Here is an 87,336-nt window from a genome sequence, read left to right as displayed (position 1 = left end):
TTCAGCAATGATAACTATTTTATCTCAGTTATATCTCCTATAATCCCTTCACAGTAAGCTTTTTATCTTTTCTAGACAAGTCTAATAGTCCTCGTTTGTAGTAAAGAAGTTAGTCCTTTTCACTGTAAAGTGTTGTGCTGCTTGGGAGATATTTAGTTGTAATAGTGTCTCTGCTCCCAACTCATACTTAATACGGGGCTTAACAGGCGATATATTCAAACTAAGAATAATTTCTTTGGCTACTGCCTTGGCTAGTAATGGCGGTACAGAATTACCTACTTGGCGAAATCCGTGCCATTTAGTGATGTGGAATCTAAACCAGTCTGGGTAAGAATGCAAGCGTGCGGCTTCCCTGACTGTGATACATCGCGGTGTCAGTGGATGAATTGGTCTAGGGGAGGTAAAAGAACCCTTGTATTTATCTGTTCCGGCTCTTAAGGTGTTGCAAACACCAGCCGGATGTAACTTATGAAATCTGCTAATAGGTTCTCTTTCTCCCTGGGGAGTATCCTGAAAACGTTGTGTAGTTGTTAATGAATGCTTAGTTCTCAGGCTGGAAGAAAGAATACGGGAATCAAATTGGCGATCGCTAGAATAATCATCTCTCAACTTCCTGAGTCCGCGCAATATCATAGCGTAATTGCTAGGTTTGCCATACTCTGCTATTACCCAATCTCTACATAATAGCTCTGAATAATTTTCCACTTCTGGTAAATCGCCAATTGCTTGCCAAACCGTAGGGCAAATTGGCAATCCTGACGTTTTACGTAGCTTGTGATTTGGCTTGGCTGGTTGGGTAATTGGCTGGGGATAGTTTGGTAACTTGATATCTTTCTTCGCACCAAGGAGAAATAATCTTTCCCGCGCTTGGGGTACACCGTATTTAGCAGCATTGAGAATTTGATAATTTTCTTCTACTTGATAGTCACAAGCTTTAAATTCATCAATTAATATTTTGAGGATTTGTTTGTGTTCACCGACTGTAATTCCCCGGACATTTTCCATTACAAAAAACTTGGGTTGTAACTCTAAAACCAACCGATGAAAGTGAAATACTAAGGAGTTACGCGGGTCATCAAAAACCCGTTTACCCATGAGAGAAAAGCCTTGACAGGGTGAACCACAAATTACAGCATCAATTTCCCGATCGCCAATTGGCGATCGCTGCCGAATTTCTGCCCCTGATGTGTCCTCAACACTCTGACATAAAATCGAGCAGAAAGGAAAATTAAACTTATGGGTAGCACAGTGAATCGGGTCAATTTCCACCGCCGCCAACACATCAAAGCCAGCCTGCTCAAAACCAAGCGTCATACCACCAGCACCCGCAAACAAATCTACGGCGATCGGTCTTCTCGAAGTGGTGAGTGAGTGGTGAGTGCTGTTAGCGGTAGCGGGGCGTTTAGCCCGTGGTGTTAGCGGAAGCGGGGCGTTTAGCCCGTGCTGAGTGCTGAGTCTCATTTCTTTTAGCGGTAGCGCGGCGTTTAGCCGATGATGAGTGGTGTTAGCAGTAGTGGCGTTTAGCCAGTAGTAAGTAGTAAGTGGTGATTTAGAGGCTGACTTTTGAAAGCTATTAAATTTTTTAACTAACGATTATCTTTGAACTATTTAAAAAAATTATCGTATTACAGAAATATTTTGGCAATAACGACTTCACAAGCCAAACAGCCACTTCTTAGCCCAAATCATCACTTTTGTACAGACGCGATTCATCGTATCACTACTCATTACTCATTACTCATTACTCATTACTCATTACTCATTACTCATTACCGGCTAAACGCCGCGCTACCGCTAACAGCACTCTCCTAGCATTTGCAAAATTTCTTGAGCAGCGCGATCGCATACTCCCACTTCTCCTAAATACTGCCGCATTTCTTGATAATCTACTAAAGTTTGCTGTCGGCGTTCAGCATTGAGCAATAATTCCATTGATGCTTGCGTAATATTCTCTGGCGTTGCTTCTTCTTGCAATAACTCCGGCACAATTGGTTTCATCACTACCAAATTAGGTGGCGACGCAAAGGGGATAGAACCTCTGAGGATTTTTCTAGCAATCCAGGCTGTGACGGGATGTAGGCGATAAACTACCACCTGCGGCACATTTAATAAAGCCAGTTCTAAGTTGACTGTGCCAGATTTAGTAATGGCGAAATCCGCCGCCGCAAAAACTTCCTTTTGTTGTCCTGATATGACTGTAGCCCGCAAACCATAACGCTGGACTGCTTCCTCTATTGGCTGTCTGTAAACTTCTAGTGACAGAGGAATCCAAAAATGAACTTCTGGTATTTTTGTTTGGATGGTTTGGGCAGCTTGAAAAATTACTGGTAGTAGATATTTTAATTCTTGCCGCCGGGAAGCTGGGAGGAGTGCGATCGCTATCTGCTCAGAATCAATTCCCAAATTAGCACGGGCTTCGTGACGGCTAGGAGCATTTTGCATCCTATCAATTAGGGGGTGTCCTACCCAAGTGACATTCGCCCCATTTTGGCGAAAATAACGGGCTTCTTCGGGGAAAATTGCCAGTAACTTATCTGTAAACCTGACAATCCGGGCAGTATTCTGCAAACTCATCGACCATACCCACTCTTGCGGCGCAATGTAGTACGCCACAGGCACATCTGGTAAATGCTTTTGCATATAAGTACCGATGCCAAGATTTGGCCCCATGTAGTCAATCAGCACTACTAAATCTGGGGGATATTGTTTTAAATAGGCGATCGCGCGACGTTGTACCATCAGAGTTGGCAGCACATAAGGCAAAGATTCCAGGATACCCATTGAACCAATACCACTGGTATTCCCCAAAATCTTCGCCCCAGCCTCAGCCATCTTGTCGCCACCCAAGGCCACAATCTCTAATTCCAACCCGGCAGCGATAGCTTGACGCTTCATCGCCGCAATTAACAGCGACCCTTGCAAATCGCCAGACACTTCACCAGTGCTGATAAATATCCGCATTTAAAACCAATTCAAAATTCAAAAACTGGGGATTGGGGACTGGGAATCAAAAAGAATTATCTCTTGTCTCCCGTGTCTCCCTCTGCCTAAGACTCATCACTCCTGCCTATCTTACCTCTACCGGGAATCAAACCCCGTCTCCCTGGCATTTGTGACAGTAACATAAAGCGGCGGAGATTTTGCAGGGTTTCGGTATCTCCCAAAAATTCTAATTGTTCCAAAGCTTCCTTAAAGCTCAACTTAGAACGGTAAAGAATGCGGAAGGCTTTTTTCAAGAGTTGTAATTCGCTGCTATCAAACCCAGAACGTTTGAGTCCTATCAGGTTGAGGGTTCTGATTTTGGCAGGATTTCCCTCCACTAGCATATAAGGTGGCACATCACGGTCAATCCGTGCCATTCCTCCTACCATTGCGTGTCTACCGATACGCACAAATTGATGTACACCTAAAACACCACTCAGTCTAGCGCGGGATTCTATATGGACGTGACCGGCTAAGGCGACGGAGTTAGCAATGACTACAGAGTCTTCAATAACACAGTTATGAGCTACGTGGACATAAGCCATGAGGAGGTTGTTATTACCAATTATCGTGGCTTCTCCTGCACCGGTAGCGCGGTTAATGGTGACGTACTCACGAATCAAATTGCGATCGCCAATCCTCACCCATGTGGGTTCGCCCACAAATTTCAGATCCTGGGGTTCCATACCAATGGCTGCACCAGTAAAAATCTGATTTCCCACCCCAATTTCACAAGGGCCTTCTAGCACTGCGTGTGCGCCAATAATAGTGTCAGCACCAACTTTAACATTTGCTCCAATCACAGCATAAGCACCGACTTGCACCGTTGGGTGTAGTTCCGAATTTGGATGAATTACAGCAGTTGGATGAATAAGCGTTTTCAAGGGTAAATCTCCAGAACTGTCTTGAGAAGCCAGTGTCTGACTTTGATAGCCAAAGTTGAGACGACTGGCGTGACTGAGTGTGTGAGTATCAGTAGAAAAATTGTCGGGCAAGTTATGTGTGAGGGTAGCGAAAGTCAAGAATTGATAAGAGGCTCTTGTGGCGATTTTTTGAAATTGCTATCCTGCTTTGAGACTTCAGGAAAAGCAGTTTACATCTGTATCTGCGCCAGCTAGGTTTTAGCTAACCAGAGAAAACATTAATTCGCCTTCAGCAGCAAGTTGACCATCAACCTCTGCACGCGCCTGCATTTTACCGAAACGACGTTGTTTGATCCATAACAGTTCCACTGTCATCACCAGTTGATCTCCTGGTACTACTTGACGGCGGAAGCGGATTTTATCGATACCAGCAAAAACAAACAGTCCCCCTTCTACCTCTGGTAATTGTGTCAAAACAATACCACCTACTTGAGCCATTGCTTCTACAATTAGCACACCTGGCATCAGTGGTCTACCTGGGAAGTGTCCTTGAAACTGTGGCTCATTGATAGTAACGTTTTTAATACCTACGGCTAGCTTACCCGGTACGTAGTCAATAATTTTATCTACAAGTAAAAATGGGTAGCGGTGGGGTAGTAAGTTCTGAATTTCTTCAGAGGTAAGAGTTGTTTTAATCTCAGGTGCATTCTCATCATGAGATGCGGGACTATTTACTTCAGACACGATTGACATTGGCAGTGCAGTTGAATTTTAATCTAGGTATTTAGTTAGTAGGATTCAGAATTTTAGATGAGAGCTAAAATTCTTTGTGCCAGCTGAATATGTAAATTATGACTGGCTTTGTACGCTAAAAAGTGAGCGCGGGGAAAATATCCCAATAAACTCAAATCCCCTACTAAATCCAAGATTTTATGACGGACTGGCTCATTTGCAAATCTTAATGGTGGATTTACCCAGCCATCAGTCCCACAAACTAGCGCATTATCCAAGCTACCACCTTTGATTAACCCAGATTTTTGTAAATGTTCAATTTGATGCGCCAATCCAAAAGTCCGCGCCGGCGCAATTTCTTCACTAAAGCTAAATCTAGATTTTTCTACGTCAGTAGCCACAGACCAACTGTGCCATTGATTACCAATTGCAGGTAAATCAAAATCAATACCGTAACTAAAGCGGGTTTCTGCTGCGGGGATAGCAGCAACAAAAGCATCGTCTTGATAAATCCAGATGGGTTCTTGAATTGTTAAAGGGTCTTTTTGCTGAGTAACTGGAACTTGTTGTGGTGTCAAACCAACTTCAGCAATACTTGTTGCCCAAATCCTAGCTGAACCATCTAAAAGCGGTACTTCTGACCCATTAATTTCAATGCGGGCGTTATCTACACCCATTCCCGCCAAAGCTGCTAATAAATGTTCTACTGTGCGAATGGATGCTTCTCCTTTACCCAACTGAGTTGAGAGGACAGTGTGATTAACTGCTGCTACTTGGGCAGGAATAATTGGCAAATCCGGCAAATCCACCCGCACAAAATAGCGTCCGCTTCCCACTTCTGCCGGTAGTACCCGCACCTTGGTACTGACACCGCTATGTAATCCTATTCCAGTTTGAGTAATTGCCGCCGCTAGTGTGTGTTCTAGCATAGGCAGAAACTCTGTATATCTTGGTTGTGATTATTCATGTGGAATTTTGGTAAGAACCCTGATTCAGCAATTCGTAATTTAGGAAAGTCAGTTTTCAACTGATAGCCTTAAGCGAACAGTATTAAGGCAAATGACACCATTAGCAAGCTACCAGAGAAAACAATAGTCACTAATGACTAATGACTACCTTAAAATCTCTCGCCAATGCCAAAATTAATCCGGCTATCGCCGTCATCGTTGATACCGTAGTCAATACGAATTGGCCCTAGAGGTGATTGCACACGTACACCCAGACCATAGCCGTAGCCAGTACCGTTTTTATTCAATACCTCAGCCGCTCTGGTGGTAGTGCCTAAGTCGCTACCCACATCAAAGAACAATGCGCCACTGACAACTGAGAATACAGGGAAGCGATATTCTACTGTTGCTTGTACATAGCTGCGGCCACTGCTTAATGTACCTTCTTCATAACCCCGAACGGAGTTACTACCACCAAGGGTAAAGGCTTCATAGGGAGGTAAATCACCAAAGACTGTACCACCTTGAATATTAAAAGCTATGGTTTCTGCACCTTTCGTAAAGCCAGTGAATTTCACTGGTAAATATTGGCTATAGCTACCCCGGAGTCTGGTGAGGAATATATTACCTGAACCGACGGGTACAGATTGGTCTACCCCAATACGTAGAAAAGAACCGCCTGTTGGTTGTAAGGGATTGTTACGGCGATCGCGCTGCGCTCCTAATTGCAGTAACAATAAATCATCTTCACCTGTGCCGGAAAAGCTCAGAGGTACGGTTGTACCAGGAACAAGGTTGCCAGCATCATCAAATACTGCCCCATCTTTTCTTAAGTTTCCGTCGGCATCGCGGGTAGAAATTCGTTGATACTGTAACCCAGCTGAAGCAGTCCATTCTGACCTTTCGTAAGGATTCGCAGACAGGGGGCGAGTAAAGGTAACACCACCACCTAAACGGGTGACACGAGGGCGGTCTTGATTGTCATCATCAGTAGGGTTACTGGGGTTAAATGTTCTAATATCGCTATCTGTACCATCAAAAATTAACGAAATGGAACGGCGACGGAAAATATTAGCTGTGTAGGAAGTCCGGTACGGATCGCCGGCAATCCAAGGATCTGTGAAGCGGAGATCAAACAGCAACTCCCGTTGACCCACCTGAACTTCTGCCCCTAGTTTCTGGTTTCTGCCACCCAGGTTTTGCTGCTGATAACTAACTGTACCGAAAAGTCCACTAGCAGAACTAATACCAGCCCCAGCTGCAATTGAACCACTGCTGCGCTCAACAACGTTCACGACTACATCTACTTGACTCGGATCAGTACCAGGGTCAAGGGAGACATTAACATCTTCAAATAATCCTGTACCAAATACCCGTTGTAGGTCTTTCTGGACAATATTGCGGTTAAATACTTGTCCTGGCTTTAGTTCCAATTCCCGCGTAATCACATATTCCCTGGTTCGACCCCGAATTGGTTGCCCTTTCTCGTCAGTTTCTTGTCCTTCTTTATTACGGAATCGAACTTTAATGTTCTGTACCACCCCTTCGGCTACTTGGAGGGTGACAACTCCACTTTCTGAGACTTGTGGCGCACCAATGACGTTAGCTAAGACGTAACCTCTGTCTTGATACTGCTTGGTTAATTGCTTGATGCCTTCTTGTAAGTCCCGCAAGTTGAGGATTTTGCCATACTGCTCACGAAATATTTCATCGGTAGTATTAGGGGGTAGGACAGAGGGAATTTGAGTGCCGGGATTGGCTTGTATTTCTACCTTGGTTAAGACAGGGTTGGGTTGAACAACAAAACTGACCCTGACACCTAGGGGTGTGTCTTCTGGTGCTGCTTGAACGTTGGAAAAGAAGCCAGTACCAAAGATAGCGTTAATATCTTCTTGCAGTTGAGCGCGGGTTGTTGTTCGCCCTGGTTGGGTACGAATAACGTTATAAACTTGGGCTTCTAATTCTGGGGTTAGTTGACCTGTTTGAGCTTTAACTAGTACTTCTGATACCAACACACGGGGTTCAGTGGTTTCTGGCGTGTTGTTGGGAGTATTGAAATTCTCTGGAGTGGGGGTAGTAGGAGTAGTTTCTGGTGCTGGTGTTGCTGGCTCAATGCTGGGGGTAGTAGGAGTAGTTTCTGGTGTTTGTACCAGTTGGTTTGCAGTTCCCCTCTGGCTCACTACTTCTTGTGTCGTTGATGCTGCTGTTGATGGGGATGGAGAAATGACAATAGGGGATTTCTCTGCTGATTTCTTTGGCTTTGAATCTACGATAACAACATCAGCTGATGGGGTTTTGTCAACAGATGAAAGCTGAATATTGGCAAATGAAGTAGGTTTTGGAGCAGTATGTTTGGTAATTATAGATACTTCTTTTGATACTTCTAAAGTAGGTACGATGACCTCTTTTGTTGCTGTTGCTGCCGACTTTGTTGATTTATTGACAGATGATAAAGCCGTAGGGGCGGAGATTTCAGGGGCGGGAATTTCTGTCAGTGTCTTAACTTCGGTGAAGTTCGGCTGCTGTTCTGGTGAAATTTCACCCTGTTCTGGCTGCTGACTGGTCACTGGAAAAACTTCTGTGGCCTGCTCTACACTGTTAAGAGTTTGTGCATTTGCACTCAAAGAGCCACTTAAGGGTGCTGTAATTGCTACAGCTGCCACAAATACTGGAGATAAACGCATTTTATTTAGATTCCTCTTCACATCCACACACCATCACAAGGGAATTTTAAGTGCTGAGTTGTGAGTGCTGAGTTATGAGTGGAATACTCACTCGGAACTCGGAACTCGGAACTCTTAACTTGTAACTCGTAACTATCAAAGCACTTTTAAATCAGGACTATTCATTTTTGAGTTGCCACAGCTTGTAATACTCGTTGTAAAACCTCCTGATACGCATCTTCTACATTCCCTAGGTCTTTGCGGAAACGGTCTTTGTCCATAACGCGGCGATTAGGGTCTGCTTCTGTTATGTTCCACAAACGGCAGGTGTCGGGACTAATTTCATCTGCTAAAAGTAGATTTCCTTGTGAGTCAACACCAAATTCTAGTTTGAAGTCAACTAGGGTAATACCGCAACGTGACCAGAATTCCTGGAGAAACTGATTAATTTCCAATGCTAGATGAGTAATTGCATCGACTTGTTCCGGTGTTGCTAGTTCTAGCAGTAAAAGGCGATCGCGTGTCAATAGCGGATCTCCTAATTGATCGTTTTTATAATAAAACTCTACTAGGGGCTGTTTTAATAATGTACCCAGTTCTAAGCCTGTTTGTTGACACAAACTACCAGCCGCAATATTACGGATAACCACTTCCAAAGGTATTATTCTCACTGCCTTTACCCGCATTTGATGGGGAGCAGGACTATCAATAAAGTGTGTTTTAATACCAGATGCTTCCAACTGTTGAAAAAGCTGAGTAGAAATGCTACAGTTTATCTTCCCTTTGCCAAGGATGCTACCTCGCTTTTGGGCATTAAATGCTGTAGCATCGTCCTTAAAGTCAGCTAACAGGACTTCCGGATCATCAGTTGTATAGAGAATTTTTGCTTTGCCTTCGTATAGCTTGGAATGAACAGACATGGCAGGAGGTGAGGTTTTAGACGATAGACAGCTTTTGTCCTTTCGGGCTTCACCATTTTATCTTTAGTTATTGAAGATTAGCTATTAGTCTGCAATCTGTATATTCAGAATTGGTTTTGAGTATGAAAACTTATCTATCTACAATATAAAGTCAGTCACTCACTCAGTAGAGAGTGTCAGCAAGTGAATATCTGACCTACAGTAGAAGATCATTGCTTGTTATCTATGATATTTTCTGGGTAAAGTTAATTTTTTAACAAACGGACTAAAAATATTTTCAGAGTTTAGTGTCACAGTATATATTAATACTTGTATTTTTGTATCAAGAAAGAAGTATTGCATAACAATTTTATAAATGATCAAATAAAATCAAAACAACTCATTGATGTTTAAGGAGCGTCTACTACCCAAGATCATAAATAGCAATGAGTGCGTTTGTTACCCTTGCTTAGACAACATCTCCATGACAATCAGTTTGTTTTGCATAATTGCAAATAAAACTGGTGTCAATATCTCAACAGCCCAAAAACATTTTAAAACCAACACAATATTTTTCATAAGAAGAAAAATACATCAACACTAATTGATAGTAGCAGTACCGAAAATTCCCTAAATTAAAGGTAAATAGGCTATTAGCGATTCAGCTTCCAAAATAAAAACAAGAAAGGAGTTGAATAAATGGAGCAAAAAATAGTGTCTAAAGAAAACTTTCTCTATCCTCGTGGTCGTTATTATGGTCAAGTGAAGCCAGAGAACTTAGTTTTCAATGCCAATCTCCAAGAATTTGCTCAAAAGATAAGTTATATATGTAACTTAGAAACGGCTGGAAAATTGAAACCAGAAGAAGCATACGAACAGATTAAAGCATTGTGGAAAAACTTAAAGCGGACAAAAAAACAACTACAAATTGGTGAAGATCCATTTCAGAATGGAGATGAGAACACTGAAGGGTAGGGGACAGGGGACTAGGAATTTTAGATTTTGCGGAAAGTTCTGTAGGCGGGTTTCCCAACCTAGGAACGCCACTTGCTACAAGCCGGGAAACCCGTCCAACGCAGTGGCTCAACTTTTCAAGACGGATTTTGGATTGAATAATCTAAAATCCACTCATTGCAAATCCACTCATTGAAAGACAGGGGACAGGGGACAGGGGACAAGCCCAATGCCCAATCATGACTATTTCACGGTCATTGTCCACACTCCATCCCAGTCTTCTGGCGGTGGTGTTTGTTGGTAATTATGGGCGCGTTCTAGGTGAATATTCACACCTTGGTCTGTGGGGCGAATTTTTTTGGCGGCTGCAAAAGAAGCGATCGCCTGGGTAAAATTATGAGATAAATAAGCTGCACGGCCTGTATGGTAGTGAAACAAAAACTCCTGAGTGGTAGCATCTAAAGGAGTAGTGCGATCGCTAATTAACTCATAGATATTTACGGCTTGGTGTTTGCCTTTAACTCGGATTTTATCTAATTGGCGTACCCAAATGCGATCGCTGCATAATTGGTAAGTAAATTCGCTCAGAATAATGTCACAACCATATTCTTTTGTGACTGTTTCCAAGCGCGAACTTAAATTTACACCATCCCCAATCACTGTATAATCCATACGTTTTTGAGAACCGATATTTCCTGAGACTACTTCCCCGGAACTAATACCGATACCAATATGAATTTCAGGCTGCGCCTGGATAATGCGGCGTTGGTTAAATTCCTCCAAGCGTCGGCGCATATCTAAAGCTGATTGTACTGCTCGCCAAGCATGGTTTTCTGTGAGTGGTAAAGGTGCGCCAAATACTGCCATTAAGGCATCGCCAATAAATTTGTCGAGAGTACCATCGTAGTTAAAAACTGCTTCCACCATTGTTTCAAAATACTGATTTAGCAGTGAAACCACCTCTGCTGCACCGAGGTTTTCTGTGAGCGTGGTGTAACCTCGAATGTCCGAAAATAAGATGGTCACTTCCTTTCGTTCACCCACCATTAAAGCATCTTCCCCAGCAGCCAATACTTGTTCTGCTACGTGGGGTGTCAGGTAGCGATACATGGTAGTTTTTAAGCGTTTTTCTCGACTGATATCTTCTAAAACTACCAAACCGCCTCTAACACCACCTTCTGGGTTAGTTAGGGGATTCACCGTCAGATTAATACTACGGTCTAGAATTTTTACCTGTTCAGTCGTTAAAAACTTCGATTGGGGGGTGAGGGGTAAATTCCAGGTGAGAAAAATATTAGGGTTACTGCGATCGCGTATTGTCAAAATAGAATACTGTGTTTCGTTCGTCAGAATCCCCTCAGCACTTTGTAATTGATAAATCCCCACTGTCAAACTTTGTTCTGGTACGTAATGTTTAGCACCAGTTTTTAAACTATCTTCTAAACGCATTTGTAAATTTTCAACTGGTACAATCTCCCAAACGAGACGACCAATTAAATTGTGTTCCCACAGAAGTTTATTGCTTTTATTATTGGCTTCCCCTAAAGGACAACCCAATAATCCCAAAGCTGCATCATTAATAGTGACTATCTGACCAGCCATATCTGTGGAAATCACAGCATCTGATAAACTTTGTAAAATATCTTTTTGGTACTGTTTTTCTAGCAGGACATTTTCAAATAAGCGAGCATTTTCTAAAGCAACTCCCGCTTGAATATTAAAAGCCCGCATAAACTCTTCATCAGATGCGGTAAAACTACCTTGTTGTTTATTAATTAACTGCGTTACCCCAATTAATTCATTTGCCGAATTAAATACGGGCAAACATAGAATATTCCGCGTTACATAACCAGTTCTTCTATCTGTTGAAGGGTCAAAACGAGGGTCTTTATAAGCATCAGGAATATTGAGTGCTTGTCCTGTTGATGCCACATAACCAGCAATACCACGGTTAGCAGATATCCGAATTTCCATTGCATTTGTAGTCTCGGCGGCGGCGGCTACCTTTGTCCACAGTTCCCCCATTTCTTTGCGATATAAAAACAGGGTACTACGGTCTGCTTGCATTAAAATCCGGGCTTGTTCCATGACTATTTGCAACGTAGCTTCTAGGTCTAAACTTTGCCCTAGGGTTTGAGTTGCCCGTAAAAGCGCAGTTGCTCCTCGTTGATTGCGAGCTGCTACATAAAAAGACTGGCAAGTTTCTAAGATAATGCCAATCGAAGCTGCAAAATCTCGGAAATGTCCTTCATCTTCCTGATTAAAAGGTGTCTCTCCAGTTTTATTTGCTAGTTGTACTACTGCAACTACCTGGTTTTTGCTACTAACAACAGGCATACATAAAATATTGCGAATTTCATAGCCCATTTGTTTTTCTAGGTCTGGACTAAATAGAGGATGAGTAATAGTTTCACCAATATTCAAATATTGACCTGTACTAGCAACATGACCAGGAATACCAAAAGTAATGGGAGTACGAATTTCTAAAAATCTCTGTCCATTATCTTGAGGAACTTTTGACCACAATTGACTTTTATCATAGTCAACTAAAAAAATAGCTGTATGTTCTGCTTGGAGAATTTGACCGATTTTGAGTGTGATTGCTTCTAAGACTTTCTCCAACATATTTTCTAGAGCTTCATTATTAATTAATTCAATAGCTCTCAGAAATTGCTGAAATTCGGCAGTAATAAAGTCTAACAAACAAACAAATTCATTAACAGAAAGGTCTTTGACCCGCCGCAATAAAGCGTGGGTGCGATTAACTTGAGTTAATTCTGTTAATGTAGCCAAGACGCTACCAGGATTAGGAAGAGTCAAGTCGCTTCGCTCCAATTAAAAATTAAAAATTAAAAATTAAAGACAATTAGTGGGAGCTTGTAGCTTGCTTGCCGTAGGCTACTCACCACTAATTGTTCCCTGCGGGACGCTACGCGTTCGCGTAGCGTCCCATAGAAAAGACCGCTAAATCATTCCAAGCTATCCGTAAGCAGCGCGCTGAGTGAAAATCTCACTACCTATTTCCTAGTCCCCAGTCCCCAGCCTTTCAATGAGTGGATTTGCAATGAATGGATTTTAGATTACTCAATCCAAAATCTAAAATCTAAAATTCCTAGTCCCTATTCCCTAGTCCCTGTCACCTGTAACCTGTCCCCTGTCACCTTTCCATACAGTATTTTGTGATAATAATCTTGTAGCTGATGGGTAGCAGATGCCCAGCCCCACTTTTCTGCTTCTCGACGCGCATTTTGACGGATGATGTCCCGTTCCTGTTTATTTTCTAAAAGCCTAACAGTTGCGTCAATAGCATCTTGAATATCGGCTTGGGGATTAAACAGATATCCATTGACCCCATCTGTGACAATATCAGGAATACCTCCAGAACGAGCGGCTACCACTGGACAACCAGCCGCCATTGCTTCTAGTAGGACTAAGCCTAATGTCTCTGTGCGGGAAGGAAAGATGAAAGCATCAGCACTAGCAAAGGCTGATCCTAACTCGCGCCCCATGAGATAGCCAACAAAATAAGTATTTGTACCTGCAAAATGTTTTTCTAGTGTTTGGCGATGGGGGCCGTCTCCTACTAGTGCCAATCGTGCTTGAGGAATAGCTTCTAATATGGGTTTGATGCGCTCAATCTCTTTTTCGGCAGAAAGACGACCTACGTACAATAATAAGGGGCTTTCTGGGTGATTTTGCGTTAAGCGATCGCGCATTTCTAAACTAGCTAAATCAGGGTGAAATAGTTCTGTATCTACTCCCCGTTGCCACAAATCTACCCTTTCGATGCCATGTCCTGAGAGTTCTGCCATCATGGCTGTAGAAGTACAAAGATTCAAGGCGGCTTGATTATGCGCCCCTTTCAGCAGTTCCCAAAGTACCCCTTCTAGCATTCCTAAGCCATAATGCTGAAGATATTGGGGTAAATGTGTGTGATAAGAAGCTACTAAGGGTAGTTTCAGGACTTTACTATAAAAAATCCCGGATAGTCCTAAAACTGCGGGATTTACAACATGAATGATATCTGGCTGGAACTGTTCTAGGGTATAACCAATAGCTGGGCGAGGGAGTGACATTTTCAACTCTGGATACAGAGGTAAAGGAAAGCCACTCACACCGTACACTTTTGCTCCTTTATGTTCAGTAATGCCACCATCAGGGGCAATTACTAAAACTTGATTTCCATGACGTTGTAAATAGTCAACAGTATGACGCAGGCGTGTCACAATACCGTCAACCTTGGGTAGAAAGGTTTCGGTGAATAAGGCAATTCTCATACAAAACTATCTATGTGAAAAAAGGGGTTTAGGGGTGTGCGGGTATAGGATTATGGGTGATGAAAACCCTTACACCCTTACACCCTTAATTCCCCCAGAAAACGAGAAAGCTTTTTGTGCTAGTACAGAACGGCGTCAAGAAACAACCATTCAAAAGCTCTAAAAACCTTATGCTGTCATCATTTTGACTTTTGACTTTTGCGTAGCGGTGCTAGTGCTTTTTTAATTTCTATGCCAAGAGACTTTAGGTAAAATCTGCTTGTTATCAACTCGTTTTTGATATTTGACGGCAAAGTTTAGCAGAGAATCAAGTAGAGAATCAGAGAGATAGTGAGGTTGTAGCCCTAAATCAAGTAGTTTAGTGTTTATAGCGTTGAAGTAATGTTCTTCTTTTTCGACTCTAGGATTGTCTAAGTTGCTGATTTCTACATTTAATCCCAAAGCATTGCCGGCTTTTTTCACCATTAATGCCAAGTCACCGATGCTAAATAGTTCGGTAAATTGGTTAAATACGCGAAATTCACCAGCTTGGGCAGGATTGGCGATCGCAATTTCCATACATCGTACCGTATCCCGAATATCCAAAAAGCCGCGAGTTTGTCCACCTTTACCGTAAACGGTGAGGGGATGACCTATCGCCGCTTGAATACAGAATCGGTTTAACGCTGTACCAAACACACCATCGTAATCTAGTCGGTTAATCAACAGTTCGTCCATCCCCGTTTCTTCGGTGAGGACACCATAAACCACGCCTTGGTTTAAGTCTGTGGCGCGTAAACCCCAAATCCGGCAAGCAAAGTGAATATTGTGGCTATCATGAACTTTGCTCAGGTGATACATTGACCCAGGCTGTTTAGGATAAGGTAGGGTATCCTTACGCCCATTGTGTTCAATGGTGATAAAACCTTCCTCAATGTCAATGTTGGGTGTGCCGTATTCACCCATTGTGCCTAACTTCACCAAATGACAGTCTGGGAAGTCTTCTTTCATTGCATATAGCAGGTTTAACGTACCAACCACATTATTGACCTGAGTGAGAACTGCGTGTTCTCGGTCAATCATCGAAAACGGTGCGGAACGTTGTTCACCAAAATGCACGATCGCATTTGGCTCAAATTTATGCAACGTTTTCTGAAGAAATTCGTAGTTAGTAATGTCGCCAACGAACAAGTCAATGGATTTACCAGTTAAATCTTGCCAGCGTTGGAGGCGTTGCTGAATAGGTGCAATCGGCGTGAGGGTTTCCAAACCTAGTTCGTTATCCCAATGCCGTCTCACCAAACTATCTAATATTCCAACTTCATAACCGCGATTGGAAAGATAAAGTGCGGTTGCCCAACCGCAATATCCATCGCCACCAATAACTAGGACTTTCATTTTCACCAGTTTTTACTCGCTGATAGCTTAATCTATCAGGTTTGGGTACCCCCTCACTCATCATTCTGAAAGATGTAGGGAAAAGAGATTAGGGAAAGAAGAAATCTGATAGTCGTATTCGATGCCGGAATCGAGTAATTTAATTTTTACCACACTCAGCACTCAGCACTCGGAACTCAGCACTTTTCATCTTCCCTTGCTTCGCTACTGAGGAATCCGATATTGTTGGGCTATGTAGTAAAACAAGGGATAGTAATTTTTAAATTCTTGACTGGGAGCGCGTCCTTGCCAATTGTATTGCACCTGATTTTGTGCCAGTGTTAGCGTCATTGCACTAACAGCACTATCCACTTCTACCTCTAATATTCCCGTTAAACCTTGAGTCGTTTGAAAGTTAGGTTTTTGTGTGGCTATAGACTCTAGTATTTGATTACTCGCCCAGGCTCGAATTTCTACAGAGTTGTTTTTGGGTGAGGCGAAAACAATGCCATCGGCGTTCGTCGGTGTTGCTAGAGTCTTCCAGTTGCTGGGATAGGGAAACTCAAAGCCATAGCGTGAATTTTTATATGTTTTCCAGGTACTATTTGTGACATCCAAGCTGGGAGTAAAACAGCCGTACAGGATCAACAATAAAGCGATCGCTGCATTCCTCTGGGTAGCTTTAGTATAAAAAATTCGTTGAAATCCCAGAGCTTTTGCTGCCAAAGTAGACATGATTCTACCTGGTTTAAAAGCTAGAAGTAATTGTATATAAAGGATTTTAGAGATAAATTTAATCATTTGTCTCTACTTGGATCTGATTAATAGTTTAGTTGCTTAGATAACTTAGGTTAGTCACAATCTTTGTCACAAACAAGGGTAAATTGTAAAGAAAAGTAACAAAATAGACGTTAAAACGTTTTGACGTCTTGACAACAAAGAGAACAGCCGATAACGTGATATACATACCCGGGTAAGACCACTAAATAGTTATATGCAAACTAAGCAAAAGGTTACGTTGTATTTATCGGCAGAACTGCACAAAAAGCTGAAGATTCGGTCAGCAATCGATTCCGAGCGAATGTCAGAACTAGCTGAACGTGCCATTTTTTTCTACCTAACTAACTCAGATATAGTTGATGAAGTTGAAGCTTCTGCTTACGGAAGGACGCATAAAGTTTATTCTTGTCCCAATTGTGAAAGTTCACTGGTATTAAAAGATGGGGAATTAGTTGGTTTAGGAAGTCAGCCAGGGGTAATTGGCCAAGATCATCTTTCTCTTGATGAGATGGCACAAGCAGAAACCCATCCCAAGGGTGAGGAAGAATTAGTTCCTTGCTAGGTAGGAATTAGATAAGTAATTCATAATTTCGGTTGTTGTCATCAACAAAACGATGTCTTTACTGTACTAGGGTCTCCAGAAGGTCGATTTATGAAAGAAGAGCTCAATATTCTCATTCAAGCTCAATACCCACTAATCTACCTTGTGACCTCCGAGGAAGAAAGGGCAGAGCTAGCAATTTCCACAATTGCGCAAATGTTAAGACCCCAACGCCGAGTGTACGTGTGGACAGTAACTCATGGCATCGTGGAGTATGGTCAACCCCGGAGTGTAAGCCAACACAACACCGTTTCCCCAGAGGCGGCGATCGACTGGATCATCCGGCAGAAAGAACCTGGTATATTTATTCTTAAAGATTTACATCCATTTATTGATGCTCCCGCAACCACAAGGTCATTACGTGATGCGATCGCCAGCTTCAAGGGTATGCAAAAGAACATCATTTTGATGTCACCTATGCAACAAGTACCCATCGAACTGGAAAAGGAAGTTGTGGTTTTAGACTTTCAACTACCCGATATGTCAGAGTTAAATAAAGTATTAACTCAACATCTCGAACAGCATCGCGGACGACGCTTGACGACAGAAGCACGCGAAAAACTTCTCAGGGCTGCTTTGGGCTTAACTAAAGATGAATCTGAGAAAGTCTATCGTAAGGCGCAAGTCACCACAGGGCGGCTGACAGAAGAAGAAGTAGATATAGTTCTATCTGAGAAAAAGCAACTAATTCGACGCAATGGTATCTTAGAATACATCGAAGAAGATGCAACCATCGATGCTGTAGGTGGCTTAGAAGAGTTAAAGAAATGGCTCAAACAACGCTCTAACGCCTTTACGGAAAGAGCCAGAGAATATGGTTTACCCCAACCAAAAGGGATGTTAATTCTAGGTGTTCCTGGTTGTGGTAAGTCATTAATTGCTAAAACAACGTCCCGCCTTTGGGGTTTACCACTGTTGCGTTTGGATATGGGTCGAGTTTACGACGGCTCAATGGTGGGACGAAGTGAGGCCAACCTGCGGAACGCTCTCAAAACAGCAGAATCCATCTCCCCGGCGATTCTGTTTATCGACGAGTTAGATAAATCCTTTGCTGGAAGTTCCGGTTCTGGTGATTCTGACGGTGGTACATCTAGCAGAATATTTGGGTCTTTCCTCACATGGATGCAAGAGAAGAAATCCCCAGTGTTTGTGATGGCTACAGCCAACCGTGTAGAACGCTTACCTGGAGAATTTTTGAGGAAAGGTCGTTTTGATGAAATTTTCTTTGTGGATCTGCCCACACCTGAAGAACGGTGTGATATCTACAAGATACACCTCAACAAACGTCGTGAAGACATCACCCGCTTCGACTTGGAACAACTAGCCAAGATGTCTGATGGTTTTTCTGGGGCAGAAATTGAACAAGCGTTAATTGCGGCAATGTACGAAGCTTTTGCCCAAGACCGCGAGTTCACCCAACTAGATATTATTGCTGCGCTCAAAGCAACTTTGCCACTGTCTCGCACGATGCAAGAACAAGTCACAGCCCTGAGAGATTGGGCTAGACAGCGAGCCAGACCAGCCGCAGCCTCCGTTGCTGAATATCAGCGAATGGAGTTTTAAAAGCTTTCCCTTGCTAACCCAGGGGGAAAGGCTAGCCAACCCGCTAGCAGTTACGAAAAAAGCCGCACCCCAATAATCGCGGCTCTCTAAAAACAAACCGTTGTCCTAACTTCTCACTCTTCTCATTGGAGGAAACCCAAATGTCTCATTTTAGCACTCTTCGCACCAAAATCACCGATGCCGAAATCCTCAAAGCTTCCTTGCGCGACCTAGGTATCAGCGTAAAAACAGAAGCTGATGTACGCGGTTATAACGGTCAGCGTCTTCGTTCCGACATCGTTGCAGTATTGGAAGGCGAATATGACTTGGGCTGGTCTCGCAACAGCGATGGTTCTTTTGACCTAATCGCTGACCTGTGGGGTGTTGCTAAGAAGCACAACCAAACCGAGTTGATCAACTCCATTAACCAAAAATACGCAGTTAACAAAACCTTGGCTGAAGTAAAACAGCGCGGTTTGCAAAACGCCAACGTGAAATTAGTATTGCAATAACAATTTCTCTGCGCGTTCCCAAAGCTGATCGGGTTAACCAATTCATAGCGGTTAGCCCGCTTTTTTTATGTTTGGTTTATTATCAGCCTCTAAGCTAACATAGGAAGTCTTTAGGCAGGTGCAAGTAGTTGGAAGTCACCTAAACGTAACAACTCGCTGACAAAGGGAGAACGTTCGCAATTGGTAAATCCTAATTTTAAATAGCTGCTTTTAAATTCATTAAATCCTGGTCTACTGTTCAGAATAATATAAGGGTTGAAAAATATTTTGGAATTTCCTCCATACACAACATAATCGTAACCAAAGCAATCAGATTCCTCATATCCATAAGGGATAAAGCGACTGATCAAAAGATAAATCCTGTCTTTTTTATATGGTAATAGTTCATAAAGGTGAGAATAACCTGCTATTTCATAATCTTTGTAAGCCCCAGATGCTATTAAGAAAATAGGACGCTGTTCTTCAATAGCTCTGCTAATTAGAGGTAATCTACTAGAGTTAATTGTCAGTTCATCTCCATCTCGTGCCTCAAAATGTGTACAATAGCCTGCTTCTCTAGCTTTATGAATTTGAATATAAGTTGGGCCAGGGAGCATCCCACTTTTTAAAATGCCCAAAGAGAAAAATAATTCCAGTAGACGAGCCTTACTGTATATATCGTCTAGCTCTATTTTATTTTGAAAAATAATAAAAACTGGGATGCACCCGTTGGGCCATGTACTGTTGTAAATTTTGCTTGATTTGGTATAGGTGTGTCGTTGATAGGGGGTTTGTAGTGATGAATAGCTTGCTTTTCTAACTTCCTGAGAGTCTCCGTTAAATCTGAGATGGTAGCTAAAAAATCCTCTGGGACAACGCGGTAGCGTATCACAGCATTTTCCATTCCCTCAAACTGTCCTTGGCGATGATGGTTTATGTGACGGCTTTTTAAATTACGTGAAAGACCGACGTACATAACTGGAGATGAGCTATTACCTATATAGTAAATGCCTGGTTTTGCTGGTAGTTCTTGACGTTGAATATAGGGTAAAACTGGCATTGTCTTATAATTGAGATTCAACTTCATAATCTCTATTTTTACCTAGCAATGAAATTTAGCTACTAGGTTAGTTTGCCCATAATTTAACGTGAGTTCGACAGAACTAAAAAAACGAGAGTTCGGCGAATTTAAAACATTCTTTACACCACACCAGCTTGAAAAATTTGGGTTGGGGTGAGATTTAATTCAGGGAACGTTTGGGAGATAATGCGATCGCTATTTTGAAACTTACTGATTTGATATTCTCCATCCACTAAGTTACAGACAGAGATTGTTCGTTGTTTGGGGTTGCCGATAAAATTGCGTCCACCCAACGCAGCATAGTCTATAATCCAATATTCAGGGATACCCATCTCTTCATAATCAGCATATTTTAAGTAGTAATCGTCCCGCCAGTTAGTTGATACGACCTCAATTATCAAAGGTATTGATGCACCTAAGCTAACGATAGATTCTTTTTTCCATAATGTTTCATTGATGAGATTTGCCTGATTTAGCACCAACACATCAGGAAAATAACCAGAGTCTTTTTCCAGAGGTCTAACTATAGCTTGGTTGGCGATAATATAGAGGAGGTTTAATCGGTCAAATTCAACCGTGACTTTTCTGGCTATAAAACCCTTTACTTCCTCATGTTCCCCTATTGGTTGTGCCATCTCAACAATGCTTCCATTATGTAATTCGTAGCGTACCGCAGTATTTTCGGGTAGCCAATCGACAAATTCCTCAAATGTTACTGGCTTGGGTATGGCTTGAGTCATAGCTGTTGGAGAATTACTGCTTTGAAAATATTATCTCTAATCTAGGGGACTGCGGACGGCTTCTCCACTAAGGTAAGACTATTTACCCACTAGGTTAGTTTGCCTAGAATATAAGGTTCAGATTTACATACTTTTGAATTTCTTCAGGAGTAAAAGTGAGTTTACGTTTTATCAGTTGTAGTAACGCTAATGTTGTAAGCACTACCACCAAGCTTCTTTTGAATGAAATTGAGGAGTTCGGCTTGGTGTTGACGCAACCATTCAGGATTATTACCTGGATATAATTCTATGCTGTAAGTGTAAGTAAGCACCTCCCAACTTACTTTATAAACTGCTTTGCAATGGTAAAACATATTAACTAATCTTGTGATAATTATTGTGGCACTCTGACCTGTATATGATGGTGAGAAATCAAGTTTTTTGGGTACGCTTAATTTGGTTTGTTTACACAAAAAACTAATTTCATGATTGCCCTTAATTCCATTGCAAATATCACACAATGTCTGTGAATTTTCTATAGTTGTTTCACCTCCCATAGAAAACGGTTTAATATGATCGATTTGTAATTTACCTTTGCTATTGACTCCACAACACAGGCAAACATAGCCGTCTCTTTCCTTAACTTTTATTTTTTCTTCTTCGGTTAATTCTCTGAATGGGGGTGTCACAGGAGGAGTAATAATTTCAGGTTCTCTCTTACCACGAAAAATAATGTTTCTGATTGCTGCGTCAACTGCTGTATCGAATCTCTGCAAAGTTTTATAGAAAGTTTTCCATAATATGCCAGGTTTTGCAAATTCTTCCTTGAGATATTCGTATTTTTGATAAGCTGAAAAATTCATAACTTTTTCTGCCATTTTATCTAAGTCATAAATTTCTCTTTCTTCAAATGAATGATATGGGGGTAAAGATTCATTTTGAGCAATGTGGCGTACAATTTTAATTAAATCAGACTGAAGTTTTTGTCCAATATCATCAAATTTACGGTCAAAATATTTATCTATCCATTGTTCAACTTGAGGCTGCATCCATTGATCATCAAGATATTCTTTAGACCATTCATCTAGCAACTTTGTGGAGAGAATAAATTTCAGAAAAGCATCAAATTTTTCTTTCGTATGTTCATATACCATGACAAACTCAGTAAATGCTTCCATTGAGTCATACTGATCTTCAGGGTCAGCATATTCAATTTCAGTTTTATACCATCCAATAGGACATATCTTCTTATATTCTATTGGATATTCTCCACCCCTCTCAATTGACTTCGATAATTCTTCAATTAAACGAATTGATATATATTCCAGTGGATAAAACCCTTTTACAGAGACTTTTACTGAATCCTGAGTATCGCCATCTTTTGGGTTAACCCAATCAACTAAACGTTTCCAATCATCGAAAAATAACACAACATTCGCCTCACTACTACCTCCTACTTTTTTTCCTCGTAATGCTCTGCCAATCATTTGAGTCATTAAGATAGAGCTTGTTGTTTGACGAGTGATAAACACAGTCTGAACATTAGGAACATCAGCACCTTCTGTTAACATTCGTACATTGATTAAAACATCTAGTTTCCCATCTTTGAATGCAGTTAAAATTCTTTTATTATCATCCTGAGTACGTTTATTCCGTGCTTCGGCTGAACCAGGATCAGCATCTATATGTGAATAGATGGCATCGGCTCGAATACCTTGTTCAATAAGTTTATCTTTTATGTAAACGCATTGAAACCAACGGTCAGCAAAAATAATAGTTTTGCCATAATTTTCCTTATTTTTTACATAAGTATCTACCAGAAAATTGTTTCTATCTCGATCAGATGCAAGTTTTTCAATAATGTGTTCTGGCAGGTCTTTATGTTGCTTAACTAATCGGTTATATAGAGTGTCATCTACTTCCCATTCTTTACCAGTTGATACTTCAATATAATGAGGTTTAGCTAAAATCTCTTGTAATATTAAACTTTCTTTATTGGCTTCATAAATAATTTTATTTTCAAAAATTTTCCACAGCCAACCCCTTATAGCATTATCATTATGAGTTGGTGTAGCTGTTAGACCGAGAAGATTTAAGTCTGGGCATAATAATCGCAGCCCTAAAGCAGAATCTTTTTCACCAATTAATAAGTTTCTGCAACCATAAGCTGGTGCATGGTGAGCTTCATCAACCACCACAAAAAGTCCTGTCTGTCTACAAAAATCTATAAATTTTCTAAAAGCTGTCTCACGCTTTTTACCAGTTTGGTCTTCACCGTCAGTATGTAAATTCTTGATCGCTGTTTGAATTGTCATGATGACAATATCATCAGTTAGTTTTATCGATGATGCCTTGGCATGAGAAGGATTGCTAGAAACGCACCGAATATTTAATATTTTTTTTGACTCTGGAATATCTCTGGCACTTTTTTTGAAGGTCTCGAATGCTTGATCTAATAAGTAAAATGACGGAGCTAACCAGAGTATTTTATTATTTTTCGGAATCACATGATCAGACAACCATCTCACAGCCGTAAATGTCTTACCTGCACCTGTGGGTAGGACTAAAATTCCACTACCCGGTTTTTCACTGCCAAATTTAAAGGTTTTACTAAGAGATTCAAATGCCTCAACTTGGTGCTGGAAGGGTATTTTGGAAGAAAAATTACCATCTCTTACTTGATCTAGATTGATAGATGCGTACATTATGGTACTCCCCTATTTAGCTATTTTCCTAGTGATACGAAATTTGATCACTAAGTTAGTCTGCCCATAATGTATGATTCAATCTCCAATGCTTGGAAATTTATCCTCTACCAAACTGGACTTAAATCTAAAACAAAGCCAGGTAATAAAGGATCACCAGGAAGGGTCTGAGGATTATTTAATATCTCAACTTGAATATTCGGACGATAAATAAAAACTTGGCGTTGTTTTCTATCAATTAACCAACCAAGTTGCGTACCGTTATCTATATATTCTTGCATCTTGTCTTGCAAAATTCTTAAATTATCAGTTTCAGAACGTAATTCAATCACAAACTCAGGACAAATTGGTGCAAATTTCTTTCGCAATTCTAATGGTATGGCTTCCCAGCGAGTGCGTTTTATCCAAGCTGCATCAGGAGAACGTAATGCGCCATTTGGCACAGTAAACCCACCACTAGAACCAAAACCTACTCCTGTACTATCTTGCTTTGTCCAAATACCTAACTGAACAATCAAGTCAAAGTTACGTTGGTCAGTTTCAGACCCAATTGGGGGCATAATTATTAATTCTCCAATAGCATTGCGTTCGATATTTAAATCGTGATTGAGTTGACAAAATTCATAAAATTGGTCGTCACTCATGGCGATCGCACTCGGCAATTGCAATACTATTGGTATAATCTCGGTAATGCTGGGTAAGCTTGTAGTCATAATTTTTTAGTCATGCTTGACTTAATTTTACTTAAAGATTAAGTTCCCAACATTTGCAAGTTATGCAAGGTAGAATAAAGTCCTCCTGATTTTAATAGTTCCTCATGGCTACCTTGTTCGATTAATTCGCCTCGCTTCAAGACAAAAATTCGATCCACATTGCGAATTGTAGATAAGCGGTGAGCAATAATAATTGCAGTTCGTCCGATTAACAACTCGTTTAGAGCTTCTTGAACTAAAGCTTCTGTACCAACATCTAGACTAGCGGTGGCTTCATCTAAAACGAGAATTTGGGGGTTACGAATAGCTGCACGAGCAAAGGCTAAAAGTTGCTTTTGTCCACTAGATAGATTTGTTCCCCGTTCTCGCAGTTGGGTATTATAACTTGCGGGTAATTGTGTAATAAATTCGGCAATATTTGTTTTTTCAGCAGCCGCTTGGATTTCTTCAAATGTATAGTAATCACCCAATGTAATGTTACTTTTAACATCACCAGCAAACAGAAAGCCTTCTTGTAAAATTACTGCCATGTAACGACGCAGTTCTGCTTGGGGTAACTCCCGAATATCTACACCATCTACAAGAATGCGTCCTTGGGTGGGTTCATAGAGACGACACAACAGCCGAATAATAGAACTTTTTCCTGCACCTGTCGGCCCTACTAGTGCAACTTTTTCGCCGGGATGAATGACAAAATCTAAATCTCTAATGACATAATCATCGTCTTTGTAGGCAAACCAAACGTGTTCAAACCGGATTTCTCCCAAGGTTGGTTTAGGTTTGGTGTCTTCTGATTCTAAATTAGCGATGATTTCATCAATGTAACCGAATTGGGTATCTAGGACGGAAAGACGGGGATTGATGCGATCGCTAATTTCTATCGGTTCGTCTAAAATATCACTCACACGTTCCATTGCTGTGAACCCGGCTTGAATCACGGTGAATTTCTCGGCAAAATCTCGCAAAGGGTCAAACAATCGCTGGGCATAGAGAATAAATGCGGATAAAGTCCCGAAAGTCAAGTTATTGCCCAACAGTAACCAACCACCTAAACCTAAAACTCCGGCGATCGCAATTAAGCCAATTAATTCTAAAGTGGCAGAAACGGCAGAATCGTAAAAAATAGTTTCATCAACTTGCTGGTTGTAGCGTTCGTTAGTCGTGCGAAATAACTCAGCGTTATACTTTTCTCGCCGGAACAACTGCACGACGTTAATTCCCAGCACATTTTCCTGTAGCTGAGAATTTAATACTGACAGTTCTTCCCGTGCTTTGTAGTTAGCTTGACGATATCGTCGTTGAAAATAAATAGTTAACCAAGTCACAGGGATTAACATCACCAGTAATAAACTAGCAAGTTGCCACTGGATAGAAAACATCAACCCCAAGATTACCAGCATCGAAAAAACATCAGAAATGATGCCAATAGCCCCAGTGGAGAACACATCGCCTAAAACTTCCACATCGCTGGTAAGTCGAGTGACTAATTTACCGACAGGTGTACGGTCAAAAAATCTTACCGCCAGTGATGTTACATGGTGAAATAAATCTTGGCGAATGCCGGCGGTGATTTTCTGCCCTATATTCTGTAGTAAATAACCCTGAAAACCTGTAAGGATTAATCGCAGCACAATCATCGTGAACAATAATCCGATCAGGATATTTAACCCTTGGGATAAAGGACGATTGCTCAAGAACTCGTAGGTACTGGGTTCATTGCGAATGAGGGATACAGCCTGTCCAATTAATAGGGGCTGCACCGCGTTAGCAAGGGCAAGGGGTAACAGCAGCAAAATTGCGAGGATCAGCAATTTGCCACTACGGCGGGCATAAGGAACTAGACGTAGAAACAGTCGCCAGTCATTGTTATGCCAACGGTCTTTTCTGTAAGATTTGGAAGATGATTGGTAGATGCTCATAGTATGAGCATTATATTAATTTTTATCGTCGTAGAAACACTTGTCTAAAGGTAACACTCTGACCTTTTTTGATGCCATGCCTGAGATAGAAACCACTCGATTGATATTGAGGCATTTTTCTCTAGATGACTTTGATAGTTTATTTCGCCTCTACTCCGATGCAGAAGTCATGAGGTATCTTTCCCCCAGAACCAAAGCCCAAACTCAAGCTAGTCTAATTAAACACATCCAACACTGGCAAGAACACAACTTGGGAATGTGGGCAGTTGTTCACAAAGATAGCGGTAAAATGATTGGTCGTTGTGGACTAGGTTTTTTAGACACCACCCCGGAAGTTGAACTTGGGTACGTATTGGACAAGTCCTATTGGAATATGGGGTTGGGTACAGAAGCATCTCAGGCGACGTTAAAGTACGGGTTTTTGGCGGTTAAGTTAGATCAAATAGTAGCGATCGCGCGTCCAGAAAACATAGCATCTAGACGGGTAATTGAGAAAGTGGGGATGAAGTATCAAAAGCACGCTCACTACTACGGTCAAGATGTCGTATACTACGCCCTATCTAAATCAGAGTGGCAAGCAGATGATGGTTCTTATATTTTGAGCTAAATTACCGATTATTTGACAGGCACATCAGTAACGTTGCTACGAAACTGTACCATTGCTTCACTCGCACTAAAATATTCTGAGATACGAGCTAACCCCATCTTGCATTGTGTCGCCCACAGTAAACCCCGTTTAGGTATTTGTAAGCATCCCCCCAGATAAGTTGCTTCATCTTCTTGGTGTTGTTGACGTTTTGGTTGTCTCGTTATGGAATCAAAATTAACAGGCTGATGCGTCAGCAGTACATGAGCAATCTCGTGCATTAAATTTGATTCACGTCGTGTAGGTGCATGACGCGGATTGCATACGATACAAAGTGGGCTATAGCCTACAATCGCGGCTGACCATTCATCGCTAGCAAGTAATAGTGCCATTTGTTTTGCTTCCAGATTTGGCATCTGATCTGGTGTCAAAAGTTTTGCTCCTAACTGATTGGCTAGAATATCTGCGGGTAAAGGCTCAAATGCTCGTAGTCGGAGTAAGCTTCTTTGTTCAGTAGCGATCGCCTCACAGCGTTGCCTAAATTCAGGCGATAGTTTTTGTATTAATGACATACTTATAGGTCTTGCGGCAATTCACCATTACCTTGAGATAGATCACGATACGCGGCTTTGACTAAGGATGCTAGAGCATTGGCGATCGCTGGCTCAAGATTTTTGTCAGCTCGTAGTTGGATAGCGATCGCTTCAGGCGTATCCAGTTGATTTTCTTCTGTTGTCCTAAATAATTCCGCAGGTGGTACTTTTAACCAGTTACAAAGTGCTAGAAAAGTGTCCATGTCAGGCATTTTGCTGCTTTCTACTCGTGAAAGAGTCGATGGACTAACATTACCAATTTCCGCCGCCGTTTCACGCAATCCTTTACTACCGCGTTTTTTGCGGACTAGACTGGCCAACTTCTCTATATCTAGATAACTTCTCATTCCTTTGCTCCTGTGTCAGTAAAGATTTTTTCGTTTCTTGCTTGACACACAATAAATCATCATGTACTGTTTATGAAACGAATGTATCACGAATGAAAAATATTTGTTGAAAAAATCCTTTAGATGAGGAGTGACTTCTCATGGAGAGTAAGAATTTTGACAACCTTATCTTCGGTTTAGCAGAGTTTATTTGCCGAGATGCTAAGTATCCATATCCGAAAATGCTTAGTCATGCGCTGAATAAACTAGCTCTAGATTTAACTAAAGTCTTATATCCGCGTACTCTCACTGGACTTTTAGCATTACTCGAAAAACCTGTAAAAACTTGGTATCCACCCAGCTTATTGCCAAAAGAGTTCGACTCAGATTTTGGCTTGCTCTACGAAGGGAGTTTGAGTGAAGAAGCAAGTCGGTACTTGTACGAAGAATTGCTTGAGCGAACTAAATTGTCAAATTCCGCCTCTGCTGTAGCGCAACAAATTGCTATAGAAAATCTTCAGTTTCAGAAAATTTTGGAACGTCTGCAAGAAATTTACAACAATGACAACGATCCTGAGCAAGTTCAACAGGAATATGTATGGTTGCGGCGATTTTTGATTGAGAATCCGTACACAACCACGGTGCAACTTCGCAAAGTATTTTCTCAGACACGACATCTTTCTATTCAGGAAGTTGGCGAACTTTACGAAGAGTGTGAAGAAAATGAGCCTTGTTGGAATTGCGATCGCTGTGGCCCTTTATTTGAGAAGTATGGACAGTTACGTGGAATTAAACCTAGTGCTTGTAACGACCATCGCCAAGATTTGCCCTATGTTCAAAAGCTAACTTGGAAACAAGGGTTACGTCGTTTGAAGTTTGGCATTCACTGGCGTATTTGTTTGCCTGGGATACCGGAAATGCGTCTATTTAAGGTCTTAGAAGACCTCCAAAGCAACTACTCAGAACAGCTTTGCGCGATTCATCTTTATCCTGGGATTGATCGCTATGACTTACAGTTATGTTTCTGTAATGGCTCAAATTGGGCTGTGGATGTTAAAGACTACCGAGATCCCTACAATTTAGCCCCAAAGCTAACATCTCTATTTGGTGAGGGCGATTTGCATTATGACGAAAGCTTTTATGTCATCCCTAATCAACGCTTGCAACAGCGAGAGGATTACCTAGAAATTCTGAGAGAACAGGCGAAAAAGCTGCCCAGTATTACCCATTTACTAAGTGAGACTGCATTTGGAAAACGGGTGATGACAAAAATTGAGTGCTTACAGGTAGGTAAAAGCTCATGAGCCAGATGACCTTATTTGAGCCACCAACGGAATTTAAAGACCGCATCAAGCAATTAAAGGAAACAGGTTTAGATCCTATTGAAGCTGAATTGTTACTTCAGGTAGAGCTGGGCTTTGCCTTAATGGAGCGATTGGGGCTTGATGACGAGCCTGTCACTGCACCTTGGGCGATCCTGAGTGGAATGCCTTTGAGACATCCACGGTTACAGAAATTGAAGGAGATGGAACGGCGAGCGATCGCTAACACTCGCCAAATTGTGCCATTTTCTGCCCGTTTTGCTTGGTTAGGAGCATTGAGTTTTTATCTAAAAATTTCTCTAGATCAGCGTAACTATGATGGCTTCACTCCGCAAAATTGGGATAACTATATTATCAATGCTGCTAAGTGCCTTCGGCATCCAGTTCATCAAGATTTGTACGAACGCTGTCTCAATGCCAATTTAGATTTTCGGCTTCGCAAAGTTAAGCACGTAGAAGCTGGAATTACTTATCAGTTTGAAGCCAAGACAGGAGAAGAGACGGTTATAGTACCAGTCAGATTTACACAGCCGCAGGTACGAAATGCACAGATACAACCCTTACCCTGGTTCGCAACATCTCGTTCTCGAAGTTCGTTTTCGCTGAATATTCCAGATTTAGAACTAGATGCAGCATGGATTGATGAGCGAGAGGACGAGTTAGCACGTCAATTTGATTGGGTTGAGACTGCTAAGGGACATTGGGTAAATCGCTTTCGTAAAATTAACTTCCATCAAGTTGAGGAAAACGGGACGCTGTTTCCCCAAGCAGCACAAATTCTTCAATTAGATGGCTTTACAAACATTGCTGGCATGGTGGCTTCTGGAAAAACTACGTTTTCGCAGTTACTAACTGTTAACATTGTGCGGCATCATAGCGATCGCCGCATCACCTTGGTTGTGAGTGATGTACAATCAGCCATTAAATTAACGAACCAGATTAATTGGTGGTTCTGTAACGATCCAGAAAACGACGATCCGATAGCAGTACCTATCTTGGGACGCAGCAAACGAGATGCACATTTGCGGAGTTTCCATGCCTCGAAAGATTATCAGGAACATCAGCAACGCGGACAGCCACACTGGGGTGAGCGTTGGTTAGGTACAGCTTGTCCTCTACAGGGTAAGCTCAATCCGCGTAATGTGATTCAACTTTTAGATGGCAAACCACTTAAACCGGGAACTGAACCTTGTAATTCTCTGCAAAAGATGCCTCAAAGTGATCGCGAACAACGACGTAAAAGCCGAGGTTCATTCTATTTGTGTCCATTCTTCGCTAAATGCCCATCTCAACAGATTTACCGTGATCTGCCAAATGCCCGCGTCTGGGTGACAACTCCTGGGGCCATGGCAATGGCAGGATTACCCCGACATCTAGAATTGCGTCCTATCAAGGTGGGTGAACTTATCAACGAGCAATCAGATATTGTTGTCTTTGATGAGGTAGAAACCGTCATTAAGTGGTTTGATGATATCTATGCTGAGGAGGTGGTTCTTACTGGCGGTGGAAATAAGGGCGTTTTTGATGATATCGGCGTTAAAACAGAGCAATTTTCTAGAAATAACCGAGTTATACCGCTACCGATATTACGATGGACTGGTGCAGAACGCCATGCACAGCAGGCAATTACCGCGACATTGACACTGTTAGATAAACGCTTTGGACATCAAATTCTCCGCGATTGGATCAAACGCGGTTACTTTACACCCAACACCCTCCTGTTCAAATTTGCCCGTCGTCTTTGTGGACTAGAAGAATTTGAACCTCCAGAGACTTCTGAGGCAGTATCACAAGCAAATGCTCGACTTGTGCAGGTAGTTATGCGTTATTTTGATGCATTGCTCAATGAAGATGATCCTTTGCGAATGCGGTCTCCAGTTGATCCGAACGGTGATCCAGTGTATCGGCTGGCACTGCTGATGCAAGAAATTAATAGTACAGGAGAAAGTGCTGTAGATGAGAATATTTACAGAGCTTGTCAAAACTGGATTACAGACTTTTTCCCCAATACGGAACGGCGTTTAGCGCGATTACGCACAGAATTGGAAAATCGCCAGCAAAGTTCCCAACAGTCTGGCTTTTTATCGAACCGAGCTGAGTCAGATGTAGTAGATACACTGGAAACATTAGCTTATCGGCTACAATTTGCACTAACAATCACCCTTTTGGATCGGCACACGCGAATTGTCTTTTATGAGTGGCAAAATCGACCTCACTCAATAGATGAAGAAGCACCCCATCGGCGAATGCCTGCCGCGATGTTGAATATTCTGCCACTACCACCCACTGGCAGACAGTTCGGCACATATTACTCTAGGGGAAATCATGACGACACCAGAGTAAGAAATGGTAGCAATAATGCGTTGACTTTGTTTGCTTACACCAATATTGGACGTTGTTACATTCTAGACTTTCATCGCTTACTCACAGATTTTCATGGTCAACGTGGCCCTAACATACTAGCACTTTCTGGCACATCCTACTTACCGCATTCTACTAGTTTTCATGTAGGTAAACCCCAGGGTATTTTAATGCCAGAGCAGAAAGCACAAGAGGCGATCGCTCAAAGCTACTTCAAATTTCTGCCCCAATTTGACCTAAAGAGTAAACCTATTCGGATTTCTGGTAAACCTGAACAACAAAAAATGGGCTTGTTTCAGGCAGTAGCGCGATCGCTTGTTGGTAGTAACGGTACAGGTCATTTAGGGCAAGAACTCAGAGATTTGCAACATTTGGGTAACACTGATTACCATTGGAGCGATCGCGATCGCCTGTTGCTACTGGTAAACTCCTATGAACAAGCACGTTGGGCAGCAAGGGAAATCCGTAATTGCTGGTCAAGTATGCAGAATTTTGTTTATCACTTAGTTCCTGATAGCATACACATTGACTTAGATGATGAGCCTGGAGAATCTTTTCAATCAACGGAAAAAGGTGGGCTGAATCGTGCAGATATTGAAACTTTTGGGCAAACTAACGGCAAAATCCTGGTTGCTCCCATGAATGCGATTGGACGTGGCTTCAATATTCTCAACGCCAACGGTAAAGCCGCATTTGGTGCTGTTTACTTTCTCACTCGTCCATATCCACACCCTCATGATACACAGGCGATCGCTCAAGAAATGAATCGTCGCGCTTTAGACTGGGTAGATGAAGCAGCGTTTCCCGCATGGCAACAAGGAGACGGAATTGTACAACGTGCTGAAAAGGTACGTCAACTAGCAGCGCGTTACTGGCGATCTGTTGAACAGCGTTCTTATTACAAAACCCTGCGTGATCACCAGGAATTACTAGCGTTTCCCCGCTTTGATCTAGCCGCTACTACTGCGGGGTTAGTTATTCAAGCGGTTGGTCGTCTCTTGCGTGGAGGTGTTCCATTTCATGCCTATTTCGTTGATCAGGCTTGGGCCCCCATGAGTGCTGCAAGAAAAGCTGATCCAGAATTATCTGAATTGGATACAGAGGAAACAAGTTTGTTGGTAGCCTTGATTCTGAGAATTTGTGACTACGCCAGTGATGAAAATACGGTTGGAAGTGCGCTCTACAAGCCTCTCTCTGATGCGCTAGAAAAAATTGAAGACTTACATTGGTAAATTTTTTTATAAAGGAATTCATTATGCCGAAAAAAGATGAACCACCTCCTATTCTCTTACCTACGAGAATGAGTCTTGTGGAAGAAGCTCTTGCAGAGTTGGAGATTGCGGTACTACAATTTCCATTTGCAGAAGTTGTTGCAGGTTTTCGTCACAGCATAGAAGAAGTTTTGTCACCTAGTCGCAAAAACAAGGTTGGTGTACCTTACCGACAATTGAACAATGGGTTACTTGCCTGTGCATCAACATTAACTCATGGTTTTGAATATTTTGATAAAGGTGATTATCGAGCTTTGGCTGTAGGAACAGTTGAGAATCCGCTTCGAGTGCCAACACCTGAAAAGATACATGATTTAGTCAGCATTTGGGCGCAAGAGTGGACAAGGCAGTTTCAGGGTAAAGGTAAAGCAGATCAGGTGAAGAGTGTTTGCGATCGCTTCCTAGAAGGTATAGCAATAATTCCCAATAATTGGAGATGGCACACTATTAAACCAGAAATCCTGATTCAAAACATCAATGCTGAACAAGGAATTGGATTTCAAGCTATACCTAGTTTATTAGCCACTATACTACATGGAAAAACTTGTGTTATTCGTTCGGGTATAAGAGAGCAAGAAATTAGATGGCGCAAAGTTCAAGGAAATGGTTCAGGTAGGACTGGATTGTTTTTAGTCAGTCAAGCATTTCCGGCACAGTATACAGATGATTATGGCAAAGAAAGGGAGGGGTATTTTGTCTATCGTGTCGATTTTCGTGTTCAAACTCAAGCAGGTAGATTTAATCCCAATAGCAAATTAAAACCTTGGATTTTTCTACATTTAAGTTGCCAAAGATATGCTCATGAACCATTAATTGCAGCTAACTACGGACGTGATATCTCTGTGCTGATGGGAATGAATGAGGAGAGGATTTCTGGTTATGAGATTGATTCAACATTGATCCGTCTTACTATTGATAACAGTGTTAAAGAAGATAATAATAGTTGGAAATTCCAATTACCAAATTTGCTAGCCGCATTCAAAGCCCGTTCCCTTGAAGGAACACAAAATATTCTTGCTAATCCTGCTAAATATGGCAATTTAGATAATAATTTTGGCTTGCATAAAGATGAATATTATTTAGTTCATGCAGAAGGATACAAGTATGAACATAAAAGAGGACACAGTATTAAACCTGGATTTAGTTTACAGGAACGAGGTGATATCGTTGCTCAAGTCTTAAAGCTCCTCAACGGCGTTTTAACACCAGATGTTCCCATGCAATGTGATATTCCAACTCCATCTGGTATAAAAACACCTTTAGCAATGCGTGATTACGAATTTATTTCTACGCCTCCAACATTCACATCTAAGCAAAGAAATGAACTTGGTAAAACAGGAATTGAGCAAAAAATCAAAAAACGTCGCCAAGAACGACAACCAATTATTGCTGATGCTATCATGCGAGCCACAATAGAAAAACCCATATATGTTTTTCTATTATGGCGTGAGCGAGATACTCACGATGTTGTGGTTCAAAAGTTGCGTGATGCCTTCCTGCTTAATGAAGGTGAAGAGTTCCCAGCATATATCAAAGTATTTCCTGTGTGGATTGCTGATGCAACTCTTTTGAAGCCTCTTGACACAACTGGAATTGCACCGAAAAATGGTCAAGAATTCGAGAAACAGATACGCAAGCAACATCAAATTAAATTGGATACATGGCGCAATTTTTTGGAACAGAATATAAGTCCTAAAATTGACTCTAATACCAAGCCTTACTGTTTCGCAATTATTGAAATTGGACAGACAAAACAGAAAGGAGTTCATCCTCAACAAAGTATTTACAGAGCAGTTCGGGAAGCTTGTGTATTAGAGAAAATCAGTTCTCAAATGGTGCAAACTGTTAAACCAAAATCAACTGATCAAGAAGACGAAAGCAAATATATATCGCCATCTTACAGCAAGAAAACAGAAGGACGGATTTTAAATGCTGTGTTGGATTTAACGCTGCGCCAATTAGGGGGATTGTATGGAAAACCTTCAGAAGTATATGAACAAGCCGGAATACCAAAGGAAATCGCCCAAAATCTCGATGTAATTGCTCTGTGTCGCCGAAAAACCACTCAAGGTCAAGATAATATTCACTATGCCCTTGCTGTACGTCTGCGGTCAACGGGTGCAGTCGATGTATTATTTCCTCATAGCAAGGCTTGGATTCCCTACCCACTGGCAGGAATTGAACTTGGTAAAATTTTCTCACAGGTAAGACGCGATCGCCATCTCCTGAAAACTGTTCAGTTAAAAGGAATACATCTGGCAAAATTTGCGGCGGATGTAATAATGCAAGTAGACGAACAACCCACCCTAGTCTTCATCGAAGCTGAGGGATGGCGTAACGAACGCGGTGAAGAAAGTGAAGGTCAAGCTTGGTTTCAGCTAAAAAATGACTATCTGCTCGCGAAGCGGGATATCTTAGACTTCCAGCACATTCCTGGTCATGGCTGTGTATATACTCGTGACGACCAAAAACTCACTAACTTGCTAGGAATAATCCGCTTTCGTACTGGTGATGAAACAACCCAATACATCACTAATAGACAAGTTTGGCATGAAAATTCCCCTGCACGGGATTTGATTAATCTCAGTGGTTTTTTTGATATCTCTGTACCTGAGTTATTACATTACTTCTCAATTGGTAAATTACCGAAAACTCAGAAAGCACAAGATACCTCAACAACACGCGACCTTTATATGCTTGACTCCCAAGATAACGAATATGGTGCAAATATTGCATTTAAGCACCAACAGATGCTAGAAGTAGTACCGTTTTTTGTTCGTACTGATTTTCAAAAAACAGCAGAAAGTCTCAATTCCCTTTGCCGAGTACCACACTATTTAAGATTTTCACCTGCATGGTCTATGGGGAATATTCTTTCGCCATACCCATTACATTTAGGTAAACAACTGATAGAAGATCACTTATGTATCTTAGGCATAGAAGTATAACTCAATATTTCACGTTATCACTTGGTTTAAAGCCAACAACAACTCATTGATAGTGTAGGGTTTGGCTAAAAATGCGGCTGCACCAGTGTTGACTATTTCCCCCAGTTTATTTTTAGCAATTAACCCACTGGTAGCAATAATTTTGGCATCGGGATTAATTTTTTTCAACGTGCGGATAGTAGTTAAACCATCCAGTCCTGGGAGCATGAGGTTAACTAGTACAGCACTAATTTTATCTGCATATTTGGCGTAGATAGCGATCGCTTCAATCCCATCACTAGCAACTAAGGCTTGGTATTGGTGGCTTTCTAAAGATGTTCTCGTAATATCCCTGATTGCAGGCTCATCATCTACAATCAAAATCAATTCGCCCTGTCCTATAGGTGGTGTCAACTCATCTGGACTAAATACTTCTGTACCTCCCACGGCTGGCAAGTAAACTTTAAATGTAGTACCAAGCCCTACTTCACTGTCTACATTCACAAAACCACCGTGGCTTTTGACAATCCCAATTAAAGTAGAAAGTCCTAAACCTGTACCTTTTCCTACTGCTTTGGTAGTAAAGAATGGTTCAAAAATACGATCCAAGTGTTCCTCTGGTATCCCAACACCCGTATCTGAGACTGTCACTACTATATAAGGGCCAGGTTTGGCTTCTAAGTTCATGCGAACATAGTTTTCATCGATAAGTAAATTTTCCGCCATAATAGTGAGAGTGCCACCATCCGGCATAGCATCACGGGCATTGACACATAGATTCATCATCACTTGATGAAGTTGCGTACTATCTCCACAAACCGTCCATAATTCCTTGGAAACATCTGTGACAATTTTGATAGATTTGGGAAATGTTTCTTTGAGAATTTTGGACAGTTCTACAATAATGTGTCTGAGTTGCAACGTGATGCGTTTACCTTCTACGCCTCTGGCAAAAGATAACACCTGCTTCACTAAATCTGCGCCACGTTTAGCATTAATTTCTAAAATCTCTAATAAATGTTGAGTGCGTTCATCTGCATCGGGAAACTTTAGGGGTAACAATTGCGCGCCAGCTAAAATTGGTGTCAGGATATTGTTCAGATCATGAGCAATGCCACTAGCCAAAGTTCCTATACTTTCTAGGCGTTGAGTACGCAGTAATTGCGCTTCTAGATGTTTTTTCTGAGTAATATCTGTATCAACAGAAAGAATTGATTTAGGTTGTCCGTACTCATCACGAACTAAACTCCAGCGACTAGCTACTAAAATTTCTCTCCCATTTTTAGTAACTTTGTTTAACTCTCCTTGCCAGTTACCTTGGGAGATGACGTGTAGTAGAGCAATTTCAACTTCTGGTGATGGTTCATAAAATAACAATTCACTGGCATTTTTTCCTATCACCTCTTGAACTTGCCAGCCGTATAAATTTTCTGCCCCTTTATTCCAAAAAAGGATCTGATTTTGTAAATCGCGTACACAAATTGCATCAGTGGTAATGTCTAGTAATGCAGCTTGTTCGCGAATTTTTGCTTCTGCTAGGTGGCGTTCTTGTAAAGCAATTTGTTGTTCAGTAATATCAATACTGGCGCAAGTTATCCCGATAATTTCTTGGGATTCATTCCGCAATGGCTCAACAGTCAAGTCGTAATATCGAATACCTTTGATGGTTGTAATTGATACTTCTGCACGAGTACCTATACCTGTAGTTAAAACATTATATTTTATGGCGGTGAGAGCTTGGGCATCTTGATGGGGCATAATTTCACAGTCTTGCTTGCCCAACATTGCTTGTTCTGTCCACCCAGCTCTTTGGTTATAAACCCAGGTATAACGTAAGTCTCTATCTTGGTTGAAAACAAAAATCGGGGAATTTTTTAAGGCTACCCGGAATCGCTCTTCACTTTGACGAAGTTCATCTTCTACGCGTTGGCGTTCAATGGCGTATCGCATAGAGCGGACTAATAAGTCGCCAGTCACTTGTCCTTTGACTAAATAATCCTGCGCTCCTTCCTGCATAGCTCTTAACGCCAAGGTTTCATCATCTATACCAGTCAGGACAATGATCGGAATTGTTTTGGCTTGGCTATTAGCTTTAATAAAGGTTTCAATTCCTTGGCTATCAGGTAAAGACAAGTCTAATAGCATGACATCAAAGCATTTACTTAAGCCGCTACTAGCGGTACTAGCTAACAGGTTAAATGCTTCTGACAACTGCTCAACGGTGTGTAAATTTACTCTAACTGCGTTGACTTCTTTGATTAACTCTTGAATTAAAAAAGCATCACCGGGATTATCTTCTACTAATAAAACTTGAATAATTTTATCTGCCATAGCCTTTACTCCGGTGGCAGTTTGACGATCGCAAACCAAAAATTTTCGATAGATTGTACAATTCTAACGAACTGGTCAAAATCAACTGGCTTGGCTATATAACAGTTAGCCGACAAGTTATAAGCTTTGAGAATATCTTCTTCGGCTTGAGATGTTGTCAAAACCACGACAGGAATACGTTTGAGATGTTGATCGGTTTTAATCTCTGCCAATACTTCCCGCCCATCTTTTCTAGGTAAATTTAAATCAAGTAGCACTATATCTGGATGAGGTACATCGGCATATTGTTCTTGTTTTCTGAGAAATGCCATTGCTTCCACGCCATCTTCTACCACATTGAGATTAACTGAGATTTTGCTATCTTCTAAGGCAATACGTGTAAGTTCGACATCTCCCGGATTGTCTTCTACTAACAAAACCTGAATTGGTATCATATTTATTGTGCTGATCACGATTGTTGACCTGATTGTTCTGGAATTGTAAAGTAGAAAACTGAGCCTTTACCTGGTTCAGACTCAATCCATATCTGACCACCGTGGCGTTCAATAATTTTCTTACAAATTGACAACCCGATGCCCGTACCTGGATATTTATTTCTGCCATGCAGGCGTTGAAAAATTAGAAAAATGCGTTCAATATATTGTTTTTCTATACCTATTCCGTTGTCTCGGACAGAAAAAAGCCAATGGGAGTGCTGAGTTGTGTTAGCGGTAGCGCGGCGTTTAGCCGGTTGTGTTAGCGGTAGCGCGACATTTAGCTGGTGCTGAGATTCTTCCCTGCTCTCCTGCTCCTCTCCTTCCTTAACTACTCCGATATGAATTTGCAGGGGAATTTCTCGACGGAATTTGATGGCGTTAGCAATTAAGTTTTGCAAAACTTGGGTTAACTGAGTTGGATCTGCGGTAACTGTGGGTAAAGGATCATGGGTGATGACTACTCCAGATTCTTCAATGGCTATTTTGAGATTGGTTTTTACCCGTTCTAAAATCACAGCACAATCAACTGAGACAAAGGGTTGTCCACGGGTTGTTAAACGAGAATAGTTTAATAAATCGTTGATTAAGGTTTGCATTCGTTGCGCCCCATCGACAGCATAGCTAATAAACTGTTCTGCATTACTGTCTAGTTGATTTTTGTAGCGTCGTTCTAGTAACTGTAAATAACTAGTCACCATTCTTAATGGTTCTTGTAAATCATGGGAAGCGACGTAGGCAAAACTTTCTAATTCAGCATTAGAACGAGCTAGTTCTTGACTTTGACGGGTTTGTTGTTCTAGTAGCTGCGCTTGGAATAAGGCTATCCCCATTTGGTTAGCTAACTGCTGCAATAAGTCCAACTCGAATTTACTCCAATGGCGAGGAGCGTTACATTGGTGAGCAATTAGCAAACCCCAAATTCCTTCTCGGTGCAAAACTGGTACGACAAGATTAGCTTTTACACCAAACTGTTGCAAAAATTCTCGATGGCAATCGTGAATATCTGCCTGTGCAACATCCATAATTGCACTGACTCTACCTTGGCGATATTTTTCTACATAGTCGTGTTGAAAGCAAGGGTCGAGAATTTTTTGTCCTAGCACTACAGGCCAACCTGGTAAGACTGCTTCCTGTTCCACTATTCCTGAACCGTCAGGCCACAGCCTAAACATCAAAACTCGGTCGGCTTGCAGGAGCTTTTGGACTTCCTGGACTGATGTTTGTAAAATTTCTTCAATTTGCAGCGTCTCGCGAATTTTAACCGTAATTTCTGCAAAAAGTTGCGATCGCCGATTTTGCCATCTTAGTTCTTCTTCTGCCTGTTTGCGCTCTGTAATATCTGTATGCGAACCAACCATTCGCACTATGTTACCTGTTTCATCCCAACGTGCCTGTCCTCGATCTAGAATCCATTTATAGTTACCGTCTTTACACTGTACGCGATGCTCTGTAATGTAATACGGTGTTCTGCGGTCAAAATGATCTTGAATGGCTTGCATCACCCAATCTAAATCATCGGGATGCACTCGCTTTGTCCATTCTTCTATATGGTTAGTAATTTCGTGGTCTTCGTACCCCAACATCTGTTTCCAGCGCAGAGAAAAGAAGACTTGATTAGTTTTGAGATTCCAATCCCAAATCCCATCATTATTGCCTTGCAATGCTAACTGCCAACGTTCTTCACTTTCTTTGAGTGCTGAGGCTGTGTGATGTTTTTCTGTAATATCTTGAAAATAAACAGATAAGCCGTCTTTATTAGGGTAGACGTGGACTGCAAACCATTTATCTAGCGGTGGATATAACTCCTCAAATTTGATGCTGACCTTTTGTGCGTTGGCGCAGCCTGCCGCAGGCATTGCTCTGTGATATTCTCGCTCAAATGAAGTGCCTAATATGCCTGGAAATGTTTCCCAGATATTTTGACCTAGTAACTCAGTTTGGTTTCTTTCCAACAGCTTGGCTGCTTGACTATTGATGTAGGTAAATCGCCACTGTTGATCTAGGGCGAAAAAGGCATCGGTGATACTTTCGAGTATATTGCTAACGCGATGGCGTTCCGCCCAGCGTAGCTGATCGCTGATTATTTCCGATTCTATACGTGCTGTTTGCTCTTGATTAATCAATTTTTCGCTCATCTGAGCTACATTAGCCATATTGCGCCTTAGTTCCAGTTGGTCGATGACTAAGCGGCTCAATGCTATAAGCGAGTCAATTTGTTGTTGACTCAATTGTTTGGGTTGTTGATCAATCACACACAGAGTTCCCAACATCTGACCTTCGGGAGTTATTAAAGGTACACCTGCGTAAAAGCGCACATATGGATATGCAGTTACTACTGGGTTAGTCGCTAGGCGATCGTCAGCCAAAGCATCAGGAATCACCACAACATCCTGTTTTTCTTGACATAGGTAAGAGAAGCCTACATTGCGAGGCATTTCTGGTACATCTAAACCCAATTTTGCCTTAAACCACTGACGATGTTCATCAATAAAATTAACTAAAGCTATAGATGTGCCACAAATAAAGGCAGCTAAATGAGCCAAATTGTCATAAGCTTCTTCTGGTTCAGTATCCAAAATTTGGTATTGGCGTAGAGCAGCCAGTCTCGCCTGTTCCTGATGAGTAGAGGGGGATTTCATAAAACTTTGATTAAAAAATGAGAATAAATGTCGATGTCAGGTTCTCTACTCCCGACTCTTTTTTGCCAGTTAGAGTTTTGTTAAAAAAATTAAACAAAATTTGATTTAAATACTTATTTATAGAATAAAAATTTGCACTAATCTCAGTATAGAAAAATTAATTTAAATAACTTAACTCAATACACAAAAAGCTAAAATTGGCGTAAGTTGGGTTTTGTTCTTCAACCCAACAGGAACAAGGCTTTTTTAGGTTAGTGTCAGGAGAAGGCTTAGTTGTATGCGATCGCTTAACTGAAACGTATTAAAATTAAATCCCCGCCTTTTTGGTAAAAGCAGGGATTTTGGCTAACAAATTCGGTTGATCATGGATTAGGCTGGTGTTAAGACTGCTTCTCGAAGACGCTCAACTAAATTATGTAAGTTACCCGTATTAAGCCGATAACTAAGGGGATGAGCAATTAACCGTGCTGTGCTTTCATACAAAGTAGTAATTTCAACCAGTCCATTGTCTTTTAAAGTTCGTCCGGTGGAAACTATATCAACGATCGCCTCAGACATCCCCGTAATGGGGCCGAGTTCTACAGAACCATAAAGCGGCACTATTTCCACAGGTAAATCTAAACTATCAAAGTATTCATTAGCACAATTGACGTATTTAGAAGCAACCCTACTATGCGGTGGTAAATCTACAGGTAATTTGTAGGGACTAGAAGCTTTCACGGCTACCGACATCCGACAATAGCCAAACTGCAAATCAACTAAATGGGCGACTTGGGGCTTTTTTTCTCGGATAACATCGTAACCAATAATACCAAATTGTGCCTGACCGTATTCCACATACACAGGCACATCTTGTCCTCTAACTAATAATCCTTTAGCTTGTCCACTAGCATCAGTAATTTGAAGTTGGCGATTTCCTGAATCTAAAAAAGCACTAAAATCCAATCCTACAGTTTGCAGGAGGCGGATGCTATTTTTGAGTAGTTCCCCTTTCGGCAACGCAACAGTTAACATTCTCTTTCTTGGTATCCTTGGCTATGGACACTTAATAAAATGTCCTTGTTTAAGAAGTTCAATAATATTGAGAATATCTCTATTGCTTACCCCAAGCAGCATGAGAATTTTATTAGTTGATGATGAAGTAGAACTCACTGACCCTTTAAGTCGCGTGTTGACGCGTGAGGGTTACAGTGTTGATGCGGCTTATAATGGCACAATTGGTAGGGAAATGGCTCAATCAGGCGGTTACGACTTACTAATTTTAGATTGGATGCTGCCGGGAAAAACAGGCTTGGAGATTTGCCAAGAATTACGCCACCAAGGAAAAGTTACCCCTGTGTTGTTTCTCACTGCCAAAGATACTCTAGATGACAGAGTAGCAGGCTTAGACGCTGGTGCAGATGACTATTTAGTTAAACCATTTGAATTGCGGGAGTTGTTGGCTAGAGTCCGTGCTTTGTTGCGTCGTTCTAGTTCGCACAGTTATGAAGCGACAACGGGAAGATTAAGTGTAGCTGATTTAGAACTTGATTGTGAAAACCAAGTCGCCTACCGTCAAGGACGAGTAATTGAACTATCGCAGAAGGAAAGCCAGCTGTTGCAATATTTTATGGAACATACAGGACAGCTACTAACTCACGCTCAAATTATGCAATATCTCTGGCAAGATGAAGAACAGCCGAGTAGTAATGTGATAGCTGCCTTAATTCGGCTATTACGGCGCAAAATTGAAGTAGGTAAGGAAATAGCTTTGATTCACACCGTTTATGGTAAGGGCTATCGCTTCGGAACTTCTTCAGTTGATTGACACAAGTTTCAACATCAAGCATCGACAACCTACCACTTCTTCTAAGATCCAAGATTGGGTTGCTCTACGAGTAGAGTAACCCAACGAAACCAGGGATTTTTGGTGTTGGGTTTTGTTCCTCTACCCAACAGTCGCTACTCCTATCTCTTGATAGAGGTCAATTACTTTTATCTGTTTATAAGTTGGTTGTAACAGGGTAGTCAATAAATTAACCAAATATTATGGCTGACATTGTAGAAACTGCTGCCAAAGCGGGTAATTTCAAGAAGTTGTTGCAGGTGGCTGAAGCTGCACAAATCACAGATACTCTCAAAAGTCCTAGTTTTTTTACATTGTTTGCACCTACTGATGAGGCTTTTGCAAAGCTACCAAAGGGAACTTTAGATTCACTACTGCAAGACATCCCTAAGTTGAAGAAAATTGTAGCGTATCATGTAGCCTTTGGTGATGTCCGGTCTGATGACTTGGTGCAAATCGAAGAAGCAGAAACTCTGGAAGGATCTATCTTAGCCATTGAATCTAGCAACGATGGCATTACTGTGAATGATGCAAAAATTCTACAAACAGACATCCTTGCTGATAATGGTGTAATTCATGTGATCGATGCAGTGTTGATGCCGGCAATGGTTGCTGGGAGATAGGTGATAGGTGACAGGTGACAGGCGACAGGTGACAGGGAGAGAATATTTGATAATTTCTTTTCCTCCATCTCCCCATTCCCTACTTCCCTCAACCTAGGATGCAACCGCTACGTGGGAGAAGATTTAACGATAGTTGTTTTGTTTCTCCTTCACTATGCCAATTAAATTCTGCTGTACCGTATAATAACTTGTTGGGTTGAGTCTGGAAATTCGTAACATCTACATCAGTTTGTGTTGATGCTGTACCGACATTTACAGCGATAATTAATTCCTCTGTGCCTAAAGTGCGAGCAAAAATGTATATTGCTCCCTGTGCCGAGATAACTTTATAGTCACCTATGCGTAAAGCTGGATAAGTATGGCGTAAAGCGATTAATTGGCGGTGAGTATCATAAATCTCTTTATCCCAGTTAGCTTCTAAGGGAAACCCTCGACGGGAATCGGGGTCTAGTTTTCCCGGTAAACCAACTTCATCACCATAATAGATACTAGGCGCACCGGGAAAGGTTAGTAATAAAAAGGTGGCTAATTCCACACTAGATTTATCGCCACCAGCAATGGTAATTAACCTTGCTGTGTCATGACTGGCGAGTAGATTGAGTTGGGTTAGCTGAATTTCCCAGGGGTAAAGTTGCAGTAGTTCTTCAATTTTGGCGGCGTACTCGGCTGCAAATAAGGGCGGGTATGGTTGATAGTCGCGACCTTGGACTTGTTCTAAGACTACGCGATCGCCTGCTGCAAAGGCAATGGTCGGCCCGGCAAATAAATAGTTCATCACGCCGTCAAATTGTGTACCATCTAGCCATTCACGGGAATCTCCCCACACTTCCCCCACAATATAAGCATCGGGGTTAATGGCTTTGACGCGATCGCGAAATTCTTGCCAAAAACCAGGGGTTTTAATTTCAAATGGTACATCCAACCGCCAGCCGTCGATACCGAATTTTATCCAATATTCGGCAATTTCCATGATATATTCCCGGACTTCTGGGTTGTCATGATTAAATACAGGCAAGGCGCGGTTATCAGCCCAACCTACGTAGTTGGCGGGTAACTCACCTGTATATGGTGCAAGCGGCCAGCCTTCAATTTTGAACCAATTCAGCCACGGGGAATGAGGGCCATTTTCTAAAATGTCGTGAAAGAAGAAAAATCCTCGGCTGGCATGATTAAATACTCCATCGAGAACAACTTTAATATTTCTTTGGTGGGCTGCATCTAGTAATTCTTTAAAGGCTGAATTGCCCCCTAGCATGGGGTCTACTTGATAATAATCATGGGTGTGATAGCGGTGATTACTGGCAGATTGAAATATCGGTGTGAAGTAAATGGCGTTAATGCCTAGGTCTTGGATGTAGTCTAATTGCTCTATAATTCCCCATAAATCACCGCCTTTGTAACCTTGCAGTGTGGGCATTGCTTCCCAATCTTCCCAACGTGCTTCACGTAACAGGCGTTTGTGGGGTTGGTTACTTCTGGCAAATCTGTCGGGGAAAATTTGGTAGAAGATGGCGTGTTTAACCCAATCTGGTGTTTGAATTTGCATGAATTTCTCTTTATTTGTTCAGTAGTATTTTGACTTTAAATTACATATTTGTGGTTCTTACTTGTGGTAGAGAATTTTTAATATTTATTTCACGCAGAGGCGCAGCGAAAAGTCGGAGCGGAGGTTTCCTCCGATCTGAACTTTTCAAGACAGAGGCGCAGAGAGGAGGACGAAGGGGAGGAAGAGGAGTTATTTGGGGTGATTAAAATTAGGTTTTATTTTCGGGTTGATCTATTAAGTTGATGTTAATGATTAATGTATGACTTAAATATATTTCGCCTGAAAATTGAGGTCAAATGAGATACGAAAAGCTTTCTCCTGGTCTGTTGTTGGCTTGGGATGATTTTCAACGGGAAGGGGAGTTGGCGTTAATTACACACGGGCGATCGCTAGGGTTAATTGCTCCTAGAAGTGTTATTAAACCTACTAAAAGTGTGGTTTTTATTTATTGTGATGCTGATGCAGATTTGAGTCATCTTTCGCAATATGGGATTGAAATAAATCAAAATTCTGGTAGTGTACGAACGGCTTTTTTACCTCTAGAGAGTTTAGCAGTTTTAGCGGCAGAATCTGCAATTGAGCGCATTAAGCCATCCCGTAAACTTAAATTGCGGATGGATGTTGCACCCCAAGCCATTAAACTGTCGAGTTTTGTCAATAGAACTGGACTCACTGGTAAGGGGGTAATTATTGGCATCATTGACACTGGTATTGATGCCAAACACCCTGCTTTTGCTGGACGGATTTTCAGGATTTGGGATCAAACTTTGCCAGGACTAGGGGTAAATGAGGGTCGTTACGGTGCAGAATTTATAGGCGAACAACTTTGTGTTTCTCAAGATACGGAAGGTCACGGTACTCACGTTGCCGGGATTTCTGCGGGTGCTGATGCTGTCTATAGTGGTGTTGCACCAGAGGCGGAGTTAGTAATTATTAAGTCTGATTTGCAGGATGCTCACATTGCTGATGCTATCCGTTATATTTTTCGGGTGGCTGGTGAGTTGGGACGACCGGCTGTAGTCAATCTTAGCGTCGGTGGTCACGCTGATGCTCACGATGGTAGTGATTCTCTATCCCAAATTATCAATGCTGAATCTGGGATAGGTAGAATTATTTGCTGTGCGGCGGGGAATGAGGGGAATGATAATATTCACGGTCAAGCTAATATTCCCAGTGGACGCAGCCGGGGTATGCGTTTTAATGTACCTCTGAATCAAATAGGCATGGTCTGGTTAAATGCTTGGTATACGAGTTCTGGTCAATTAGAGGTATCTGTGCGGAGTCCTAACGGTTTTGTGACTCCCTACCAAAAAATTATTACTGATGGTAATCCTTCCCAAAGCTATGATTTACCCGATTCTCAAGTAGAACTCGTCACACCAGAACGCGACCCGTCCAATGGGGATTATCATTTTTTTGTGCAGATTCGTGGTAGGGGTAGATCCCTTGTGCAAGGGGGTGTCTGGCAATTACGAGTCCGTAACACCTCAGCATCAGATACCATACTTGATGTTTGGACGCTAGATGATACCTTATCGGTATTTTTTACTGGTAAAAGCGTTAAGGATGCAGTAAAAATCGGTTCTCCTGGCTGTGCTAGTAATGCAGTGACAGTGGCTGCTTATACTACTAAGGTCAAGTACGAAGATATCGATCGCCACATCCGCGAAATGGGTTTAGAATTAAACACTATTTCCGAATTTAGTAGTGAAGGCCCTTTAAGAAATCAAGCCCCCAAGCCAGATATAGCCGCACCAGGTGCAATGATTGTCTCTACACTTTCTAGTCATTTTAATAGCGATCGCTCCATGACGATTAATTCCCAATTTGTCGCCATGTCCGGTACAAGCATGGCTGCACCATTTGTCACCGGATTAATCGCATTATTATTACAGCGCAACCCCAAGTTAGACCCATCTACGATAAAAGACCTACTACGCCAAAATAGTTCTATCCCCGGCAAATCTCCCGGTACATTTGATCACAAATGGGGTTTTGGATTAATTGACACGGAGAAACTGTAACGTAGAGATGGAGAGACAAAGCTGAATTTTTCCCTGTCCCCTGTCCCCTGTCCCCTGTCCCCTGTCACCTGTCACCTGTCACCTGTCCCCTGTCACCTTCCTCCATGAACTACCAAAAACTGGATGCTAGCTTGGTTTTAGCACTGGATGAGGTTTTAGATCCGGAGTTAGTAAGTTTAGTAGTATTTATCTATACTGAAACTAATTTAAATTCTACTGCAACTGCTATGTTAGAAAATCTGGGTGTAAGTGGTATCAGCAGTGAACAAGATTTATTTACCGCCACCCTATCACCTGACCAAATTGCCCAATTATCGGATCAACCTTGGGTAAGATTGATTAGGCGATCGCAAAAATTACATTTAAGGTATGGGAACTTTTGACCTAGCGGCCTCGGTTGGGATATAGCCTATTGCTTGATGATTTTAGGCAGTGAGATACATCACCAGTAGGGTTTAGCAAAATTCATTAGACATAATCTTTGATCCCCCCTTACCAGTTGCTACAGAGAGTCCTAAACTGTAGGTGGGAGTTGAAAGGCAGTTGGGAGACATCTTGTGAAAAAAGTATTAGCAATTATTCTTGGAGGTGGTGCAGGTACTCGCCTGTACCCATTAACCAAATTACGTGCTAAACCAGCAGTACCAGTGGCAGGGAAGTACCGTTTAATAGATATCCCTGTCAGTAATTGCATAAATTCAGAAATTTTTAAAATCTACGTCCTGACACAATTTAACTCAGCTTCCCTTAATCGTCACATCGCGCGTACTTATAATTTTAGTGGCTTCAGTGAAGGGTTTGTGGAAGTGCTGGCCGCACAACAAACACCAGAAAACCCCAACTGGTTTCAAGGTACAGCCGATGCGGTGCGTCAGTATCTGTGGATGCTGCAAGATTGGGATGTAGACGAATTTTTGATCTTGTCAGGAGATCACCTCTACCGGATGGATTATCGCTTATTCATCCAGCGTCATCGCGAAACGAACGCCGATATTACTCTGTCTGTAATTCCCATCGACGATCGCCGCGCCTCAGATTTCGGTTTAATGAAAATTGATCAGTCTGGGCGAGTGATTGATTTTAGCGAAAAACCCAAAGGCGAAGCGTTAGCTCAAATGCAGGTTGATACCACTATTTTGGGATTGACTCCAGAACAAGCCGCATTACAGCCCTATATCGCCTCGATGGGGATTTATGTATTTAAAAAAGATGTTTTGATCAAACTTTTGAGAGAAGCTTTAGAACGGACTGATTTTGGTAAGGAAATTATTCCTGATGCCGCCAAAGATCACAATGTTCAAGCTTATTTATTTGATGATTACTGGGAAGATATTGGGACAATTGAAGCTTTTTATAATGCCAATTTAGCTCTTACACAGCAACCATTACCTCCGTTTAGCTTTTACGACGAAGAATACCCAATATACACCCGCGCTCGTTATTTACCACCAACCAAACTATTAGACTGTCACGTCACAGAATCAATAGTTGGCGAAGGCTGCATTTTGAAAAACTGCCGCATTCAACACTCAGTTTTGGGAGTGCGATCGCGAATTGAATCAGGCTGTATTATCGAAGAATCTTTGCTCATGGGTGCTGACTTCTATCAACCTTATGTAGAACGTCAGTGCAGTATAGATAAAGGCGATATCCCTGTAGGCATCGGCCCGGATACCGTTATCCGCCGTGCCATCATCGATAAAAATGCCCGCATCGGTCACGATGTCAAAATTATCAATAAAGACAACGTGCAAGAAGCAAACCGCGAAAATCAAGGTTTCTACATTCGTAGTGGGATTGTAGTCGTCCTGAAAAATGCCGTCATCCCTGATGGAACAATTATCTAAAAGAGTGCTGAGTTATGAGTAATGAGTTATGAGTGCTGAGTTTGAGGTTATAAGTAATGAGTTTGAGGTTATTAGTAATGAGTACAATTTCTAATTACTCTCAACCCCTGACTCCTAACGTATCACTCACCACTCTTTACTCACCACTCTTTACTCACTACTCACTACTCAGCACTCAGCACTCAGCACTCATCTTACTGATTGGTCTTCCTGGTAGCGGTAAGTCAACTTTAGCAAAGCAATTAATAGCAGAATGCCCCCTGATGCAGCTAATTTCTACAGATGCCATCAGGGGGCAATTATTTGGTTCAGAGGCGATTCAAGGGTCTTGGATGCTGATTTGGCGGGAAATTGAACGACAATTACAGCAGGCTATATCTACAGATAAAACTGTCATTTTTGATGCTACCAACGCCCAACGCCGCCATCGTCGGGAAATTATCACTCTAGCCCGTGACTTAGGCTTTACTCACATTACAGGGGTGTGGGTAAAAACTCCCGTTTGGCTGTGTTTGGCAAGAAATCAAAAACGCGATCGCACAGTCCCAGAAGAAATTATCTTACGAATGCACCGCCAACTCCGCGATGCACCCCCCAGCCGAGAAGAAGGACTAGATGAATTAGTCATGAGTCATTAGTTTTTCTCCATCTGCTACCTTGTCTTCCCCAATCCCCAAGTACGGTAATCGCGCCGATCCAATGAGCATGAACCACACTTGATTATCTATATTATTTGTTAATTTAAAATCAGAATTATTTATGCTTGGCATTATACCTAGCAAAAATAAAATCTTGCATCTTAGAAAAAAACTTAAAGGAAATTTTTATAGGAGGCTGGTAGATGGCTGCAACCGACTTCAAAGACTATTACACGATTTTGGGAGTTAGTAAAACTGCCAGTCAAGAAGAAATTAAACAAGCTTTTCGTAAATTAGCCCGCAAGTATCACCCTGATGTTAATCCAGGTAACAAGCAGGCAGAGGCAAGCTTTAAAGAAGTTAACGAAGCTTACGAAGTGTTGTCAGATGTAGACAAACGCAAAAAATACGACCAATTTGGTCAATATTGGCGACAAGTTGGTGAGGGTGGCTTCCCAGGTGGCGGTGCTGGTGTCGATATGGGTGGCTTTGACTTCAGCCAATACGGCAATTTTGATGAATTTATCAATGAATTACTAGGACGCTTTGGTGGTGGTGCGCCTCGCGGTGGACCACAAAGCTATTCTTATGGGACTCCTGGCGGTAGACCAGGGGGTGGTTATGGTGGCTTTGGTGACTTTGGTTTTCAAGATGTCGGTGCAGGTGGCGCACAAGATACAGAAGCTGCTATTACTTTAACTTTTGCAGAAGCTTTTGCCGGTTCTCAAAAGCGTTTTAGCTTAGGTAACGAAACGCTAGATGTGCGTATCCCACCTGGTGCAAAACCGGGTAATCGCCTGCGGGTAAGGGGTAAAGGTCAATTTAACCCCATGACTCAACAAAGGGGGGATTTATATTTAAAGGTGGAATTACAACCGCACTCATTCTTCCAGATTGAAGGCGATCATCTTGTCTGCGAAGTGGCGATTACTCCCGATGAAGCGGCTTTAGGCGCATCAATTGATGTACCTACACCCGATGGTAGTGTAAATGTTAAGCTACCGGCTGGTGTGCGTTCTGGTCAATCTTTGCGTTTACGAGGTAAAGGCTGGCCTCTCCCCAAAGGTGGACGTGGTGATCAGTTGGTGAAGGTGGCGATCGTTCCACCGAAAGACATGAGCCAGCAAGAACGAGAATACTATGAAAAAATCCGGGCTATTCGCACCTACGATCCCCGTAGTCATTTACAACAGGTCAAACTTTAAATTCATAATTACGTTTTGTAATGGGGATTTTCCCTCGATACAAAACGTGTTGCTTATAGAAACAGGGGACTGATACCTCTACAATTTCTTACAATAAAAAAGAGAAGGTAAAAATATATTTTTACCTTCTCTTTTTTATCTATAGAGCATCTAAGACTTGTTCGTAGCTTTCATTTGTGCCTCTATTGTGACACTCTTTACACCTTTGACTTCTTTAACTAACTTTTCAGCTTTTTTCAGTTCTTCTTTAGAAGTAGCTGTGCCTTTAATGATAATTTCACCATCCTTATTTTCTACTTCTAATTTAGTCCCTGGTAAGCCGTTCTTTAGCTTATTAGTAACTGTGTTTTTTAAATCTAACTCTGCTTTTCCTAATGAGGTTTTCTGATCCTGCGTTTTGGCTTTAGTATCTGTGCTAGCTGCTGGAATAGTTGTTGGTTTTGCCGTAGATTTGATAGTTTTATCTGTTGTTTGAACAGTTCCATCTGTAGTTTTAGGAGTTTCTGAGGCATTTTTAGCAGCCTCTTCACAGCCAAAAGCACCAACTAATAAAAAACCAGTAACGATAAAGGTAATTAGCTGTTTCATATTTATTTCCTACTTGAATATTTGAAGTGATTAATTGAGGTTTTTTTCAGACTCAGGAGCAAATTTTAAACCATGATAAAACTTGAGACGGTAAATATTTATAGCCAGCCAATATAGCTGTGACTAGAAACTTATACGTCTATTGAATCCTGAAATCCGCAAGCTTATTTGGAGAATTTTAAAATTCTTAAATGACAATTCAACAGTAACAATTTGATTTTTAACAAACTGAATAAGCCTTATAGGAAAAGCAAATTACAAAATAAAACCAATATAAATACTTAATACTGAGTGGCCGTCAAAGATAAGACCTCTTGCAAAAGTCCGAAAATGAGATGTGTCATTCTGAATGAAATGTAGAATCTTTGAGATGTTTCGCTTTGCTCAACATGACAGCTTAAGCATTTATGCAAGCGATCAATAGTAACCTGACAGGGGAGTGCTAATAATTAAACCGCACCTAGCCCTAATCAATAGCATCGATGGGCTAGGCGCGGTTATTGTGATGAAAGCCAATTTTGGTAGTTGGGCAAGGCTTTTAGAGTCATGAAACCTGGTATTGCCTACCTTACAGTTATTAAGAATGGGGCAATATATCAGACTGGAAAGCCTAGCATTTAGTGCCTAATTATACTTTGTTTAATTTTCTTTTCCATAGACGTAGCCACAAAGACAATGACTTGATCCAACTTCCTCCTAGCAAATCGTGAAGTAGGGTATAAAAGCAAGGGATAATAAATAATGTCAAGATGGTTGCCAAGGATAAACCAGAAAACACGACTACACCTAATGGTTGGAGAAATTCTGAACCTTCACCAATTCCCAATGCTAACGGGAACATACCTAGAACTGTGGTGATGGTAGTCATTAAAATGGGGCGTAACCTTTGGGGCGCAGCTTTCAAGATAGCAGTTTTGCGGTCAATTTGCTCTCGTTCACGGATTTGGTTGGCTAATTCCACCATGATGATTGCGTTGTTAACCACAATTCCCACGAGTAAAACCGCACCGACAATTACCGTTGCACCAATGGCAGTTTGAGTCAGGTAAAGTCCAAAAATACCACCAGCTAAGGCTAGGGGAATTGTGAACATAATGGCTAGGGGGTCAATGAGGGAATTGTACTGCACCGCCATAACTACAAACACCAGAAAGGAAGCTAATCCGCCTAGAATTTGCAGTGAACTTTGAAGTTCTTGATTCGATGCGGCTGCTGAACTGGGTAAGACGCTGACACCTTCTGGCAAGTCTAGGCTATCTACTACTGTTTGTACCTGTGCTAAGGCATCACTCAAGCTAGCCCCTTCTGTTAAGTTGCCAGCAAAGATGGCAACTTGGCGTTGGTTGATGCGCTGAATCTCTCCTGGGGCTTGGTCTTCGACAATTTGGGCAACATCACTTAAGCGGACTTGGCGATTGCCATCTACAAATAAGGGTAATCTCTGAAGTTGAGAAGGTGTTTGTACTGATGTTTCATTTAATTGCACCCTGACATCTACTAATCGGTTGTCCCGTTGTAATTGAGTGGGGACGCTGCCTTCCAGGGCTGTTTGAATTGTGTTGCCGATATCTTGGGTAGTTAGTCCCAAAGCTGCAACTCGTTCCCAGTCAGGACGAATTTGAATTTCTGGCTGTCTGTCATCGGCATCGGGGCGGAATCTGGATAGGGTGGCGCGTTCTTCTAAGGCTGCTAAAACTTGACGACCAGCTTCTTCTAAGGTTTGTGAAGTATTACCCTGAAGAATGACGTCAACATCAGCATTGCGGACAGGGGAGTTATTAGCAATTAAACCTCGGACTTGACCAGGGGATAGGCGGAGGCGAATGCCTGCTAAATTTAACTTGTTAAAAGCTTGGGTGACTCTTTCAACGTAAGTATCTATATTACTACCGGGTTTGAGGGTGATATTACTTGTACCGCGCAGGGGATTAGCATTGGTATTAGTCCCAAACAATGCACCCCCGGCTGTAGAGAAAACATATTCTGTTTCTGGTTGTTGGCGGATGATGTCTTCCACCGCACTCATGACTTTGCGGTTAGTTTCTAGAGGCGTACCTGGGGGAAACTGGGCGAATAAATTGGCTTGTCCTGTGTTGATGCGGGGGAGAATTTGTTGCGGGATTTGGGGGGTCATCCACAAGCTACCACCACCAAATAGGATAATTGCGATCGCAATTGTGACTAACCGCCAGCCTAATATCATTCTTAAGAAGCCAGCATACATCCCGGTAGCTGCTTCAAAACTGCGATTAAACTGCCGCAATAGCCAAAATTCGTTTAAATAACTAGAGACTTGCCATCCTAACATTCGAGAGGCGAGCATTGGTACAACGGTAGCGGCAATCACAATGGAAGTAGCTACCGAAAAGCTGATGGTGAGGATTAATTCATTAAATAGTAAAGCAATAAACCCTCCAATTAGCAAGAAAGGCAGCACTGCTACTAAGTTGGTACTAGTAGAGGCAATTAAAGCTGATTCTACTTCTCTACTACTTTGTTCTGCTTGAAAAATTACTTCCTTCTGATGCAAACGCCTTTTATTATCCTTGCCAGGAGTCATACCAACACCCTCGGCAATGTTTTCTAACATGACGATGGAGTTGTCTACGACAATACCTACACCCAAGGCTAAACCACCCAAACTAAAAACGTTGAGAGTTAAGCCAAACACCCCCATCAAGATAATTGCTGCTAGGGTAGCTAAGGGAATGGCAATGACGATAATAAAAGTTTGCCTGAGAGAACCAAGAAATAAGAGAACTGCGATCGCGGCTAGTGCTGTACCAATTAGCCCAGAAGTTGTAACATTAGCAATAGAATTACGGATAAACTTTGATTCATCTAAGGTGGGTGTCATAATTGTCCCTTCAGGGACAACATTAGATTGTTGCAACTGTTCTAAACGTGTTTTTACCGCATCAACTACGTTGATAGTATTCGCATCTGGCTGCTTTTGAATACTGACTTTGACGGCTGGTTCACCGTTAAGGGAAACATAAATCCTTTGTTGTTCTGAACCGTCGATAACTTCGGCAAAGTCTCTTAAATAGACGCGACGATTTGGTGTGGAAGACGGGGAACTAGATGCTGGGGAAGATACTTCAAAAGATAAGTTTTTAATTTCATCCGCACTTTTAAAGCGTCCTACAGTCCGGGTTAGTGGCTCAGAATTCGCTCCCAAAATTCTACCGCCGGAAATATCTTGGTTGCGGTTTCTCAACTCATCTAGGACATCGGTTAAACCGATACCCAAAGCTTGCAAGCGGTCTAAATCAAGGTTGACTCTAATCTCTTCTTGCAAACCTCCTGACACAGCTACCCCTGCTACTCCAGGGACAACACCTAATTCACGGGCGAGTTCTTCTTCGGCAAATACCCGCAAATCTACCCCGCTTAAGGAAGGGGAAGTTAATGCAAATTCGTAAACAGGTAGCTGGGAAGGGTCTATTTTAAATAAGCGTGGTGATTCAATGCTATCTGGTATGGTGCTTCTAGCTCTATTAAAGGCAGCTGTGGCATCGTTTAAGGCTTGGTCAATATTTCCCCCTGGTTGGAAGTATAAATCTATGCTGACTTGTCCTTCACGAGTTTGGGAAAAAACCTGTACCACGCCCTCAGTAGCAGTAAAAGCTTCTTCTAGAGGTTTGGTAACTTCATCAATTGCTACCTCTGGAGAAATACCGGGGGCTTGTATGCGTACACCAATTCGCGGATAGGTAATTGAGGGCAATAAGTCTACAGGTAGTTTAATAACGAAAAAGATACCCAAAACTATTACTGCTAAGGTTAGCATCAGTGTGCCAATATGTCGGCGAATAGATATGGCACTGATACTAAATCCGCCGTTTTTATTTACTTGCTGCATCTCTTGGCTTCACTCCCATTTAAGCCCCTTTGAGGGAATTCAAAATTCAAAAAACAGATTTTTTACTAAACTCATAACTCATAACTCACCACTCATTACTCATTACTCATCACTTCTCCTGTGGTGTTTCTGAAAGAATGGAAAGACGTACAGTTTCCCCATCTTTTAAAGGTCTACCACTACGAACTACATAGCGATCGCCTGGTTGTAAGCCGGATAAAATTTCGACTTTGCCATCAGCTTTTTTACCTAGGGTGACAGCACGAGATGTAACTTTGGTTTTACCTTCTGAGTCTGTCACGACGTAGAGTTTACCATTCTGTTCTTCTGCTGCACCTGGAGCGATGGTTTTGGCTGACTTTTGCAGGGCTGTTTGTGACACCACTACGCGCTGTGGTTTTTCGGTGGCAAAATTAACTCTTGCTAGTAACCCGCTACTGATGTTGTTGTTACTGTTGGGAATCACTACTTCCACTGGGATTAAGCGGGCTGTTGCATCGGCGGTGGGAGAAATGCGGGTGACTCTACCAATTAATTTTTCTTGGGGGAAAGCATCTAAGCGTACTTGTACAGACTGCCCTACCTGAATTTGGCTTAACTCTAATTCAGAAACTTGTACGACAACTTTGATTCGGCTAAAGTCCCCAAGTTTTAAAGCTTCACCACCTGCTTGTAAGAGATTTCCTGGTTCTGAGACTTTTTCGGTGACGACACCAGTGATGGGAGATGTCAGACGAGTATAGGATCTGCGTTCTTGTGTTTGGGCTAATACTGCTTTTTGGGCAAATACTCTACCTTTAGCGGCGGCTACAGCTTGTTGTTCGGTGCGGACTCGCTCTTGGGTAGCCCGGAGGGATTGGGCGGCTGTTTGGGCTTTGGTGTTTGCTTGTTCAGCCATCTGCTCAGAGATTGCCCCTTCTTTGAATAATTGTTGCTGGCGGTTAGCATCTGCTTGGGCTTGTACTAACTCTAGCCGCGCCCTTTCTACTTCCGCACGGGCATTACTGACTTGGGTTGTAGCTCTGGCTACTTCTGATTGCAAGGCTGCTAGCTCGGCTTCGGCTTGTTTTAAGTTGGTTAACAGCAGGGTATCATCTAATTGAGCCAGGGTTTGCCCTTTTTTGACTGTATCACCGACATCTGAGTTTAAAGATAATAGTCTGCCTTCTACTTGCGATCGCAGCGATATGATCTGAAATGGTGTGGTTGTACCTGTATATTCTATTTGTGGTTGCAATCTATCTATCCGAGCAATCGCTACATCTACAGGTGTTGCTTGACCACCTTCTCCTCTAGTGGGTGGCTGAGGCTGTGCCGTAGCTGATTCTTTTGGTAAAGAGCCACAACTAGCAGTTAACATACCCATGCTGAATAGACAAGCTATAAATAGGAAATAGGAAACCCTGGCTTTATGAGTATGATTTTCCACACGGCAATTTGTGTGCGTGTTATTTGACTGCTTAAGAGGTGTGTAAGTTGGCTGTTTCATCGATTTTTGCTGTAATTTTGGCTCAAAATTATCTATTTAGCTTGTTTAAACAAGTTTTTGACATAACAGCTTTTGGTAACCAAACAAACCCGTGTATATGTTGCTGGTAGAGAAATCTGGAGAATATACAAATTGTTTTGAAAAGGGTTTTTGCGTCAAACTTTACTATGTTTACAAAATAATGTCAAAACTAGTTTTTCTAATACATTGCTAATGCACAGGCGAAACACATTTGATATTTGATTTGACTATAACATTGGTATAAATTCGAGCAAAAAAACACTTGAATATCCCAAAGTATAGGAATCGTGGCAATCCAAATCACTAAATAATTTATCTTCTGACATTGCCGACAGTATTGTTTGAAATATAAATAGTTAGCTTTACTAAATATATATCTTAATAGTAACAAAAACGCCAGGGCAATTACGGGGAATTTTCGGTATTTATCCAATATATTAAAAATTCTAAACTAACATTGCCTTTTATCCTCATGTATTATATGAGTAAAGCCGAATTTTTATTCCTTTTAGGTGAGGACAATTACGAGTGATATCACCGCTAAAAGTTGCACACACTGCTGATGAGTCCCAAATCATCGAATTTTTTCAAGAATCAGTTGGTCAGTGGCTCTCAGAAAGACGTTATTACACTCTCCCGGACGGTGATACCAAAGAAATACAGAGTATGATCACCATCCGATTTTTAGAACGAGGATGTGATGAATTGCAAAAGCTGGCTCAGATACATGATCTAACTGATGCAGTGATGTTAATTTGTGGTGCTGAAGTTAATTGGTCTAGCACAGACACCCTCAAAAATCGGCAGGAGTCACAAGGGTCTACATTATTTGGGGCTTTAGGAAGTGTATTGTATCGCGATCGCGGTTTTGCCACATCTAAGCCAGTCACCGCCAAGTATTCTTTCCCTAACCCCAAAACTCTATGTCTGCGGACAGAGTATAACGGTTCAGTCTTTGAGGAAGAGTTAAAGTTAGTTGGTAGTAAATATCGCACCAGACAAACGATTATTTCCCGCGCTGGTGAACAGTTAATGATTGGGCAGTATTTAGAAAAGAGAATAGATTAATTTGTGGTGGCGATGGCGTACCGACCTCGCTCTCACCCTGGTATATAGCCAATCATCCTTCATTCGTGAGAGTCTAAAACCCCGGTTTCTCAGAGAAACTGGGGTTCTAAATTCTTGCACTTATCAGGAATCTGCTTTAACGTGAGTTCGACGAATAAAAAAACCCCTCTCCAAACTTCTCTGCAAGGAGAGAGGCTTTTAAACCCCATTCCATTTTTCGTTGATATGTTAGCTCTTTACTCCCCTCTCCGCGTCGGAGAGGGGCTGGGGGAGAGGTCAAAAAGACTTGTCGAACTCACGTTGCTTTAGTTTTGACGCTTAAATTTCAGCATACCCATTGCAGCCGCAGCTAATAAGCCAAAGATAGTTCCAGGCTCAGGGACAGATTTTATCCCATCATCAATTGAGAAAACGGTTGTAGTTCCACTGACCTCATTGGCTGTCACCAATAAGGGGTTACCATTGGGACTATCTTGGGCTGAAATTAACAGAAGCCCTTCTACGCCTAAGTCTCCCACGGCTGGATTAGTCTTACCATCTATGGTTGGACTAACGTTGAAATCACGATTGTTAACGTATTCAACAAAAGTAGGCTGGAGTGGGTCGGTGATATCATAGACCATTACACCACCAATGCGCTCTAATCCTACGAAGGCGTAAAAGCGACCATTAATTTCAGCAACTTTCACATCTTCTGGTTCTGGGCCTTTGTTGTCGCTGCGGTTATCAAATGAGTTGCTCTCTTCATGATTAGAGTTGAAGAATTGAGGTAGAAGTTGGGCAGTAATTTGCTCAAAGTCATCGCCGCTATCATAGACTTGCTTGAGTTCGCCTGTGTCTTCATCCCACTCAAAAATTGAGAAGGAACGACCACCAAAAGCGTAAATCTCTTCAAACAGACCTTCACTATTCTTGCCGAGAGTTGTGGTGACTGTTAAACGACCCAAGTTGGTATTATTTTTCAAAGCACCAGCATTAGGAAAAGCAGTGGGATCGAGTTGATAATCAGGGTCATTTACCCTGCTTTCTTCTGCAAAACCATCGTATTCACGAGCATCACCCTCGTTAGCTGTGACAATATAGGTTTTGCCATTAAGTGTATAGGAAGTTATACCATCGGGTTGGTACATCCCCAAAACTGGCCATTTAGCAATGTTGATAGCATTATCGCGATCGCTCGCATCAAAGCCATTTCCTGGTAGGCTATGATCCTTGAAACCTAAAGGAATAATGTCTGTAAACACATTATTGATCAAGTCGAGGGTGGCGATCGCATTATTTTCCTGCAAAACCACCCAAGCCTTAGTAGAATCTTGAGAAACAGTAATGTACTCTGGCTCTAAATCCTGAGCAACACTAGCATTAGGGCCAAATATTCTTACTCCCGCAGTTCGTAGCTGATCAATCTGGCTGTTAAATTGGGTAAAGCCAGCATTAATGACACTAAAATCAGCAAGATTAATAATACTCACTGAGCCTTCTGGGTCAACGCTATCGGCTTGATTGTAACTATTTGGTTCACCTTCGTTAGCTACTAACACACGAGTTCCATCGGGTGTAAAGGTGAGCATATCAGGCAACGCTCCCACAGCGACAGAATTTAAGAAATCACCATTGGCGTTAAAAAATACAGCCTGACCATTGTTTTGCTTGGTAGATGCTTCCACTGCTGCTACTAGCAAGCCATTCTTGAAGGCGATGCTATTAGCCCCACCACCATAGGTAGTAATATCAAGAGTCTTAAATAATGAAGGCTTATTTGGGTCACTAATATTGATGATGTCAATACTGTTAGTGCTTCCATTGCTTACAAACAGTCTTTTCGTCACAGGGTCATAAGTCGGGATTTCTGCTCCCCCTCCACCGAAGATACCTGTGTTGTAAGTACCAATAGGTTTGAGCGTCAATGCGGCTGCTGGAGTTGCCATTGCTCCTAACAAAATAGCAGATGGAGCTAGTAGGGCGATAAGCTTTTTGATAGACATGATTGTAGTGAATTTTGAAACGCTTAACTTCTTGATTTCAGACACGGTGTACCTCTTTCCCGCCGATTGAACGCATGAAAATTCACCCACCAAGCTCTATTAAGCTTTGCGGATAATTCATGTATGTTTGCCGAGTAGACTAAATCAGTCGGAAGTCGTCACGCGGAGTTAGACGAATCACGAATTACGTGTACATCTGAAAAGTTATTCGTTTTAAGTTAAGTAATTTATAACCAAAGGTTAACTAAAGATTAAGTACAGTGTTTTCACTTAATCTTTATCTAAGCAGGATAAAGCTTTATCTAAGATTTGCACTTGCATCCAGTAGCATTTCGCCTGTAAATTTGCTCAACAAGAATACCCGTATCTTGGAAATACGGGGCTGTCAAATCTCATAAAGCAAAAAGATGACTACATATGTAACTCGAACCCAGGTAAAACATCTTCACCAAGAAGTAGAGTTGGCATTTTCACTATTTCTTTTAGCTGTCCCTGGCGGTAAATTTCTACCTCTCCATCTTGAGGGTTAATTAACCAGCCTAAGCGCAAGCCATTATCTATATATTCCTGCATCTTATCTTGGAGAGACTTAAGGCGATCGCTCTTTGATCTCAGTTCTATGAGAAAATCTGGCACTAATGGCGGAAATTTCTCCTGTTCCTCAATAGTTAGTGCTTCCCATCTTGACAATCTTATCCAAGACACATCAGGCGATCGTTTTGCTCCATTCGGTAGCCGGAATATTGTTGATGAACTAAAAACTACTCCTAATTTTGTTTGGCGATTCCAAATACTCAAATTAGTAATCAAGCCTGCTTCGAGAATACCAGTTTCTCCTCCCACTGGTGGCACAATGATCAATTCTCCGGTTGCACTGAGTTCTAGATTTAAATCCCGATTTGCCATGCACAGCCTATAAAACTGCTCGTCAGTGAGGCGAACTGCTGGTTCTAAATTTATGACAACAGTATCCATTGAACTGCTCCTTCCCAAAAGTTGGGAATTGGAAGTGCGATTAGATTAGCTAGCGTACAAAAATATTACCTAACCTAATGAGTGGCATCAAGAAAAAACTGTAATTTTTTCAGTATCAGGGGCGTAAATTCATACGCCCCTAGCAAGGTATTTTCAAAGCAAGTTAGATTGGTGCGTCCCACTTCTCCATAAAGCGATTTGGATAGTTAAGTTCGGTGAATCCAAATTGTCGATACAATTCATGAGCATCCTGCGTTGCCAACAACCATCGACGCAATCCCTGCAATTCAGGGTGGGAAGTAATTGTTTTGAGCAGCCACTTGCCTAAACCTTGCCCACGAAAAGGCTCTAAAACAAACACATCAGCAACATAGGCAAATGTGGCATAGTCTGTTACGAGGCGGGCAAAGCCAATCTGTTGTTTCCCTTGATATAAGCCGAATACCAGAGAATTTTGAATGGATAGCTGGAGAACCTCAAGCGATAAACCCTTACCCCAGTAGGAATTAGATAGAAACTGGTGTATCACATTCAAGTTTAGCTGATTGATATCTGTGCTGATGGAATACTCACCTTGCAACCACTCTCTAAGCATAAAATTGGCACAATCAACAATTAATAATGGTTGCCTGACTTACGGTGATGTACAGCCGTCACACCATCCTGATTTAACACTTTGCCATTCTCGACAGTCGCATAAACCAACCAATGATCGCTTGATTCCAGGCGGTTTTGTACTGAACATTCCAAGTATGCTAAAGCATCCTTAAGTATAGGACTGCCGTTTTCTGCTTCTTCAGTGGCGACATCAGCAAATCGGTCTTGTGCTGGGCTAAAGGGTTTGAGGAACTGTTTCATCAATCCCAAGTGATTGCCTTCTTTGAGTATGTTAAGGACAAATTTATCACCTGAGTGTGTTAGGCTTTCCACTGCCCTATCTTTAGCAACAGCAATAGTTAAACCAGGAGGATTAAAGCTAGCTTGCGCCACCCAAGAGGCTAACATCGCGCTGGAAATATCGCCTTGCTTGGCGGTGACAACACACAAAGAACCCACTAGTCGCCCCACTGCTTGTTCTACGTTGGTGGCGGGTTGGCTGGATGCACGAACTTTTTTAGCTTTTTTCAGGGTTTGAGCAAAGTCTGTTCCGGCTTCTTCACACAATTGCAAAGTCGCATCGTCGGGTTTGAATTTCACGCGAATAGCATCAAAACCAAACCGATAACCAGCATCTTTGAGTTTGCTTTCAATTAAATCAACCGCTTCCCCACTCCAGCCAAATGAACCAAACACACCTGCAAGTTTATTGTTAGTGGCGGTGGATAAGACAATTCCTAACGCTGTTTGCACTGGTGTTGGTGCATGGCCGCCAAGGGTAGGCGAACCAATGACAAAACCATCCGACTTTTCCACAGCCGCTCGGATTTCTTCTGGTTCGGTAAATTCGCAGTTAATTGATTCTACCGCCACGCCGGCTTTAGTAATCCCCCGCGCGATCGCCTGGGCTAATGTTGCTGTATTCCCATAAGCAGAAGCATAAATTAACGCCACTGTCAAGTCAGCCGAGGCTTGTTGTTGAATCCATTCTCGATAGGCGTGGGTAAGTTCAATTAAGCCGTAACGGACTATCGGCCCGTGTCCGGTGGCGTACATCCGCACAGGTAAATCAGCGAGTTTATCTAGTGCTGTTTCTACTTGTTTGGCGTGGGGTGCAATCACACAATCGAAATAATAGCGGCGGTCTTCGTTGATAGATTGCCAACCTTCATCAAATACTTGATCACCGCAAATATGCGCTGCAAATAATTTATCTGAATAGAGAATTTCTGTTTGGGGGTCGTAGGTGCAGAGTGCATCTGCATAGCGGGGGTTGGGTGTGGGGATAAATTGCAAATGATGACCTTTGCCTAAATCTAGGGTTTCATCTCCCCGCATGACGAGAATTGGCAAGTCCTGATTTTCTAACGCGCCACGCAAATTAATCGCCCCTGGATTGGAACAAACGAAAGTAATTTGCGGTGCGACTTCCAGTAAAGCTTTGAGGGTAGCAGCACGGTTAGGGTTAACGTGACTGAGAATGACATAATCAATGGTTTTGACATCAAACCGTTGCTGTAAAGCTTCCAGGTAAATTTGCGTGAAGGTTTCTCCTGGGGGGTCAATCAGAGCAAATTTATCGCCTTGAATTAGATAAGAGTTAGCAGTTGTACCCTTGGCGAGAGCATATTCAATTTCAAATCTTAATCTAGACCAACTGCGCGATCGCACAATTATGGTATCAGTGCCAATGGGCATCACTTGAATGTCACGGGGTTTAGTTAATGGCATGATAAGTCACTTGTTTTTCAAGTATTTTTTGATAAATTCATCACTGGATTTAAACCATTGCCACAGTGTAGGCAGAGTCCACAACTGTAGTAAATGAATAGCTATTTATCATTAAAGCTTAGTTTGTTTGATTAGATTTTCAGCGTTTATTATGAATAGGATAACTGTTTAGTAATTATAGATATCGGAATTTGGACTTAGTTTTAGTAGGGTGCGTCAGTAGGAATAATTTCTTAGTGTAGTTAGCTTTTCTGACACTGACGCACCCTACATAATCCCTTAACAGAGCGATCGCCAAAAACAACGCTGTTACAATAAAGCCATACTCGATGCCGTATCCATCCTATGACCATCGCTCCAGAAAAAAATCCGCAAACAGTTAAATATCGATCCAGATACAATCTGAGTATTTTAGGTAGCAACTATGCAAAATCTTACCAGAATTACCCGTAATCCAGAGGTGATGGGTGGTAAACCCTGCATTCGGGGAATGCGCGTTACTGTTGGTACTATCATCGGCTTAATGGCATCTGGACACAGTAATAGTGATATCCTCAAAGCGTATCCCTATCTGGAAGAAGCTGATATTTATGAGGCACTTGCCTATGCTGCATGGCGAGTTGAAGAAATTGAAGTACCTCTCAGAACTGCATGAAAATTTTGATTGATATGAACCTTTCTCCTGATTGGGTTGCAGTTTTTCAAAAGTACAATATTTCATCTGTTCACTGGTCTAGCATTGGCAACCCTTGTGAAAAAGACGCAATCATTATGGAGTGGGCGAGAACTAATGGTTATATAGTCTTTACTCACGATTTAGACTTTGGCACTTTGTTAGCTGCAACAGGTGCTGATACCCCTAGTGTAATTCAAGTTCGCGCTCAGGATATTTTGCCAAACAGTATCGAAAATCTGGTAATTTCAGCCCTGAATCAGTTTGAGTCTTTACTAGAGTCAGGGGCATTGGTTACTATTGACCAAGCTCAATCTAGAGTGCGTATTTTACCAATTCGGAAATAGCTATTTGTAATGTCGCTGCTGCAAAAATGCTTAAATTATTCTGGTGAAGAGGATTTTCTTTAAGCTTCGTATTGTGCGAGTAGCAAAATTATGCTGATGCCAAGCTTGATAGAAATCAGGATAAGGCATATTCTGGGCGCATTTCCACAAGACATTATAAGATTCTTGAGTCAGTTGCCAATAACTACTAAAAGCCTTAACTAATTCAAAGCGATGGTTATTATTTTGTATGATTTGCCATAAGCTTTCTGACACTTGCCAGCGAATTTTATAATCTAAATTATTTGATTGCAGTAGTTGTACTAAAGCAGTAATTACTTTTCTGTTTCCTGTGCCAATTTTATTTAAGCTAGATGCCACCTGCCAACGAGTTTTGTCTTCTAAGTTAGTTGATTGCAGTAAGTATAACAAAGCATTAATTGCAGTTTCATTGCCTGTGCCAATTTTTTCTAAGCTAGACGCAACCAGCGCACGAGTAAAGCCAGACACATCCTGTGATTGTAGCAATTGCACCAAGCCAGTTATGGCGATATCATTGCCATAAGCAATTTGACATAAGCTTTCTGCTACTTGCACACGAGCCAAGTCACCAATATTGGTTAATTGGAGTAGTTGAAGCAATGCAGCAATCGCCTTTTCATTGCCCATAGCGATTTTCTTGAAGCTTTCAGTCGCCTGCACACGGAGTAAGTCAGGTACATCCTGTGATAGCATCAGTTGCACCAAGGTTACAATTATTTTTTCATCATCAGGGTCTGTTTGGCATAAGTTGTGTGTTGTTTGCACATGGGTTAAGTCAAATGTATCTTGTGATTCTAATAGTTTTACCAAAGCAGTGATGGCTATATCGGCAATATCATTGCCAGGGTCGATTTTTTGTAAGCTTTCTGCCGCTTGCCATCGCGTAAAGTTAGAGACATCTTGTGATTGCAGCAGTTGAACTAAAGCAGTTATAACTTTGTCATTCCCTATACCGATCTTTTCTAAGTTAGATATAGCCAGCCGTCCCATAAAGCTAGAGACATCTTGTGATTGCAATAGTTGCACTAAGGTAGCGATCGCAATCTCATTATATGTACCGATTTGCCCTAACTCGCATAGAATCCGCCAACGGGTATCCGCATCTATATTGTTTGATTGCAGGAGTTGCACTAAGGCTGAGATCACAATTTCATTGTCTGTGCCGATTTGTCTTAAATCAGACACAATCTGCCAACGATTAACCTCATCTACACTTGTTGATTGCAGCAGTTGTAACAAGACAGTGATCGCATTCTCATTACCAGGGTCAATTTTCCCTAGACTTTTTGCGATCTGCCAGTAAGTTTTGTCATCAAAATCTTTTGAATGCAAGAGTTCTATCAAGACGGTGATTGCCAATTCATTACCTGGATCTATTCTCCCTAAGCTTTCTGCTGCTTCCCTACGAGTTGTATCATCTACTGCTTTTGATTGCAGCAGTTTCACCAATGCCGCGATCGCAAATTCATTACCTGTGCCGATTTGCCCTAAGTTCGATACTATCTTGCTTCGGGTGGAGTCAGACAGATTTTTTGATTGCAGCAGTTGCACTAAGGCGGCTATCACTTTTGTTCGGTCTGTATGTTGCAATACTGACCTAGCTTCCTCGGTAATTACATTGGGAAATTCTATCCATTTCTGTTTTTTGGCATTGAAATAACCAAAGCTCAACATTATAATTAGAACTACTATTAAATCTGCTCTAGAATAATCTCTGAATTCGGCAATACCTGCTGCTGCTAAACAATAAGCTCGACACGAATAAAGTTTACATTTGTTACATCCATCTTTAAACTTCATTAAAGTTGTAATAAAAAACTCTTTCTGATCCTGGGCTAAATCTTGCCTCCCTAACCAAAGTAATATTGTTTGCTTCCACTGCGGTTCAAAGATGCGATAAGTCCCTTGACTGGGATTTTTAGAAACGTGGTTAAGAAAGAAATGCCAATCATCAATTGCTGTAGCAGCAAAATACTCTTGAAATGAGGCATGAAAAAAAGCATAAAGAGGTTTTCTATTTGTATCTATACCAACACGGTTGAGCCAGCCCCGATTTAGTGATAATTTAAATAACGAATTTTCATCATCAGCATCTCCCAAAAAATCACTAACAAAATCCTGACGCAAGCGAAAACGGGTTGCTTCTTTATCTATGGCTGCTTTCGCTAATTCACCTAATTTGATATTGAGTTGCTGACGCTGGTGAGAGTTTAGAGCAAATTCTTCTTTTTTCCACTTGTCAAAATCATCAACAAATTGCTGATAAAGTCCCGCTTGGGTATCTGGTAATTTGCCATCTCCTGATTGCCAATTCAAACACAACAGTGTTAACCGCAGGGGATTTTTTACTAAATCCTGAATCCGTTCTTTACCTGATTCTTTCAAAGCAGTGCATAAATCCTCGCCTATTTCTGGATTAGTAACAAACCATTTGTGAATAAATTCCTCTACCTGTCCTGGATAAGAAAAATCTAAAGTGCGATAAATATCAAAATCATCAAGTGCATTAATTCCAGCATCCCACAGATTAACCCGACAAGTTAAGACAATTCGTGCTTGAAAAATAAACCCTGATTCCCGAAATTGGCGTGAAATTTCTGTTAGCGGATTACCTGAAGCTGCGGACATTTCATCTAATCCATCTAGCAGCAGCCAGACATTTCTTTGATTAAATAAAGCAACAAAATCATCTTCCTGTCGCTGAGTAGGTTTAGCTTTACCTCTTTTCCTCGCAGCAGCAGTTAGCCAAGTCCCTAACAGATATTCCTCTAATTTTTGTCCTTGTAAATCTGCTAAAGATACCCAAATGATAATCGACTGGGGAATCTCACGAGATACCCAGTTAGCAATCTGCTGTAACAGCGTTGTCTTTCCTGCGCCTGGTTCACCAATAATTGCAATTCGCCTACCCTTACTTTTCGGCGTGTTCTGGTGTTTGAGAACTTCTTTCAGAAAAGCACCATGCTCAAATGTTTTGGTGATTTCTGTCTCCTTATACAGTTCTGAACCCTGTTCTGGAGAAATATCACCTTGAGGCTTCGGCTGTTTTTTACGCTCAACTAATCCCAGTGGTACATAAACATCATCAACTTGCAGTGCAACGCCTTCAGTTGATGTCAAAAGATTTGTTGTCAGCTTGCGCCGTTCTGCAATTATTTCACAACAGATTTCACGCCAGTCATCAGGAGTTAACTTTGTCCCCTCCTCCCCTGGAGACGATTGTAGTCAGTTAAACGTAACTGGCGCGTTAAATTGATTACCTTGAAAAACATTATGAATCTGTTCTGCTAACTTTGCATTGTTGACAACTGATGGATGAGATTTGATTTCTGCTGCTTTATTTTTAATTTCCTTAGCAACCTCAGATTGATCATTATTAACTGCTGCTTCCACATCCACAACAGCTTGAGCAATTTCGGGATCTTGTGCTGCTTGTGTCAATTCTAATACTACTTGACCGTAATCTAATCTCTGCGGTTCATTACTGGTAAGAGATGGTGCTTTATTCTTTCGGCGTAGCAATTCTATCAACTTACCAGGAGCAGTCCATAAAACATCACCGATATTTTCGCCGGTTTTCTCTTGTACTTTAGTCCAAAGTACACCAGCTACAGCAATCAGGAAACTCTCAAGTGTCATATATCAACTATAAGTAAGCTAATATATGTATTCTAGTGGTGAAATTACTTATACGCCAAATGTGATGGCGATCGCTCTTGGCGGCCTTTTAATCAAGTCTACAGAACGAGTTTACACCTAAACTTAGGTAAGATGAAATGCGATCGCCATAACTCATCAAGGTTATATCTTACCTGTATTTCTCCACAGATTCCACAGCAATATCAAATTGTTGAGCAATCTGTTCTACACTCATCCCAGTTTTTAGTAACAGTGGGACAGCAATTTTCAACATTTCTTCTCGACCTTCAGCTTTGGCTTCCTGATATACTCTTGTTTGCTCTAAAGTTATTCCTAGCATAGCTTCTACTTCCTCTCTACTCAAAGACGAAAACTTGTACACAGCAATTGTCGTAATGATTTCGATGATTTCGGTTTTCGGCAGTGTGCCTGTTTCTTCTAATTTTACCCTTTGAATTAGTTGCTTGGCTTGCTCTGCCATTTTTTCAGAGGATGCAATTGTTAACTGCATTAAGTTGATGCTGATTGGCAGAGTATCAGAAGTTCCTAACTCATCTAAATAAATGCGTTGCACTTGGTTGCTATTTAAAAATATGCGATGAGTTCTTGTATCATTTGGCTCTAAACTCCGTGATGGAAATATTACTACACAGTACCAATCATCGTATTGAGATTGATTGCGGTACAAATAGGTCAGCGACTCGGTAAAAAAGCGATGATAAAGACTTTCATCTTTCTGAAATTGAACTTCGGCAAAAAAGATAACTCTAGATGTTGCGTTTTCTGGTGGTAAAAAAACACCATCAATGCGAAAGGCGGTTTCTTTTACTTCCACTGATTCAAATCGATAGTTTTGCGCCTGTGCAGGGTGGTTATCAATGATTTCAAATATTAAGGCTGGAAATCGTTTGAAAATTTGGTAATAAATAGAATCACGTTTCATGAAAACATAAATATATGTTGATTATTTATGATTAATTTTATCAGGTTTTATCTACGCATTAACAAGAAATATTTATAAGTTGCTAAATGAATTTATCCAGTTTCATTGTATTAAGCAATGATACTATTTTGCTCTATCAAAACTTGAGAATTCCTCAAAAAAATTTTGCCTTGTGTGTTACTAAGTATAAAAAAATACTTTAATATTAAGATATAAATAAAGGCGATCGCCAAATTCCACTCAGAAAACAGCGTAGGCATAGCCCGTCATAGACATCGCTTTAATCAAAACCCTAAACACTACTATGTTTGCATTTTAGTAGGGTGCGTCAGTATCAAGATTTTCTTGGTGTAGTTAGGTTTTCTCACACTGACGCACCCTACATTTTGGCTATTTTTTAGGAAGGAAGTCCCTTAGTAATGATTTCCGACTTTGCGGTGGTGAACGGCTGTTAAGGCTTCGGGTTTAGAAACACGACCTTCTTGGACTGTGCTGTATACTGCCCAATGGTCGCCGCAGTCCATGCGACTTACTACTTCGCACTCCATGTAAGCTAAGGCATCGGCGAGGATGGGTGTACCGTTTTCGGCTCTTTGGGTTCTGACTCCTTCAAATCGGTCTGCACCGGGGGCAAATCGTTTTAAGAAGTGCCGCATGAGGACTTGATAGTTACCTTCTTCTAAGACATTGAGGACGAAGCGATCGCCTACTTGCATTAGTGATTCAATTGCTCTATCTTTAGCTACTGCAATGGATAATCCTAATGGTTTGAAGCTGGCTTGACTCACCCACGAAGCTAGCATCGCGCTAGAGACTTCGCCTTTTTTGGCGGTAATAATATATAGTCCACCGCTAATTCTTCCCAGGGCTTTGTCTAAATCAGCACCTAGGGATTTCATGGCTTTAATGCTGCGATCGCGTGTTACCCACTGTCCTAAGTCTGTACCCGCTTCTTCACACTGCTTGTAGGTGTTTTCTGTGGGTGTTTGTTTAATCCGAATCTCCGGAAAAACCGTTGTTAAACCCAAATTGCGGAATTTACTTAGTAAAGGATCGATGGGTTCATCATCGCCGCCGCCTGTTTCAAATATGCCTATGGCTTGTTTCTCTTTGGCAGAACCTAAAACTGTACTCAGTGCGGCTTGAATGCTAGCAGCACCGGAAGCAGGAGGCATCCCGATGACTAGCCCAGCGCAGCGTCCGACTAGTTCGCGCAGTTCTTGTAAGTCTACGGCTGAACCCAAATCTACTACTTCTACGGCTACGCCTGTTTTGTTGATACCGTTGATTATAGTTTGGGCGAGGCGATCGCTATAGCCATATTCGGAAACGTAAAATACGCCAACGGTAGTTTCTGCTTTGCTTTGGGTTTGACTCCATTTACGGTAACGTCCAATTAGTTCTTCAACGTGATGGGAGAGTAATGGCCCATGACCGGTGGCGACCATTTTCACAGCCGGTAATTCTCCCATGCGTTTGAGGGCAGATAACACTGACCGCGCATTTGGCCCCATCAAGCATTCATAATAGTAGTGAAAATCAGCTTCAATGGTTTTCAAGTCTTCGTCAAAGGTGCTATCAGAACAGTAGTGCATTCCGAAAGCATCGCAGGTGTAAAGGATTTGGGTTTTGTGGTCGAAGCTAAATATGGTGTCAGGCCAGTGTAAATTGGGAGCAATCACAAATTCCATTTCGTGACCGTTACCTAAATCCAAGCGATCGCCATTTTTGACAATCTTCCGCTTAAATGGCTGATGTACCAAGTCTTCCAGAAATTGGATTGCCACTTTAGAACCCACAACTGTAATATCTGGAGACATCTGTAACAAATCTTTGACTAAGCCACTATGGTCTGGTTCGGTGTGGCTAATGATCAAATAATCGATATCTGTAGGATTGATTAAGCCTGTGAGAGTATCAAAATATAGTTTACGGAACTTTTCATGGGAAGTATCAACTAAGGCTGTTTGCTCACCGCGTATCAGAAATGAGTTATAGGTAGTACCGTTTTGTAAACCAAACTCAATATCAAAGCGATCGCGATCCCAATCTAGAGAACGAATTGCTGTAGTCTTTTCAGCAATTTCTCCAGTCTGTATGGTGAGCCGTTTTTCAGTTTTATCGGTTACTGCTACCATAACTATCTCCTTAACACAATGAGTATTTATTCCTCTATTCCTATTGTGGCACGGGTTGTTTGTTAACTTTTATTAAAAACCCTATATATAAGTTAAAAAAATCAAAAGTGTGAAACCGTACCAACACCCAACATACACTGAGAATATATGGCTAGCCTTGGAAATTGGCAATTCCCGGCTGCATTGGGGTTTATTCATGGGCAAAACCCTGAACCATACTTGGGATACTGAGTATTTATCTGAGTCAGCTATACAGTTGTTGGCTCACTGTGAAACATTAAATGATTTGCAGAATGGGGAATGGAAACAAGGGGAGAAGGGAGTAACTTCACTTCCCCATCTCCTTAGTCAGCACCTGCTAAACGCCGCGCTACCGCTAACAGCACTCCCTATTGTCATCGCCTCTGTAGTACCGAAGCAAACTGCATTTTGGCAAACTTACCCCAATGTTCACGTAACTACTTTAGATCAAATACCCCTCAAAAATATATATCCCACCCTGGGAATTGACCGCGCTTTGGCTTTGTGGGGTGCGGGGATGACTTGGGGTTTTCCGATGTTGGTAATGGATGCGGGAACAGCACTGACTTTTACGGGTGCAGATGCTAATCAGTGTTTAGTTGGTGGCGCGATTTTACCGGGGGTGGGTTTACAATTGGCGAGCTTAGGTCAAAAAACTGGCCAATTACCCCAATTAAGTATAGAAGCAATTCAATCTTTACCTCAACGTTTTGCGCTAAATACACCAGAGGCAATTCAAAGCGGTGTGATTTATACTTTATTGGCTGGAATTAAAGATTTTCTTACGGATTGGTGGCAATTATTTCCGAATGGAAAAGTAGCGATAAAAGGAGGCGATCGCACTTTACTATTAAACTATCTACAAGCCTTATATCCTGAAATAGCCTCACTTTTAATAGTAGAACCAAATTTAATCTTTTGGGGAATGCAAAAAATAGTAATAACCTAAGTGAATAAATACTTTTATAGGTTCACGCAAAGGTGCAGAGAGAAGAACAAAAATATACTTTCAATCTATTAATTTATCATGCAACAAGTTGAATGATAAATTAATTCTCTGCGTGAGCCTACGCTTACCTCTGTGAACCTACCCTGCGGGAACGCTTAAAAGCGAATGCGTTGAAATCCGCATATTGCCTATTTACGATTCCCAAAAACAAACTCTCGAATATCTCCAGCCACAACACCAGCACAAGATTTTGGTAAATCATCAGTAGCATGAGAAATCATTTTCAATTCCACTTGAGGAATAAGTTTACTGTAAACTTCACTGCGAACTAAAGCATCAGGAGAATCTTTACTTCCTTGTAAAATCAACACCGGAACTTCTATTTTATGTAATAGACTTTGTAATAATTCCGCCGTAATTTCTGGTGCTTGTCGTTGAAATAATAATTGGCAAGCTGTAGGGTGTTTTATTATCTTTTGGCGTGTTTGCCAATCCTGTTCGATTTTCTCGTGTAGTCCAAAAATCTTAGTGATAAAACGCAGCGATCGCAGTATCTTAAAAAATAGTGGCGATCTTTTAACTAACTTCTGCATCTTCTGCCAATAAGCCTCCTGTCCTGGAATTTTCACACCCTCCGGTGCTATCAAGACTAACTTATCAACTTGCTCTGGATATTTTAGGGCGTAACTAGCCGCAATCCAACCCCCAAGGGAATGCCCTACTAAGTATACTTTTTCTAATTTTAATGCTTCCAGAAACTCAGCAATACATTCCACTTGTAAATCAATTGAGTGATGAATGCTGGGATGTTCAGACTCCCCAAACCCTAATAAATCTGGGGCAAAGCAATGGAAATCTTTAGCAAGTAACTCCATTACAGATACCCATTGGCTACTTTCATGCCAATTGCCATGTAACAAAACGATAGGAATCCCTTCCCCAGCTTCACGCCAGAATAATAGCCCTTGAGATAGCTTTCTCCGGGCGTTACGTAACAGCGTATCCATCTTGATTTAACAACCCAATATAGCGAGTTTTAGGTTTGAAATTAGATTTTTTCGCATAAATCTAAGTTGCTAATTTTAACCTAAAATTCTACATATTTTTATGCAACCCACTGGGAATTGTATTCGCAATGACTTAGAACTCAACACTCATAACTATTTTCAAGCTAGCGTTGTTAAGCCATGCAAATAGTCTCGTAGCTGGCGCGAGTGGTCATGAGACATCGGTTCTGAAGGTAGGGCATCAGGAGGGAAAGCTTGGATTTCCATGACTTCCAATTCATCCTGAATTACCATTTTCCCCTCGACCTCCGCTTCCACTACCACGCAAATTGAATGGATTCTGGGATCACGGTCTGGAGAAGAGTAAACCCCCACTAATCGCTTAATTTGTGATACTTCCAGTCCAGTTTCTTCCATTAATTCCCGGTGGACTGTACTGGGGATATCTTCTCCCCAGTCTACCATGCCCCCAGGCAATGCCCAAAGACCATCGTCGCGCCGCCGGATTAATACAATTCGTCCGTCAGGTAATATCGGGATGATACTAGTTCCTGTAATCGGATGACGGAAAATAATACCTAGTACAGTTTGTCCAATACGCCACAGACTACGTGCGGATTGGATGGGTGCCGCAAAAAGAGCAAGAACGTTCAATCTGAAAATGTTTATATTGTGTTCTTTAATCACCTGTCACCTGCATAACTTCAACTATTTAAAGAGTTGAATTTTGCTGTAAACAAATATGATTGTTGTTTAAGGGTATATTTTAACCATATTTTCCTACAATATCAACTTCACTATTGATTTGCAAACGTTTTCCTTGTATGTATCTTTCCGAGCCAAAATTATTTTTGTCTCGTCTTTTTGGAAATTAATTATCAATGAATATTTTATAATGCTGGATTAATAGCATTTGTTAAATTCTGGTTAATAAAATTTAAAAGTACATATTTAAATCAGAAAAATATTCTATAGGTATCTAATTGAATAACTAAAATTACTTGCATAGTTAGGGCAGAAGTGAGAAGTATAGGTAACTTTAAAGCAGCTTATTGAGATTGTATTTAGTACAGGGCAGTGTAAACAAACCATTCCAAATCATTGAATTTTGAATTTTGCCTTGCGGTACTAGCTTCACAAAAATAAAATAAAATATGAGTTTTATATAATTAAAAATACCTGCCATGTATAATATCTATAGCTACACTATATGAATTCACTATAGTTTTTGGAAACCATGATAATTCAAAACCCAATTTTTTTTGATTATTAAGAATGACTGGGAATTGGTATCTTCACAAAGTATATATAGTCTTACCACACACAATATATTGATTTTTGATAAATTTTGAGAATTTATTTTAATTTTTTAGTGTGAAAATTCCCTTGCATTGGGAAATATTGACATTATTCAATTAAATACGGTATCATAGTATGCTGTTTAAAGTATATACAGTTGTAAGCTAGGCTAAAATCGTATCAATAACACCAGTAGCTGATATTGTGTACCAATTGTGTACCAGATGCCTAGCCGCTCTTTTTGTTGTTTATTCATGAGGTGAACATGGCAAAGCGCCGTAACCCGAAAAAAGAAAAGGCGCTACGGAACCAGGCATACGCCAGAAAGTTTCGTAAACGGACTACAACCGGAAAAATGCAGAGAAGATTCCAACAAAGACCACCTAAGAGTGAGGAAGATGAGGGCGCAGCAACAATTGATGCTGAATAAGCTACCTTCTGAACCTGAACTTCTGTGAGTGTTTTAGTTGTGGGGGCGTACTTTTAGTACGTCCTTAATTTTTTGTGGGCATGGGGCAATTCAATGAGTGGATTTTGGATTTTAGATTAAACCCCAATCCCCAATCCCCAGCCTTTCAATGAGTGGATTTTAGATTATTCAATCCAAAATCTAAAATCCGTCTTGAAAAGTTGAGCCACTGCGTTGGAAGGGTTTCCCGGCTTGTAGCAAGTGGCGTTCCTAGGTTGGGAAACCAGCCTACAGAACTTTCCGCAAAATCTAATCTAAAATTCCTAGTCCCTAGTCCCGTTACTCAGATATTTGACTACGAGCAGCTAAAAGTGCTTTATTTACCTGATCAAAACCAGTACCGCCGTAACTGTTGCGAGCTGCTACAACGGTATGAGGAGATATGGCTGTATATATATCTGATGCAAAGGCTGGGTGCAGTTGTTGCCACTCTTCTAGGGTTAAATCTTTTAAGAGTTTACCTGCGGCAATGCTGGTTTTGACCACTTTACCGACAAGATTATAGGCTTCTCGGAAGGGAACTCCTCTTGCTGCCAAATAATCTGCGACATCGGTTGCATTAGAAAAGTCTTCTGTTACAGCTTCAGCTAGGCGTTGAGTACGAAATTCTAAGCCTTCTCGCAGCAAAATAGTCATGGCTTCCAGGCAAGCTTTAATAGTATTAACGCTATCAAATAACCCTTCTTTGTCTTCTTGCAAGTCTTTGTTATATGCCAGGGGTAATCCTTTCATAATTACCAGCATTGCTTGAAGATGACCGAATACCCTGCCGGTTTTGCCCCGCACTAATTCTGGTACATCGGGGTTTTTCTTTTGCGGCATGATACTAGAACCTGTAGCACAGCTATCTTTAAGGGTGACAAAGCGAAATTCCTCAGATGCCCAAAGAATCATTTCCTCAGATAGCCGACTGAGGTGAACCATAATCAGGCTAGCAGCACACAAAAATTCAACGGCAAAATCGCGATCGCTCACTCCATCTAAGCTGTTAGCATAAATACCATCAAAATGCAATAATTCGGCTGTGTAATGACGGTCAATGGGAAATGTCGTCCCCGCTAAAGCCCCACACCCCAAAGGTGAAATATTCACGCGGCGATAAACATCTCCTAGGCGTTCCCAGTCTCGTTGTGCCATCTGAAAGTATGCCAACAAGTGATGAGCTAAACTCAGGGGTTGGGCGCGTTGCAGGTGGGTATAACCAGGAATAAGGGTTTCTACATTCTGTTCAGCGATGTCTAGTAAAACCCGTTGAAAGTCCCGTAAATACTGCTGAATTTGTTGAATTTGGTCACGTAAATATAGCCGAGTATCTGTACCTACTTGGTCATTACGTGATCGCGCAGTGTGTAGTTTTTTTCCCACATCACCGACAATTTCTGTTAACCGCCGTTCTACAGCAAAGTGGACATCTTCCGCATCAATCCCCGGTTGAAATTGCCCTTGGCGGTATTCTTGGCGAATTTGTTCTAAACCTGCAACCAGTTGCTCCCCTTCTTGCAAGGAAATAATCCCCGTATGCGCCAACATTTGGGCATGAGCTTGAGAGCCTGTGAGGTCGTATTCTATTAATTGTATGTCAAAACCTATACTGGCATTAAAAAGAGCGATCGCTGGATGCAACGCTGATTCAAACCTCTGACTCCACGTTTGTTTTTCGGTCATAGAAATATTGGGAATTGGGGATTGGGGCATAAAAAAGTCAAAAGTCAAAAATTCCTTAATTTTGAATTTTGAATTTTAAATTAGTATTACACCCCTACTTCCTACTCCCTACCCATGTCAACCGTACTTAGTTAGGTTTCTAAAGATATAGCCAATTACCAAGCCAATTAACAATGCCCAAATTTGACCTGACTTGACAAAGTGAGTCCAAACTTTCTGCATCTGACCTACAACATCAGGATCAGTAACATTTTGTGCCAACACAGTTAAATTAATAGGTAGATCCCAAAAATTTTGAGATATTAAATCACTTAAGTAGTTCATCTTGAGTAATTCATTAAGTTAATAATTAGGGATAGAAATTAAAGTTTAGAGATTAAGTAATTCACCCACTCCCCAGTCCCCACTCCCTAATCACTCGCTGTCATAACTCAAGATGTAGCTGATGCCATCCGTAATTTCTCGGCTGTTCGCAAAATCTGCCCCGCCAACACTGCTGCACCAAAACCGTTATCAATATTGACTACCCCCACCCCAGCCGCACAGGAATTGAGCATTGTTAATAGTGGTGCTAACCCGCCAAAACTAGCACCATAACCCACACTGGTAGGCACAGCAATCACAGGACAATTAGCTAAACCCGCAACTACACTGGGTAAAGCACCTTCCATCCCTGCGACTACAACTAATACTGATGCTGACTCCAGCAGATGGCGATTACTTAACAAACGGTGAATCCCAGCCACGCCCACATCCCAAAGACGCTGTACGCGAAAACCAGAAAGTTCAGCTGTAACTGCGGCTTCTTCTGCAACGGGTAAGTCAGCAGTACCCGCAGAGAGAATACCAATCACTCCCTCGAACTGTGGTTCAATGTCAGGCGGCACAATTGCACAAATTCGTGCTACTTCGTAGTAGCGTAAACCCCGAATTTTTGGTTGCAATAGCGTATAAACTTTGGGTTCAATACGGGTAGCCATCACTACAGGATTGCGTTGGCGCATGACCTCCATAATTTGGGTAATTTGTTCTGGGGTTTTACCAGGCCCCCAAATTACTTCCGGAAAACCAGTTCTGAGATGACGGTGATGGTCTATTTTGGCAAACTCGCCCACAGGTTCATAGGCTAAGTCTTTGAGAGACTCTAAAGCCATCTCTGGGGTAACTTTACCATTGGCAACCGCCTCTAGGAGCGATCGCAAAGTTTCAGTTTGAGTCACGGTAAATTTTAGGGGATAGGGACAGGTGATAGGTGACAGGTGACAGGTGACAGGGAACAGGTGACAGCCTTACTCAACAATTTTTATTTCATAGAGATTCCAGAAAGCACCACCTAGAGCTGAGAATTTAATGCCAGAAAAGCGATCGCGTACAGCTGATAAGGCATAGGGATTTACCAAATAAATAAATGGTAAATTTTCCTGAGTTATCCGTTGGGTTTCCGCGTAAATTTCTTTGCGTTTGGCTTCGTCTAACTCTCTTGCGGCTTGAATATATAATTGACCAATTTTCGTTTCCCAAGGTGATACTTCCCAACCTTCAATCGGTTTTTGTCCGACTTGGGGTTTTTGATTAAACATATGTAATCCACCTTCAGGAGACCAAACATTAGCCCCATCATTCGGTTCTAAGCCACCAGTCAAACCCAATAAAGAAGCTTCCCAATCTAAAGTGTTAGCCAGCTTATCTGTATAAGTATTCCATGCCAAGGGAGTGAAATCGACTTGGATGCCAATTTTGCTCAAGTCTTGTTGAATTTGTGATCCCATTGCTTCACGAATTTTGTTTCCAGCATTTGTGAGCAATGTAAAGCGCACTCGATTACCTTGAGCATCTAATAATTGACCTTGGGTATTGTATTTAAACCCAGCTTTTAATAACAGTTGTTTAGCTTTTTCTAGATTGTAATCGTAGACTTTTAATCCCTCTTTTGGTGAAAGATGATAGGGACTCTGCACAGAAATTGGGGAATCTTGCGTTTGACCCAACCCACGAAAAGTATTATTAATCATGGTTTGACGGTCAATTGCATAAGCTACTGCTTGACGAAATTCAACAGTATTAAACCACCGGGATTTCATTGGGGCAATTAATGGTTTACCGTTTCTTTTCCCTTTATTCAAATTGAACAGGACAAAACTAGTACCAGCCGCCGGACCACCATTATAAATTTTGAATTTACCTTGTTTTTCTTGTCGCTTTAGCAAGGAAAAATAATCTGGTGATACACTCACACTATCTAAACCACCAGAACGAAATTGTAATAGAGAAGTATCTGTGGATTCTACAATTTGCCATACTATCCGTTCTATATATGGCTGTTGTTCACCTTTAGCCCCTTTGCGCCAGTAGTAAGGATTGCGGCGAAAAACTACACGTTCACTGGTGTCATAACGTTCTAATGTATAAATACCGTTGCCTACAATTTGATTAGGCGGTGTATCAACTCCCCATTTTTGGAGAAATGTCGGCTTACCTTCTGCATCTTTTTTCTGTACCGATTCACGCAGGGCATGGGCTGGTAAAATTGGGTATCCTGTGGAACTTCTTAAAAACGGTGCAAACGGTTCTGGTACAGTAAACTCAACGCGACGATTATCGACTTTTTTCACTGTTGGTAGTTTACCACTTTCACCAATCCGCATCACATCTCGAACATCTGTAGGAATGTCTTTATTAAAGTAAATATCATTGTAGGTAAAGACTACATCATCCACAGTTAATGGTTGTCCATCAGACCATTTTAAGCCATCACGCAGAGTGAAGACAATTTTTAATTTATCATCAGAAATTTCCCAGGATTCTGCCAATGCTGGCTCAACTTCACCGGTTTCATAGTTTTCGGTAATTAAACCTTCATAGATATATCCAAAAACATTAGGAGATTCAGAACTTAGGGCAAAATTAAAAGTCTTAGGATCACTAAGAATACTGGTTACTAATTGTGGTATTTGTGCTGCTGAACTTTTAAAATTTGCTGGGTTACAAGCTGCAACTGTAACTGCTGTGAATGCAGCCAGAATTATCAGTATCCAAAAACGTTTAATTAGAGTAATGATATTACTAGTAAATGCCATAATCTTAGATTGTTAATTTAATTATTTTGCTAGGGATGCAAAATCCTTGATTGAAATTAAGTTAATCCGCAGCTAATAGCAGAACTACAGCATAAGCGCATATCCCTTCTTCTCGTCCTACGGGGCCTAATTTTTCGTTGGTGGTAGCTTTAATACCTACTTGATTAGGTTGTAATTTTAAAACATCTGCTATTTTGTCACGCATTGTTTTAATATGGGGCTTCAATTTAGGACGTTCAGCAACTACCACCGAGTCAATATTGCCTATTTGCCAGCCTTGATCCCGAATTAACTGATGGACTTGACTTAACAAAACTAAACTATCTGCCCCTGCCCATTGGGGATCAGTGGGGGGGAAATAATGGCCAATATCCCCTAAAGATAATGCCCCCAGCATAGCGTCCATAATGGCGTGAGTTAGTACATCTGCATCACTATGTCCTAATAAACCGAGTTCATGGGGAATTTGGACTCCTCCCAAAATTAAAGCGCGATCGCTCACCAGTCGATGTATGTCGTAGCCATTACCAATTCGGATATTCATAAGCAGTAGTCGTTAGTGAATGGTGATCGGGCATTGGTTGTGTTTTCCTACTCCCCCTGCTCCCCCTGCTTCTCCTGTTGCCATTTTGAGAGCAAATCGGGACGGCGATCGCTAGTTTTTTTAATTTGTTGTTCGTAACGCCATTTTGCGATCGCGGCGTGATTTCCAGATAGTAAAACATCAGGGACTTTCCAGCCACGAAAGTTGGCAGGACGCGTATATTGGGGATAATCTAACAATCCCTCTTCAAAACTTTCGGCTGTTAAAGACTCTGTTTTCGCCACAGTCCCCGGTAAGAGACGCACCACACCATTAATCAACGCCATCGCCGGGATTTCGCCCCCGGTAAGGATGAAATCCCCCAAGGACACCTCACGGGTGACAAGATGCAGTACCCGCTCATCTACTCCTTCGTAATGCCCGCAGATTACTACTAATTGGTCATAATTGCTTGACAATTCTCGCAACAGAGGTTGATTGATGGTTTGACCTTGCGGACTCATTAAAATAATCTCGCGGCGCGGTAGAACTGGTAAAGATTCTACCGCCCTAAAAATTGGGTCTGGCTTCATCAGCATCCCTACACCACCACCATAGGGTTCGTCATCTACCTTCCGGTGCTTGTCAGTAGTGAAGTCCCTAGGATTAGCTAAATTCACCAGGGCAATTTGTTTGGCGAGGGCTTTACCTAGCAGACCAGAATTTAGCACTGAGGTAAAACAGTCAGGAAAAAGTGTAACTATATCAAAACGCACAGTAATTCGTATTCAAGAACACTAATCTTAAATTTGAATGTCTATCAAACACAAGCTGCAATTGTAGGGTAAAACTACATATAGGCTTTATCAATAGTATCTAAAAGTCTTAGAACTCTTGGTTTTTGCTAGACTCAAAAGTTTTTCTAGTTACTTAATTTATGTTTAAATGTTGTCACAACTAGATTTAAATAAATAATCTGACTAAGTTAACAACTTCCAGGATGCATCAGGCCAGCCTCAGAAAATGTGTGTAAAGACCTGCTCACCCCAAACCCAGAGGAGAAACCTAATCCCTAACGCCAGGGGTGAACACAGCCCTGAAGCACAATTAAGCCAGTCTGGAAAAAGTGGACAGGTGAAAAACAAGGCACTGGCTTTGAGGAACGGCAAAGAACACCAGAATAATAAGGCTTCTTGTGGGTCGAATGCAGTGTCCTTAGTAAAAAACAAAGTGCAGGAACTATCAGGCTCATCAACCTTGTTAAATTCACACGCCATTCGCCACAAGCCGGGAAACCTGTCCAAGGCGATGGCTTCTGAAGTTGTTGACAGGAGAAACACAATGCCGGAATTAAAAGCTAAATCGCTGGAAATGAGGACACCCCAAGCTACAAAAACCGCCGTTCTGGTAATCGGAGGCGCAGAAGATAAAGTTCATGGACGAGACATCCTGAGAACTTTTTTTGGACGTTCTGGTGCAAGTAAGGCCTATATTACAATTATTCCATCCGCTTCCCGCGAACCCGCGATTATCGGTGGTCGGTATATCCGCATTTTTGAAGAAATGGGGGCTGAAAAGGTCGAGATTTTAGACATTCGTGAACGGGAACAGTGTGAATCTTCCCATGTGAAAGAATCCCTAGAAGCCTGTAGCGGGGTATTTTTGACCGGGGGCGACCAACTGCGACTGTGTGGTGTATTGTCAGATACGCCAGCTATGGAAATTATCCGTAAGCGGGTGCGAGGCGGACAACTGACTCTAGCAGGCACAAGTGCTGGAGCAGCCGTTATGGGGCATCACATGATTGCTGGTGGTGGGAGTGGTGAAACACCAAATCGTTCCCTAGTGGATATGGCGACCGGTTTGGGATTAATTCCTGAAGTCATTGTTGACCAACACTTTCACAATCGCAATCGCATGGGTCGCCTCATTAGCGCGGTGGCGGCTCATCCCGATAGACTAGGAATTGGCATCGATGAAGATACTTGTGCTGTATTTGAACGTGATGGTTGGCTACAGGTAATGGGCAAAGGCAGTGTCACTATTGTCGATCCCACAGAACTTACCCACACCAACGAACCCCACGTTGGTGCTAATGAACCGTTAACAGTGCATAATTTACGTCTGCATATCCTCAGCTATGGCGATCGCTTTCACCTGTACCAAAGGACTGTATTGCCTGCGGTACATCGCATCTCCAGCTGACGGAATAGAGTACCTGAGGTTAGACTGAATTGATCGCCTATTATTCTTTGTCGTAGAAAAATCATTGAAATACTATGTAAGAAGAAAATACTGTTTATAACGAACAGTTTAGCGGTCAATTCCAGTAAGAAACTAGAATTTTGGTTCCGAATCTCCATCTACCTATTCCCATGAGAATCCTCAAGATCCAGACCTTACGCGGCCCAAATTACTGGAGCATTCGACGCCACAAGCTGATCGTCATGCGCCTCGACTTAGAGAACCTTGCCGAGACACCCTCAAATGAAATCCCCGGTTTTTACGAAGGATTAGTAGAGGCGCTGCCAAGTCTAGAGGGTCACTACTGCTCACCTGGCTGTCGTGGTGGCTTTCTAATGAGAGTGCGAGAAGGCACGATGATGGGTCACATTGTCGAACACGTAGCCCTAGAACTCCAGGAATTAGCAGGAATGCACGTTGGCTTCGGCCGCACCCGTGAAACCGCCACACCTGGAATCTACCAGGTAGTAATTGAGTATTTAAACGAGGAAGCGGGACGCTATGCTGGCAGAGCAGCCGTCAGGTTGTGCCAAAGCATTGTAGATCGCGGTCGATACCCCAAGGCAGAACTAGAGCAAGATATCCAAGACCTCAAAGACCTATGGCGTGATGCTTCCCTAGGCCCTTCAACCGAAGCCATTGTCAAAGAAGCGGAAAAACGCGGTATCCCCTGGATGCAACTCAGCGCACGCTTTTTGATTCAACTTGGCTACGGCGTGAATCAAAAGCGGATGCAAGCAACAATGACCCAAAGAACTGGGATCTTAGGCGTAGAATTAGCCTGCGATAAAGAAGCCACCAAACGCATCTTAGCTGCGTGTGGTGTACCAGTACCTAGGGGTACAGTCATTAATTTCTTGGATGATTTAGAAGAAGCCATTGAACAGGTTGGTAGTTATCCCATTGTGATTAAGCCCCTAGATGGCAATCACGGGCGTGGTATCACCATTGATATTAGAACCTGGGAAGAAGCGGAGGCAGCCTACGAAGCAGCCAGACAAGTTTCCAGATCAATCATTGTAGAGAGGTATTATGTTGGGCGCGACCACAGGGTACTAGTGGTAGATGGTAAAGTCGTGGCAGTCGCCGAACGTGTGCCAGCTCATGTAATTGGTAATGGCAGATCCACAATTGCCCAACTAATCGAAGAAACCAACCAAGACCCCAACCGTGGCGATGGACATGATAACGTCCTTACCAAAATAGAACTAGACCGCACCAGTTACCAGCTACTTGAAAGGCAAGGTTACACCCTCAACAGCGTGCCACCCAAAGGCACGATTTGTTATTTAAAGGCAACCGCCAATTTAAGTACAGGTGGTGTTGCAGTAGACCGTACAGACGAAATTCACCCGGAAAACGTTTGGTTAGCGCAAAGGGTAGTCAAAATTATTGGTTTAGATATCGGTGGACTAGATATCGTCACCTCTGACATTAGCCGCCCCTTAAGAGAACTAGATGGCGTAATTGTGGAAGTTAACGCTGCTCCTGGTTTTAGGATGCACGTAGCCCCCAGTCAAGGCATTCCCCGCAATGTTGCCGGTGCAGTTATGGATATGCTGTTCCCCAATGAACAATCCAGCCGCATTCCCATTCTCAGCGTTACAGGCACTAACGGCAAAACTACAACTACCCGCCTGCTAGCTCATATCTATAAGCAGACAGGTAAAGTAGTAGGCTATACAACTACGGATGGTACTTATATCGGGGATTACTTGGTAGAGTCAGGTGATAACACAGGCCCCCAAAGCGCACACGTCATCCTGCAAGATCCCACAGTAGAAGTAGCAGTATTAGAAACAGCCCGTGGAGGTCTTCTCCGTTCTGGCTTGGGGTTTGAGTCAAGCAATGTGGGTGTCGTGTTAAATGTTGCGGCCGATCATCTAGGCATAGGTGACATAGAAACCATTGACCAGCTAGCCAACCTCAAGAGTGTAGTGGCAGAAGCGGTATTTCCTGATGGTTACGTGGTACTCAACGCCGACGATCGCCGCGTGGCTGCAATGGCAGAAAAAACCAAAGCCAATATTGCCTACTTCACCATGAATCCCGACTCAGAACTAGTGCGCCAGCACATCCAGAAGGGAGGAGTAGCCGCAGTTTATGAAAATAGCTACCTGTCGATTGTTAAAGGCGACTGGACACATCGCATCGAAAGGGCAGAAAATATCCCCTTAACAATGGGAGGACGTGCGCCGTTTATGATTGCCAATGCCTTAGCTGCAAGTTTGGCAGCTTTTGTGCAGAACGTATCTATTGAACAAATTCGCGTCGGGTTAAAAACCTTTCGTGCTTCGGTGAGTCAAACACCAGGACGGATGAATTTATTTAATTTAGGCAACTATCACGCCTTGATAGACTATGCCCATAACCCAGCCAGTTATGAAGCCTTGGGTTCTTTTGTCCGCAACTGGACGACAGGACAACGGATTGGCATAGTCGGTGGGCCAGGCGATCGCCGTGACGAAGATTTTGTCACATTAGGCAAACTAGCAGCCGAAATTTTTGACTACATCATTGTTAAAGAAGACGACGATACCAGGGGAAGAGCAAGGGGATCAGCCGCCGATTTGATTACCAAAGGCATTACCCAAGTTAAACCAGATGCCCGTTATGAATCAATTTTGGATGAAACCCAAGCAATTAACAAAGGCTTGGATATGGCCCCGGAAAAAGGTTTAGTAGTAATTCTGCCAGAGAGTGTCACCCGTGCTATTAAACTCATCAAGCTACGCGGTGTAGTCACAGAAGAGATTCAACAACAAAATACTCACACCACGATGATCGATAACCAAAATGGGATAGCATCAAATTCTGTTATTAACACTTTGCTGTAGTTAATAGTAGAGATGTGAGCAGTCGCATCTCCACTATTGACTGTTGCTGAGTTGCCAATTTAAAATTTCTATTTTTCTTCGTATTCCGAGTTGGTGTCTTCGTTAGGAGCTTTTAGCTCCTCCTTAAAACCTCGTAGGGTTTTACCGAGTGCGTTTCCCAGTTCGGGAATTTTCTTGGGGCCAAAAATTACAATAGCTACAACAGCGATGATAACTACTTCCGGCCATCCTAGTCCAAACATATACCGTACCTCTAAAACATCCTTAATTAACTATAGTTAACAGCGCGATACAAGCTGATAAAATTTATTTATGCAAAAGTTATCCGTGAGTCTTTAAGTTCTGATTTATGAACTACCAAGATATCATCACTATTGAACCAGGAAAACGCAGTGGCAAGCCCTGTATTAGGGGAATGCGAATCACTGTGTATGACATCTTAGAGTATCTTGCAGGTGGCATGAAAGAAGAAGAAATTCTCGAGGATTTTTCTGAACTAACTACCGAAGATATTAAAGCTTGTCTCGGTTTTGCTGCTGATCGGGAGAAAAAACTATTTATTGCATCGCTGTGAAATTATTGTTAGATGAAAACCTCTCTGACCGAATTATTTCCAAAATAATAGATTTATATCCTGATTCTGAACACGTTAAAACATTAGGCTTAACCAATACTGATGATGTGTTGATCTGGGAATACTCGAAAGCAAATGATTTTATAATTGTTTCCAAAGATTCTGATTTTCATCAGCGCAGTCTTCTCTATGGTCATCCGCCAAAATTTATCTATCTCCGTATTGGTAATAGTTCAACAGCAATAATTGTTCAGATTCTGCAAGACAAGTTTGATATCATCAGTCAGTTTGGTAACAGTGAGATTGAAAGTATTTTAGTTTTGGCGTAGTCTCATAACGCAAAATACAAAAGTTTATTCTCGCTGAATAGGGATACCAAGCCAATCACTTAATTCATGGGCTAACCATTCTAGTTCTGCTTCTGATTGAATGACGGTAGTATCACCAAGTTGATATTTTTGGACTCCAGCCCAAATCTCTAATTGTGGAGATACTTGAGTTTTATCGCCGCTAGAATCTCTAGTTAAATGCTTTGGTATGTAAACTAGCTTGGTAATACTTTCTCTTGGCGAAGGTCGGGGACGATGGAATTTAAAGCCAAACAATTCATAAGTCAAGTTAATTTGTTTACTATTTAAACGTAGTTGAATATTGCCAAATAAAGTGAAGAGAAAAATATAAACCATAAAGCCGCCAGCACCCCAAAAAGGCAATGAAAATAAGGCAAAGGGGAGATTGATGGGAAAAGGGGCTGAGAGTGCGCCAATTGTCCAAAAAAGAATAAAAGAATTCCAGGCGATCGCAAATAATCCTGTAAACACCATTGATGGCTGAAAACCCAAGGGAGGAATGAGAATTTCTAACGTCTCCCAATTCTTAGTCAGCCGAATTTTACTACCAGCTGGTTGAGTAATAACTAAACTATTAATATTTTTTGGTGCTTGTGACTCGTCTAAAGCTTGCAGGGCAACACTCGCTGAACTGAACCGCCGTTCTAAGTTAGGTTCAGTCATCAACTTCAACCAGCGTGTTAAACCTGGACTGAGATGAGCTACAGATTCAAACTGAATCCGAAAATCCTTTTGGGGTAAATCAGCAGGATGACTACCTGTGACTAGGTAAATTAACGTTGCACCTAAGCTATAAAGGTCAGATGAAGTAACAGTGCGTCCGCCAAATTGCTCAGGTGGCATATATCCGTAAGTGCCAACTACAGTCCTTGTACCGCCTTCCGTAGCTAAGACAGTCTGTACTGAGCCAAAATCTACCAGATAAACCTGACCAACACTATTACCAGAACGCTCCCCTAATAAAATATTGCTAGGCTTAATATCACGATGGATGACTGGGGGATGCAATCGATGTAGATATATAAGTATTTCTAAAACTGACTTAGCTACTTGTTTAACTTCTGTTTCGTTAAACGTTCTGCCACTTTGTAAGTATTGCTCTAAAGTGAGGGCTGGGATATAACTCTGTACTAGGGCAAAACCTTTGATGTTTGGCGAATTAACCTCAAAATAGTCAACATATCTTGGAATCAAGGGATGTGACAAAGATTTGAGAGTTTCCGCCTCACGCTCAAAGAGTTTGAGATCATCCCATTCAAAATCACTGCTAAAAGCTAGCAATTTGACAACTACTAATTCACTAGTAACTAAATCCCTAGCTAGTAGCGTCCGTCGCCCGGCTTTTTTGCCTAGCTGTTGTTGAATCTCGTAGCGAGCGTTGAATGTTTCCCCAATCATATGAGTGCTGAGTGCTGAGTAATGAGTAGTGAGTAATGAGTAATGAGTAATGAGTAATGAGTAATGAGTAATGAGTAAT

69 protein-coding genes are annotated in these 87,336 nt (G+C 41.7%); 24 read left to right on the top strand and 45 right to left on the bottom strand.

Annotated elements, in window-relative coordinates; translation table 11 throughout:
- Positions 1-81: 81 nt before the first annotated feature.
- The 7 genes from ACM0OR_RS08200 to purC all read right to left on the bottom strand — a co-directional run bounded on the left by ACM0OR_RS08200 (position 82) and on the right by purC (position 9,107).
- Positions 82-1,461, bottom strand: coding sequence for a DNA cytosine methyltransferase (locus ACM0OR_RS08200; RefSeq protein ID WP_414575823.1), 1,380 nt, complete (start codon positions 1,459-1,461; stop codon positions 82-84).
- Between the two features lie 333 nt (positions 1,462-1,794).
- Complete coding sequence (gene lpxB / locus ACM0OR_RS08195) at positions 1,795-2,961, bottom strand: lipid-A-disaccharide synthase (protein WP_414575822.1); 1,167 nt, start codon at positions 2,959-2,961, stop codon at positions 1,795-1,797.
- An 86-nt stretch (positions 2,962-3,047) separates the two neighbouring features.
- Positions 3,048-3,866, bottom strand: coding sequence for an acyl-ACP--UDP-N-acetylglucosamine O-acyltransferase (gene lpxA, locus ACM0OR_RS08190; RefSeq protein WP_190697480.1), 819 nt, complete (start codon positions 3,864-3,866; stop codon positions 3,048-3,050).
- Between the two features lie 237 nt (positions 3,867-4,103).
- Positions 4,104-4,598 (bottom strand): 3-hydroxyacyl-ACP dehydratase FabZ, encoded by a 495-nt coding sequence (fabZ, locus tag ACM0OR_RS08185; protein WP_414575821.1) that lies wholly within the window; start codon positions 4,596-4,598, stop codon positions 4,104-4,106.
- Between the two features lie 53 nt (positions 4,599-4,651).
- Positions 4,652-5,506, bottom strand: coding sequence for a UDP-3-O-acyl-N-acetylglucosamine deacetylase (gene lpxC, locus ACM0OR_RS08180; protein WP_414575820.1), 855 nt, complete (start codon positions 5,504-5,506; stop codon positions 4,652-4,654).
- 188 nt (positions 5,507-5,694) lie between these two features.
- Positions 5,695-8,208, bottom strand: coding sequence for a BamA/TamA family outer membrane protein (locus tag ACM0OR_RS08175; RefSeq protein WP_414575819.1), 2,514 nt, complete (start codon positions 8,206-8,208; stop codon positions 5,695-5,697).
- Between the two features lie 161 nt (positions 8,209-8,369).
- Positions 8,370-9,107 carry a phosphoribosylaminoimidazolesuccinocarboxamide synthase gene (purC, locus tag ACM0OR_RS08170; RefSeq protein ID WP_414575818.1) on the bottom strand — a complete coding sequence of 246 codons (738 nt, stop codon included), beginning with the start codon at positions 9,105-9,107 and terminating at the stop codon, positions 8,370-8,372.
- Between the two features lie 678 nt (positions 9,108-9,785).
- Here purC and ACM0OR_RS08165 point away from each other — a divergent pair.
- Entirely contained in the window at positions 9,786-10,061 is a 276-nt protein-coding gene (locus tag ACM0OR_RS08165; protein WP_414575817.1) for a hypothetical protein, read from the top strand.
- A gap of 222 nt (positions 10,062-10,283) precedes the next feature.
- On the opposite strand, the gene ACM0OR_RS08160 is transcribed toward ACM0OR_RS08165, so the two are convergent.
- The 4 genes from ACM0OR_RS08160 to ACM0OR_RS08145 form a co-directional block, all read right to left on the bottom strand.
- Complete coding sequence (locus ACM0OR_RS08160) at positions 10,284-12,860, bottom strand: GAF domain-containing protein (protein ID WP_414575816.1); 2,577 nt, start codon at positions 12,858-12,860, stop codon at positions 10,284-10,286.
- Between the two features lie 299 nt (positions 12,861-13,159).
- Positions 13,160-14,317 carry a glycosyltransferase family 4 protein gene (locus ACM0OR_RS08155; protein ID WP_414575815.1) on the bottom strand — a complete coding sequence of 386 codons (1,158 nt, stop codon included), beginning with the start codon at positions 14,315-14,317 and terminating at the stop codon, positions 13,160-13,162.
- Positions 14,318-14,539: 222 nt separating this feature from the next.
- The gene (locus ACM0OR_RS08150) at positions 14,540-15,694 is read right to left on the bottom strand and encodes an NAD-dependent epimerase/dehydratase family protein (protein WP_190697477.1); all 1,155 of its coding nucleotides are present in this window, start codon (positions 15,692-15,694) and stop codon (positions 14,540-14,542) included.
- Positions 15,695-15,898: 204 nt separating this feature from the next.
- On the bottom strand, positions 15,899-16,408 hold the full coding sequence (locus tag ACM0OR_RS08145) for a hypothetical protein (RefSeq protein WP_414575814.1): 510 nt from the start codon (positions 16,406-16,408) through the stop codon (positions 15,899-15,901).
- Positions 16,409-16,667: 259 nt separating this feature from the next.
- Between ACM0OR_RS08145 and ACM0OR_RS08140 the strand changes: the two genes are divergently transcribed.
- The 3 genes from ACM0OR_RS08140 to ACM0OR_RS08130 all read left to right on the top strand — a co-directional run bounded on the left by ACM0OR_RS08140 (position 16,668) and on the right by ACM0OR_RS08130 (position 19,108).
- Positions 16,668-17,015 carry a hypothetical protein gene (locus tag ACM0OR_RS08140; RefSeq protein ID WP_190696689.1) on the top strand — a complete coding sequence of 116 codons (348 nt, stop codon included), beginning with the start codon at positions 16,668-16,670 and terminating at the stop codon, positions 17,013-17,015.
- A 90-nt stretch (positions 17,016-17,105) separates the two neighbouring features.
- A complete protein-coding gene (locus tag ACM0OR_RS08135) occupies positions 17,106-18,617 on the top strand; it encodes an AAA family ATPase (RefSeq protein WP_190696686.1) in 1,512 nt (503 codons plus the stop codon).
- 140 nt (positions 18,618-18,757) lie between these two features.
- Positions 18,758-19,108, top strand: coding sequence for a DUF1257 domain-containing protein (locus tag ACM0OR_RS08130; RefSeq protein ID WP_190696683.1), 351 nt, complete (start codon positions 18,758-18,760; stop codon positions 19,106-19,108).
- A gap of 110 nt (positions 19,109-19,218) precedes the next feature.
- Here ACM0OR_RS08130 and ACM0OR_RS08125 read toward each other — a convergent pair whose 3' ends face one another.
- The 6 genes from ACM0OR_RS08125 to ACM0OR_RS08100 form a co-directional block, all read right to left on the bottom strand.
- Positions 19,219-19,725 (bottom strand): hypothetical protein, encoded by a 507-nt coding sequence (locus ACM0OR_RS08125; RefSeq protein WP_414575813.1) that lies wholly within the window; start codon positions 19,723-19,725, stop codon positions 19,219-19,221.
- Between the two features lie 50 nt (positions 19,726-19,775).
- Positions 19,776-20,147: a GIY-YIG nuclease family protein gene (locus ACM0OR_RS08120; RefSeq protein ID WP_414575812.1), complete on the bottom strand. Its 372-nt coding sequence runs from the start codon at positions 20,145-20,147 to the stop codon at positions 19,776-19,778.
- A 140-nt stretch (positions 20,148-20,287) separates the two neighbouring features.
- On the bottom strand, positions 20,288-20,908 hold the full coding sequence (locus ACM0OR_RS08115; RefSeq protein ID WP_414575811.1) for a Uma2 family endonuclease: 621 nt from the start codon (positions 20,906-20,908) through the stop codon (positions 20,288-20,290).
- Between the two features lie 161 nt (positions 20,909-21,069).
- Positions 21,070-23,592, bottom strand: coding sequence for a DEAD/DEAH box helicase family protein (locus ACM0OR_RS08110; RefSeq protein ID WP_414575810.1), 2,523 nt, complete (start codon positions 23,590-23,592; stop codon positions 21,070-21,072).
- Between the two features lie 107 nt (positions 23,593-23,699).
- The gene (locus ACM0OR_RS08105) at positions 23,700-24,305 is read right to left on the bottom strand and encodes a Uma2 family endonuclease (RefSeq protein ID WP_414575809.1); all 606 of its coding nucleotides are present in this window, start codon (positions 24,303-24,305) and stop codon (positions 23,700-23,702) included.
- A 38-nt stretch (positions 24,306-24,343) separates the two neighbouring features.
- Positions 24,344-26,224: an ABC transporter ATP-binding protein gene (locus tag ACM0OR_RS08100; protein ID WP_414575808.1), complete on the bottom strand. Its 1,881-nt coding sequence runs from the start codon at positions 26,222-26,224 to the stop codon at positions 24,344-24,346.
- A gap of 40 nt (positions 26,225-26,264) precedes the next feature.
- On the opposite strand from ACM0OR_RS08100, the gene ACM0OR_RS08095 reads away from it, so the two are divergent.
- Positions 26,265-26,831 carry a GNAT family N-acetyltransferase gene (locus ACM0OR_RS08095; protein WP_414575807.1) on the top strand — a complete coding sequence of 189 codons (567 nt, stop codon included), beginning with the start codon at positions 26,265-26,267 and terminating at the stop codon, positions 26,829-26,831.
- 8 nt (positions 26,832-26,839) lie between these two features.
- Here ACM0OR_RS08095 and ACM0OR_RS08090 read toward each other — a convergent pair whose 3' ends face one another.
- Both ACM0OR_RS08090 and ACM0OR_RS08085 read right to left on the bottom strand, forming a co-directional pair.
- The gene (locus tag ACM0OR_RS08090; protein WP_414575806.1) at positions 26,840-27,382 is read right to left on the bottom strand and encodes an ImmA/IrrE family metallo-endopeptidase; all 543 of its coding nucleotides are present in this window, start codon (positions 27,380-27,382) and stop codon (positions 26,840-26,842) included.
- A 2-nt stretch (positions 27,383-27,384) separates the two neighbouring features.
- Positions 27,385-27,750, bottom strand: coding sequence for a helix-turn-helix domain-containing protein (locus ACM0OR_RS08085; protein ID WP_414575805.1), 366 nt, complete (start codon positions 27,748-27,750; stop codon positions 27,385-27,387).
- 140 nt (positions 27,751-27,890) lie between these two features.
- Between ACM0OR_RS08085 and ACM0OR_RS08080 the strand changes: the two genes are divergently transcribed.
- From ACM0OR_RS08080 to ACM0OR_RS08070, 3 genes are read left to right on the top strand one after another with little or no spacing between them, the layout of a single operon-like run.
- Positions 27,891-29,033, top strand: coding sequence for a hypothetical protein (locus ACM0OR_RS08080; protein WP_414575804.1), 1,143 nt, complete (start codon positions 27,891-27,893; stop codon positions 29,031-29,033).
- Positions 29,030-32,644, top strand: a complete 3,615-nt coding sequence (locus ACM0OR_RS08075; protein ID WP_414575803.1) for a hypothetical protein — start codon at positions 29,030-29,032, stop codon at positions 32,642-32,644. The genes ACM0OR_RS08080 and ACM0OR_RS08075 overlap by 4 nt, the downstream gene beginning before the upstream one ends.
- Before the next feature lie 23 nt (positions 32,645-32,667).
- Positions 32,668-35,631: an RNaseH domain-containing protein gene (locus tag ACM0OR_RS08070; RefSeq protein ID WP_414575802.1), complete on the top strand. Its 2,964-nt coding sequence runs from the start codon at positions 32,668-32,670 to the stop codon at positions 35,629-35,631.
- Positions 35,632-35,640: 9 nt separating this feature from the next.
- Here the strand turns inward: ACM0OR_RS08070 and ACM0OR_RS08065 are convergent, their stop codons facing one another.
- The 4 genes from ACM0OR_RS08065 to hisG all read right to left on the bottom strand — a co-directional run bounded on the left by ACM0OR_RS08065 (position 35,641) and on the right by hisG (position 42,070).
- Positions 35,641-37,941, bottom strand: coding sequence for a response regulator (locus ACM0OR_RS08065; protein WP_414575801.1), 2,301 nt, complete (start codon positions 37,939-37,941; stop codon positions 35,641-35,643).
- Positions 37,942-37,946: 5 nt separating this feature from the next.
- Positions 37,947-38,375 (bottom strand): response regulator, encoded by a 429-nt coding sequence (locus ACM0OR_RS08060; protein WP_414575825.1) that lies wholly within the window; start codon positions 38,373-38,375, stop codon positions 37,947-37,949.
- A 14-nt stretch (positions 38,376-38,389) separates the two neighbouring features.
- On the bottom strand, positions 38,390-41,056 hold the full coding sequence (locus ACM0OR_RS08055) for a GAF domain-containing protein (protein WP_414575800.1): 2,667 nt from the start codon (positions 41,054-41,056) through the stop codon (positions 38,390-38,392).
- A gap of 369 nt (positions 41,057-41,425) precedes the next feature.
- Positions 41,426-42,070 (bottom strand): ATP phosphoribosyltransferase, encoded by a 645-nt coding sequence (gene hisG / locus ACM0OR_RS08050; RefSeq protein WP_190710234.1) that lies wholly within the window; start codon positions 42,068-42,070, stop codon positions 41,426-41,428.
- 100 nt (positions 42,071-42,170) lie between these two features.
- On the opposite strand from hisG, the gene rppA reads away from it, so the two are divergent.
- Together rppA and ACM0OR_RS08040 are read left to right on the top strand one after the other, a co-directional pair.
- Entirely contained in the window at positions 42,171-42,863 is a 693-nt protein-coding gene (gene rppA / locus ACM0OR_RS08045; RefSeq protein WP_414575799.1) for a two-component system response regulator RppA, read from the top strand.
- A 221-nt stretch (positions 42,864-43,084) separates the two neighbouring features.
- Positions 43,085-43,504, top strand: a complete 420-nt coding sequence (locus ACM0OR_RS08040; protein WP_414575798.1) for a fasciclin domain-containing protein — start codon at positions 43,085-43,087, stop codon at positions 43,502-43,504.
- 88 nt (positions 43,505-43,592) lie between these two features.
- On the opposite strand, the gene ACM0OR_RS08035 is transcribed toward ACM0OR_RS08040, so the two are convergent.
- Positions 43,593-45,050, bottom strand: a complete 1,458-nt coding sequence (locus tag ACM0OR_RS08035; protein ID WP_414575797.1) for a glycoside hydrolase family 13 protein — start codon at positions 45,048-45,050, stop codon at positions 43,593-43,595.
- Between the two features lie 296 nt (positions 45,051-45,346).
- Here ACM0OR_RS08035 and ACM0OR_RS08030 point away from each other — a divergent pair, with 296 nt between their 5' ends.
- The 5 genes from ACM0OR_RS08030 (at position 45,347) to ACM0OR_RS08010 (ending at position 50,764) form a co-directional block, all read left to right on the top strand.
- A complete protein-coding gene (locus ACM0OR_RS08030; RefSeq protein WP_414575796.1) occupies positions 45,347-47,074 on the top strand; it encodes a S8 family serine peptidase in 1,728 nt (575 codons plus the stop codon).
- A gap of 104 nt (positions 47,075-47,178) precedes the next feature.
- On the top strand, positions 47,179-47,457 hold the full coding sequence (locus ACM0OR_RS08025) for a hypothetical protein (RefSeq protein WP_414575795.1): 279 nt from the start codon (positions 47,179-47,181) through the stop codon (positions 47,455-47,457).
- A 174-nt stretch (positions 47,458-47,631) separates the two neighbouring features.
- Entirely contained in the window at positions 47,632-48,921 is a 1,290-nt protein-coding gene (locus ACM0OR_RS08020) for a glucose-1-phosphate adenylyltransferase (protein WP_414575794.1), read from the top strand.
- A 77-nt stretch (positions 48,922-48,998) separates the two neighbouring features.
- Positions 48,999-49,559, top strand: coding sequence for an AAA family ATPase (locus ACM0OR_RS08015; RefSeq protein ID WP_414575793.1), 561 nt, complete (start codon positions 48,999-49,001; stop codon positions 49,557-49,559).
- 203 nt (positions 49,560-49,762) lie between these two features.
- Complete coding sequence (locus ACM0OR_RS08010; RefSeq protein ID WP_190710215.1) at positions 49,763-50,764, top strand: J domain-containing protein; 1,002 nt, start codon at positions 49,763-49,765, stop codon at positions 50,762-50,764.
- Positions 50,765-50,914: 150 nt separating this feature from the next.
- On the opposite strand, the gene ACM0OR_RS08005 is transcribed toward ACM0OR_RS08010, so the two are convergent.
- The 3 genes from ACM0OR_RS08005 to ACM0OR_RS07995 all read right to left on the bottom strand — a co-directional run bounded on the left by ACM0OR_RS08005 (position 50,915) and on the right by ACM0OR_RS07995 (position 56,706).
- A complete protein-coding gene (locus tag ACM0OR_RS08005) occupies positions 50,915-51,352 on the bottom strand; it encodes a BON domain-containing protein (RefSeq protein ID WP_414575792.1) in 438 nt (145 codons plus the stop codon).
- Between the two features lie 628 nt (positions 51,353-51,980).
- Complete coding sequence (locus tag ACM0OR_RS08000; protein WP_414575791.1) at positions 51,981-55,217, bottom strand: efflux RND transporter permease subunit; 3,237 nt, start codon at positions 55,215-55,217, stop codon at positions 51,981-51,983.
- Between the two features lie 109 nt (positions 55,218-55,326).
- Positions 55,327-56,706, bottom strand: coding sequence for an efflux RND transporter periplasmic adaptor subunit (locus tag ACM0OR_RS07995; RefSeq protein ID WP_414575790.1), 1,380 nt, complete (start codon positions 56,704-56,706; stop codon positions 55,327-55,329).
- 549 nt (positions 56,707-57,255) lie between these two features.
- On the opposite strand from ACM0OR_RS07995, the gene ACM0OR_RS07990 reads away from it, so the two are divergent.
- A complete protein-coding gene (locus ACM0OR_RS07990; protein ID WP_414575789.1) occupies positions 57,256-57,795 on the top strand; it encodes a phycobiliprotein lyase in 540 nt (179 codons plus the stop codon).
- Positions 57,796-58,100: 305 nt separating this feature from the next.
- On the opposite strand, the gene ACM0OR_RS07985 is transcribed toward ACM0OR_RS07990, so the two are convergent.
- From ACM0OR_RS07985 to ACM0OR_RS07970, 4 genes are all read right to left on the bottom strand, one after another.
- Positions 58,101-59,780 (bottom strand): choice-of-anchor I family protein, encoded by a 1,680-nt coding sequence (locus ACM0OR_RS07985; protein ID WP_414575788.1) that lies wholly within the window; start codon positions 59,778-59,780, stop codon positions 58,101-58,103.
- A gap of 411 nt (positions 59,781-60,191) precedes the next feature.
- Entirely contained in the window at positions 60,192-60,755 is a 564-nt protein-coding gene (locus ACM0OR_RS07980) for a Uma2 family endonuclease (protein ID WP_414575787.1), read from the bottom strand.
- Between the two features lie 163 nt (positions 60,756-60,918).
- Positions 60,919-61,350 carry a GNAT family N-acetyltransferase gene (locus ACM0OR_RS07975; RefSeq protein ID WP_414575786.1) on the bottom strand — a complete coding sequence of 144 codons (432 nt, stop codon included), beginning with the start codon at positions 61,348-61,350 and terminating at the stop codon, positions 60,919-60,921.
- Positions 61,351-61,370: 20 nt separating this feature from the next.
- Positions 61,371-63,083, bottom strand: a complete 1,713-nt coding sequence (locus ACM0OR_RS07970) for a diflavin flavoprotein (RefSeq protein WP_414575785.1) — start codon at positions 63,081-63,083, stop codon at positions 61,371-61,373.
- A gap of 424 nt (positions 63,084-63,507) precedes the next feature.
- Here ACM0OR_RS07970 and ACM0OR_RS07965 point away from each other — a divergent pair, with 424 nt between their 5' ends.
- Both ACM0OR_RS07965 and ACM0OR_RS07960 read left to right on the top strand, forming a co-directional pair.
- Positions 63,508-63,738: a DUF433 domain-containing protein gene (locus ACM0OR_RS07965; RefSeq protein WP_414575784.1), complete on the top strand. Its 231-nt coding sequence runs from the start codon at positions 63,508-63,510 to the stop codon at positions 63,736-63,738.
- Positions 63,735-64,103, top strand: coding sequence for a DUF5615 family PIN-like protein (locus ACM0OR_RS07960; protein ID WP_414575783.1), 369 nt, complete (start codon positions 63,735-63,737; stop codon positions 64,101-64,103). Before ACM0OR_RS07965 ends, ACM0OR_RS07960 begins: the two co-directional genes overlap by 4 nt.
- Positions 64,104-64,133: 30 nt before the next feature.
- On the opposite strand, the gene ACM0OR_RS07955 is transcribed toward ACM0OR_RS07960, so the two are convergent.
- The 4 genes from ACM0OR_RS07955 to ACM0OR_RS07940 form a co-directional block, all read right to left on the bottom strand.
- Positions 64,134-67,244, bottom strand: a complete 3,111-nt coding sequence (locus ACM0OR_RS07955; protein ID WP_414575782.1) for a HEAT repeat domain-containing protein — start codon at positions 67,242-67,244, stop codon at positions 64,134-64,136.
- A gap of 105 nt (positions 67,245-67,349) precedes the next feature.
- Entirely contained in the window at positions 67,350-67,763 is a 414-nt protein-coding gene (locus ACM0OR_RS07950; RefSeq protein ID WP_414575781.1) for a hypothetical protein, read from the bottom strand.
- Positions 67,764-67,932: 169 nt separating this feature from the next.
- Positions 67,933-68,706: an Rpn family recombination-promoting nuclease/putative transposase gene (locus tag ACM0OR_RS07945; protein WP_414575780.1), complete on the bottom strand. Its 774-nt coding sequence runs from the start codon at positions 68,704-68,706 to the stop codon at positions 67,933-67,935.
- Positions 68,707-69,119: 413 nt separating this feature from the next.
- Positions 69,120-70,844, bottom strand: coding sequence for a diflavin flavoprotein (locus ACM0OR_RS07940; protein ID WP_414575779.1), 1,725 nt, complete (start codon positions 70,842-70,844; stop codon positions 69,120-69,122).
- Positions 70,845-70,953: 109 nt separating this feature from the next.
- Here ACM0OR_RS07940 and ACM0OR_RS07935 point away from each other — a divergent pair, with 109 nt between their 5' ends.
- A complete protein-coding gene (locus ACM0OR_RS07935; protein ID WP_414575778.1) occupies positions 70,954-71,814 on the top strand; it encodes a pantothenate kinase in 861 nt (286 codons plus the stop codon).
- Between the two features lie 188 nt (positions 71,815-72,002).
- On the opposite strand, the gene ACM0OR_RS07930 is transcribed toward ACM0OR_RS07935, so the two are convergent.
- Positions 72,003-72,821 (bottom strand): alpha/beta fold hydrolase, encoded by an 819-nt coding sequence (locus ACM0OR_RS07930; protein WP_414575777.1) that lies wholly within the window; start codon positions 72,819-72,821, stop codon positions 72,003-72,005.
- A 159-nt stretch (positions 72,822-72,980) separates the two neighbouring features.
- The gene (locus ACM0OR_RS07925; RefSeq protein ID WP_323264701.1) at positions 72,981-73,475 is read right to left on the bottom strand and encodes an NUDIX hydrolase; all 495 of its coding nucleotides are present in this window, start codon (positions 73,473-73,475) and stop codon (positions 72,981-72,983) included.
- A gap of 910 nt (positions 73,476-74,385) precedes the next feature.
- Here ACM0OR_RS07925 and ACM0OR_RS07920 point away from each other — a divergent pair.
- Positions 74,386-74,550 carry a hypothetical protein gene (locus ACM0OR_RS07920; RefSeq protein WP_190709642.1) on the top strand — a complete coding sequence of 55 codons (165 nt, stop codon included), beginning with the start codon at positions 74,386-74,388 and terminating at the stop codon, positions 74,548-74,550.
- A 318-nt stretch (positions 74,551-74,868) separates the two neighbouring features.
- Here the strand turns inward: ACM0OR_RS07920 and argH are convergent, their stop codons facing one another.
- The 6 genes from argH to trmD all read right to left on the bottom strand — a co-directional run bounded on the left by argH (position 74,869) and on the right by trmD (position 80,630).
- Positions 74,869-76,254 (bottom strand): argininosuccinate lyase, encoded by a 1,386-nt coding sequence (argH, locus tag ACM0OR_RS07915; protein WP_414575776.1) that lies wholly within the window; start codon positions 76,252-76,254, stop codon positions 74,869-74,871.
- Between the two features lie 117 nt (positions 76,255-76,371).
- On the bottom strand, positions 76,372-76,578 hold the full coding sequence (locus ACM0OR_RS07910; RefSeq protein ID WP_323264700.1) for a hypothetical protein: 207 nt from the start codon (positions 76,576-76,578) through the stop codon (positions 76,372-76,374).
- A gap of 107 nt (positions 76,579-76,685) precedes the next feature.
- A complete protein-coding gene (larB, locus tag ACM0OR_RS07905; protein WP_414575775.1) occupies positions 76,686-77,474 on the bottom strand; it encodes a nickel pincer cofactor biosynthesis protein LarB in 789 nt (262 codons plus the stop codon).
- A 69-nt stretch (positions 77,475-77,543) separates the two neighbouring features.
- Positions 77,544-79,331, bottom strand: coding sequence for an ABC transporter substrate-binding protein (locus ACM0OR_RS07900; RefSeq protein WP_414575774.1), 1,788 nt, complete (start codon positions 79,329-79,331; stop codon positions 77,544-77,546).
- Positions 79,332-79,392: 61 nt separating this feature from the next.
- Complete coding sequence (gene ispF / locus ACM0OR_RS07895; RefSeq protein ID WP_414575772.1) at positions 79,393-79,875, bottom strand: 2-C-methyl-D-erythritol 2,4-cyclodiphosphate synthase; 483 nt, start codon at positions 79,873-79,875, stop codon at positions 79,393-79,395.
- A 47-nt stretch (positions 79,876-79,922) separates the two neighbouring features.
- Positions 79,923-80,630, bottom strand: a complete 708-nt coding sequence (gene trmD, locus ACM0OR_RS07890; protein ID WP_414575770.1) for a tRNA (guanosine(37)-N1)-methyltransferase TrmD — start codon at positions 80,628-80,630, stop codon at positions 79,923-79,925.
- 565 nt (positions 80,631-81,195) lie between these two features.
- Here trmD and ACM0OR_RS07885 point away from each other — a divergent pair.
- Together ACM0OR_RS07885 and cphA are read left to right on the top strand one after the other, a co-directional pair.
- On the top strand, positions 81,196-82,059 hold the full coding sequence (locus tag ACM0OR_RS07885) for a cyanophycinase (RefSeq protein ID WP_190709687.1): 864 nt from the start codon (positions 81,196-81,198) through the stop codon (positions 82,057-82,059).
- Between the two features lie 170 nt (positions 82,060-82,229).
- Positions 82,230-84,935, top strand: coding sequence for a cyanophycin synthetase (cphA, locus tag ACM0OR_RS07880; protein ID WP_414575768.1), 2,706 nt, complete (start codon positions 82,230-82,232; stop codon positions 84,933-84,935).
- A 68-nt stretch (positions 84,936-85,003) separates the two neighbouring features.
- On the opposite strand, the gene tatA is transcribed toward cphA, so the two are convergent.
- On the bottom strand, positions 85,004-85,177 hold the full coding sequence (gene tatA, locus ACM0OR_RS07875; RefSeq protein ID WP_414575766.1) for a twin-arginine translocase TatA/TatE family subunit: 174 nt from the start codon (positions 85,175-85,177) through the stop codon (positions 85,004-85,006).
- Between the two features lie 107 nt (positions 85,178-85,284).
- Between tatA and ACM0OR_RS07870 the strand changes: the two genes are divergently transcribed.
- Complete coding sequence (locus ACM0OR_RS07870) at positions 85,285-85,509, top strand: DUF433 domain-containing protein (RefSeq protein ID WP_414575764.1); 225 nt, start codon at positions 85,285-85,287, stop codon at positions 85,507-85,509.
- Positions 85,506-85,838: a DUF5615 family PIN-like protein gene (locus tag ACM0OR_RS07865; RefSeq protein WP_414575762.1), complete on the top strand. Its 333-nt coding sequence runs from the start codon at positions 85,506-85,508 to the stop codon at positions 85,836-85,838. The genes ACM0OR_RS07870 and ACM0OR_RS07865 overlap by 4 nt, the downstream gene beginning before the upstream one ends.
- Before the next feature lie 24 nt (positions 85,839-85,862).
- On the opposite strand, the gene ACM0OR_RS07860 is transcribed toward ACM0OR_RS07865, so the two are convergent.
- Positions 85,863-87,257 carry a serine/threonine protein kinase gene (locus ACM0OR_RS07860; RefSeq protein ID WP_414575824.1) on the bottom strand — a complete coding sequence of 465 codons (1,395 nt, stop codon included), beginning with the start codon at positions 87,255-87,257 and terminating at the stop codon, positions 85,863-85,865.
- Positions 87,258-87,336: the final 79 nt, after the last annotated feature.

Origin of the sequence: Anabaena sp. CCY 9402-a (assembly GCF_963920945.1) — a bacterium.
GTDB lineage: Bacteria > Cyanobacteriota > Cyanobacteriia > Cyanobacteriales > Nostocaceae > Trichormus > Trichormus minutissimus.
Note: the sequence above shows the minus strand (reverse complement) of the source record. Positions and strands in the feature narration are given on the sequence as shown.

What these genes read in the sequence shown, in the direction of transcription:
- ACM0OR_RS08010 (WP_190710215.1), top strand. Translation starts at nt 49,763, where the DNA reads ATGGCTGCAACCGACTTCAAAGACTATTACACGATTTTGGGAGTTAGT.
- ACM0OR_RS08080 (WP_414575804.1), top strand. Translation starts at nt 27,891, where the DNA reads ATGGAGAGTAAGAATTTTGACAACCTTATCTTCGGTTTAGCAGAGTTT.
- lpxC (WP_414575820.1), bottom strand. Translation starts at nt 5,506, where the DNA reads ATGCTAGAACACACACTAGCGGCGGCAATTACTCAAACTGGAATAGGA.
- fabZ (WP_414575821.1), bottom strand. Translation starts at nt 4,598, where the DNA reads ATGTCAATCGTGTCTGAAGTAAATAGTCCCGCATCTCATGATGAGAAT.
- ACM0OR_RS08000 (WP_414575791.1), bottom strand. Translation starts at nt 55,217, where the DNA reads ATGCAGCAAGTAAATAAAAACGGCGGATTTAGTATCAGTGCCATATCT.
- ACM0OR_RS08030 (WP_414575796.1), top strand. Translation starts at nt 45,347, where the DNA reads ATGAGATACGAAAAGCTTTCTCCTGGTCTGTTGTTGGCTTGGGATGAT.
- hisG (WP_190710234.1), bottom strand. Translation starts at nt 42,070, where the DNA reads ATGTTAACTGTTGCGTTGCCGAAAGGGGAACTACTCAAAAATAGCATC.
- ACM0OR_RS08130 (WP_190696683.1), top strand. Translation starts at nt 18,758, where the DNA reads ATGTCTCATTTTAGCACTCTTCGCACCAAAATCACCGATGCCGAAATC.
- ACM0OR_RS08105 (WP_414575809.1), bottom strand. Translation starts at nt 24,305, where the DNA reads ATGACTACAAGCTTACCCAGCATTACCGAGATTATACCAATAGTATTG.
- ACM0OR_RS08140 (WP_190696689.1), top strand. Translation starts at nt 16,668, where the DNA reads ATGCAAACTAAGCAAAAGGTTACGTTGTATTTATCGGCAGAACTGCAC.
- purC (WP_414575818.1), bottom strand. Translation starts at nt 9,107, where the DNA reads ATGTCTGTTCATTCCAAGCTATACGAAGGCAAAGCAAAAATTCTCTAT.
- ACM0OR_RS08070 (WP_414575802.1), top strand. Translation starts at nt 32,668, where the DNA reads ATGCCGAAAAAAGATGAACCACCTCCTATTCTCTTACCTACGAGAATG.
- ACM0OR_RS07985 (WP_414575788.1), bottom strand. Translation starts at nt 59,780, where the DNA reads ATGTCTATCAAAAAGCTTATCGCCCTACTAGCTCCATCTGCTATTTTG.
- ACM0OR_RS07945 (WP_414575780.1), bottom strand. Translation starts at nt 68,706, where the DNA reads ATGAAACGTGATTCTATTTATTACCAAATTTTCAAACGATTTCCAGCC.
- ACM0OR_RS08040 (WP_414575798.1), top strand. Translation starts at nt 43,085, where the DNA reads ATGGCTGACATTGTAGAAACTGCTGCCAAAGCGGGTAATTTCAAGAAG.
- ACM0OR_RS07900 (WP_414575774.1), bottom strand. Translation starts at nt 79,331, where the DNA reads ATGGCATTTACTAGTAATATCATTACTCTAATTAAACGTTTTTGGATA.
- ACM0OR_RS07970 (WP_414575785.1), bottom strand. Translation starts at nt 63,083, where the DNA reads ATGCCATTAACTAAACCCCGTGACATTCAAGTGATGCCCATTGGCACT.
- ACM0OR_RS07980 (WP_414575787.1), bottom strand. Translation starts at nt 60,755, where the DNA reads ATGGATACTGTTGTCATAAATTTAGAACCAGCAGTTCGCCTCACTGAC.
- ACM0OR_RS08175 (WP_414575819.1), bottom strand. Translation starts at nt 8,208, where the DNA reads ATGCGTTTATCTCCAGTATTTGTGGCAGCTGTAGCAATTACAGCACCC.
- argH (WP_414575776.1), bottom strand. Translation starts at nt 76,254, where the DNA reads ATGACCGAAAAACAAACGTGGAGTCAGAGGTTTGAATCAGCGTTGCAT.
- ACM0OR_RS08100 (WP_414575808.1), bottom strand. Translation starts at nt 26,224, where the DNA reads ATGAGCATCTACCAATCATCTTCCAAATCTTACAGAAAAGACCGTTGG.
- ACM0OR_RS07860 (WP_414575824.1), bottom strand. Translation starts at nt 87,257, where the DNA reads ATGATTGGGGAAACATTCAACGCTCGCTACGAGATTCAACAACAGCTA.
- ACM0OR_RS07965 (WP_414575784.1), top strand. Translation starts at nt 63,508, where the DNA reads ATGCAAAATCTTACCAGAATTACCCGTAATCCAGAGGTGATGGGTGGT.
- ACM0OR_RS08085 (WP_414575805.1), bottom strand. Translation starts at nt 27,750, where the DNA reads ATGAGAAGTTATCTAGATATAGAGAAGTTGGCCAGTCTAGTCCGCAAA.
- ACM0OR_RS07920 (WP_190709642.1), top strand. Translation starts at nt 74,386, where the DNA reads ATGGCAAAGCGCCGTAACCCGAAAAAAGAAAAGGCGCTACGGAACCAG.
- ACM0OR_RS07960 (WP_414575783.1), top strand. Translation starts at nt 63,735, where the DNA reads ATGAAAATTTTGATTGATATGAACCTTTCTCCTGATTGGGTTGCAGTT.
- ACM0OR_RS07885 (WP_190709687.1), top strand. Translation starts at nt 81,196, where the DNA reads ATGCCGGAATTAAAAGCTAAATCGCTGGAAATGAGGACACCCCAAGCT.
- ACM0OR_RS07950 (WP_414575781.1), bottom strand. Translation starts at nt 67,763, where the DNA reads ATGACACTTGAGAGTTTCCTGATTGCTGTAGCTGGTGTACTTTGGACT.
- ACM0OR_RS08015 (WP_414575793.1), top strand. Translation starts at nt 48,999, where the DNA reads ATGAGTACAATTTCTAATTACTCTCAACCCCTGACTCCTAACGTATCA.
- ACM0OR_RS08135 (WP_190696686.1), top strand. Translation starts at nt 17,106, where the DNA reads ATGAAAGAAGAGCTCAATATTCTCATTCAAGCTCAATACCCACTAATC.
- ACM0OR_RS08055 (WP_414575800.1), bottom strand. Translation starts at nt 41,056, where the DNA reads ATGAAATCCCCCTCTACTCATCAGGAACAGGCGAGACTGGCTGCTCTA.
- ispF (WP_414575772.1), bottom strand. Translation starts at nt 79,875, where the DNA reads ATGAATATCCGAATTGGTAATGGCTACGACATACATCGACTGGTGAGC.
- ACM0OR_RS07930 (WP_414575777.1), bottom strand. Translation starts at nt 72,821, where the DNA reads ATGGATACGCTGTTACGTAACGCCCGGAGAAAGCTATCTCAAGGGCTA.
- ACM0OR_RS08150 (WP_190697477.1), bottom strand. Translation starts at nt 15,694, where the DNA reads ATGAAAGTCCTAGTTATTGGTGGCGATGGATATTGCGGTTGGGCAACC.
- ACM0OR_RS08090 (WP_414575806.1), bottom strand. Translation starts at nt 27,382, where the DNA reads ATGTCATTAATACAAAAACTATCGCCTGAATTTAGGCAACGCTGTGAG.
- ACM0OR_RS08165 (WP_414575817.1), top strand. Translation starts at nt 9,786, where the DNA reads ATGGAGCAAAAAATAGTGTCTAAAGAAAACTTTCTCTATCCTCGTGGT.
- ACM0OR_RS07870 (WP_414575764.1), top strand. Translation starts at nt 85,285, where the DNA reads ATGAACTACCAAGATATCATCACTATTGAACCAGGAAAACGCAGTGGC.
- ACM0OR_RS08115 (WP_414575811.1), bottom strand. Translation starts at nt 20,908, where the DNA reads ATGACTCAAGCCATACCCAAGCCAGTAACATTTGAGGAATTTGTCGAT.
- ACM0OR_RS07910 (WP_323264700.1), bottom strand. Translation starts at nt 76,578, where the DNA reads ATGAACTACTTAAGTGATTTAATATCTCAAAATTTTTGGGATCTACCT.
- ACM0OR_RS08025 (WP_414575795.1), top strand. Translation starts at nt 47,179, where the DNA reads ATGAACTACCAAAAACTGGATGCTAGCTTGGTTTTAGCACTGGATGAG.
- lpxB (WP_414575822.1), bottom strand. Translation starts at nt 2,961, where the DNA reads ATGCGGATATTTATCAGCACTGGTGAAGTGTCTGGCGATTTGCAAGGG.
- ACM0OR_RS08155 (WP_414575815.1), bottom strand. Translation starts at nt 14,317, where the DNA reads ATGAGAATTGCCTTATTCACCGAAACCTTTCTACCCAAGGTTGACGGT.
- cphA (WP_414575768.1), top strand. Translation starts at nt 82,230, where the DNA reads ATGAGAATCCTCAAGATCCAGACCTTACGCGGCCCAAATTACTGGAGC.
- ACM0OR_RS08075 (WP_414575803.1), top strand. Translation starts at nt 29,030, where the DNA reads ATGAGCCAGATGACCTTATTTGAGCCACCAACGGAATTTAAAGACCGC.
- ACM0OR_RS08035 (WP_414575797.1), bottom strand. Translation starts at nt 45,050, where the DNA reads ATGCAAATTCAAACACCAGATTGGGTTAAACACGCCATCTTCTACCAA.
- tatA (WP_414575766.1), bottom strand. Translation starts at nt 85,177, where the DNA reads ATGTTTGGACTAGGATGGCCGGAAGTAGTTATCATCGCTGTTGTAGCT.
- ACM0OR_RS08060 (WP_414575825.1), bottom strand. Translation starts at nt 38,375, where the DNA reads ATGATACCAATTCAGGTTTTGTTAGTAGAAGACAATCCGGGAGATGTC.
- ACM0OR_RS08065 (WP_414575801.1), bottom strand. Translation starts at nt 37,941, where the DNA reads ATGGCAGATAAAATTATTCAAGTTTTATTAGTAGAAGATAATCCCGGT.
- ACM0OR_RS08200 (WP_414575823.1), bottom strand. Translation starts at nt 1,461, where the DNA reads ATGAGACTCAGCACTCAGCACGGGCTAAACGCCCCGCTTCCGCTAACA.
- ACM0OR_RS07975 (WP_414575786.1), bottom strand. Translation starts at nt 61,350, where the DNA reads ATGCTTAGAGAGTGGTTGCAAGGTGAGTATTCCATCAGCACAGATATC.
- ACM0OR_RS08145 (WP_414575814.1), bottom strand. Translation starts at nt 16,408, where the DNA reads ATGTCTACTTTGGCAGCAAAAGCTCTGGGATTTCAACGAATTTTTTAT.
- rppA (WP_414575799.1), top strand. Translation starts at nt 42,171, where the DNA reads ATGAGAATTTTATTAGTTGATGATGAAGTAGAACTCACTGACCCTTTA.
- ACM0OR_RS08120 (WP_414575812.1), bottom strand. Translation starts at nt 20,147, where the DNA reads ATGCCAGTTTTACCCTATATTCAACGTCAAGAACTACCAGCAAAACCA.
- ACM0OR_RS07995 (WP_414575790.1), bottom strand. Translation starts at nt 56,706, where the DNA reads ATGAAACAGCCAACTTACACACCTCTTAAGCAGTCAAATAACACGCAC.
- ACM0OR_RS07940 (WP_414575779.1), bottom strand. Translation starts at nt 70,844, where the DNA reads ATGGTAGCAGTAACCGATAAAACTGAAAAACGGCTCACCATACAGACT.
- ACM0OR_RS08110 (WP_414575810.1), bottom strand. Translation starts at nt 23,592, where the DNA reads ATGTACGCATCTATCAATCTAGATCAAGTAAGAGATGGTAATTTTTCT.
- ACM0OR_RS08005 (WP_414575792.1), bottom strand. Translation starts at nt 51,352, where the DNA reads ATGAAACAGCTAATTACCTTTATCGTTACTGGTTTTTTATTAGTTGGT.